Origin of the sequence: Lutimonas sp. (assembly GCF_051011215.1) — a bacterium.
Taxonomy (GTDB): domain Bacteria; phylum Bacteroidota; class Bacteroidia; order Flavobacteriales; family Flavobacteriaceae; genus Lutimonas.
In genome coordinates, this window is the sequence record NZ_JBPCUJ010000061.1 from 1 (window position 1) to 104,481 (window position 104,481).

At 38.0% G+C, this 104,481-nt stretch carries 90 protein-coding genes and 1 pseudogene; 47 read left to right on the plus strand and 44 right to left on the minus strand.

Features of this window, described 5'->3' with window-relative positions:
- Positions 1-398, plus strand: a pseudogene (locus ACR2MV_RS05805) (NRDE family protein); the annotation flags it as partial.
- Here ACR2MV_RS05805 and ACR2MV_RS05810 read toward each other — a convergent pair.
- From ACR2MV_RS05810 to ACR2MV_RS05820, 3 genes are read right to left on the minus strand one after another with little or no spacing between them, the layout of a single operon-like run.
- Positions 390-1,835, minus strand: coding sequence for a DUF3667 domain-containing protein (locus tag ACR2MV_RS05810; RefSeq protein WP_434020962.1), 1,446 nt, complete (start codon positions 1,833-1,835; stop codon positions 390-392). The pseudogene ACR2MV_RS05805 and the gene ACR2MV_RS05810 sit on opposite strands and share 9 nt — an antisense overlap.
- A gap of 39 nt (positions 1,836-1,874) precedes the next feature.
- A complete protein-coding gene (apaG, locus tag ACR2MV_RS05815; RefSeq protein WP_434020963.1) occupies positions 1,875-2,261 on the minus strand; it encodes a Co2+/Mg2+ efflux protein ApaG in 387 nt (128 codons plus the stop codon).
- Between the two features lie 44 nt (positions 2,262-2,305).
- Positions 2,306-2,734: an RrF2 family transcriptional regulator gene (locus ACR2MV_RS05820; protein ID WP_434020964.1), complete on the minus strand. Its 429-nt coding sequence runs from the start codon at positions 2,732-2,734 to the stop codon at positions 2,306-2,308.
- 124 nt (positions 2,735-2,858) lie between these two features.
- Between ACR2MV_RS05820 and ACR2MV_RS05825 the strand changes: the two genes are divergently transcribed.
- The 8 genes from ACR2MV_RS05825 (at position 2,859) to ACR2MV_RS05860 (ending at position 9,890) form a co-directional block, all read left to right on the plus strand.
- Positions 2,859-3,434 (plus strand): fasciclin domain-containing protein, encoded by a 576-nt coding sequence (locus tag ACR2MV_RS05825; RefSeq protein WP_434020965.1) that lies wholly within the window; start codon positions 2,859-2,861, stop codon positions 3,432-3,434.
- Positions 3,435-3,453: 19 nt separating this feature from the next.
- Complete coding sequence (locus tag ACR2MV_RS05830) at positions 3,454-3,915, plus strand: c-type cytochrome (protein ID WP_434020966.1); 462 nt, start codon at positions 3,454-3,456, stop codon at positions 3,913-3,915.
- Positions 3,916-3,937: 22 nt separating this feature from the next.
- A complete protein-coding gene (gene nosZ, locus ACR2MV_RS05835) occupies positions 3,938-5,920 on the plus strand; it encodes a Sec-dependent nitrous-oxide reductase (protein ID WP_434020967.1) in 1,983 nt (660 codons plus the stop codon).
- A 153-nt stretch (positions 5,921-6,073) separates the two neighbouring features.
- Positions 6,074-6,664: a hypothetical protein gene (locus ACR2MV_RS05840; protein WP_434020968.1), complete on the plus strand. Its 591-nt coding sequence runs from the start codon at positions 6,074-6,076 to the stop codon at positions 6,662-6,664.
- A gap of 75 nt (positions 6,665-6,739) precedes the next feature.
- On the plus strand, positions 6,740-7,180 hold the full coding sequence (locus tag ACR2MV_RS05845; RefSeq protein WP_434020969.1) for a nitrous oxide reductase accessory protein NosL: 441 nt from the start codon (positions 6,740-6,742) through the stop codon (positions 7,178-7,180).
- Positions 7,181-8,410 carry a nitrous oxide reductase family maturation protein NosD gene (locus ACR2MV_RS05850; protein WP_434020970.1) on the plus strand — a complete coding sequence of 410 codons (1,230 nt, stop codon included), beginning with the start codon at positions 7,181-7,183 and terminating at the stop codon, positions 8,408-8,410. It begins immediately after the preceding gene.
- Positions 8,407-9,111 (plus strand): ABC transporter ATP-binding protein, encoded by a 705-nt coding sequence (locus ACR2MV_RS05855; RefSeq protein WP_434020971.1) that lies wholly within the window; start codon positions 8,407-8,409, stop codon positions 9,109-9,111. The genes ACR2MV_RS05850 and ACR2MV_RS05855 overlap by 4 nt, the downstream gene beginning before the upstream one ends.
- Positions 9,108-9,890 carry an ABC transporter permease gene (locus ACR2MV_RS05860; protein WP_434020972.1) on the plus strand — a complete coding sequence of 261 codons (783 nt, stop codon included), beginning with the start codon at positions 9,108-9,110 and terminating at the stop codon, positions 9,888-9,890. Before ACR2MV_RS05855 ends, ACR2MV_RS05860 begins: the two co-directional genes overlap by 4 nt.
- Here the strand turns inward: ACR2MV_RS05860 and ACR2MV_RS05865 are convergent, their stop codons facing one another.
- Positions 9,891-10,859: a c-type cytochrome gene (locus ACR2MV_RS05865; protein ID WP_434020973.1), complete on the minus strand. Its 969-nt coding sequence runs from the start codon at positions 10,857-10,859 to the stop codon at positions 9,891-9,893.
- A gap of 201 nt (positions 10,860-11,060) precedes the next feature.
- Here ACR2MV_RS05865 and ACR2MV_RS05870 point away from each other — a divergent pair, with 201 nt between their 5' ends.
- Positions 11,061-11,768 carry a Bax inhibitor-1/YccA family protein gene (locus ACR2MV_RS05870; RefSeq protein ID WP_434020974.1) on the plus strand — a complete coding sequence of 236 codons (708 nt, stop codon included), beginning with the start codon at positions 11,061-11,063 and terminating at the stop codon, positions 11,766-11,768.
- A gap of 174 nt (positions 11,769-11,942) precedes the next feature.
- Entirely contained in the window at positions 11,943-12,947 is a 1,005-nt protein-coding gene (meaB, locus tag ACR2MV_RS05875; protein ID WP_434020975.1) for a methylmalonyl Co-A mutase-associated GTPase MeaB, read from the plus strand.
- Between the two features lie 57 nt (positions 12,948-13,004).
- Here meaB and scpA read toward each other — a convergent pair whose 3' ends face one another.
- The 11 genes from scpA to ACR2MV_RS05930 all read right to left on the minus strand — a co-directional run bounded on the left by scpA (position 13,005) and on the right by ACR2MV_RS05930 (position 25,647).
- Positions 13,005-15,137 carry a methylmalonyl-CoA mutase gene (scpA, locus tag ACR2MV_RS05880; RefSeq protein WP_434020976.1) on the minus strand — a complete coding sequence of 711 codons (2,133 nt, stop codon included), beginning with the start codon at positions 15,135-15,137 and terminating at the stop codon, positions 13,005-13,007.
- The gene (locus tag ACR2MV_RS05885; RefSeq protein ID WP_434020977.1) at positions 15,134-16,960 is read right to left on the minus strand and encodes a methylmalonyl-CoA mutase family protein; all 1,827 of its coding nucleotides are present in this window, start codon (positions 16,958-16,960) and stop codon (positions 15,134-15,136) included. Before ACR2MV_RS05885 ends, scpA begins: the two co-directional genes overlap by 4 nt.
- Positions 16,961-17,010: 50 nt before the next feature.
- Complete coding sequence (locus ACR2MV_RS05890; RefSeq protein WP_434020978.1) at positions 17,011-18,300, minus strand: acetyl-CoA hydrolase/transferase family protein; 1,290 nt, start codon at positions 18,298-18,300, stop codon at positions 17,011-17,013.
- A 41-nt stretch (positions 18,301-18,341) separates the two neighbouring features.
- Positions 18,342-19,664, minus strand: a complete 1,323-nt coding sequence (locus ACR2MV_RS05895) for a sodium ion-translocating decarboxylase subunit beta (protein ID WP_434020979.1) — start codon at positions 19,662-19,664, stop codon at positions 18,342-18,344.
- A 60-nt stretch (positions 19,665-19,724) separates the two neighbouring features.
- Positions 19,725-20,144 (minus strand): acetyl-CoA carboxylase biotin carboxyl carrier protein, encoded by a 420-nt coding sequence (locus ACR2MV_RS05900; protein ID WP_434020980.1) that lies wholly within the window; start codon positions 20,142-20,144, stop codon positions 19,725-19,727.
- A gap of 44 nt (positions 20,145-20,188) precedes the next feature.
- Positions 20,189-20,548 carry an OadG family transporter subunit gene (locus ACR2MV_RS05905; protein ID WP_434020981.1) on the minus strand — a complete coding sequence of 120 codons (360 nt, stop codon included), beginning with the start codon at positions 20,546-20,548 and terminating at the stop codon, positions 20,189-20,191.
- The gene (locus ACR2MV_RS05910) at positions 20,548-22,107 is read right to left on the minus strand and encodes an acyl-CoA carboxylase subunit beta (protein ID WP_434020982.1); all 1,560 of its coding nucleotides are present in this window, start codon (positions 22,105-22,107) and stop codon (positions 20,548-20,550) included. Before ACR2MV_RS05910 ends, ACR2MV_RS05905 begins: the two co-directional genes overlap by 1 nt.
- 47 nt (positions 22,108-22,154) lie before the next feature.
- Positions 22,155-22,556, minus strand: coding sequence for a methylmalonyl-CoA epimerase (gene mce / locus ACR2MV_RS05915; protein WP_434020983.1), 402 nt, complete (start codon positions 22,554-22,556; stop codon positions 22,155-22,157).
- A gap of 276 nt (positions 22,557-22,832) precedes the next feature.
- Positions 22,833-23,309 (minus strand): DUF1572 domain-containing protein, encoded by a 477-nt coding sequence (locus ACR2MV_RS05920; protein WP_434020984.1) that lies wholly within the window; start codon positions 23,307-23,309, stop codon positions 22,833-22,835.
- Between the two features lie 33 nt (positions 23,310-23,342).
- The gene (locus tag ACR2MV_RS05925; protein WP_434020985.1) at positions 23,343-24,221 is read right to left on the minus strand and encodes an alpha/beta hydrolase; all 879 of its coding nucleotides are present in this window, start codon (positions 24,219-24,221) and stop codon (positions 23,343-23,345) included.
- Positions 24,222-24,336: 115 nt separating this feature from the next.
- Positions 24,337-25,647: a DUF5103 domain-containing protein gene (locus ACR2MV_RS05930; protein WP_434020986.1), complete on the minus strand. Its 1,311-nt coding sequence runs from the start codon at positions 25,645-25,647 to the stop codon at positions 24,337-24,339.
- A 170-nt stretch (positions 25,648-25,817) separates the two neighbouring features.
- On the opposite strand from ACR2MV_RS05930, the gene ACR2MV_RS05935 reads away from it, so the two are divergent.
- From ACR2MV_RS05935 to ACR2MV_RS05965, 7 genes are all read left to right on the plus strand, one after another.
- On the plus strand, positions 25,818-27,164 hold the full coding sequence (locus tag ACR2MV_RS05935) for a Na(+)-translocating NADH-quinone reductase subunit A (RefSeq protein ID WP_434020987.1): 1,347 nt from the start codon (positions 25,818-25,820) through the stop codon (positions 27,162-27,164).
- Positions 27,165-28,307 carry an NADH:ubiquinone reductase (Na(+)-transporting) subunit B gene (locus ACR2MV_RS05940; protein ID WP_434020988.1) on the plus strand — a complete coding sequence of 381 codons (1,143 nt, stop codon included), beginning with the start codon at positions 27,165-27,167 and terminating at the stop codon, positions 28,305-28,307.
- A gap of 2 nt (positions 28,308-28,309) precedes the next feature.
- The gene (gene nqrC / locus ACR2MV_RS05945; RefSeq protein WP_434020989.1) at positions 28,310-29,005 is read left to right on the plus strand and encodes an NADH:ubiquinone reductase (Na(+)-transporting) subunit C; all 696 of its coding nucleotides are present in this window, start codon (positions 28,310-28,312) and stop codon (positions 29,003-29,005) included.
- Positions 29,005-29,676: an NADH:ubiquinone reductase (Na(+)-transporting) subunit D gene (locus tag ACR2MV_RS05950; protein WP_434020990.1), complete on the plus strand. Its 672-nt coding sequence runs from the start codon at positions 29,005-29,007 to the stop codon at positions 29,674-29,676. The genes nqrC and ACR2MV_RS05950 overlap by 1 nt, the downstream gene beginning before the upstream one ends.
- Positions 29,677-29,733: 57 nt before the next feature.
- Positions 29,734-30,351 (plus strand): NADH:ubiquinone reductase (Na(+)-transporting) subunit E, encoded by a 618-nt coding sequence (nqrE, locus tag ACR2MV_RS05955; RefSeq protein ID WP_434020991.1) that lies wholly within the window; start codon positions 29,734-29,736, stop codon positions 30,349-30,351.
- A 24-nt stretch (positions 30,352-30,375) separates the two neighbouring features.
- Positions 30,376-31,668 (plus strand): NADH:ubiquinone reductase (Na(+)-transporting) subunit F, encoded by a 1,293-nt coding sequence (nqrF, locus tag ACR2MV_RS05960; RefSeq protein ID WP_434020992.1) that lies wholly within the window; start codon positions 30,376-30,378, stop codon positions 31,666-31,668.
- An 85-nt stretch (positions 31,669-31,753) separates the two neighbouring features.
- Positions 31,754-32,554 (plus strand): alpha/beta hydrolase, encoded by an 801-nt coding sequence (locus ACR2MV_RS05965; RefSeq protein ID WP_434020993.1) that lies wholly within the window; start codon positions 31,754-31,756, stop codon positions 32,552-32,554.
- Between the two features lie 54 nt (positions 32,555-32,608).
- Here ACR2MV_RS05965 and ACR2MV_RS05970 read toward each other — a convergent pair whose 3' ends face one another.
- Positions 32,609-33,436: an OmpA/MotB family protein gene (locus ACR2MV_RS05970; RefSeq protein WP_434020994.1), complete on the minus strand. Its 828-nt coding sequence runs from the start codon at positions 33,434-33,436 to the stop codon at positions 32,609-32,611.
- A gap of 136 nt (positions 33,437-33,572) precedes the next feature.
- Between ACR2MV_RS05970 and ACR2MV_RS05975 the strand changes: the two genes are divergently transcribed.
- Positions 33,573-34,571: an FAD:protein FMN transferase gene (locus tag ACR2MV_RS05975; RefSeq protein ID WP_434020995.1), complete on the plus strand. Its 999-nt coding sequence runs from the start codon at positions 33,573-33,575 to the stop codon at positions 34,569-34,571.
- 12 nt (positions 34,572-34,583) lie between these two features.
- On the opposite strand, the gene ACR2MV_RS05980 is transcribed toward ACR2MV_RS05975, so the two are convergent.
- The 4 genes from ACR2MV_RS05980 to ACR2MV_RS05995 form a co-directional block, all read right to left on the minus strand.
- Complete coding sequence (locus ACR2MV_RS05980) at positions 34,584-35,552, minus strand: DUF4837 family protein (protein ID WP_434020996.1); 969 nt, start codon at positions 35,550-35,552, stop codon at positions 34,584-34,586.
- A gap of 39 nt (positions 35,553-35,591) precedes the next feature.
- The gene (locus tag ACR2MV_RS05985) at positions 35,592-37,175 is read right to left on the minus strand and encodes a LysM peptidoglycan-binding domain-containing protein (protein ID WP_434020997.1); all 1,584 of its coding nucleotides are present in this window, start codon (positions 37,173-37,175) and stop codon (positions 35,592-35,594) included.
- Positions 37,176-37,300: 125 nt separating this feature from the next.
- Positions 37,301-38,803, minus strand: coding sequence for a transglycosylase SLT domain-containing protein (locus ACR2MV_RS05990; RefSeq protein WP_434020998.1), 1,503 nt, complete (start codon positions 38,801-38,803; stop codon positions 37,301-37,303).
- Positions 38,804-38,815: 12 nt separating this feature from the next.
- A complete protein-coding gene (locus ACR2MV_RS05995) occupies positions 38,816-39,652 on the minus strand; it encodes an alpha/beta hydrolase (protein WP_434020999.1) in 837 nt (278 codons plus the stop codon).
- A 262-nt stretch (positions 39,653-39,914) separates the two neighbouring features.
- On the opposite strand from ACR2MV_RS05995, the gene ACR2MV_RS06000 reads away from it, so the two are divergent.
- The 13 genes from ACR2MV_RS06000 (at position 39,915) to ACR2MV_RS06060 (ending at position 52,661) form a co-directional block, all read left to right on the plus strand.
- Positions 39,915-40,604: a hypothetical protein gene (locus ACR2MV_RS06000; protein ID WP_434021000.1), complete on the plus strand. Its 690-nt coding sequence runs from the start codon at positions 39,915-39,917 to the stop codon at positions 40,602-40,604.
- 375 nt (positions 40,605-40,979) lie between these two features.
- Positions 40,980-41,618, plus strand: a complete 639-nt coding sequence (locus ACR2MV_RS06005) for a GNAT family N-acetyltransferase (RefSeq protein ID WP_434021001.1) — start codon at positions 40,980-40,982, stop codon at positions 41,616-41,618.
- 50 nt (positions 41,619-41,668) lie between these two features.
- Positions 41,669-42,850 (plus strand): argininosuccinate synthase, encoded by a 1,182-nt coding sequence (argG, locus tag ACR2MV_RS06010; RefSeq protein ID WP_434021002.1) that lies wholly within the window; start codon positions 41,669-41,671, stop codon positions 42,848-42,850.
- A gap of 2 nt (positions 42,851-42,852) precedes the next feature.
- Complete coding sequence (argC, locus tag ACR2MV_RS06015; RefSeq protein ID WP_434021003.1) at positions 42,853-43,830, plus strand: N-acetyl-gamma-glutamyl-phosphate reductase; 978 nt, start codon at positions 42,853-42,855, stop codon at positions 43,828-43,830.
- 9 nt (positions 43,831-43,839) lie between these two features.
- Positions 43,840-44,637: a pyrroline-5-carboxylate reductase gene (gene proC / locus ACR2MV_RS06020; RefSeq protein ID WP_434021004.1), complete on the plus strand. Its 798-nt coding sequence runs from the start codon at positions 43,840-43,842 to the stop codon at positions 44,635-44,637.
- A 9-nt stretch (positions 44,638-44,646) separates the two neighbouring features.
- A complete protein-coding gene (locus ACR2MV_RS06025) occupies positions 44,647-45,792 on the plus strand; it encodes an aspartate aminotransferase family protein (protein ID WP_434021005.1) in 1,146 nt (381 codons plus the stop codon).
- Positions 45,793-45,804: 12 nt separating this feature from the next.
- The gene (locus ACR2MV_RS06030) at positions 45,805-47,001 is read left to right on the plus strand and encodes a glutamate-5-semialdehyde dehydrogenase (protein WP_434021006.1); all 1,197 of its coding nucleotides are present in this window, start codon (positions 45,805-45,807) and stop codon (positions 46,999-47,001) included.
- Positions 46,979-47,761: a glutamate 5-kinase gene (gene proB, locus ACR2MV_RS06035; protein ID WP_434021007.1), complete on the plus strand. Its 783-nt coding sequence runs from the start codon at positions 46,979-46,981 to the stop codon at positions 47,759-47,761. The genes ACR2MV_RS06030 and proB overlap by 23 nt, the downstream gene beginning before the upstream one ends.
- A 2-nt stretch (positions 47,762-47,763) precedes the next feature.
- Complete coding sequence (locus tag ACR2MV_RS06040; RefSeq protein ID WP_434021008.1) at positions 47,764-48,717, plus strand: N-acetylornithine carbamoyltransferase; 954 nt, start codon at positions 47,764-47,766, stop codon at positions 48,715-48,717.
- Positions 48,718-48,732: 15 nt separating this feature from the next.
- Positions 48,733-49,512, plus strand: a complete 780-nt coding sequence (gene argB, locus ACR2MV_RS06045) for an acetylglutamate kinase (RefSeq protein WP_434021009.1) — start codon at positions 48,733-48,735, stop codon at positions 49,510-49,512.
- The gene (locus tag ACR2MV_RS06050) at positions 49,509-50,567 is read left to right on the plus strand and encodes a M20 family metallo-hydrolase (protein ID WP_434021010.1); all 1,059 of its coding nucleotides are present in this window, start codon (positions 49,509-49,511) and stop codon (positions 50,565-50,567) included. The genes argB and ACR2MV_RS06050 overlap by 4 nt, the downstream gene beginning before the upstream one ends.
- Before the next feature lie 30 nt (positions 50,568-50,597).
- Entirely contained in the window at positions 50,598-51,890 is a 1,293-nt protein-coding gene (argH, locus tag ACR2MV_RS06055; RefSeq protein WP_434021011.1) for an argininosuccinate lyase, read from the plus strand.
- Between the two features lie 15 nt (positions 51,891-51,905).
- A complete protein-coding gene (locus tag ACR2MV_RS06060) occupies positions 51,906-52,661 on the plus strand; it encodes a class I SAM-dependent methyltransferase (RefSeq protein ID WP_434021012.1) in 756 nt (251 codons plus the stop codon).
- Between the two features lie 2 nt (positions 52,662-52,663).
- Here the strand turns inward: ACR2MV_RS06060 and ACR2MV_RS06065 are convergent, their stop codons facing one another.
- From ACR2MV_RS06065 to lpdA, 5 genes are all read right to left on the minus strand, one after another.
- Entirely contained in the window at positions 52,664-53,968 is a 1,305-nt protein-coding gene (locus ACR2MV_RS06065; RefSeq protein WP_434021013.1) for an anthranilate synthase component I family protein, read from the minus strand.
- 29 nt (positions 53,969-53,997) lie between these two features.
- The gene (locus ACR2MV_RS06070; RefSeq protein ID WP_434021014.1) at positions 53,998-54,840 is read right to left on the minus strand and encodes a DUF4249 domain-containing protein; all 843 of its coding nucleotides are present in this window, start codon (positions 54,838-54,840) and stop codon (positions 53,998-54,000) included.
- 4 nt (positions 54,841-54,844) lie between these two features.
- Positions 54,845-57,214: a TonB-dependent receptor gene (locus tag ACR2MV_RS06075; RefSeq protein WP_434021015.1), complete on the minus strand. Its 2,370-nt coding sequence runs from the start codon at positions 57,212-57,214 to the stop codon at positions 54,845-54,847.
- A gap of 216 nt (positions 57,215-57,430) precedes the next feature.
- Complete coding sequence (locus tag ACR2MV_RS06080) at positions 57,431-58,558, minus strand: helix-turn-helix domain-containing protein (protein WP_434021016.1); 1,128 nt, start codon at positions 58,556-58,558, stop codon at positions 57,431-57,433.
- Between the two features lie 26 nt (positions 58,559-58,584).
- Positions 58,585-59,988 carry a dihydrolipoyl dehydrogenase gene (gene lpdA / locus ACR2MV_RS06085; RefSeq protein WP_434021017.1) on the minus strand — a complete coding sequence of 468 codons (1,404 nt, stop codon included), beginning with the start codon at positions 59,986-59,988 and terminating at the stop codon, positions 58,585-58,587.
- A 258-nt stretch (positions 59,989-60,246) separates the two neighbouring features.
- Here lpdA and ACR2MV_RS06090 point away from each other — a divergent pair, with 258 nt between their 5' ends.
- Positions 60,247-60,615 carry a SnoaL-like domain-containing protein gene (locus tag ACR2MV_RS06090; protein WP_434021018.1) on the plus strand — a complete coding sequence of 123 codons (369 nt, stop codon included), beginning with the start codon at positions 60,247-60,249 and terminating at the stop codon, positions 60,613-60,615.
- 52 nt (positions 60,616-60,667) lie between these two features.
- Here ACR2MV_RS06090 and ACR2MV_RS06095 read toward each other — a convergent pair whose 3' ends face one another.
- Both ACR2MV_RS06095 and purE read right to left on the minus strand, forming a co-directional pair.
- Entirely contained in the window at positions 60,668-62,698 is a 2,031-nt protein-coding gene (locus tag ACR2MV_RS06095) for a M3 family metallopeptidase (protein WP_434021019.1), read from the minus strand.
- 83 nt (positions 62,699-62,781) lie between these two features.
- Positions 62,782-63,267: a 5-(carboxyamino)imidazole ribonucleotide mutase gene (gene purE / locus ACR2MV_RS06100; RefSeq protein WP_434021020.1), complete on the minus strand. Its 486-nt coding sequence runs from the start codon at positions 63,265-63,267 to the stop codon at positions 62,782-62,784.
- A 91-nt stretch (positions 63,268-63,358) separates the two neighbouring features.
- Between purE and ACR2MV_RS06105 the strand changes: the two genes are divergently transcribed.
- A complete protein-coding gene (locus ACR2MV_RS06105; RefSeq protein ID WP_434021021.1) occupies positions 63,359-64,885 on the plus strand; it encodes a GH3 auxin-responsive promoter family protein in 1,527 nt (508 codons plus the stop codon).
- Here the strand turns inward: ACR2MV_RS06105 and ACR2MV_RS06110 are convergent.
- From ACR2MV_RS06110 to ACR2MV_RS06140, 7 genes are all read right to left on the minus strand, one after another.
- Positions 64,867-65,820 carry a C1 family peptidase gene (locus ACR2MV_RS06110; protein WP_434021022.1) on the minus strand — a complete coding sequence of 318 codons (954 nt, stop codon included), beginning with the start codon at positions 65,818-65,820 and terminating at the stop codon, positions 64,867-64,869. The two genes, ACR2MV_RS06105 and ACR2MV_RS06110, sit on opposite strands and share 19 nt — an antisense overlap.
- A gap of 62 nt (positions 65,821-65,882) precedes the next feature.
- A complete protein-coding gene (locus ACR2MV_RS06115; protein ID WP_434021023.1) occupies positions 65,883-66,860 on the minus strand; it encodes a polyprenyl synthetase family protein in 978 nt (325 codons plus the stop codon).
- A gap of 26 nt (positions 66,861-66,886) precedes the next feature.
- Complete coding sequence (locus ACR2MV_RS06120; protein ID WP_434021024.1) at positions 66,887-68,575, minus strand: glutamine--tRNA ligase/YqeY domain fusion protein; 1,689 nt, start codon at positions 68,573-68,575, stop codon at positions 66,887-66,889.
- Positions 68,576-68,648: 73 nt separating this feature from the next.
- Positions 68,649-69,998 carry a magnesium transporter gene (gene mgtE, locus ACR2MV_RS06125; RefSeq protein WP_434021025.1) on the minus strand — a complete coding sequence of 450 codons (1,350 nt, stop codon included), beginning with the start codon at positions 69,996-69,998 and terminating at the stop codon, positions 68,649-68,651.
- Positions 69,979-70,764, minus strand: coding sequence for a 16S rRNA (adenine(1518)-N(6)/adenine(1519)-N(6))-dimethyltransferase RsmA (gene rsmA, locus ACR2MV_RS06130; RefSeq protein ID WP_434021026.1), 786 nt, complete (start codon positions 70,762-70,764; stop codon positions 69,979-69,981). The genes mgtE and rsmA overlap by 20 nt, the downstream gene beginning before the upstream one ends.
- A gap of 8 nt (positions 70,765-70,772) precedes the next feature.
- Positions 70,773-71,096 (minus strand): DUF4286 family protein, encoded by a 324-nt coding sequence (locus tag ACR2MV_RS06135; protein WP_434021027.1) that lies wholly within the window; start codon positions 71,094-71,096, stop codon positions 70,773-70,775.
- Between the two features lie 67 nt (positions 71,097-71,163).
- Positions 71,164-72,957 (minus strand): tetratricopeptide repeat protein, encoded by a 1,794-nt coding sequence (locus ACR2MV_RS06140; protein WP_434021028.1) that lies wholly within the window; start codon positions 72,955-72,957, stop codon positions 71,164-71,166.
- Positions 72,958-73,176: 219 nt separating this feature from the next.
- Here ACR2MV_RS06140 and ACR2MV_RS06145 point away from each other — a divergent pair, with 219 nt between their 5' ends.
- Positions 73,177-73,311, plus strand: a complete 135-nt coding sequence (locus ACR2MV_RS06145) for a hypothetical protein (RefSeq protein WP_342160211.1) — start codon at positions 73,177-73,179, stop codon at positions 73,309-73,311.
- A 28-nt stretch (positions 73,312-73,339) separates the two neighbouring features.
- Here the strand turns inward: ACR2MV_RS06145 and serS are convergent, their stop codons facing one another.
- From serS to ACR2MV_RS06160, 3 genes are read right to left on the minus strand one after another with little or no spacing between them, the layout of a single operon-like run.
- Positions 73,340-74,614 (minus strand): serine--tRNA ligase, encoded by a 1,275-nt coding sequence (gene serS / locus ACR2MV_RS06150; protein WP_434021029.1) that lies wholly within the window; start codon positions 74,612-74,614, stop codon positions 73,340-73,342.
- A gap of 52 nt (positions 74,615-74,666) precedes the next feature.
- Complete coding sequence (locus ACR2MV_RS06155; protein WP_434021030.1) at positions 74,667-75,602, minus strand: bifunctional riboflavin kinase/FAD synthetase; 936 nt, start codon at positions 75,600-75,602, stop codon at positions 74,667-74,669.
- A gap of 12 nt (positions 75,603-75,614) precedes the next feature.
- Positions 75,615-76,136: a hypothetical protein gene (locus ACR2MV_RS06160; protein WP_434021031.1), complete on the minus strand. Its 522-nt coding sequence runs from the start codon at positions 76,134-76,136 to the stop codon at positions 75,615-75,617.
- Positions 76,137-76,222: 86 nt separating this feature from the next.
- On the opposite strand from ACR2MV_RS06160, the gene ACR2MV_RS06165 reads away from it, so the two are divergent.
- The 8 genes from ACR2MV_RS06165 to ACR2MV_RS06200 all read left to right on the plus strand — a co-directional run bounded on the left by ACR2MV_RS06165 (position 76,223) and on the right by ACR2MV_RS06200 (position 90,934).
- Entirely contained in the window at positions 76,223-78,928 is a 2,706-nt protein-coding gene (locus tag ACR2MV_RS06165; RefSeq protein WP_434021032.1) for a reprolysin-like metallopeptidase, read from the plus strand.
- A gap of 61 nt (positions 78,929-78,989) precedes the next feature.
- On the plus strand, positions 78,990-81,740 hold the full coding sequence (locus ACR2MV_RS06170) for a reprolysin-like metallopeptidase (protein WP_434021033.1): 2,751 nt from the start codon (positions 78,990-78,992) through the stop codon (positions 81,738-81,740).
- Positions 81,741-81,861: 121 nt separating this feature from the next.
- Positions 81,862-84,645, plus strand: a complete 2,784-nt coding sequence (locus tag ACR2MV_RS06175) for a TonB-dependent receptor (protein WP_434021034.1) — start codon at positions 81,862-81,864, stop codon at positions 84,643-84,645.
- A gap of 20 nt (positions 84,646-84,665) precedes the next feature.
- A complete protein-coding gene (locus ACR2MV_RS06180) occupies positions 84,666-86,207 on the plus strand; it encodes a G-D-S-L family lipolytic protein (protein WP_434021035.1) in 1,542 nt (513 codons plus the stop codon).
- A 62-nt stretch (positions 86,208-86,269) separates the two neighbouring features.
- Positions 86,270-87,514: a cytochrome-c peroxidase gene (locus ACR2MV_RS06185; protein ID WP_434021036.1), complete on the plus strand. Its 1,245-nt coding sequence runs from the start codon at positions 86,270-86,272 to the stop codon at positions 87,512-87,514.
- A 17-nt stretch (positions 87,515-87,531) separates the two neighbouring features.
- Positions 87,532-89,016, plus strand: coding sequence for a parallel beta-helix domain-containing protein (locus tag ACR2MV_RS06190; protein ID WP_434021037.1), 1,485 nt, complete (start codon positions 87,532-87,534; stop codon positions 89,014-89,016).
- 119 nt (positions 89,017-89,135) lie between these two features.
- A complete protein-coding gene (atpD, locus tag ACR2MV_RS06195; RefSeq protein WP_434021038.1) occupies positions 89,136-90,644 on the plus strand; it encodes a F0F1 ATP synthase subunit beta in 1,509 nt (502 codons plus the stop codon).
- A gap of 11 nt (positions 90,645-90,655) precedes the next feature.
- Complete coding sequence (locus ACR2MV_RS06200) at positions 90,656-90,934, plus strand: F0F1 ATP synthase subunit epsilon (protein ID WP_434021039.1); 279 nt, start codon at positions 90,656-90,658, stop codon at positions 90,932-90,934.
- A 50-nt stretch (positions 90,935-90,984) separates the two neighbouring features.
- Here ACR2MV_RS06200 and ACR2MV_RS06205 read toward each other — a convergent pair whose 3' ends face one another.
- The 5 genes from ACR2MV_RS06205 to ACR2MV_RS06225 form a co-directional block, all read right to left on the minus strand.
- Positions 90,985-92,613 (minus strand): DUF6029 family protein, encoded by a 1,629-nt coding sequence (locus ACR2MV_RS06205; RefSeq protein ID WP_434021040.1) that lies wholly within the window; start codon positions 92,611-92,613, stop codon positions 90,985-90,987.
- Positions 92,614-93,114, minus strand: a complete 501-nt coding sequence (locus ACR2MV_RS06210; RefSeq protein WP_434021041.1) for a TlpA family protein disulfide reductase — start codon at positions 93,112-93,114, stop codon at positions 92,614-92,616. It abuts the gene before it with no gap.
- Between the two features lie 2 nt (positions 93,115-93,116).
- Complete coding sequence (locus tag ACR2MV_RS06215; RefSeq protein ID WP_434021042.1) at positions 93,117-94,169, minus strand: DUF3179 domain-containing (seleno)protein; 1,053 nt, start codon at positions 94,167-94,169, stop codon at positions 93,117-93,119.
- Between the two features lie 84 nt (positions 94,170-94,253).
- Complete coding sequence (rseP, locus tag ACR2MV_RS06220) at positions 94,254-95,588, minus strand: RIP metalloprotease RseP (protein WP_434021043.1); 1,335 nt, start codon at positions 95,586-95,588, stop codon at positions 94,254-94,256.
- Between the two features lie 89 nt (positions 95,589-95,677).
- Positions 95,678-97,609, minus strand: a complete 1,932-nt coding sequence (locus tag ACR2MV_RS06225; protein ID WP_434021044.1) for a M1 family aminopeptidase — start codon at positions 97,607-97,609, stop codon at positions 95,678-95,680.
- 57 nt (positions 97,610-97,666) lie between these two features.
- Here ACR2MV_RS06225 and ACR2MV_RS06230 point away from each other — a divergent pair, with 57 nt between their 5' ends.
- The 4 genes from ACR2MV_RS06230 to ACR2MV_RS06245 all read left to right on the plus strand — a co-directional run bounded on the left by ACR2MV_RS06230 (position 97,667) and on the right by ACR2MV_RS06245 (position 101,906).
- Positions 97,667-98,341 (plus strand): SCO family protein, encoded by a 675-nt coding sequence (locus ACR2MV_RS06230; RefSeq protein ID WP_434021045.1) that lies wholly within the window; start codon positions 97,667-97,669, stop codon positions 98,339-98,341.
- 109 nt (positions 98,342-98,450) lie between these two features.
- Entirely contained in the window at positions 98,451-98,678 is a 228-nt protein-coding gene (locus tag ACR2MV_RS06235) for a FeoA family protein (RefSeq protein ID WP_434021046.1), read from the plus strand.
- 3 nt (positions 98,679-98,681) lie between these two features.
- Positions 98,682-100,793: a ferrous iron transport protein B gene (gene feoB / locus ACR2MV_RS06240; protein ID WP_434021047.1), complete on the plus strand. Its 2,112-nt coding sequence runs from the start codon at positions 98,682-98,684 to the stop codon at positions 100,791-100,793.
- A gap of 261 nt (positions 100,794-101,054) precedes the next feature.
- Positions 101,055-101,906: a porin family protein gene (locus ACR2MV_RS06245; RefSeq protein ID WP_434021048.1), complete on the plus strand. Its 852-nt coding sequence runs from the start codon at positions 101,055-101,057 to the stop codon at positions 101,904-101,906.
- Positions 101,907-101,953: 47 nt separating this feature from the next.
- Here ACR2MV_RS06245 and ACR2MV_RS06250 read toward each other — a convergent pair whose 3' ends face one another.
- Complete coding sequence (locus tag ACR2MV_RS06250) at positions 101,954-103,924, minus strand: transglutaminase domain-containing protein (protein ID WP_434021049.1); 1,971 nt, start codon at positions 103,922-103,924, stop codon at positions 101,954-101,956.
- 5 nt (positions 103,925-103,929) lie between these two features.
- On the minus strand, positions 103,930-104,481 hold a 552-nt coding region (locus ACR2MV_RS06255), incomplete at its 5' end, for a DUF3858 domain-containing protein (RefSeq protein WP_434021050.1).

The following is a 104,481-nucleotide window of genomic DNA, read 5'->3' on the forward strand; positions in this document are numbered from 1 at the left end:
ATTTTGAATTGGCATGTAATGCAGTTCTTCTTGATGATATAGAGCCTTTTACGATTGTTTGTGTTTTATGGGAAAATGAACTTAGGCTTTTAGAATTTGTTTGGGATGGTTCTAAAAAGCATTTAAAGTTGCTTCCGTTGCAACCTACCATTTGGTCATCTTCAACTTTGTATACCGACAAAATGAAATCGTTAAGACAAGATTGGTTTCGTGAATGGTTTATCGGTAAAGGCTTAAATCCTGAAAATGTGCTAGAATTTCATAAAAAAGGAGGTCTAGGATTTCCTGAAGTAGATGTTTTTATGAGACGTGAGCATGTGGGTACCGTAAGTATTACTCAGGTAAAAGAAACTGATAATAAAATCGAAATGAAATATTTTCCTTTTCCTCTAAATTAAAAATGCCAGGAATGAAATTATAAGTCCGCCGACCAGGGCTAATAGCATAAAGGCCGTGTTGAGTAAAATATATTTAATCAATGTTTTAAACCAACCTTGCCCGTAAAAATTTCTCATGGCCTTGTATAAATAGATCATGAAGGTGATAAAGAAAATAACGATAGCAATTCCTGAACCAGCAAACCTATTGACGATCATAAAAATCAAAAGTAAAAGGAAGAACACGGTCTGAACATGAAAGACAAAGACAAGGTTTTCTGTATAGTTGTATTTTCTTCGAATATAAAGTAGCGAAACCATTAAAGTGAAAATTGGTAACAAAAAGAACAAGGCAACCGAAATTCTAGAAAGCACCCTATCTAAAAACTCGGCCCAATACTGATCATCGTCAAATGCATTTCCCCATTCTTTAGATTTACTGAACAAGAAAATATTCCAGTAAGTTGCTTCGAATCCTAGTTTTTCTAAAGATTCTTTAGTAGGTGCGTTCGGATAGTCTTTTTGATAAGCCATAAATGCTTTGACGATATTAAAGCCACTTTGATTCTTATCTAAATCATAAACTAAATCTAATGGAATTTGGTATTTAATATCTTCTGCAAGAAAGATGCTGTCTAGATGTTTGATGCCCTTTTTTTCTAGGTTTTCTTTTTTTGAGATTTCAACCCATAATTTCGAAAAATCAGCAGCACCAGTAAGATTGAAAGTTTCATCATTGTCTGTTAAAAATTCAGCTCTTTCGCTAATCTGCAACATAATATCAGACATTGTCGAATCCTTTTCAGAAAGAGTTATGTAATCACTCTTAAAGGTGTAAACAGAATTTGAGCCTAACAGAATAGAGTCTATAAAACCAATTAAAGCAGATTCCTGTTGCTTTGATTGAATTTTGATCTGACTTTTTAATGAGTCCTTATTTATAGACAGGTTATCAATATTAGAATTAATAAGTGATAAAGTTGAAGAATCGATGTCAACATTATTCTCATTCAGTTCTCTTAAGGTTTCAGATTTTATGCTATCTAAAACCTGCTGCCCCTGATCAAGGTTTATTTTTGGAAGAAGCCCTGACTTGGTCTCGTCAATAGATCTAAACTTGTCAATACCATTAAAAATACCAAGAACTAAGAAAAACAATATAGTTATATGAAGGTATAATTGAAAGGGGTTTACATATTTGATGCGCTTTCCTTCAATGTATTCTTTGCTTACGAATCCAGGCTTAAAAATGAGTGGAATCACCGTTTTAATAAAACGGTTATCAAAATTAAAAAAGCCCGAAAGATATTCTGAAAAATATTGATTTACACTAAGGCGATGGGTGTCATTTACCTGTCCGCATTTGGAACAAAAATTATCCTCTGTTGAAATACGTGTTCCGCAGTTTAAACATTCATTTCCACGAATGTTTTTTGTAAATCTAGTAATTGACTTCATTAAAAGGCTCGATTAAACCAAAAAATAAATGTAAGCAAATTAATTAAAAGTTGCGGGAAGCATCAATTGAAATGTAGGAATTTGTACCCTGAACTTTTCAGAGGTTGAAAAGTTGATCATTGAATAATAGCCATTCATTGATCCTATCGGTGAGACCAAAAAGCAGTGAGAAGAATAGGTATACGACTGTTTGGGTTTTAAAATGGGTTTTTTACCAATAACACCTTCTCCCTCAACCACTTCGAAGTCATTTAGTGAATCAAAAATATTCCACCTTCTGCTAATTAATTGCACGGTATCGCTACTTTGATTTTCGATCGATATACTATAACTGAATGCGTAATACACCTTCGAATTCTGATAACGGTTGCCCTCAAAATTTGAAGTAATTGAAATTTTTATACCTTTTGTAACTTGCTGAATCATAGCTTTCAATGCCTTTATTCAAGGATACAAAGATACTAATTATTTTAAAAAATGTGCGAATTTCCTTTTTCAGCGTCCTGTGCAAATTCGGCAATACTCTTTTTCTTGAATTCATCCTTTATGGATTGATTAAATGGGGAGGCCAAATGATGAATGGCACAAGGGTTAACATCACTGCATTTAGGAAGCCCCATATAACAAGAATTAAAACTGTCTTCGCTATCCAGAGAGGCAATGATAGACATAAGATTTCCTCCTAACTGATCCTTGGTCAGATAAAACCCTCCTTTTGGTCCCTTGGCAGAGCTGATAATCTTTTCCTTGGTGAGATGTTGAAAAATCTTGGCTAAAAAAGGAACAGGTATCTGAATCTGTTCACCGACATCCTTGGATCCCAATTTATTGTCTTTTGAAGATTTAAGTGCGAGATAGATAACACCTCTAATGGCATATTTACTTTGATTGCTTAGCATTATACAAATATATAAAAGATAATTTTATCCTTTATATGATTAATGTCATGGTTTTAGTGACTCTTGTTACATAATTTTGTGCCTAACGAAACAAAAAATATATAACTAACTTAAATTAATTATAATGAAAAGTCGCATTTTAATAATTGTTGTCTTATTTGCATTTTCGTTTACATCTTGTAAAAATGAAGCGCAAAAAACTGAAGGTCCAAATGCTGAAAAAGTAACCGAAACAAAAGAGCACAAAGGCCAGGCAGCTGTTGAAGACACTGAATCAGCTGCTAATGCATTGACTGTCGCAAAATCAATTGAAGATTTTAGTACCCTGGTAGCTGCTATTGAAGCCGCAGGTGTTGAAGATGCAGTGGTAAATGCAGGTCCGTTGACCATATTTGCTCCCTTAAATACGGCTTTTGCCAAATTACCGGAAGGAACGGTTGAAAACCTGGTAAAACCAGAGAACAAAGCCACACTCGCCTTTATTCTAACAAATCATGTGGCACCTGCCAATTATCCGATTAAGCAGTTGAAAAAAGAAGCCAAAAAAGGAAGAAAACTATATATGGCATCCGGTAAATACCTGGTTGTTGAAAACAAGGATGGTGAGATCTTTGTGGGTGGAACAAAAATATTAAAAACAGTACAAGTAAGTAATGGTTGGATCCACGTGATTGACGACGTGTTGGTACCTGCCGAATAATTTAAATCCAACTAAGAGAATGAAAATAAAATTTATTATTACATGTGCCTTGGCTATTGTCATGGCTAGCTGTGGAGGAGAAGCGAAGAAAGAAACTCCGGCAGCGAAACAGCAAGATTCGAAGGTCGAAACTGAAAAAGTAGATCCAATGACCAATAAAGGGGTTGGTCCCATAACGAGTGTGACACTCGGTGAAATTGATAATGCCTTAGTAACTGAGGGGGAAACAATATTCAAGGCTAAATGTACCGCTTGTCATAAGATTAGTAAAAAGTTTGTGGGACCAGCCTTAAAAGGTATCACTGAAAGGAGAACTCCTGAATGGATCATGAACATGGCACTCAATCCCGAAGAGATGGTCGCAAAAGATCCTATCGCCATGCAATTGCTCATTGAGTATAACGGTGCTCCCATGGCAAATCAAAACCTAACTGAAGAAGAGGCAAGAGCACTTCTTGAATATTTTAGAACTAAAAAATAATCTGACGTAAATCTTAATAATTATGAAAACAATGTTTAAATATTTTATCACCCTAACCGTCCTGTCTGTATGGCTGGTGTCTTGTGGTGATGTAAATTCTGGTAAATCTTCAAATAAAGGAGCGCTCTCTGGAAATGCTGCTGAAAAGGTTTACGTGGCTCCAGGTGAGCACGATGAGTTTTATGCTTTTATTTCTGGAGGTTTTTCAGGACAATTAGCAGTTTATGGTCTGCCATCAGGGCGACTATTTAAGGTGATTCCGGTATTTTCCGTAGATGCTGAAAAAGCCTGGGGTTTTAATGAAGAAACCAAGCCAATGTTAAACACTTCACATGGTTTTATTCCTTGGGATGACTCGCACCACCCTGATATTTCGCAGACAGCAGGCGAATTAGATGGTAGATGGGTTTTTATCAATGGTAACAATACACCTCGTATTGCAAAAATTGATTTAACAACCTTTGAAACAACTGAAATTATTGAAGTTCCGAATTCAGCTGGAAATCACAGTTCTTCATTTGTAACTGAAAATACAGAATACGTAGTGGCGGGAACAAGATTTAGTGTTCCTTTCCCACAGAGAGATATGCCAATTTCTGAATATAAAGGTAACTTTAAAGGAGCCTTGTCATTTATCTCTGTAGATCCTGAAGATGGTGGGATGGATATCAAATTCCAGATCATGATGCCAGGTTTTGATTATGACTTGTCTCACCCAGGTAGAGGTGACTCACATGGATGGTTCTTCTTCTCAACATACAATACTGAGGAAGCAAATTCATTATTAGAAGTGAATGCTTCTCAAAATGATAAAGATTTTATTGCAGCGATCAACTGGAAAAAAATTGAAGCTTATGTCAATGAGGGTGGAGGTAAAAAAGTACCTGCTAATTATGCGCATAACGTATATGATGAGCATACACATATGGCAACCTCAACAATGAAAAAAGAGGTGCTTGTTGTAGATCCGACGGAGGTACCGGGTGCCATCTATTTTATGCCAACTCCGAAATCTCCTCATGGTTGTGATGTAGATCCTAGTGGTGAGTACATTGTAGGTAGTGGTAAATTGGCCGCAGAATTGACCATTCACTCCTTCAGTAAAATGTTGACTGCTATTGAAAACAAAGATTTTGATGGAGATGCTTATGGTATTCCAATTTTAAATTATGAATCTACGCTTGCCGGTTCAGTGAAACAACCTGGATTAGGACCTCTACATACAGAATTTGACGGAAAAGGAAATGCGTATACAACCTTCTTTATCTCTTCTGAAGTTGTGAAGTGGAAGTTAGGAACATGGGAAGTATTGGACAGAAAGCCAACGTATTATTCAGTAGGTCACTTGATGATTCCTGGTGGAAATTCAAGAAAGCCTTTTGGTAAGTATGTAGTTGCCATGAATAAAATCACGAAGGACAGGTACCTTCCAACAGGGCCTGAGGTGACTCAATCGGCACAGTTATATGATATCACCGGTGATAAAATGGAGCTATTATTAGACTTCCCTACCATTGGTGAGCCTCACTATGCCGCAGGTATTGCTGCTGATATCGTAGCTAAGAATTCAAAAAAATTCTTTAAGCTGGAAGATAACAAGCACCCTTATGCTGTAAAAAGTGAAGCTGAAGCAAAAGTAGTAAGAGATGGAAACGTAGTTCATGTATATATGACAATGATACGATCGCATTTTGCACCTGATAATATTGAAGGAATTCAAGTTGGGGATAAAGTATATTTCCACTTTACAAACCTTGAACAAGATTACGATGTGCCGCATGGTGTATCAATGATCGGAGCAAACACTTCGGAATTATTGATCATGCCGGGACAAACAGAAACATTTGTTTGGGAGCCTAAACAAGAAGGTGTTTGGCCATTCTATTGTACGGATTTCTGTTCTGCATTACATCAAGAGATGCAAGGATATGTACGTGTATCTAAAAAAGGATCAAACGTACCAATATCATACACATTAGATGGTGACGCAGTAGACGTTGAATAACATAAAGAAAGAGGTTAAGTTAATTATTGTAGAAAACGGACAGGGGAATTTATTGACAACTGTCCGTTTTCGTTTTTAAAACCCTTGTTTCTATGAAAGATCTCCATGATCTTAGTTTCAGATAAAAAAAGTTTATACCAAAGAATATTAAATATGAAAAAGTCAAAAATTTTAATGATCATTGGGTCATTGCTACTCTTAGGTCTTTTTGCATTCCCGCTATGGAACATCACGTTGGAAGCTCCTCAATATCCAATACCTTTAGGGATGAATATTCATATTAATAAGTTTACCGATGTTCATGAATTCGATATTAAAAATATCAATTTGATGAACCATTACGTCGGTATGAAGTATATTCCGGAATCAATTCCTGAATTCACTATTTTTCCTGTCGTTATTGGTTTAATGTCTCTTTTCGGTGTATTAATTGGCTTGTTTACGAATTACAAATGGTTTCTTGCCTGGTTTGTTATTATGACGCTGCTGGGTATTGCCGGCATGTATGATTTTTATTTATGGGAATATGATTATGGACATAACCTGGATCCCAAGGCGATTATGAATTTTAAAAACCCTGATGGGAGCCCCATGGGATTTCAACCTCCCTTATTTGGTACCAAACATATACTTAACTTTATCGCACATTCATACCCCAGAACAGGTGCGTATATGATGTTTGTGGGAATGTTGATGACTTTTGTTGCATTCTTTGTGGGTAAAAAAGAAGCAAAAATTTCCTAAGTGAGAATATTCATTTTCCTGTTTTTGACAGAAGATTGAATAAAGGATTATATTTGTTTAACTAACTAAAAAAAGATGAAAAAAGTAATACTAACTGCTTTTGTGGCACTGTTGTGTGTATTGGTTTCCTGTAAGGTTGAACCAGCACAAATCAATTTTGGGACCGATGCGTGTCATTTTTGTAAAATGACCATAGTAGATGAGCAACATGCCGCACAATACGTAACCAAAAAAGGGAAGCAATTTAAGTATGATGCCATTGAATGCTTGGTAAATGAACTGGCCGAAACAACTCCGGATAATATCGCTATTTCTTTAGTTTCAGATTACAATAGTCCCGGTACTATGACATCAGCAATTGATGCCGTTTATTTGATTAGCCCCGAAATAAAGAGTCCTATGGGGGCCAATCTATCTGCCTTTTTAACTGAAAAAGATGCCCTTACTGCCAAAGGAGATTTTGAAGGGAACGTATATTCCTGGAACGAATTACTGAAAAAGTTTGACGCAGAATAGATGAAAAGGATCCGCCTCATTTTTACGTTTTTATTGTTGTCCTTTTCACTTTTTGGACAGCAAATAGAGGTATGTGATACCTGTGAGATAAGAACGATCAAAGAGGCCATTGCAAAAAGTAAGGATGGGGATGAAATACTCATAAAAAAAGGTCTTTACAAAGAACATGGTATTCTCGTTGAAAAAGCAGTGCATATCAGAGGTGAAAAAGGTACGGTGGTTGATGGTGAGAACAAAGAGACCATTTTTAGATTTTCGGTGGATGGATTTTCTATTCGAGGGCTTGAAATCATCAATGTTGGTAGGAGTTATACCAAAGATTTTGCGGCCATTTTAGTGTCCAAAGCGGATGGTTTTATTATAGAAGACAATGTTTTTAAACATGTTTTTTTTGGCATCCTGGTCGAAAAATCAAAGAATGGGAAGGTACATAAAAATGTTCTGAGCTCTGAAGCAGTGTCTCAGGCAAATTCAGGAAATGGCATTCATTTATGGCATTGTTCAAAGATGATTGTTTCCGATAATGAATTGTCAGGCTTGCGTGATGGTATTTATTTTGAATTCGTGAAGAACAGCGAGGTTTTTGGTAATAGGAGTGAAGGGAATTTACGCTATGGATTACACTTTATGTTTTCGAATGAAAATGCCTATTTCAATAATGTTTTCAAAGACAACGGTGCAGGTGTTGCCATTATGTTTTCCAAGTTTGTGAAAATGTATGAGAACAGGTTTGAACACAATTGGGGAACGGCTTCCTATGGACTTTTGTTAAAAGAAATATATGATGCCGAAATTACAGATAATGTGTTTGACCAAAATACCATCGGAATTTCAGTAGACGGCTCCACACGAATTAATTATCAGAACAACACCTTTTCCAGAAATGGTTGGGCCGTAACCATTATTGGTGCCTGTTATGAGAATATATTTTCAAGAAATAATTTTTTAAACAATGCGTTGGATCTCAGTTATAACAGCAAGATTAACACCAATAAATTTGAAAATAATTATTGGAGCGAGTACTCTGGGTATGACCTGGATAAAAATGGCATTGGTGACATTCCCTACAGACCCGTAAAGTTGTTTTCTTATATTGTTCACAACACGCCGGAAACAATCATTCTTTTGAGAAGTATGTTTGTTGATATTATTAATTTTTCAGAGAAAGTATCACCGGTATTCACACCGGATAACCTGATTGACAGTATGCCTTTAATGCAACGTATATGATTGAAATAAAGAGTTTAAATAAACGTTTTGGAAAGCTCAAAGTGCTCGAAGGCCTCGATCTAAGTATTGATTCAGGAGGGATCTTTGCTGTCCTGGGACCAAATGGATCTGGAAAAACAACACTGATCAAAAGCATTCTGGGGATGGTTATTCCAGACCAAGGTGATATAAAAATAGCAGGAAGCTCCGTTTTAAAACAATCCGACTACAGAAACAATATTAATTACCTGCCACAGATTGCAAATTTCCCTGCCAATTTAACGGTACGGGAATTGATAAAAATGGTGAAGAATTTGCGACCTAAAGAAGCGAATGATCAACGCCTGATCGAACATTTTGGACTGGAAGCATTTTTAGATAAGAAACTGGGAAACCTCTCGGGAGGTACAAAACAGAAAGTAAATATTGTACTTACTTTTATGTTTGAAAGTGACCTTATTATTTTAGATGAACCGACAACCGGACTTGATCCTATTTCATTGATACACTTAAAGGAACTTATCCATGTGGAAAAGGAAAAAGGAAGGACCATCTTAATTACAACTCATATCATGAGTTTTGTGGAAGAGATTGCCGATGAAATTGTGTTCCTTTTAGATGGTGAGATTTATTTTAAAGGGAGTTCAAAAGAATTAAAAAAACGCACAGCTCAGGATGATCTTGAGCATGCAATTGCTAAACTGATTTCGAAAGACCTATGATAAAGATTTTAAAATATAGCTTTTTTGACTTGATGCGCAGCCGCTGGAGTTATGTGTACTTTGCGTTTTACCTGGCACTTGGTTTTGTGCTTTTATTCTTGAATAATGATGTGAACAAGGCGGTGATCACTTTGATGAACATTATTATTGTGCTTACCCCTTTGATAGGCACCATTTTTGGAGTGATGTATTATTATAATTCCAAGGAATTCACAGAATTGCTCTTGGCCCAGCCAATTAAAAGAAGTACCATTTTCACGGGACAATATTTAGGCATATCGATATCGCTGACCCTCAGCCTGATATTGGGATTGGGAATTCCATTTTTACTTTATGGACTTTTTATGTCTTCGGCCATTTTTGAATTCTCCCTGTTACTGATAGTAGGTACCATGTTGAATTTTATTTTTGTAGCCCTGGCGTTTAACATTGCCTTGTCTAATGAGAATAAGATCAAAGGTTTCGGTTACGCCATACTGATGTGGCTGTTTTTGGCTGTGATTTATGATGGGGTCTTTCTGATTTCACTGGTCATGCTGAACGAATATCCTCTTGATAAATTTGCCTTGTTTGCCACCATGTTTAACCCTATTGATCTGTCTAGGATTTTGATATTGCTCAAGCTTGATATATCGGCATTATTGGGGTATACCGGGGCCGTTTTCAAAAGCTTTTTCGGAACAAACCTAGGATTTTTATTATCCTTTGCGGTGATGACGTTGTGGGTAATTCTTCCTGTTTGGAGAATTCGTGTAAAATTAAAGAAGAAGGATTTTTAATTATTTAGGAGTACCCCCTATGATGGGATGACCGGCATTGATCCAATTAAAGAAACCTTCGTCAATAACAGCCGTGTTTTTATAGCCTTTTTTTCGCAGCATATCAATGACCTTATCGGAGGCCGCATGCGGGCAGGAACAATAAGCAATGATCCAGGTATCATCCTTGGGCAGACCCTTTGCAACCTTATCTTCAGAAATATAATAGGGAATTGGAATTGCTCCTGGGATATGTGCATTGTGCCATTCAGAACTGGTTCTGGTATCGAGAAGGACCATTCTGTTTTTGGCTTTTAAGGCTTGTGCCACCTGCTCCATGGGTACGTATCTGTCTTGTTTTAAGCTAAAATCAGGTTGAGCTCCTGCTGGATTGCTCACATAGTCCTTCGGTTCAGGATAGGGAGATAATTCTCTTGGTTCTGGACTCCATCCCGAGGTTAGGCTGCGAATATAAGCTGTCAGATCATTCATCTGTTCATCTGACAATTGTTTTTTAAACGCGATCATCTCCGTTTCTTCTCTTCCATTTCCAATGGCATATTTGATATAGGCATCTGTGGCAAAAGCCAGAAACGCGGGATTGGCCAGCGCCGGAGCAGTAATACCTTCAGCTTTCTTTCCATGACATTCGGCGCATTTCTGTGTAAAAAGGTTGGCACCTGTTTTTAAATCTCCCTCAATGGGATCCATTGACAATTCGATCGTTTCATGTCCTGCTTTATATTTGAGCCAAGAGGCAAGGGTGAAAATTTCCCTCATAGACAAGGGTCCGCCTGAATCTGCCAGATAAGGAGCCATGGCTGTGTTGGGTCTTCCGAAGCCAATGGAACTCGCCAGAAAGTTCAAAGGCATGGTAGACATCAATGATTTGGATTTCAAGGAAGGTGCATAATCAGCAGCGCCACCTTCTCTGTCGGCACCGTGGCAAAGCGTGCAGTATTTTTGATAATTCTGTGCTGCTCGATCCATATCTATTTTTGTTAATGGAGCATTTCTGATTTGTGCAAAAAGTGGTGCTGAAAAGAAAAACACCATGAAACAGAAAGAAAGAAAGGAAAACGAAAATATGTTTGTAGATCGAGGCATGAGGCCAAATTACAAAAAAAGAATGCTAATTTACTAATGGGTTTTAATATCTTTGAATTTCGAAATTTTTAATCTTAGAATCGCATGGATAATCAAGTATCAACAAATTCAAAAGAGCAGTTAGGTATAAAAAGTTTTCAGGCTGTTTTTATTACCAAGGTGTATAACTGGATGGCTTTAGCCCTTTTTGTAACAGGGATTGTGGCATATTTAACAGCCACTACACCTGCAATGATGAACGCTATTATAGGGTCGAAAATTCTTTTTTTTGGACTGATCATTGGTGAATTACTGTTGGTGATTTATTTGACCAGATCGATCAATAAATTAAGTAGAAATGCGGCCATTGGAGCATTTTTATTGTATTCAGTACTCAATGGTCTCACAATGTCAGTGATATTTTTAGCCTATACGTCAAGTTCTATTGCAACTACATTTTATATCACGGCCGGTACTTTTGCAGCGATGAGTTTTTATGGATATACCACTAAAAGAGATTTGACCAGTATCGGAAATATGGCTTTTATGGCGCTGATAGGAATTATCATTGCATCAGTAGTAAATATGTTTTTACAAAATGAAATGATGTACTGGATTATCAGCTATTTAGGGGTTGCCATTTTTGTTGGCCTGGTTGCATATGATACCCAAAAGCTAAAGGAAATTGGTAGTAGAGGGTTTGTAAATGAAGATAATATGGAAAAGACCTCAATCATGGGGGCCTTATCATTGTATCTTGATTTTGTCAATTTGTTCCTGTTTCTTTTAAGAATATTTGGTGACAGAAGATAAGTAGCTTGTCAAGGTTTAAATTCTTTGTGTTTTAAGGGTAAGAGTCTGTTATTTAGGAGTTTGAATAACTAAATTATCAGCACGACTCTTTGCAATTGCTGAAGGGTCTTTGTATATTTATGGACATAAATAAAGGGTGTCAAACGTCCAAAATAGCTCAGTTTATCAAGTTTTATGGGAAATTATAAACCAAGAAAAAGATTGGAAGCGAGTCAGTATATCGAAGGTGTGCTGAACCGTGATCGTGTACTTTTATCTCGGGCAATTACGATTGTTGAAAGCAACCTTGCCAGTGATAAAAAGTTAGCAAAAGATATTATTCAGGCTATTTTGCCAAAATCTGGAAATTCTGTGCGAATTGGCATTACCGGAGTTCCGGGTGTTGGTAAAAGTACGTTTATTGAAGTCTTTGGGAAACACTTGATTGAGAAAGGTCATAAGGTGGCAATTTTGTCAATTGATCCAAGCAGCCAGCGGAGTAAAGGAAGCATTTTAGGGGATAAAACACGCATGGAAGAACTGGCCAATCGAGAAGAAGCTTATATCAGACCTTCTGCCTCCGGTGATACGCTGGGAGGTGTAGCCAATAAAACAGGAGAAACCATGCTGCTTTGCGAAGCTGCAGGATTTGATGTAATTCTGATTGAAACAGTAGGAGTAGGACAGTCAGAAACCGCCGTTCATGGTATGACAGACTTCTTTCTTTTATTGATGCTTTCCGGAGCTGGTGATGAACTTCAGGGCATCAAAAAAGGAATTATGGAGATGGCAGATATGCTGGTGATTAATAAGGCCGATGGAGATAATATAAAGAAGAGTCAGCTTGCTAAAAGACAGTATGAAAATGCCTTGCACATTTTTCCAAAATCTGAGTCGGGCTGGTCCCCGGTAGTGAGTACCGCCTCTGCATTGAAAAACATTGGGATTCCTGAGGTATGGGAACAGATCATGGCTTTTAAAAATCTGGTTCAGGAGAATGGCTATTTTGAGAAGAATAGAAAGGATCAGCAGATTCAATGGATGTATAATAATATTCACGAAAACCTCAAACAATTATTTTATGGGTCGGATCATATTGCCGATCATTTGAAAACTTTGGAACAAGAAGTCCTGAATGCTGAAATATCTCCGGTGAAAGCAGCTGAAAGAATCATACAAGAGTTTAAATCAATTTTGTAGTAAAAAAAAGGGCCAAGTTCATGACAAGGCCCTTATTATATTACGTAGAAATATTTCTTAGTCGTTTGCGAGATATAGTTTCATAATCTTTATTGCAGAAGAAGCGATGACCGTTCCGGGTCCAAAAACCGCTGCCACATTTCTTTCAAATAAATAATCATAATCCTGGGCAGGAATTACTCCGCCGGCAAACACCATAATATCGGATCTTCCTAATCTTGAAAGTTCATCGATTAACTGAGGGATGAGCGTTTTATGTCCCGCAGCCAAACTCGAGGCGCCAACAAAATGTACATCATTCTCGATGGCTTGTCGGGCAACTTCCTCAGGTGTTTGAAACAGTGGTCCCATATCTACGTCAAAGCCCAGATCAGCAAAACTTGAAGCAACTACTTTTGCGCCTCTGTCATGTCCGTCCTGACCCATTTTGGCAACCATTACCCTAGGTCTTCTGCCTTCGATTTCAGCGAAATGATCAGCCAGTTTCTGTGCTTCTGCAAAGGTGCTGTCTTCACTAACTTCTTTTCGGTAAACACCACTGATTAGTTTGGTGTCAGCTTTATGTCTTCCAAAATGTTCTTCCAACGCATCTGAGATTTCACCAAGAGTGGCAAAATTTTCTGCTGCATCCACTGCAAGTTCCAGAAGATTTCCTTCAGAACCACCGGCACAAGCTTCTAAAGCTTTTAGTTTCTCAGCGACTACTTTTGAATCCCGACCTGATTTCAATTTTTCTAATCGGGCGATCTGAGAATCTCTTACCACCGAATTGTCTACCTCTAGAATATCGATATCAGAAGCTTCTTTAGTTTGATATTTGTTGACACCAACCAAGATATCCTGACCGGAATCGAGTCTTGCCTGCTTTCTGGCAGACGCTTCTTCAATTCTCATTTTTGGAACACCGGTCTCAATCGCTTTGGCCATACCGCCAAGTTCTTCCACTTCTTCGATAAGGTCCCAGGCTTTTTTGGCAATTTCCTGTGTGAGATATTCTACATAATAGGAGCCGGCCCAAGGATCTACAGATTTGGTGATCTGTGTCTCTTCCTGAATAAAAATTTGTGTATTTCTCGCGATTCGTGCAGAGAAATCTGTAGGAAGTGCAATGGCCTCATCCAAGGCGTTGGTATGAAGGGACTGTGTTCCTCCAAGTCCGGCAGCCATGGCTTCAATGCAGGTTCTGGCTACATTGTTAAATGGATCCTGCTCACTTAAACTCCATCCTGAAGTTTGACTATGTGTTCGCAAGGCCATTGATTTTGGGTTCTTTGGATTGAATTGCTTAATTATTTTGGCCCACAACATTCTTGCGGCACGCATTTTTGCAATTTCCATAAAATGATTCATGCCTACAGCCCAAAAGAATGATAGGCGAGGAGCGAATTCATCAATTTTTAAACCTGAATTCAATCCTGTTCGGATATATTCTAATCCATCTGCCAAGGTATAGGCCAGCTCAATATCGGCTGTGGCTCCAGCTTCCTGCATATGATATCCACTGATGGAGATGGAGTTAAACTTCGGCATGTTTTTGGTGGTGTATTCAAAAATATCCCCAATGATTTTCATAGATGGCAGCGGAGGATAGATGTACGTGTTTCTTACCATAAATTCCTTGAGAATATCATTTTGAATGGTTCCACTGAGCTTATCAAGAGCTACTCCTTGTTTTTTAGCGGCAGCAATATAAAAGGCCATGATAGGAAGAACGGCACCATTCATGGTCATTGATACAGACATTTTATCCAATGGAATCTGGTCAAAAAGGATCTCCATATCCAGGACTGAGTCAATGGCAACTCCTGCTTTACCTACATCACCGGTAACTCTTGGGTGATCTGAATCATATCCGCGATGTGTTGCTAAATCAAAGGCTACTGAAAGCCCCTTTTGGCCTGCTGCCAAATTTCTTCTGTAGAAGGCATTGGATTCTTCCGCAGTCGAAAACCCAGCATATTGTCTTACCGTCCATGGCCGGGAAACGTACATTGTACTGTAAGGCCCTCTCGTATATGGTGGTAATCCTGCCGCAAAATCTAAGTGCTCAGCATCTTTAATATCTTCTTTTGAGAATACATTTTTTACTGGAATGCCTTCTGGAGTTATCCAATTTTCTTGGTGTTCTGAAGGTCTTGTTTTTTCGTCAACAGTGGTGTTGATACTTAAGTCAGAAAAGTCAGGTCTCATATCTCCAAAGGTTTAATAGTTTTAGAAATTTTATTTTGAATACCGGTCAGCGTGTCAAATATATTTGAGCGAACATGAATAAAATCGTCCAATCCGGTTGCGCGTAATTCGTCTGAAATTTGAGCAGGATTACCTGCCAGTAATAAAATTTTTGATTGGTTGATCGATCTGAATTCTCTTACAAAATCTACAGCAGATTCCAGGTAATCAGGATCGGAACTGCAAAAAACAACTACATCCGATTTGGAAGCTGCGCTTTCTCTGGCAGCTGCATCAGCTGATTCATAACTCTTTTCACTTTCAATTTCATATCCACTAACACCCATAAAGTCATATGCAAAAGCAGCTCTGGCTTTTCTCATGGTCAATTGGCCAAAACTTACCAATTCTACACGTGGCCTAAAGCCATGATCCTTTACAAAGGATTCAGTAGCATACCTGATTTTTTCAATTTCCATTCCTGCACGATGTGGCAACAAGCATTTACTTTGCTTCACTGCTGAATTATTTGCAAGGATATCTTTGGAAATTTCTTCCATGAGGTTCGGGTATTTATTTACTCCAACCATGGCCAATCTTCGTTGAGAGATCAATTGGATTTTTTTAATTCTGACGGCCGCAATCTGAGCTTGAATCTGTTCATTTTCAAATTGTTTATAAAAACCTCCCAAAGCTTCTATATTTTTGAAAACTTCCAAGGCGTTCTCAGCCAATTTCAAACTCAACTCCTCGATATAATAAGAACCATCTACCGGATTCATTACCTTTCCGAAATAGGATTCTTCTTTGAGTATGGTCGCTATATTTCCTGCAATTCTACTTGAGAAATCATTTGATTCCTTAAACTCCTGATCATAGGGGTCTATTTCAATGGCATCTGTATTTCCTAATAATGCGGCCATCGCTTCTGTGGTGCTTCTCAGCATATTCGTGTTAGCATCGGTTACTGATTTTGACCAAGTGGAAGTTTTTGATAACAGACTGATATTATTGGCTGAAACACCATATTTATCACCTATCTGAGCGACCAAACTATTGAATACTCTTAATTTAGCTATTTCAATAAAATACTCGCCACTTAGACCTAAAACAAATTGAAGATTTTCAAAAACAACTGCTTCAGACAAGCCTTTGTCAGTCATTTCTTCAATTAAAAAGACCATCGAGTTTAACGTAAATGCTATTTCCTGAATCTGATTAGAGCCGGCATCCTGATACCTGCTTCCAGACACGACCAATGTTTTTAACCCAGGATACTGGGAAAATTGACGGGTCAATTTCGACAGCAATTCAAATTTACCTTTATCAAGTGTTCCTGAATACAAATAGGCATCAAACAATTGCAGATCAATATACCCCTGCACCTTATCTGCCTCTATTTGGTTCTTTTCTAAAAATGCCAGGTAAGCTGCAGCAAATGAAATGGATTCTGTAGATAAAATAAAGGATATTGAAATACCATCATAGTCAATGTCTTTCAACAATTGATCTGCTAAAACCTCCGAAGTTATTTCAAAAAGAATGCCTGACATTCCTTCTTCCAATGCTTTTAAAGCCAGGCGATTTGCCTCTTTCACATCTGTTACTGTAATTCTTCGATAATTTGTTACCGCCGGACTGTTTTCGCCCGTATTGGCCAAGGTGTTCACTTGGTCATTTTTAGTGTAAAATGGTTGGATGTTTATTCCGTTCAAATTTTTCCAAACCAGTTTTTTGTCAAAATTAGCTCCCTTTAGATCAACCGTTACCTTGTCTAACCATTCTTGTCTGGTGGGAGGAGTGAAATCCTGAAACAGCATGTTGTCTTTGCTATCGTTTTCCATAACCTATGATTTATACTTTTTGTTTATTTTCTTTGTGATAAATTTAGTGATTATATACGCACCATGGTGCCGCCAAATCTTTCATGAATCGCCTTGTCGAGATCTTCACGATGTTCAGGATGTGCAATATCACGCAGGGCCTGAGCTCTTTGTTTTAAGTTTTTCCCAAATAATTCTGCAACACCGAATTCTGTAGCCACAAATCGTGCGTGCGCTCTTGTGGTTACCACTCCTGCTCCTGGTTTTAAAGATGGAACAATTTTAGAAACACCTTTCGCTGTGGTGGAGGTAATAGCGATAATGGGTTTTCCTCCCTGAGAAAGAGCCGCACCTCTCATAAAGTCCATTTGGCCCCCAACTCCGGAAAACATTCTAAGCCCAATGGAATCGGCACAAACCTGTCCACTCATATCTATCTCGATGGCTGAGTTAATGGCAGTCACTTTTGGGTTTTGGCGAATAATTGCTGTGTCATTTACATAGGCAATATCTCTCATTTCTATTTCTGCATTGTCATCCATAAAATCATACAGACGTTTTGTACCCATGGCAAATCCTGAAACAATCTTATAAGGGTTTACTTTTTTATTGGCACCGTTCACAACACCTTTCTCAACCAGATCAACAATTCCTTCAGAAAACATTTCCGTATGAACTCCTAAATTTTTATGATTTGTTAAATAAGTAAGTACGGCGTTTGGAATACCTCCAATACCCATTTGTAAAGTAGAACCATCTTCGATGATTTCCGCGATGTTTTGACCTATTTTTTCTTCAGCTGCGGAGGGTGCCACGAACTTCATTTCATGAATATCCTCGTCTAATAAAACACAGGCATCAAAATTATTGAGGTGAACAATACCATCGCCAAAAGTTCTTGGCATTTTTTTATTGATCTGAGCAATGACTTTCTTACCTTTCTCAATAGCCGATACAACGATGTCAACTGATACGCCCAATGAACAGAATCCATGTTTGTCGGGAGGAGAAACATTGACCAGGACCACGTCCAGGTCCATATATCCCTGTCTGAATAAACTTGGAATATCACTCAAAAAGATAGGAATGTAATCCGCCGTTACTCCGATCATTTTTCGAATATTTCCGCCAATAAAAAAGGCATTGGTATAAAAACTGTCTTTTAGGTCAATGGAGGTATAGCCACATTCACCTTCAGTATGCAAATGAACTACTTCAACTCCTTTTAATTCCGGACCTCTGGCTACCATTGCTTTTACCAGAGCCTGAGGTGTTGCAGCACCTCCTTGTATTAGTACGCGGTCACCTGATTGGATCAATTTAACAGCCTCTTTTGCTGTCATTATATTTGGTATTTTCATCTGATTTATATTTTAGTAGTTATTCTATAATTTTTTCTTCATTAAGATAAAAAGCTGAGTATGATACCTGCTGCGATCGCTGATCCGATCACACCAGAAACATTGGGAGCCATGGCATGCATCAACAAATAATTATGCGGATCAGATTTAAGCGCCTCTGCGTTTACAACCCTCGCACTGTCAGGTACAGCAGATACTCCTGCTGCCCCAATTAGGGGATTTATTTTATTATCTCCTTTAAGGAATCTATTCATAAACTTGGCAAATAACAATCCACCCATGGTGGCTATTACAAAAGAAATGGCCCCCAGACCAAATATTAAAAGCGAATCTTTGGTTATAAAGATATCTGCCTGTGTTGAGGCTCCTACGGTAACACCCAGTAAAATGGTAACAATATCAATTAGTTTTGTTCTTGCCGTATCTGCCAATCGTTCCGTTCTTCCTGATTCCTTCAATAAGTTACCAAAAAATAACATACCTAAAAGAGGTAGCGCACTTGGAGAAATAAAGGTGGTTAATAAAAGGGCTATCACAGGGAAGATCATTTTTTCTTTTTGAGATACCGCTCTTGGTGGTTTCATTCTGATCTTTCGGTCTTCCTTAGAAATAAGTAATCGCATCAGAGGTGGCTGTATTACAGGAACTAAGGCCATGTATGAATAGGCTGCAATTGCAATAGGCCCGATGAGATTTTTGACAGTGGTACCATCTGCTAATAAATTGACACCATTGGCTAATTTAGAAGATAAAAAGATGGCCGTAGGTCCATCGGCGCCACCGATGATTCCGATAGCTCCTGCCTCCGGTAAATTGAAGCCCAGGTATAAAGCACCTAGAAAAGTGGCAAATACACCTATCTGAGCTGCAGCTCCCAGCAGCATTAATTTTGGATTCGCGATCAAAGAAGAGAAATCGGTCATGGCACCAATCCCTAAGAATATTAAGGGTGGGTAAATTCCTTTGACAACACCGAAGTATAAATAATTCAGCACAGAACCACTTTCATAGATTCCTGTTTGATTTCCTGCCACAAATGGTACGTTTCCTATAATAACACCGGCACCAATCGGAATCAGTAATAAAGGTTCATAATCATACTTAATACCGAGGTAAATAAATATGATACCGATCACGATCATGATTAAATTCCCTGAAGTTGCATTGGCAAAACCGGTAAAACTGTAGAATCTTTTTAAGCCTTGAAAGGCTCCTGAAACCGAGGAATCAGTATCGTCTGCACCTTGAACCAGCGCATCCATTGATGCAAAATTAATAGGTTCAGCCAAGCTTCCCATACTTAAAATAGGCTGCAGTAGCAGGAGTAAGGCGATGGCTCCGAATATGATAAATAACTTTTTCATGTTGTTTTCGTTTTCTGTAAATAAATCTGTTCAAAATAAAAGGCTCCTAAATACGAGCCCTTATTCCAATTCTATCATAGGATCGTTTTGTAAAACATTTTGATTTACAGTCACATGCACAGCAGTAACAGTTCCTTCTTTTTCTGAAGTGATGTTATTCTCCATTTTCATAGCTTCCAGTTGGAGCAATCTGTCTCCAACCTTCACTTTATCACCAACCTTCACATCTACAGCTAATATGGTTCCCGGTATAGGAGCAAGAATCTTTGTTTTTTTCGACGATGGATTTACTTTCAAAGGTTCAACAGGTCTTTTAGAGGCTGACCTGACCAGTGTAGGCGTTTTGGTCGTTTTGATATCCTCTTTTAGTTTTACCTCATATTTGGTTCCGTTTACTTCAAGTTCAATATTATTGCCTTCATGTGACAATAGATTCACCTTGTAATTATTATCGTGTATTTTGAATTTAAATGATTTCATCTTTTCTCGTTTTCTGGTTTTTCAATTCCTTTTGAAGAACGGTTCTATAATTTATTTTGGATTCCATAAATCTTGGAACTCCAAGGTGAATATGATTTCTCAGCTTTTTTTATGGTGAGTATCGGGTTTTCAAAGTCGTGCTGCTCATTGAGATACATATGGATAGCAGCGGCAATAACGGCTGCTTCTTCACCTGTAAATTTCTGATTTGAAGCCATCGGAATGTCTTTGATCTTCTTGTCCGGACCTTTGGTGATAATTTTGTACACAAAAAGCATCCAGGGTAAACCGAACTTAAAAAACAGGGACAAGGTTAACAAGGCACTGAATACAATAATCAAACCTGAAAAAAGGATCAGATAGCCTTCTCTTAACTGAGACATTAAAATAATAGATAGTATCATTACAATGGAATATTTGAATGTTTCTTAGGAGGGTTCACCTCTTTTTTATTTGCAAGTAGCTCTAGGGCTCTGATAATTCTGAATCGCGTATTGCGGGGCTCGATGACGTCATCAATGAAGCCGTATTTGGCAGCTTCATATGGATTGGCGAATTTTTTAGTGTATTCATCTTCTTTTTGAGAGATGTATTTACTTTTTTCCTCGTCGTTTTCGATTTTGTTGATATTTCTGCCCTCTAATACCTCAACGGCTCCTTTGGCTCCCATCACAGCAATTTCGGCCGTAGGCCATGCGTAATTAATATCTCCTCGCAGTTGTTTACAACTCATTACATCATGAGCACCACCATAAGATTTACGCAAGGTTATAGTGACCTTGGGAACCGTTGCTTCTCCATAGGCAAAGAGTAATTTGGCTCCATGAAGAATAATTCCTCCGTATTCCTGACCAGTACCCGGTAAAAATCCAGGGACATCTACAAGAGTCACTAATGGAATGTTAAAGGCGTCGCAGAATCTCACAAAACGGGCGGCTTTTCTGGAGGCTTCAATATCCAGAACGCCTGCATAGTACTTTGGTTGATTGGCAACAATACCAACAGGCCTTCCGTTGAACCTGGCAAAGCCGACGACAATGTTTCGGGCATAGTTTCTGTGTACCTCCATGAATTCACCTCTATCAGTAATCGTTGAGATCACGTGCACCATGTCATAGGGTTGATTCGGGTTTTCAGGTATGAATTCGTTTAACCTGTCTTCTAACCGGTCAATTGGATCCGTACATTTTATAATTGGTGGGTCTTCCAGGTTGTTTGATGGAAGGTAACTCATTAATTTACGCAGGAGCAGGATGTTCTCTTGATCATTTTCAGCTAAGAAGTGAGAAACACCTGATTTTGTTGAATGTATTTGAGCACCCCCGAGTTCTTCAGTCGATACAATTTCACCTGTTACCGTTTCCACCACTTTTGGCCCGGTAACAAACATATAACTGGTTTGGTCGGTCATGACGGTAAAATCTGTAAGTGCAGGTGAATAAACGGCACCACCGGCACAGGGCCCCAGAATAGATGAAATCTGAGGAATCACCCCAGAAGCCATTATATTTCTTTGGAAAATTTCTGCATATCCGGCCAGAGATCTGACTCCTTCTTGAATTCTGGCACCACCACTGTCATTTAAACCGATTACCGGTGCGCCAATCTTCATGGCCATATCCATGATCTTACAGATCTTTAAGGCGTAGGTTTCAGAAAGTGAACCACCGAAAACGGTAAAATCCTGAGAAAATACATACACAATTCTTCCGTCAATGGTACCGTGACCCGTGATCACCCCATCGGATAAGAATTTCTGCTTATCTAAACCGAATGATTTCGTTCTATGTGTTACGAACATGTCGAATTCTTCAAAACTGTCATCATCCAGCAACAAATCGATTCTTTCTCTGGCTGTTAGTTTTCCCTTGGCATGCTGAGATTCAATTCTTTTTTCTCCACCACCCAATTTAGCTTTTACCCTTTTTTGAATGAGCTCATTAATTTTTGTTTGATTAACCATGGCTTCTTTTTTAAATGATCTCTATAGTTATGTTTATTTTGTGGTATTTATTTGGAACAAAGTTCAGTTAAAACACCATGCGTTGAGCGTGGGTGCAGGAACCCTATGTTTAATCCCTCAGCTCCTGGTCGAGAAACTTTGTCAACAAGTTGTACACCTTTTTGGGCAGCAGTTTCAAGAGCTTCAGTTGTATTCGGCACTGCAAAGGCTATATGATGTATGCCCTCTCCTTTTTTAGCAATATATTTCCCGATCGGTCCTTCAGGAGAAGTGCTTTCTAAAAGTTCAATTTTAGTGTCACCGACCTGGAAAAACGCAGTTTTAACTTTTTGATCTGCGACTTCTTCAACTGAATAGCATTTCAGGCCTAGTACTTCTTCGTAGTACTTAATGGATGCTTCTATACTGTTTACGGCGATTCCTATGTGTTCAATGTGGCTGATATTCATATTTTTGAGATTTTGTTAATCATGTTTGAATTACCAGACAAAATTATTGATAAGAAAGACTTCAAAACATGACGAATATCATTACTTGTGTAGAGAAAGTGACAAGTGCGAAAAAACGGGCCAAGTACTTATTTTTTTTTCAATAATTCACACCTGGGTAGTTATTGATAAGAATATTCGGAAAAAAGTAAGGATGTTATTTAAAAATATGTAAGTGTGGCTTTTTGGCCCTTTTTGAGATTTACAGAAATATAGATTCGGTTCATTAGAAATATTCTAAGACCAATGATCGCTTTTAATGATTTTTTTAATGAGCGCAATTTGCCCAAGATGGTAATAGAAATGTTCAATGATACCCATCAGGTTTCTGTAATAATGCCCATACTTCTGGTCTGTAAAATCCTCCCAAAGGCTGTCTTCCGGAAGTTCTTGTAAAAGCGCTTCAAAAATCCTGGCCTCTTCAAAAAATTGTCGCTGAGCCTTGCTCCATGTTTCAGCTGAATCGATAGGAGGGTGTTTGAAGCTTTCGGAATCTTTTGATTCCAGAGAATGTCCTTGCAAAACTCTGGTCACCGTTCTGATATAATAATTCATATGATAGACCAGAGTTCCAATACTATTGCATGAATAAATTTGAATATTTGCCTCTTTCCAGTTCACGTCATTCAACTGTTTTTTTAGGTCTGAAGCAGTCCAGTTACCACCAAAATGTACTTCTTTTAATTGTTTTGCAAGTTGTTTTGTGATACGCATACATGTAAAAGTTTAGGAGGAAAAAGATATTTTTTATTCAGCGTGTACCGTTATACCTTCAGTTATTGACCACTCATAAAACCGTTCAATCCATGAGTCAGAAGGCAATCCTTGTTCTCTCATTCCAAAACCATGACCTCCTTTTGAATACATGTGTAAAGCTGCATTCAACTCCGATCGTAACCAGGAGTTATAAATGTCAACTGAACCCTGAGCCAAGCCAAGAGGATCGTCGGAAGCACATATAACAATCATAGGAGGAGCATCCTTTTTAGGTGTTTGAACTGGCATAGCGTCAGTCCAGGCATATACCGGAACCAAAAAATCAGGCCTGTTGTGTTTTGAATAGTTATAGGCTACTCCCATCGTAACTGCACCTCCCGCCGAAAAGCCCATAAAGCCAATTTTTTCAGTGTCAACACCAAGTTCTGAAGCATTTGTTCGCACATAGTTGATCGCTTCCAGACCGTCAGCGATAGAATAGGGTAAGACTTTGGCCACTTCTTCACCAATTTTGGCTGGATTTTTTTCTGCCAGAGTGGAGATATCGGCAACTCCATCTTCTCCTGTGGGAACCAATCTGTATTTGAGTACAAATACATTTATTCCTTTTTGTGTTAACCAGGCAGCCACCTGATTTCCTTCACTTTCAATACTTAAAGCATATAACCCTCCACCAGGTGCCACAATAACTGAGACGCCTGTATTTACTTCGGGGTCTGCCTGAAAATAGGCAAGCGTTGGTGTTGAAACGTTTGTAACCACTTCAGTTTGCCAAATGTCAGACATATATTGTTTTTCTGGATTTTCCCACGTACTGTTTTTGGCTTCTTCGTGAGGTAGGTTGATAATTCTTTGCGCCGGGAGCGTATAACAGGAGATCAGTAAAAAAATAAGGAGTAGTTCTTTCATCAGGTTCGGTTTATCCTATAAAGATGCGAAAACTTGAGAAAAGTTCAAAAAAAGTGGATACCTAAAAGAAGGCTCGTAGCATTTGAAAAGAATAAATCAGGCTCAGGCTTCCCGATTAATTCAATAATTTTTTAGAATTTGTGGAGCCTAAGCCAATCGCCTGGTCATAGCGATCACCGAATTTTCTATAATATACAATGACAGTATACTCGTTTTCTGTTTGATAGAAGGACCCTTCAACTTTATAAGGGTTTATTCGGTAGTTTTTGTCCACTGCCACATAGGTGTAGTTGTAAAAACCCTGTTTAAACATGATTCTGGCCTCATAAAATCCTGACGCTTGATTATAGGTCATTTTGTTTTCTTCGGTTATTTGCCAATCATTAAAATTGCCATAGATATAAATGTCATCTTGATCGAAATTATCATTGTATTGTAAGGTAAAATGCACAAAAGAATAATCTCCTTCCAAACCGACATCTTCAGCATCTAAGGTCCTTAAAACAAAATTACCATTGACGTCAGGATAAAAAGAATAGGGTCTGTTACCCCTGGCCTCGTTGGCATACAGGTAGGTGTTAAAAATATTATCGAGCCTTGTTTTAAAAATATTATTGGTTGCATTTCTGATTTCTTTACTGTCAAAATAGAGATATTCATTTCCAGCCCAATAGGAGATGCCATCAATATAATTATACCATAGCTGGGTGCCTCTGGTGTACTTTGGCTTGAGTTCTTTTATAACAGAATTCCAATCGTTGTTTTGGTATACGTCAACCTTTATTTCACGGTAAGGATCGTTTAATCTTAAATTCGGATGATTTATGATAAATTGTATACTGTGTTTTTCATTGATTACGGAAGGATCTGTACTTCGATGTGCCGTTACCGCAACATTGACCTTTGGTTGATACATGATAAACCTTCTGGTAAATAACACATTGCCGAAATCATCAAGTATGCTAATCAGATAATTTCCACTGATTTTTATGCTGTTATTCTTATTTGGAACCTGAAGTTCGTAATGAGTATAGTACTGTAAGGTGTTAAATGAATTTTGGTAGTTTCGAATACGATCTGTGGCATATCCTGTCATATATTCTGTTGATGATAAATCAGATTTTTGCCAGTTGTAATCACAGTGTTCAATCTTGTAGGAATAGATCCTCTCTTCTGAATTTATGTCGTCAAAACTGAGTATTAATTTTTCTCCTAATTTAACGATGGGAGCATACGCTTCCGGGTTGAGAGGTTTGAATTGTATGGATTTAATATGCAGTGGAGGAGGAATGATATTATTTTGCTGTGCCTGCAATTGGCCAAGAAACAATACAAAAATCCATAAGATAGGTGTATTTTTTTTAAATCGATATTTTGTAGGCATCTGTATTCTAAGTCGTTGTATAAATAATTTAGCAGATTTCATTCATAAAATTGAACAAAATAAAAATCAGTTAATCAATCCAAATAAATGTTAACTAAATGCTAATCTATAAAATATTAATTATTAAATTTGCACTCGATTAAGAAACAATTGATTTTTCCTGTTTTAAGGCAAAGTAAGGCCAAAGGGAAATAAATTTAATTAAGCAAAGTATGTCTACAGACATTAAAATTAAAAAGGGCTTAAACATTAAGCTCAAAGGAGAGGCCAATCAAGTGATATCTTCGGCCAACCGCTCTAAAACTTTTGCTGTAAATCCACCTGAATTTAAAGGAATATTACCTAAGTTGGCCGTAAAGGAAGGCGAAAAGGTGAATGTTGGTGATGCAGTATTTCATGCAAAAAGTAACGATCAGATAAAGATTGTTTCACCAGTGAGTGGGGTTATTAAAGAGGTTGTAAGAGGGGCAAAACGTAAGATTTTATCTATTAAAATCACTGCCGATGACAAGGATACTTTCGTTGATTTTGGGTCCAAGAATCCAAGTAAGTTGGCGGGACCTCAGGTTAAGGAGGCTTTGTTAGAAAGCGGGTGCTGGCCAATGATTCAACAACGACCCTATGATATTGTTGCCAATCCGGAGGATAGCCCAAAAGCTATTTTTATTTCAGCCTATGCAACCGCACCTTTAGCGGCCTCGCATATCCTGGCTCTTGAAGGTAGAGAAAAAGAATTTCAGGCAGGTATTGACGCCTTGGCTAAATTGACAGAAGGAAAAGTTCATTTGTCGGTGGGAACATCGGATAGTTTCTTGAATCAGTTGACAGGTGTAGAATTGCACAAAGTGACTGGAAAGCATCCTGCAGGAAATGTAGGTATTCAGATTGCTCATGTTGATCCTATTAATTCAGGAGATCGTGTCTGGGTTGTGAATCCACAGGATGTTGCCTCAATCGGAAGCTTATTTTTAACAGGAAAGTACAATCCGTCTAAAGTGATTGCCTTAGCCGGTAGCCAGGTGGATGGTCCACAATATTACTCCTTGATTCAAGGAACTCAGTTAAAGGATATCGTTGCTGGAAAGTTAAAAGAAGGCAAAAGTAGAATGATCAGTGGAAATCCTTTAACAGGGGAAGCCGTGGGCCCTAAAGACGCTCTTGGTTTTTACCATGATTCAGTGAGCGTGATTCCTGAAGGTGATCATTATGAGTTTTTCGGATGGATGCCTTTTGTAGGAAACCATAAATTTAGTGCAAGTAGAACCTTCTTTTCGTGGTTATCTCCAAATAAGGAATATGATCTTGATACCAATTTAAATGGTGAAGAAAGAGCTTTTGTAATCACAGGAGAAATGGAGAAAGTAATGCCGATGGATATTTATCCTATGCAATTGCTGAAAGCTGCCATGATTCAAGATATAGAGAAAATGGAAAATTTAGGAATTTACGAAGTAGCTCCTGAAGATTTCGCATTGATTGATTTTGTTAGTACATCGAAGATCGAAGCACAACAGATTATTCGTGAAGGATTAGATTTAATGATAAAAGAAGTAGGCTAAATGAATTTTTTTAGAAAACAATTAGATACAATTAAGCCCCATTTTGACAAAGGTGGAAAATTTGAAAAATACGCTCCTGCATTCAACGGGATTGATACTTTTCTTTTTGTACCGAACCATACAACCAAGTATGGTGCGCATATCAGAGATGGGATAGATTTAAAAAGAGTAATGATCACCGTGGTTATTGCTTTATTACCAGCCTTAATATTTGGCATGTGGAACATTGGTTACCAGAACATGGGTGAAGGCCAGAGTTTTATGGATTACTTTATTTTTGGAGCATTACGCTTTTTACCAATGATTATCGTTTCCTATGGAGTAGGATTGGGAATTGAATTTGCCTATGCTATTTTTAGAGGACATGATGTGAATGAAGGGTATTTGGTAACAGGTTTATTGATACCGATGATTATGCCTATTGATCTTCCTTTGTGGATGTTGGCAGTATCTGTATTTTTTGCAGTTATTATTGGTAAAGAAGCTTTCGGAGGAACGGGTATGAATATTCTGAATCCTGCGCTTGTTGCTCGGGCATTTGCGTTATTCTCATATGCACCTTATATGTCGGGTAATACAGTATGGGTGGCTGATTCAGTTGCTGATGGTGTTTCAGGAGAAACCATTTTAGGGGCACTTGCGGGTGGTTCTATCATAGATTATTCTTGGATGGATATGTTTATGGGGTATGTTCCCGGTTCTGTAGGAGAGACATCGGTGCTAATGATTTTAATCGGTGCAGCCTTACTTTTATTCACTGGAATTGCCAGCTGGAGAGTGATGCTTTCCTGTTTACTAGGAGCTTCTTTGATGGGACTGATTTTCAATGCTATTGGCAGTGAAACGAATGAATTATTGAACTTCCCATGGTGGCAACATTTATTAGCTGGAGGGTTTGCTTTTGGTTTAGTATTTATGGCCACAGACCCGGTTTCTGCAGCGCAAACAACAAAAGGGAAATGGATCTACGGATTTTTGATTGGGATCTTCGCAATTCTGATCAGAGTTGTTAATCCAACACTGCCGGAAGGAATGATGATGGCCATTTTGTTGATGAATGTCTTTGCACCAACGATTGACCATTACGTGGTGGAAGGTAATGTAAAAAGAAGAAAAAAGAGATTACAAAAAGTTAACGCATAATTATGGATAGGAATAGTAATTTATACACCTTTATTTTTGCGATTATTATGGTAATTGTTGTAGCTGCGGCTTTGGCCTTTACAGCGACATCGTTAAAACCATTACAGGCAGAAAATGTAAGGAAAGAAAAAATGCAGAATATATTGTCTACGATTGGTGTCAATGTAGATCGAAATGAAGCCGGAAAAATATTCTCGGAATATGTGAAAGAGGAGTTGGCATTAAATGCAGACGGTTCAGTGAATACCGATGTTGACGCCTTTAAAATTGAGCTGATGAAGGAAACGAGAAAGCCAAACGAAGAGCAGGCGTTTCCTTTATATATTGCCGAGAAAGATGGTAAAAAGTTTTACGTTGTTCCATTATTTGGAGCTGGTCTTTGGAAGGAGATTTGGGGTTACTTAGCCTTAGATAGTGACATGAATACGATCGTAGGAGCATCGTTTGACCATGCCAGTGAGACGGCAGGTTTAGGTGCTGAGATCAATCAGTCTTGGTATGAAGATCAATATATTGGCAAGACCATATTTGATGATAATCAGGAATTCGTCTCGGTTGTAGCACTTAAAACTGGAGTGACTGGTGATCCAAAACATTCAGTAGACGCCATTTCAGGAGGGACGATTACTTCTGACGGTGTTTCGAACATGATTGAAGAAAGATTAGGAAACTATTTACCATACTTTAAAAATAATTAATGATGGCAGAAAAAGAAGCTTTGTTTTCGCAAAAGAATAAACGATTGCTTGTCGATCCTTTAAATGATGATAACCCAATTACGGTTCAGGTATTAGGAATATGTTCTGCCTTGGCTATTACGGTTCAATTAAAAGCTGCCATTGTGATGTCTTTGGCTGTAATGTTCGTGCTTGTATTCGGAAACTTGATTGTGTCTTTATTGAGAAATTTGATACCGAACAGAATTCGAATTATCGTACAGTTATTGATTGTAGCCTTTTTGGTAATTCTTGTTGATCAGGTGCTAAAAGCTTTCGCATATGATGTTAGTAAGCAATTATCTGTTTTCGTTGGATTGATTATTACCAATTGTATCATAATGGGTAGGTTTGAGGCATTTGCCTTAGGTAACGGACCCTGGAAATCCATCCTCGATGGCGTTGGAAACACAATAGGTTATGCTGTTATTTTGATCATCGTATCGTTTTTTAGAGAGTTATTAGGCTCTGGGAAATTGATGGGTATCGAAGTATTGGGACACAAAGGAAAAACAGTTGCTGAATCTACGGGATTATACCATTATGGGTACGAGAACAATGGGTTTATGATGCTGGCTCCAATGGCATTGATTGTTGTTGGTGTACTCATCTGGTTCCAAAGATCAAAGAATAGAAAACTGATAGAAGAATAATATTAATAAAAGTTAAGCCCTGTCATAGAATTTTTAGGGCTGAGTAAAAAATATAACATGGAAGCATATTTAAGTTTGTTTGTTCGAAGCATTTTTATAGAAAATATGGTATTTGCCTATTTTTTCGGAATGTGTTCTTATCTGGCCGTTTCAAAGACGGTTAAAACTGCGGTTGGATTAGGTGCTGCGGTTATCTTTGTTTTAACCATCACTGTACCTGCGAATTATTTATTGGATACTTATGTGCTAAGAGATGGCGCACTTGCCTGGATGGGACCCGGATATGAGGATATTGATCTCAGTTTTTTAAGTTTTATCATGTTTATTGCTGTGATTGCATCCATGGTGCAACTTGTTGAAATGATTGTAGAACGATTTGCTCCGGCACTGTATAGCGCCTTAGGTATTTTCCTTCCATTGATTGCTGTAAACTGTGCCATTTTAGGAGGCTCATTATTTATGCAGCAAAAGAACTTTGTCAATGTTTCTGAATCGGCCGTATATGGTTTTGGTTCAGGTATTGGTTGGTTTCTTGCAATTTTAGCTATTGCATCGATCAGGGAAAAAATTGCCTACTCAAATGTACCACAACCTCTAAAAGGATTAGGAATCACTTTTGTGATCACTGGATTGATGGCCATTGCTTTTATGAGTTTTTCAGGAATTAAGTTATAATATTTATTAAAGATCAAATAGATAATGAGTCCAATAGTAGCAAGTATCGTATTTACATTAGTCTTAATACTCATATTAGTGACCGTATTATTGGTTGCGAAGGCGAAATTACTTCCGTCAGGGAAAGTGAAACTTTTGATAAACGGACAAAAAGAGGTTGAAGTTGAAACAGGGAGTACCCTCTTGACAACTTTAAGTCAGGAAAAAATATTTTTACCTTCTGCTTGTGGAGGTGGAGGTACCTGTTTACAGTGCGAATGCCACGTATTAAAAGGTGGAGGAGAAGCACTTCCAACCGAGGTACCTAACTTTACCAGAAAAGAATTAGCAGCAGGAGCCCGTTTGGGATGTCAGGTAAAGGTGAAAGAAGATATGGAAATTACAATTCCTGAAGAGATTTTTGGAATTAAGAAATTCGAGGCAACTGTAAAATCAAATTATAATGTTGCTTCTTTTATTAAGGAGTTTGTAGTTGAATTGCCGGAAGATATGGATTATAAACCAGGTGGGTATATCCAGATTGAGATTCCTTCTACAGAGGTGAGCTTTCAGGATATGGATATTACAGCGCACCCTAAAGAACATCCAGGTGACCCGGAAAAATTTAAGTTGGAATGGGACAAATTTGATCTTTGGCCTTTGAAAATGAAAAATACGGAGAATGTGGAAAGAGCTTATTCAATGGCTTCTTACCCGGCAGAAGGCAGAAACATCATGTTGAATGTTCGTATTGCTACACCGCCATGGGATAGAGCAAAGAATAACTGGATGAATGTAAATCCGGGGATTGCCTCTTCCTATATTTTTAATCAAAAACCAGGTGATAAGGTAATTGTTTCAGGACCTTATGGAGAATTCTTTATCAATGAATCGGACGCTGAGATGTTGTATGTTGGTGGTGGAGCCGGTATGGCACCAATGAGATCACATTTATATCACTTGTTCCAAACCTTACAAACAGGAAGAAAAGTTACCTATTGGTACGGAGGAAGATCGAAAAGAGAATTGTTCTATTTGGATCATTTCAGAGACCTGGAAAAAGAGTTTCCAAATTTTAAATTCTTTGTAGTATTATCTGAACCAACAGAAGAAGATAACTGGAAGGTAATGAAAGATATTGACGATACAGAGGGTGATGGTTTCTTAGGATTTGTACACCAGGCTGTGATCGATCAGTACCTGTCGAAGCATGACGCTCCTGAGGACCTTGAATTGTATTTCTGTGGACCTCCAATGATGAACCAGGCGGTTCAGAAAATGGGTGAAGATTTCGGTATGGCAGATGAAAATATTCGATTTGACGATTTTGGTGGATAACCAAAGTCATTATAACACTACGAAAAAAGGCACCCTTAGGTGCCTTTTTTATTCTACGGTTATTTGCTTCTAAATAAAAGGTGATATGTCGATTACACTGGTAATTTTTGGTGTTTTTTTAACAGGTGTTTTGGTGGTTAGCCTGACTCTTTATTTGCTGCAAGAGAAGTTTATTCTCCATGCGGAGAAACTAGCTAAAACCTATCATTTTCGTTTTGCGGGTGACTTCGAGGAGATCGATTTACTGATGTCGGATGGCGTTAATCAAAATGGTGTACTGTTCAAAACAAAGAACTCAAAAGGCCTGATAATACTAATGCACGGACATTCTGGTAATGTCGAACATTGGGGAACAATGGCTTATCGATTTAATAAATTACATTACGACCTTTTAGTCATAGATTATCGAAGTTATGGAAAAAGTGAAGGAAAGTTTAGTGAACAGGATACCTTTCTTGATGTAAAGCAATGGTATAAACATATGATTTCAATCTATGATGAATCAGAGATCACTTTGTATGGTAAAGGTATCGGGTCTACTTTTGCATCTTATCTGGCAAGTGAGTTTAAGCCAAACAAATTAATTCTTGAATCGCCTTTATACGATTTAAAGTTTACGGCCCTAAAGTATTATCCCTTGTTTCCATTTATAAAGTATATTCCTACGTATAAATTTGATACAGCCTCTTATTTTAAGAAAATTCAGGTTCCGGTATATATGGTTCATGGTAAATTAAATAAGCTGGTACATTATGAAAATAGCACCAAGTTGCTTGCCTCTAATACTGCTTATGCTGATTTATGCCTCATTGAGGATGGTGACCACCACAGCCTTGTAAAGCACCCGGTTTATATGCAATATGTAATTGGAATATTAGAAGCATAAAAAAACCTTTCAGAAAAACTGAAAGGTTTTTTTATTTGATGTATTATGTTCGATCTATTCAGGCTTTTGCTCAAGAATATCGAAAAACTCTTCTAATTTTGGAAGAATAACAATTCTGGTTCTTCTGTTGGTAGATCTTCCTTCTGCAGTATCGTTAGATGCTAAAGGAACATATTCACTTCTACCTGCTGCGATTAATCTGCTTGGCGCAACTTCAAAATCGTTTTGTAGAACTCTAACTACTGATGTAGCTCTGGCAACACTTAAATCCCAGTTATCTTTCATATTCTTAGTACTGATTGGCACATTATCAGTATACCCTTCAACTTGTACTTCCATTTCTGGCTTGCTGTTTACAACAGTAGCAACTTTACCCAAAACTTCTTTTGCTCTGTCTGATACTGTTGCACTTCCGCTTTTGAATAACATTTTATCTGCGATAGAAATATAAACCACCGTTTTTTCTACATCAATTTGAATATCTTCATCCTGAATTCCGGCAGCAAGATCTTTTTTCAACTGAAAGGCCAGCGCCAGGTTGATAGAGTCTTTTTTCGTCATCGCATCACGAACTCCATTGATGTATTTATCTTTTTCACTTAATTGAGCAATCACCTCCTTAATGTTGTCAGAAGAAGATTGTGTTAAAACAGTCAAATTTTCTACCTGCTGAATGGAACGTGCCTTGTCTTCTTTTAAAGATTTGTTTAATTCCATTAAGTGGTCTTTATCCACTAAACACGATTGTAATTCAGCCTTTGCATCTACCAGTTCCTCTTTCGTTTTGTTGTGTTGAGACTCTAAATCTGCGTATTTTTTTGTTGAAACACATGAAGTTAACAGAACCGAAAGAATGATGGCTCCAAAAAATATTTTTTTCATAATTTGAATAGAATTTAATTTAAAAACAAAACTATTAAATATTTTGCTTTGTTTGACATATTTTGCTAAAAAAAAGCTAAAGGCAAAACTAAGATAAATCTTATCTTTGTGTGTTAAAGAATATATAATTTTTGATATGAAAAAAGGACTCTTACTCTTCATTATCTTTCTGACATTTTCTTGTCAGAAGAAAATCGATAAACCCTTTAAACAATTGCAGGGACTGGCGTTTGGCACGAGTTTTCATATTACTATGAATGATCAGAACAATCGTATTTCAGAAACAGATATCGATAGTTTAATCCATGCGATGAATCGCTCGCTATCTACGTATATTCCCAATTCTGATATTTCAAGAATTAATAATGGAGATACAAGCGTCATTGTGGATGAATTGTTTCAGGAAGTTTTTGAAAAATCTGCCATTATTCACGAACAGAGCCAGGGTGCTTTTGACCCGACCATCGGAACGTTGGTAAATGCCTGGGGCTTTGGACCAGGAGATCCTATTGATAATATGAATCAGGAGATTGTTGATAGTCTGAAAGTATATGTTGGATTTGAAAAATTAAAGCTGGAGAATTCAAAATTAATCAAAAAATACCCTGAAATGTTTCTTGACTTTAATGCCAATGCCAAAGGCTTCGCCGTTGATATCATCGGTCGTTTTTTGGAAAGTAATGAGGTGACCAATTATCTGGTGGAAATAGGTGGTGAAATACGTGCAAGGGGTAAGAACGCGAAAAAACAGGTCTGGAGAATTGCCATAGAGAAACCTAATTTTGATGGTTCGAGGTCATTCCAGACAATTATTGGTTTAGACAACGAGTGTATTGCCACTTCGGGAAACTATAGAAAGTTTAAAGTGGATTCGATAACCGGTGAAAAGTATGCACATACCATCGATACCAAAACGGGCTATCCTAGTAAAAGTAATCTCTTAAGTGCCTCGGTTATTGGTGAGGTAGACTGCGCTGATGTGGATGCTTATGCCACAGCTTTTATGGCCATGGGACTCGAAAAAACAACAAGCTTTCTTGAAGAGCACAAAGAACTAAAAGCCTTTCTGATCTATGGGAATGAACAAGGCGAATTGCAGACCTATACCACTGCTAATTTAGATCTTGAGGACTAATAAATGGTATTCTTATTTTTTTTGAACGGTTTTTAGAATTGCTTCCAATTGAAAAACGACATCTCTTTTTTTAGAAGAAGGGGAGTAGCTAAATCCTTCAATCACAATCAGTCGTTCGTTTTCAGCATCATCCAGGGTATAACTCAGATAAGGACCTCCCATAAAGTCACCCTCAACAAACCAAAGACCTCTTGATTCTATTGCCTTCATACCATTTAACTCTAAGGGAGTGGTTATGGGTGTGAAATTAGGTTCAGTTCGCATGTAGGTATTGTCAAACTGACCCGGAATAAAATTCTTGCCAATTGAATCTCTGAATGACACCAACGTTTCTTTCGTATAAGGCTCGCCAAAAGTAGGTATTTCATAGGCAATGATATTTAACAATCCTCTGTCAGTAGAATTACGATACCAAAGAAACTGTCCCGTATCATCCACCAGTTTATAATCAAAAGGAATCTGCAAGCTAATGCCTAAATTTTTTAAGGTCTGAATATCTTCTATGTTTTGTAAATCCTTCGTGATTTTTCTTTGATACAAGGCCAGGTCATTTTTTTTGAAAGTGTTGAGGATTTCGTCTTTGCTATCTGCAATACTTTTTATCAATGTTTCCTTGTCTTTTGCCAGAATAGTCAGGGTCGTCTGCGGACTGGAATAAATATTAGAATTTGTATACACTTGATTTATAGTATCCACGCCAACAAAAAGAATGTTTCTGTTTCGTTTGAATAAGGCATTAAAAGTGCGGGGATCGACCTGGGTAACTGTGAATTGATTTTCTTCCTGAGGGAGTCCAATAACCGGTTCCCCAATGATTTCTTTTAAGGCATCTCCAACTCTTCCATCCCAGTCAGCATCATTAATTACAATTAGCACATGATTGATTCTTCCTGTGGAAGACACAAGTGTAACTGTATCGCTTTTCCCACAAGAAATTAAGATGCTAAAGCAAAAAAGTAGAAGGGTAATTCTTTTAAACATGGTAAAGGTTTTTTTGGATAACCCATACTCAAAAGAATCTTAGTAAATTTTGAGTTCGGTTCCTGGTTTCAGACTTTTCGTACTCCAAATATCGTTCCATTCTTTTAATTGAGCAACAGAAACTTTCGGATACTTTTGTGAAATCAACCAAAGCGAATCTCCTTTTTTAACTACATAGGTAGAATACTTACCTTTAGGTGCAGATTTCTTTGGGCTTGATTTTTTTTGAGTGCTTGTGCTTGAACTTGCAACGGCTCTTTTAGGGTAGATGGTCAATCGCTGACCCACCCTTAAGTTATTACTTTTTAAACCATTCCATCGTTTAATGCTATTGACCGAAACGCCATATCTGTTAGCGATTTTCCCTAAGTAATCACCACTTTTTACGCGATACCTGATTCTGTCATTCGCTTCAAAGTATTTTGGCATTGGCTTTTCGCGTTTGGCTTCATCTGCCTCGGCATAGGCGTAAATTTGAGCCTCATTAGAGACAAAACTTCCAGAGGCGAATTTTGGTAAAGTCAAGGTGTAATCTCTTCCTTTTACTACAGGAATAATTTTCAATTTATATTGGGGGTTTAAAAAGCTAATTAACTCTGTATCCGTCCCCAGGACCTTATGAATCTGGTCAAAAGAAATTTGTCTTTTTACCACCACTGTATCTGTTTCAAAGGTGTGTAGTACATCGTTTTTAGCGTATAACTGATGTTCGTCCGCATATTCAAAGATATAATAGGTAGCGTAAAAAGCGGGAAGATACCCTGCTGTTTCACGGGGTAAATAGTGACGAATATTCCAGTAATTTTTTTGACCGCCTGATCTTCGAATGGCCTTGTTTACATTTCCAGGACCTGAATTATAAGCTGCCAGGGCGAGATCCCAATCGTTAAAAATCCCATGAAGTTTCGATAAATATTGACATGCTGCTTCTGTGGCTCGAATCGGGTCACATCTTTCATCCACATAGGAACTTACTTTCAAATCATATTCTCTCCCGGTTCCATACATAAATTGCCACAATCCTTTGGCTCCAACCCGAGAAGTAGCGTTGGCCTTTAAGGCTGATTCAACAATAGCAAGATATTTTAACTCCATTGGAATATCATATTTTGCCAAGTGCTCTTCGAACAGAGGGAAATAGTATTTTGCCTTTCCCATTAAATTAGCCAGTGTCTGCTGTCTGTTCTTTAAATAGTGTTTTATGATTTTTTCCAGTGATGGATTGTATTCAAAATTAAATGGAGTTTGACTATCCAGATGAGCGATTCGTTCTTTTAATTGTTCAGTAGTGAAATTCTCGATCACCAGTTTTCCCAGCGTATCTTCGGGTTTAATCACCAAACTGCTGTCAATGACATTATTTTTCCATGAATCCAACCATTTTTTGTCAAATTCGCTCACTTCAATATGATCAATAATCGCGATACTTTTTCCCAAGATGAGGGTTGTATCTACTTTTACTGTATCGATAATACTTGTAGTCGCAATTAATTTGGATTCAGGAATGGAATCTTTACTCTTTTCCGTTGCCAGCGTGTTCTCTTCCATTTTTCCATCCTGTGCATAAGAAATGCCGAGGGTGAAAAAGAAAATTAAGACTAAATAGCTGCGCGTCAATTTCATTAATATCATTGTTATTGTCAGTATGTTCGCTATAAAAACGGTAAAAATAGAACAAAATTTTATTTATTCTATTTTTTTTGAAATTATGACAACTATTTAGCAAAATCTTAAGATTTACCTTTGCTTTAAATATTGTCGTTTTTATCAGGCTTTTGAATAATTAGTTTCATGCCTGGTTTCAAATAATTTACATTTTGCAGGTTGTTGGCTGTTCTGAGTTGGTCAATTGGAACATTGTTAAATAGTTTTGAGATTTTGAACAGGGTATCGCCGTGTTTTACTTTATATGTGACAAGGTTCTTTTTATTGGAATCCTTCCTGAACGAATAATTATCAGATAATTCAGTTGTTTTTTGGGGAAGAAATTTCTTATCGGTTACCACCAGCCTTTGATCAGCAATCAGAAAGTTTGTGTGTAGGCCATTCCATGTTTTTAGTTGTTGAAGACTTATTCCGTGCGCAGTAGCAATACTGTTGAGATTATCACCGTTTTTAACCAGGTAACTGTTGTTTTTATTTACCCGAATAACGCCGTTAGAAGAATTGATGGAATGTGGTACGGCAATTTGATAGAGTTCCGTTTCATGTTTCATAAAATCGACCATTTTTTCCGTTGGTAAGGCCAGGACCATCGTTTTACCCGATACATAAGGAATAACGTCCTTTTTGTATTGAGGATTCAGTGATTTAAGGAGACCCAAATCAATACCTGTTTTACGTTGAATTGCTTTAAAATTCAAACTTCCCTTGAGATGCAGGGTGTCTGAATTGACAAATGCCACATCTGTTTTACTCGCTTTTAAATGATGGAAATCAGCATATGTGAATAAATACATCGTTGCATAAAAAGCAGGGACATAACTACTGGTTTCGCGGGGTAAATACTGTCTGATTTCCCAATAGTTTTTATTGCCTCCGGCACGTCTGATTGCTTTTTTTACGTTTCCGGGTCCGGAATTGTAAGCAGCCAGCGCAAGATCCCAATCTCCAAAAGTGGTATATAAATGTTTTAAATAGACACAGGCGGCTTCGGTAGATTTTACCGGATCGAATCGTTCATCTACATAGGAGTCGATATAGAGTTTATAGTCAGTGCCGGTCCCATACATAAATTGCCAGATACCTTTGGCACCTGATGGAGATACAGCCAAGGGATTTAAGGCCGATTCAACCACTGCCAGATACTTTAATTCCAGAGGCAGATCATATTTATCAAGATAGGATTCAAAAACAGGAAAATAGTACTTGGATTTTCCGAGTAAAGAATTCAAATATTCTCGTCTGTCCTTTAAGTAGACCCTGATAAATCGTTCTAATGTTGCATTGTGAGAAACACTAAACGGTGTTGCGCTATTTAGTTCAGTAAGCTGCTCGATCAGTGTATGCGTTGTGAATGAACCCTTGTCGAATTCCTCCATACCGTCAAAAGGTTGAACAAGGGAATTGTGTTGCACGTTCCTTTCAGTGGTTACACTGACGGGCACCAGATTTTTTAATACATTAAAATGCGCTTGGTTTGATTGCTTTTTTTCGGTTGGCTTCATAAAAGCAACTTCCATAAAAGTACTTGTCTGCCCCAGCAGCTGGGAGGACAGAAAGAGTAAATAAAGCATAAGTAAGTTTTTCATAGCATTCTTATTTTAGGTTATTGTTATTTGTTTCTTTAGCCAGTCGCAAATAGTGTCGAACAGTAATTGCTTTTCAAGATCATGATGTAATTCATGAAATCCGTTTTCGATGAGGTGTAATTCACAATTTTTACCTCCCTTTTCCGCGAATTCTTTTGAAGCCTCATGAGAAGTAATTCTATCTTTTGTTCCATGTACAAGCAGCATAGGTATGTGTAAGGTTGCGGCGTGTTCCATTGCCCATGCCCCTTTTTCCATAAATTCTAAAGAGAAACGGGTGCTTACCTTGTCGTGTACCATGGGATCTGAAGCATAGGCCTCGATTTCATCCTGATCTTTAGACAAGGCCTGAAGATCGAGCTCATTGGGCATCGTCAGAGAAGGGTAAATCTTATCGATAATTTTTCCAAAGGTCATTTTCCATTTGGGAGGTGAAAAGGCCAGTCTGAGAAAAGGGCTGGTGGCAATGAGGCCTGACAATCCTGTGGGTCTTCTCAAGGCATAATTGATCACAACATTTCCTCCCATACTATGACCATATAGAAAAACAGGTACTTCGGGATATAAACTTTTTGCTTTGCTGAGTACTTCTTCAAGTGCATCTAAAATACAGTTGTATCCGGGATGATGCCCTCTTTTTCCCTCCGTATCTCCATGTCCGAACTGATCGTAGGAAACAACGGCCATTGAATTTTTAAGAAGTACCGGAATAACGGATCTTTCGTAACGTCTTGCATATTCTCCCATTCCATGTATCAGCAGGATTACCCCCTTTGGATTTTTAGTGTCGTAGGATTGACCACTTAATTTTAATCCACAGGTTGTAAATTCAAAAGGTTTTCGAGTCATGGTAGTGATGCTTACACTCAAAAATAAAGAAGCAAGGTCTTGAAATTGCAAAATTGTTGAAAACTGATAAAAACTTCAAATTTAATAGGTAGATAATCAGTGTTTTAAGTTTAAATCAGTGTAAGAAGTCTGTATTTTTTCTATGAAATGGATCCTGGAAATCACATGAAAAAGTAGAAAATAGTTGAATAAATTATGAAAAATAGAATTCAAAAATCCCACTTATTTTGTAACTTTAGAAGACACATAAAATGCCACGACCATGACTTCACTCAAATCAAAATCAAAGCAGAATCCGGAAAAAAAGACCCTGACAATAGTGCATTTATTACATCCATATGCAAAGCAACGAATCAGGGTTGGTGAGAAGCTGGGATATTTCCCAAAGAATATGTACAGGTCGAGCGAAATAATTGACGAGGTGGTTTTGGAGATATACGAAAAAGGAGGACATAAGTCTAAAGATGCAGAAGCACTGAGAATGGCTATGTTTGAATTGCTGAATGCAAAAATGTTGTCGCTTTTCAAATCAGAAGCCTGGCACAAAGACGCGATAAGTATTAAACTGATCTTGGAAGAAGAATTGAAACAGCTGGAAGAGAATTTTACCGCAGATGCTGGAAATGATTTAATTATGAATGAAGAGCTGGATGATATTTCTTACCATCAGAATGATACAGGTATTGCAGAATTGCCTTATGACGCCTCGGAAGAAGGTGTTAAGTTATTCCTTGGCTTAGACCAGATAAAACAATTCCAGGAGACCAGCGACAGAACGGCTTTAAGAAAGGTATATTACAAGTTGCCTGTGAATACTTCTAATATTGTGGATTTGTATATTTTAGGGAAGTTAAGTTTCCATGAAATAGCAGTTATCTTACAAATGGAGGTCTCAGAAGTGAAAGAAATTGTCACTTTTGTAAGAGAAACAATTAAAAATCAACTCGAATAATAGTTGATTCTCAATAGAAATTGATTTTGATTGAAAAATGTTGAAAGTTTTCTTTTTCAAAATGAATTATTGTTGTAATATTGCAGGGTGAATACGAAAACGCTACATACTACTCCTAGACAGAATCGCCGCCGTCCCTTGCGCCGCATGGGCAAATAAGTACGGTTAGATCATTTTTCATTTCACATTTCAATTTTTTACAATGCATTTTCAGAACAATTTATCAGCTACTAAAGTTTATTCAAGTCAAACTTTGACGACTGTTGTTCGTATTTCTCGCCGTCGCCCGTAAGGGTATGTCATATTCTTGGAGATAGGTGAGTCCATCTCTGCAAATCAATACAATATTTACAAAACTTATTTTAATTCAATACAATGGAAATTGTAATTGCAACAATAAAACATACAAAATACGCTGATATCATTAGCAAGACAATTGCGAAGTCAGCTGAACAGAGAGGGACAGGAATTGCCAAAAGGACACCAGCCTATATTGAGAAAAAAATTAGCGGAGGGAATGCTGTTATTGCCCTGGACGGTGATAAGTTTGCGGGCTTCTGTTATATCGAAACTTTTGGAGGAAAGAATTTTGTGGTCCACTCTGGTTTGATTGTACACCCTGATTTTAGAAATCAAGGCTTGGCTAAAAAGATTAAAACAAAGGTTTTTAAGCATTCAGAAACGAAGTATCCTAACTCAAAGATTTTCGGAATTACGACTGGTTTGGCTGTCATGAAAATAAATTATGAGCTGGGTTATAAGCCGGTAACTTTTTCTGAATTGACTGACGATCCTGAATTCTGGAAAGGTTGCCAGACATGCACCAATTATGACGTTTTGCAAAGAACAGATAAAAAAATGTGTCTTTGTACTGGAATGTTGTACGACGGAAAGAAAACAGCTAAAAAGGACCATCCCTACGATTCAAAAAGCCTTAGCAGGTTAAAGAGGATCAAACAAAGTTTGTTTTTAAAAAAAAGTAACAAATCAAAAGATAAAACGAATAAATCATAAAACGGAAACGATCAAAATGATGGTGGACGAAACTATTAAAGTATAAAAAAATGAAAAAATTAGTATTGGCATATAGCGGAGGTTTGGATACTTCTTACTGTGCAAAATACCTGTCAGAGGTTGAAGGATATGAAGTGCATGCAGTAAGTGTGAACACCGGCGGATTTGAAGCTGAAGAAATCGCATCTATTGGAGAAAAAGCGGTTCAGTTAGGAGCCACTAGTTATAAATCTATCGACGCCGTTCAGACATTTTATGAGAAGGTGGTGAAATATTTGATTTATGGCAATGTTTTGAAAAATAATACCTATCCGCTTTCTGTAAGTGCCGAAAGAATAGTTCAGGCCATAGAAATTGTAAACTATGCAAAAAAAGTGGGAGCCGATTATATTGCTCATGGAAGTACAGGTGCAGGAAATGATCAGGTACGATTTGATATGATCTTCCAGACCCTGGCTCCGGACATTAAAATCATCACCCCGATTAGAGATCATAAGCTATCCAGACAGACTGAAATTGAGTTTTTAAAAGGGCATGGTGTGGACCTTCCATGGGAAAAAGCCAAGTACTCTATTAATAAAGGATTGTGGGGTACCAGTGTGGGGGGAGAAGAAACGCTTACCTCACATGCAGGATTGCCAGAAGAAGCCTATCCCAGTCAATTGGAAAAGAAGGAGGCATCAGCTGTTAAATTAACGTTCGAGAAAGGTGAATTGGTAGCTGTTAATGATAAAAAAGATACGCCCGTAAATAATATAGAAGCCTTGGAGAAATTAGCTTCCTCTTATGCCATAGGGAGAGATATCCATGTAGGAGATACCATTATTGGCATTAAGGGAAGGGTTGGATTTGAAGCTGCGGCACCACTTGTGATTATAAAAGCCCATCATTTGTTGGAAAAGCATACGCTTACCAAATGGCAACAGCACCATAAAGAGCAATTAGGGAACTGGTATGGCATGTTGTTGCACGAAGGGCAGTACTTAGATGAAGTAATGAGAAATATTGAAGTGTTCTTAAGTGATACACAGAAAAATGTTTCCGGCGATGTTTTTGTGAGCCTTCACCCGTATAGATTTACATTGAACGGAATTTCATCCGACCATGATCTGATGAGTTCTTCCTTTGCCAGTTATGGTGAAACAAACGAAGGCTGGACGGCAGATGATGCGAAAGGATTTATTAAAATCAATTCGAATCAAGGCAAAATATATAATCACGTAAATTCATAAAAATGATCCAGGCTGGAATTATTGGTGGTGCTGGTTATACAGCAGGAGAACTCATAAGGCTGATATTGAATCACCCTGGTGTAGATCTCAATTTTGTTTACAGTACCTCCAATGCAGGAAACGAGATTCAGGAAGTTCACAGAGATCTTCTCGGAGATACTCACATGAAGTTTGGCAGTGAAATTAATTCGGAAGTTGATGTGCTGTTTTTATGCCTGGGGCATGGGAATTCGTCCGCTTTTTTAAAGGAAAACTTTTTTAGCGCAGCAACTAAAATTATTGATCTAAGTAATGATTTCAGATTGACAAAAGATCATGTGTTTATGGACAAATCTTTTGTGTACGGTTTGCCGGAAGTTTTTAAGAAGGAGATTGTTGAAGCCAACTATATTGCGAACCCCGGCTGTTTTGCCACCGCCATTCAATTGGGTTTACTTCCATTGGCCGCCGAAAATTTGTTGCAGGATGATGTACATGTAAATGCGGTAACAGGTGCCACAGGTGCTGGAGTTTCTTTGTCAAATACGACTCACTTTACCTGGAGAGATAACAACTTCTCTCATTACAAGGCCTTTGATCACCAGCATTTGGGAGAGATCAATCAACATATTGAAATGCTTCAGCCAGATTTTACATATGACGTAAATTTTGTTCCCAACCGAGGAAATTTTAGCAGAGGAATATTTGCTACGTCTTATACCAGATTTGATGCAACGCTCGAAGATGCCCTGGACTTATTCAAGGACTTTTATAAAGATGCACCTTTCACTTTTGTCTCTGAGAAAGAGATTTTTCTAAAGCAGGTTGTTAATACAAATAAGTGTTTGGTTCATTTGCAAAAACATAAGGACAAATTATTGATTACATCTGCGATTGATAATTTATTAAAAGGTGCTTCCGGTCAGGCTATGGAAAACATGAATATCATGTTTGGGTTAGATCAGACCGAAGGACTTACATTAAAAGCTAACTTTTTTTAAAAATTAATTATGAAAATAGCCATCATAGGAGTGGGGAATTTAGGCTACTCAATCGCAGTAGGGATCTTAAGTCAAAAAAAGGAAATCAATTGCAAATCATTGTATTTGACCAAGAGAAATACGTCTTCCTTGTCTCATTTTGAAAAAGTATCATTGGTAAAAACAACTACGGATAACAGAAGGGCCGTAAAGTATTCAAATATTATTATTCTGGCGGTTCAACCAGCTCAGTTAATGGAAGTGCTGGAAGAAATAAGTGATTTGATAGATCCTAACAAACACACTATTATTTCTGTAGCGACGGGAAGAAAAATTCAGGAAATTGAGGCTGTGGTAAAACAGGGTGTTCCAGTAATACGATGTATGCCAAATACGGCAATTTCCGTTGGGCAATCGATGACCTGTATCAGTGCCAACGAATCCGGAAAAGAAAATTTTCATTTGGCAAAAAGCATTTTCAATGCGCTGGGAGAAACCATGTGTATTGACGAAAGTCTTATGCAGGCGGCTACGGTGATATGTGCAAGTGGAATCGCTTTTTGGATGAGACTTATCAGAGCCACTACTCAAGGGGCTGTTCAGTTAGGATTTCACAGTGAAGAGGCCCAAAAACTGTCGATGCAGACCTGTTTAGGAGCAGCCAGTCTGTTGATCGACTCACAAAGTCATCCGGAACAGGAAATTGACAAGGTGACAACCCCAAGCGGTTGTACCATTGAAGGGTTAAATGAGATGGAGCATCAGGGACTGAGCTCTTCCATCATAAAGGGGCTCGTTACCTCTTATGATAAAATTAATCAGATTTAAGATATAGATATGGAATTATTTGATGTATATCCTTTGTATTCTGTGACTCCTGAAACGGCTCAGGGATGTTATGTCACGGATGTAGAAGGCAAAAAATACCTTGACCTTTATGGTGGGCATGGTGTGATTTCTATAGGTCATTCACATAAATCCTATGTGTCGGCGCTCAGCCAACAAATTCAAAAAATGGGGTTTTACTCTAATTCAATAAAAAACCCGCTTCAAGAGGCTTTTGCAAAAAAGTTAGGTGCCGTATCGGGTTGTGAAGAGTACAATTTATTTTTGTGCAATTCAGGAGCAGAAGCCAATGAAAATGCCTTGAAAATGGCTTCTTTTGAAACAGGGAAGAAAAAGATCCTTGCCTTTGAGAAAGCATTTCATGGTCGTACTTCTGCAGCAGTAGCAGCAACTGATAACAAAAAGATCAATGCGCCGTTGAATAGTCAGCATGAAGTTGTTTTTCTTCCTTTGAATAATAAAGAGTTGGTCGAGCAGGAATTAAAAAAGAATGATATTGCTGCCGTTATTATTGAAGGGATTCAGGGAGTTGGAGGGCTCGATCAGGGAACTACAGAATTTTTTCAGGCTCTGGAATTACTTTGTAAAAAATACAAGGCCATATTAATACTTGATGAGATTCAATCAGGATATGGTAGAAGTGGTCAGTTTTTCTCTTTTCAGCATCATGGAATTCACCCCGATATTATAAGTATCGCTAAGGGTATGGGGAATGGATTTCCGATTGGGGGAATTTTAATCTCGAATAAAATCAAAGCTTCCTATGGCTTATTGGGTACCACCTTTGGAGGTAACCACCTGGCAAGTGCTGCCGGACTTTCTGTTTTGGAGGTCATTGAGTCTGAAAAGCTCATTGAGAATGTAACCATGGTTTCGCATCATTTTTTAGAGCGAATTCAGGAAATTGACGGTATTAAAGCTGTGAAAGGGAAAGGCCTGATGCTGGGGGTGAGGTTTGATTTTCCAGTTTCAGAAATAAGAAGGGCGTTGATTTTTGAAGAAGGTATTTTTACGGGTGGTTCAGCAGATCCGAATTTACTGAGAATTTTACCGCCGCTATCAGTAGGCAAGAAAGAGATAGATGACTTTATAGAGGCATTAAAAAGAGTACTGGCAAAAATACTCGTAAAGAAATAAGTAAAAAGAACGATGGAAACGATACTGACAATTGATCAACGAAATGCGGTACTGCAAAGTATGGCCAGATTGGTGGAGCTGGAAAAGAAAGATATTCTTCAGGCGAATGCTTTGGATATGAATGCCTTTGACAGGTCTGATTTGGCGATGTATGATCGTCTAAAAGTAGACGAAGAAAAAATAAAAGGAATGATAGATTCCCTGGAGCAGCTGTCCTCACAGGAAGATCCTGTAGGGGTTGAAAGATTTCGATTTACGCATGATAATGGTCTTGAAATTTTTAATAAAACAGCTTCTTTTGGAACGATCATGATCATTTATGAGTCAAGACCTGATGTAACTATTGAGGCGGGAGGAATAGCCTTTAAATCGGGAAATAAAATCTTGTTAAAAGGAGGTAAGGAATCATTGAATTCAAACCTGGCCATTGTGCGTTTGTGGCACAAGGCTCTGGAAGAGAATCATGTGAGTACACAATGGGTAACCTACCTGAATTATGACAGAGCGCAAACCAGAGAATTCCTTAGAAATCCAGATCAAAAAATAGACCTCATTATTCCAAGGGGTGGAGAAAGACTCATTTCGTTTGTCAAGGAGCATGCTACCTGCCCGGTGATTGTGAGTGGCAGAGGGAATAATTTTGTATATGTCTCCAGACACGCTGACAAAGTAAAGGCCTTGCAGATTATTTTAAATGCAAAGACGGCAAAGATATCTGCCTGTAATGCTTTGGATAAGGTGCTGATCGATACGGCCTTGCCCGAATATGAGAGTTTTGTAAAAGAATTGATACAAGAACTTGTAGCTGCAAAGGTTGAAGTACTGGGCACTGACGGAATTAAGATGTTTTCAGGAATTCAAAAGACCGATGATGAATCTTTGTGGTTCGAGGAGTTTTTAGATTATAAAATATTGTTGGGCAGTACAGCATCTCTTGACAATGCTATCGGCATGATTAATAAATATGGCGGTGGACATTCAGCTTCCATTATTTCTGAGGATGAGGATGAATCCAAGCTCTTTTTGAGTGCGGTGGATGCGGCAGCTGTATATCACAATGCATCCACGAGATTCACGGATGGATTTCAGTTTGGATTAGGAGGTGAATTAGCAATAAGTACGGATAAATTACACCAAAGAGGACCTATTGGTTTACAACATTTGGTAACGAATAAATGGTATGTATATGGCAATGGGCAAATCAGATAAAAAACGGGTGCTTTTAAAAATTGGCACCAATACGCTTACCAAAGAGACCAATCAGATCTCTAGAGGTAAAATAGAAGACATTGGCAGGCAATTATCAGAATTGAAGGACAGTCATGATTTTATTATTGTTAGTTCCGGGGCGATCGCCGTGGCAAAGCAATTTGTGAAACTTGAGTCAAGCGGTCAGGAAATTAATGTAAAACAGGCGTTGGCTGCGATTGGTCAACCTCATCTGATGCGTATCTTCCAGGAGAGTTTCAGGGAACTGGGTTTATTGACCTCACAGTGCCTTTTATCATATGCAGATTTTAAAAGAGAGAAATCAAAGGAGAATATCTATAATACGATTAATGTGCTTCTGGACAATCATTATATTCCGATCATTAATGAAAATGATACCGTTGCCACAGAAGAAATTCAGTTTGGTGATAATGATAAATTAGCTGCATTGACGGGTGCTTTGATGGAGGTAGATCTTGTGATCATTGCGACCAATACAGATGGGATTTATACAAAAGAGAGTATGAATGAGCAGAAAAAATCAACCATAGCAAATGTGACGGATTTGAGTGTTTTGGCCAAAGAGATATCAGTAGATACATCATCGCAGGGAACGGGTGGAATGCAATCTAAAATTCAGGCGGCCGAGATTTTAAAGAAAAAACAAATAGAGACCTGGATCGTGAATGGGATCGGAGATAATTTTATTCTGAAGGCGATGGAAGAAGAATTGGAATTCACAAAAATTTTAAATAGTTAGTCATGAATTATATGTCAGTTAAGGATATCGATTCGATTGATACTTGGGTGAATGAGGCGAGAATCATAAAGAAACACCCTCTTGAACACAAAAAATTAGGAGCCGATAAAACCATTGGCTTGTTGTTTTTTAATCCGAGTTTAAGAACCAGGTTAAGCACACAGAAAGCAGCACAAAATTTAGGCATGAATACCATGGTCATGAATTTTGACAAAGAAGGTTGGGCTCTTGAATTTGAAGATGGGACAAGAATGGATCAGGGAAAGTCGGAGCATATCAAGGAGGCCGCACAGGTGATTTCTCAGTTTTGCGACATTATAGCCATCAGGGCATTTGCAGGATTACAGGATAAAGAAGCGGATAAAGCAGAGCTGGTTTTAAACGGATTTAAAAAATATGCCACTGTACCTATTGTAAATATGGAAAGTTCTGTCGGACATCCCTTGCAGGCCCTGGCAGACGCAATTACTCTCGATGAACAGCTGGTAGCATTGCAGGGAAGAAAGCCTAAAGTGGTGCTTTCGTGGGCGCCTCATCCAAAAGCATTGCCGCATGCTGTGGCAAATTCTTTTGTTGAAATGATGCAGAAACAAGACGCGGATTTTGTGATAACCCACCCGGAAGGATATGACTTGGATCCAGAAATTGTAGGTAAAAGCACGGTTGAATACGATCAGAAGAAAGCTTTTAAAGAAGCAGATTTTATTTATACAAAAAACTGGAGTTCATTTGAAAATTATGGGCAGGTAGTATCTCAGGATGGGTCCTGGACCATCGATCAGGAAAAAATGGATCTGACCAATAATGCGAAGTTTATGCATTGCCTTCCGGTAAGAAGGAATGTAGTGGTTACAGATGAAGTTTTGGACGGGGGTCAATCTTTGGTGATTGAACAGGCTAATAACAGAACCTATGCTGCTCAGACGGTTTTAAAGAAAATACTTGATAACATGTAGTTTAAGATGGATCCTATGAAGCAAAAACTGAGTATTGTAAAAATTGGTGGAAATGTGATTAATAAATCAAAGGAACTGGATAAATTCCTTCATGATTTTGCGACTTTGGATTCCTTAAAAATTCTGGTGCACGGTGGAGGAAGAAAAGCAACAGAGGTTGCAGATGCCATGGGCTTAGAGGCAAAAATGATAGGAGGCCGTCGCATAACAGATCTGGCAAACCTCGATATTGTGACCATGGTCTACGCAGGACTGCTCAATAAAAATATTGTGGCAAAATTACAGTCGATGGAATGCAATTCTTTAGGGCTTTCAGGTGCGGATGCGAATGTAATCCGCGCTCATAAACGAATCGTAAAAGAGATTGATTATGGTTTTGCAGGAGATATTGATGCTGTTAATACTTCCGCGATTTCATTACTTTTGGACGGGGGTATTACCCCTGTTTTTTCGGCCATCACGCATGATAAAAAAGGCCAGTTGCTCAACACCAATGCCGACACAATTGCAGCCGAGCTTGCCAAAGGGTTGTCCGATCAGTATGAAGTAGAACTCATTTATTGCTTTGAGAAAAACGGGGTGCTTAGAGATGTAAACGACGATAACTCAGTGATAGAGGAAATAAACAGTAGTGTATACGATACGCTGAAGAAGAAAGGAATCATTAATGAAGGAATGCTCCCAAAATTGGAGAATTGTTTTGATTCTTTACAAAACGGGGTCCATAGAGTGATTTTAGGGCCGCCGGAATTAGTAAAAAACAGAAGAAAGAAATTTACCACACTTAGCATATGATAGCTGCATTACATAAACAAGCGATACAACTGTTGCTCGATTTGATCAATACGCCTTCATTTTCCGGAGAAGAAGATGAGACAGCCGGCCTGATCGAAATTTTTCTTAAAAAACAAGGCATTGAGTATCATCGGGATCAGCACAATGTTTGGGCCGTCAACAAATATTTCGATGAGAAAAAGCCGACTATTCTGTTGAATTCTCACCATGATACTGTGAAGCCAAACAAGGGGTATACTAGAAATCCTCATGAAGCCGTAATTGAAGAAGGTAAAATTTTTGGTTTGGGTTCAAACGATGCAGGGGGCTGTCTGGTTTCTTTAATAGCCACTTTTTGCTATTTTTATGAAGACAGGGACCTCAAGTACAATTTTGTTTTGTTAGCATCAGCAGAAGAGGAGAATTCAGGAGATAATGGTATTCGATCCATGATACCTAAATTACCGGAAATTGATTTTGCGATAATTGGTGAGCCTACTCTGATGAACCTGGCCATTGCCGAAAAAGGACTTTTGGTGCTCGACTGTTATGCACATGGCACAGCCGGACATGCTGCTCATTCAAGGGGAGACAACGCAATTTATAAGGCGATGGAGGCCATAGCCTGGTTTCAGAATTTTAAACTTCCGAAGGTATCGGAAACCTTGCATGACACAAAAATGACGGTTACTCAGATCGATGCAGGGAATCAACACAATGTGGTGCCGGCTACCTGTCATTTCGTGGTAGATATCAGAGTAAATGATCTGTATTCGAATAGGGAAGTTCTGGATCTGGTAAAAGAACATGTTCAGGTGGAAGTCAAGGAAAGATCCTTAAATTTGAACTCATCTTCAATTGCCAAGGATCATGAAATCGTGAGGTCAGGAATCAGTTTGGGCAGAGATATTTATGGTTCGCCCACCTTGTCGGATCAGTCGAATCTTAGTTGTCCATCCTTAAAATTAGGACCAGGAGATTCGCTCAGGTCGCACACTGCAGATGAATTTATTTATGAAAATGAAATAGAAGAAGGTATCGATCTTTATATAAAAATATTAAAAGGAATAGTATAGTCATTCGTTGACATTAAAAACAGAACACCTATGAAATTATGGGATAAAGGATTTAGTACAGATAAGAAAATAGATATATTCACCGTAGGAAATGACAGGGAATTAGACCTGGTATTGGCTAAATACGATGTGATTGGTTCATTGGCACATGCAAAAATGCTCCATAAAATAGGTCTTTTATCTAAAGAAGAAATGAACCAGGTTGAAAAAGAGTTGGGCGTAATTTCGACCTCAATCGACAAGGGTGAATTTCTTATTGAAGATTCTTTTGAGGATGTTCATTCGAAAGTGGAATTCCTGCTTACTGAAAAGTTGGGTGACACGGGTAAAAAAATTCATACGGCAAGGTCTCGAAACGATCAGGTTCTGGTGGATGTGCATTTGTATCTGAGAGATGAGCTCAAGGAAATGAGAACAATGATCATTGATTTCTTTGACCTGCTAATGAAGCTGTCCGACAAACATAAAGACAATTTATTGCCGGGCTATACGCATTTACAAGTGGCCATGCCTTCTTCATTCGGAATGTGGTTTTCTGCCTATGCCGAAAGTTTGATTGATGATATTTATATGTTGAATGCTGCCTATAGGGTTGTTGATCAAAACCCTTTGGGTTCGGCTGCCGGATATGGAAGCTCTTTCCCCATTGACAGAGATCATACCACACAAGAAATGGAATTTAGCCATTTAAAAGTGAATTCAGTTGCTGCTCAGATGAGTAGAGGTAAAACAGAAAAAACGGTTGCTTTTGCCATGAGTTCTGTCGCTGCGACTCTGTCAAAATTTGCTATGGATATTTGCCTGTATATGAGTCAGAATTTTGGATTTGTGTCTTTTCCTGATGAATTAACAACTGGCTCGAGCATCATGCCGCATAAGAAAAATCCGGATGTTTTTGAACTGATCAGGGGGAAATGTAATAAGATTCAGGCCTTACCTTTTGAACTTACCATGATCAGCAATAATTTGCCGAGTGGTTATCACAGAGACCTGCAATTGCTAAAAGAAGGAATGATACCGGGTATTCAGGCTTTAAAATCTTGTTTGGAAATGTTTACTTTTTCTTTGAGTACCATTGAAGTCAACAAGAATATCGTAGATCAGAAGATTTATGATTATCTGTTTACCGTTGAAGAGGTAAACAAGCTTGTACAAGAGGGAGTGCCGTTTAGAGATGCCTATAAGATTGTGGGTGGAAAAGTAGTAAAAGGCGGGTTTATACCCGATAAAAAAGTGGTGCATACACATATTGGAAGTGTTGGAAATCTGGGCTTAGACAGAATAAAAGCCAAAATGAAAAAAGCCAATGCACATAATTCATAAACTTCGGATCAGCAGATGGGTTGGAATGTAGATTTATATAATAAAAAGCATGGTTTTGTCCATGAATATGGAGCAGATTTGGTTCAGGTATTAGATCCTAAGCCGGATGAACGAATTTTAGACCTGGGTTGTGGGTCAGGTCAATTGACCAAAGAGATTGCTGCTTTTACAGATCAGGTCATCGGAATTGACAGTTCGAAAGAAATGATTGAAACTTCACAGGAAATGTTTCAGGACCTGGAATTCTATCAGATGAATGCCGAATCCTTTCAGTTTGACCGTGGCTTTGATGCCATATTTTCAAATGCGGTGTTGCACTGGGTGAAGGATCAGAAGGCCGCCAGCCAGAATATGTTACGCCATTTAAAGTCTGGAGGACGGTTGGTGGTTGAATTTGGTGGTGCAGGAAATGTGGCGACCATTACCAACGCTATTCGATCTTGTTTAGAAGATCGGGGGTATCTCACAAATGCAAGCCTGGAAAGATGGTATTTCCCGTCAATTAGTGCGTATTCTTCTCTGTTAGAGGAGGTGGGATTCGAGGTCGTTCATGCCCAGCTTTATGATCGACCAACGCTGTTGGACAGCAAGAATGCCGGCATAAAGGATTGGATTGAAATGTTCGGGGCTCATTTTTTTGAAGGTGTTGAAGAAGGGGAGAAAAATGATATTTTAGACGATGTTCAAAAAAAGGTTGAGTCGAGCTGTTTTTATAATGGTAACTGGTATGCTGATTATAGGAGAATCAGGGTCGTTGCAATAAGAAAATAAATTTAGCTGCTAAGCGCCTCCTTTAAGGCTTTTGCTTTTATCAGGCATTCTTCATATTCATTTTCGATCACTGAAAGAGAGGTAATGGCACTTCCAACTGAAAATGAAGCATATTTTTTTGAGGCATTGTATAAAATGCTTCTAATCACTACATTAAAATCAAAATTTCCGACAGGACTAAAATATCCGACAGCCCCTGAATAAAGGCCTCTTTTGGTGATTTCTTCTTCTTCAATAATTTCCATGGCTGATATTTTTGGTGCTCCTGTCATACTTCCCATGGGAAATAAGCTTTTAATAATATCAATATCATTTTCATCTTTATCAACTTCACAAACAACAGTAGAAATAAGTTGATGGACCTGTTTGAAGGAATAGACCTTGCATAATTCTTCTACTTTAACGCTTCCTTTTTTTGCATTTTTTGAGAGGTCATTTCGAATCAGGTCAACAATCATGATATTTTCGGCTCTTTCTTTGGGATCGTCAGCCAATGATTTGGCCAGTCGTTCATCTTCCATCCTGTTGGCCAATCTTCTGGCAGTTCCTTTGATCGGTTGAACGATAATTTTATTGTTTTGTTTCTTAACGAAACGTTCGGGAGAGGCACATAGCAAAAATTTGTCTTGGAGTTTGATATAGCTCGCGAAAGGTGCCTGGGAGATCTGATTTAATTTTTGGTAAACATCGATGGTATGAATTTCGCAGTTTTCTGCATAAAATTCCTGACAGTAATTTACTTCATAAATATCACCCCTGTGAATATGTTTTAAAATACTGGAAACCTTTTCATAATAGCCTTCTTTTGACAGCCGAGGTATTATATCACATTTGGTCCGTGAATTTTTAGGAGAAAAGTGAACTTCTTTAATAGCCCGAATATCCTGTTCAATCTCCTTGCTATAGGCATCTAAATACAGAAATTCAACCTGATTATTTTTCCATAAAATGACCTTTTTAGGTTGAAAGAAATAGAGGGCTGGAAATTCTAAATGATCAGGGTTCTCTGACCTAAGCTCTTCTGTATCGTTTTTTAGATCATAACTGAAATAACCGAAGAGGTAATCTTTATGTTTTTTTCTAAAATCCTTGAGTTTTTCAAAGGCATTGTCAGCTTCACAAGAAAGTGTCTGATGAGCACCAACCGCTAACACAGCTTCAATCTCACCGTATTTTTCCTGTTCAGCCTGTGTGTCTTTGTTCGATTCTAAGAATACGACATTCTCAAAATTCTGCGCCCATTGCAGGACATTTTCTTTAGGAAGAATAGAGGTGTCATTTGGAATAATTTTAGAATTCCGATTCACGGTTTGTAGCAATGATTGATTATAAAAATTTATTCAAAAACATAGACTCTTTTGTCTACTTCTGACACTCTGAAATATCCAAAAGCATAATTTTCAGGACTGGTCTGATTGATGCAATTTCCTTTAATTTCTGCCGGGATCGTACTAAACGGACCACCACTTTGGGATTGTTCAATCAGTAGTTTGATATAATTATAATACGGGTCTGATAATCCGAGTAATTCAATATCTACAATATCTCCTGGCTGAAACTCCATTTCACCTGTTTCTTCATTTTCTAATTTCTCGTAAAAGATAGACATTTTATTTCCATCGGTGAATTCATCTTTTACATCAAACAGCGTTTGAAACTTATCTCCTCTGCGCTGAAATTTAGCCAGATAAAAGTTTTCAATTCCGGCAGGGTCGAAAAATTCAATATTGACTTCCAAGGCATCTTTACTAAAGCCATTTTCCGTGGATTGATACACATCACTAATTGGAGAAACTGAGGTCATGGTTTCGGTGGCAATATAGCGATCTCCCTCATAATTTACCAGGAGGGTGTAAGAATCACCCATAACAGGTTCAAAATTATTGGTTGTATAATTACCGTTATTTTGATCGGTAAATACGACTTCAGTTTGATTTTCATTATTGATCACCTTTACACTGGCTCCGCTAACCGGAGTTTCAAGTAAATTATCAAAATAGGGTGTTGACAAGCTAAGTTTTACAGTTTGAGAATTACCCAAAGTTCCTTTTTGCCAATCCATGGAGGCCTCAATAACCAATCTTGGTGGGGCTTCCGGAACCTCGACGTCAATAACGTCTGTACAAGACAACATGAACAAACTAAAGACCAGACTAAGTATTTTTATAGAACTTTTCATTTGTTTAAAATTTAAAATTATAGGTAACTGAAGGCACTATTCCAAAAATCGCTGTTCGCGTGGCTTCATTTAAACCTGTTTCACGATTTTGCGAAAAGGAAATGGAAGCGGCATTTCTTCTGTTATAAATATTATAGATCCCAAAAACCCATTCTCCACGCCATTTTCTGTTCGGTTTTCCAGGAACAAGAATGGCAGACACATCAATTCTGTGATAGGCCGGCAGCCTATCTGAATTACGATCTGAATAACTGGCGATGGATAAACCTTCGTACTCATATTGTCCATCCGGATAAGTCACGGGCCTTCCTGTCTGGTAAATAACATTTGCACTAAATCTCCATTTATCGTTTAAACGATAAGTACCGGTAAAGGATAGGTCATGTGTTCTGTCATAAGGAGTGTAATACCATTCTCCATCGTTGATTCCCGGACCACCTGCATTTCCTCCTGGAGTCCTTTGTTCCGATTTGGCCCAGGTATAGGCCAGCCAACCGGTAAAATTACCTTTGTTTTTTCTGACTAAAAATTCCAGACCATAGGCCTTGGATTCCCCTGTTAATATTTCGGTTTCAATGGTGTTGTTCCCGATCAGATCAGAACCATCGATATAATCAATTCTGTTTTCAATGTCTTTGTAATAGGCCTCAATTTCCAGGGAAAAATTGTTATCTCTAAACTTTCTAAAATAACCCAGGGCATATTGATTTGAAAGTTGCGGTTCAATATAGGGTCCGCTTGGTGCCCAGACATCCAAAGGAGTTACAGAAGTTGTGTTCGATATTAAGTGAATATATTGCGCCACTCTAGAATATCCTGCCTTCATGGATGAACGCTCATTGAGTTCGTAAGCAACGGCAAATCGGGGTTCAAGGTTTCCAAAAGAACTGATGACCTCACTTTTTTCATAGGCTGTAGATCCGATGGGCGTACCTCTTTCATAGATTCCCAAAACTTCATTATAAACAACTGGCTGGTCATTTTCGTATTCAACGATGGACTGTCCGCCGAGTCTGGCAAAGTTACTATATCGAAGTCCGTATTGAAGGGAGAGTTTTGGCGTAATTCGATGCTCAACTCCTGCGTACAGACCTCCCTCAATGGCTGTTTTTTGATCAAGTTTTAAATAATTAATCCCTGAGTCTTCTGTTGTAGGGCTGATAATACCAGGATTGAATAAGTAATGGATACCGTTGATTCCGAAATCTAATTTTATATCATTATTAATATAATAGCTTAAGGCATATTTAAGGTTGTAATTGTCTATTTGAGAGATCCAGTCGAATTCAAAAGCGTTGATCTCTAATTGATAATCATATTTGCTATAATTTACGGAAAGGTTTGAAAATATCTTGTCATTAAAAACATGATTCCATCGGAGGTTTCCCGAAGAATTTCCATAAGAACTATTGAAACTGTCAGAAAATTTAAAAACATCTCTTCCGAAATAGCCCGAAAGGAAGAGTTGATTGTTTTCGTTGATTTCAAAATTTGCTTTCAGATTCATATCGTAAAAATAGGCGCTGTTATCTTTCAACTCTTCGCTTAATTTGAGAAAAAGGTGGGCATAAGATCCACGACCTGCCACCAGGAATGAACTACGGTCTTTTACAATAGGTCCTTCAACAGCCAATCGGGTAGAAACAGTTCCGATGCCGCCTGTGAGAGCGAAATTCTTTTTATTACCATCTTTTTGTCTTACGTCAAGAACTGAAGAGGCCCTTCCGCCAAATCTGGCTGGAATATTGCCTTTGTACAATTTAATATCTTTAATAGCATCGGAATTAAAAATAGAGAAAAAACCCAGTAAATGTGAGGTGTTATAGATAATGGTTTCATCCAGCAACACAAGGTTTTGATCTACCGAACCACCTCGTACGTTAAATCCACTTGAACCTTCACCATTGTTTGTAACTCCAGGCAGTAACTGGATAGATTTGATAATGTCTACCTCTCCTAAAACCGCCGGCATTTGCTTAATGGTTCCAACATTTAGTTTTGAAACACTCATTTGAGGTTTTCTTAAACTGATGTCTTCTGAGTCTTCTGTCCGAATAACAACTTCACCAAGTTGGTTGCTGCTTTCACTTATATCAATGTTGAGATTCTGATCCTTGTCCAATACTATTTCCTGTGTTATATCATCAAACCCCATGTAGGATACGACCAAGGTGTAATTCCCATTGGGTGCCGTTATTGAATAAAATCCATATTCATTCGTAGTTGTTCCAATGGATGAATCGAGTATAAAAACGGAGGCACCAAATAATGTCTCACCACTGCTGGCATCTTTGACCGTTCCACTGATAGAAAATTTTTCCTGGGCATTGAGAAGAGATGCAAACAGGAATATTAGAAATGTAAGTTTTTTCATTATTATTTATAAATCGAATTGGGGGCTAAACTTTATAAAATTCACAGGTTTGGTTCGTGAGTTATTCTTTTTGACAAATGTATTAAGAACGAGACTAAATAATTTAATTCTTGAGTTTAATAATGATTTTAATGGTGTCTGCCAATAAGTTGATACTTTTAAGATCCTGAAATTCAGCCGTATAGTCTTTGTTACTAAATTGTTAAGCAAATACATTTAGTCACTTTTTTCCACCGGATTCTTTCTTAATTTGAAAAATTCTGAAGGTGTCTGACCAGTAATTCTCTTAAAATGTCGATTGAAGGTTGATTTATTGCTAAAACCACAGTCGTTTGCAACCGACATCATGGTGTATTTTTTATTTTGGGGTAAATCCATTTGCTGTAAAAAAAACTCAATGCGCAATTTATTGACATAGGAGTAGAAATTTATTTTTTCTTTTTCGTTGATTACCTGCGAGAGATAATTCGCGCTGCAATCCAGTTCGAGTGCCAGATCCCTTAGTGTGAGGTTGGCATTTTTATAAATTTCTTTCTCTTCCATGATTTGTTTCAGATCGAGATACAACTTAAGGGCTTTTTCCTTATCAAGACCAGATTTTGCATAACGATTGGAATTAAGTTTTTCAGCATTTGTAGTTTCAACCCCAGATCGCTCAGCGAGATGGGTTTGATTAACAGTAGAATTAAAAATATCCATTTGGTTGATTCCAAAAAAACCGATTAAAATCACAAAAACAACGACGGCCGGATAAATGATGCTATTATCTACAAAAAGGGAAAGTATCCAAATGATTCCCAACGCAATGGAAAGATATTGCAACCATTTTAATTCTTTTTTATCTGTATTTGATAAGGTTTCCTGAATGTCGGTTCTGTACCGACGAATTAAGAAAAGAGACCAAACTGAATAGAAAAAACCTGAGGCACCAATCAATACATTGATATAGGTCATATACCATTCAAATCCTTTTCCTTCATTTTCGAATACCCATATTTTTTCTTCTGGAGGTAGCAGGTAGAATGGCATCGCAAGCGCCACCAATGAAAAAGCGGGCAATAAATGCAGTAGGATATACCCGCGATGTTTGAATCTGTTTCCGGTTATTTCTGACACATACACAAAAAGCATCAAGCCTTGCAGGACAGGAAATGGAAAAGAAATGCCCAGTAGATGTGGATATTTAAAGAGCACACCTGAAATCTGTAAATACATCATCAATTGATGTATGGCCATAAATAACAACCAGACCAGTAAAATTTTATCTGCGCGGGATTTATGTTTTTTTAAAAAGAGCAGGCCAGACAAAAAGAATGAAATGACAACTCCAATAATCAAAAACATAGTTGTGAATCTTCTATTTTAGGATTTTAACTATGCAAGGCTCTGCCATCAACGGCTAAACATGCTTCCTTTATAGCTTCAGTAAAAGTCGGGTGGGCATGTGACATTCTGGCGACATCTTCACTAGACGCTCTGAATTCCATAGCCACAACTGCTTCCGCAATCATATCAGCAGCGCGAGCTCCAATCATATGAACACCGAGGATTTCATCTGTTTTGGCATCTGCCAGTACTTTTATCAAACCGTCAATATCCATACTCGCCCTGGATCTTCCTAAAGCCCTCATTGGGAAGCTTCCCATTTTATAATCAATACCAGCATCTTTTAATTCCGCCTCAGTCTTTCCAACAGATGCTACCTCTGGCCAGGTATACACAACTCCAGGAATAAGATTATAATCTATATGTGGTTTTTGACCGGCAATAATTTCCGCAGCCATTGTGCCTTCTTCTTCGGCTTTATGGGCTAACATTGCACCTCTGATTACATCACCAATCGCATAAATATTTGGGACGTTAGTTTGAAGATGCTCATTCACTTCTATTTGACCCCGCTCATTGGCTTTTACTCCTGCTGCTTCCAGACCGAGTCCATCTGTAAATGGTCTTCGCCCTACAGATACAAGACAGTAATCACCTTTAATCTCTACTTCGTTCCCTTTTTTATCATCTGCCAATACCACAACTTCGTTTCCTTTTCTGCTTACAGCTTTTACTTTGTGAGAGACATTGATCTTAAATTTTTGCTTTTTTAAGACCTTGTTTAATTCCTTTGACAAAGCAGCATCCATGGTTGGGATGATACGATCCATATATTCAACTACGGTTACATCGGCACCTAATCTTTTATAAACCTGACCCAGTTCCAAACCAATAACACCACCACCAATTACGACAAGGTGTTTTGGTACTTCTTTTAATTTTAAAGCTTCGGTAGATGTAATAATACGTTCCTTGTCTATTTCAATAAACGGAAGGCTGGAAGGTTTACTTCCTGTAGCTATAATGGTGTTTTTTGATTCTATTTCTTCAGAAGTATTATCTGCTTTGCTAACTACAATTTGAGTAGCATTTTTAAAACTACCTACCCCTTGATATACATCTATTTTATTCTTTTTCATCAAAAAATCAATCCCACCGGTTGTTTGGTCTACAACCGCCTGCTTTCTTGCAATCATTTTTTCCAGATTTACTTTGATCTCCCCAGGGATTTCAATTCCATGGGTATCAAAGTGCTTTACTGCATCTTCATAATGATGAGAAGAATCTAAAAGTGCCTTGCTGGGGATGCAACCTACATTAAGACAGGTCCCGCCAAGAGTGCTGTATTTTTCAACAATAGCTGTTTTTAATCCAAGTTGTGCTGATCTGATGGCAGCAACATACCCTCCAGGGCCAGATCCGATAACGGTTACATCATATGATTTCATGAGTAGATTTTGATTTAAATGCATGCAAAAATAAGTTATTTCATTCTATATTCGAAATGATTGGTCTACGGATTTAATAGATTTTCAGCTTCACACAAAATGTGGATACAATTCATGATTCATAAGATTTGATTTTTTTTTAACAGCCTGTTTTTTTTTATTGTTTTATCTTGTAAGAAGATGTGCTGTCATCGAATTTCTCCTATTCACTATTAGAATAGGAATCTCCAAAATAATCTTAAACTTAAATCAAAAATTATGTCAACACAAGAAGTAGCATCAAAACTGGTGGCGTATTGCCGTCAAGGTCAACATGAAGAGGCCATGAAAGATTTGTATTCAAAGGATATTGTTAGCATTGAGCCTAAGGGAGCTCCCGTAGAAGAAATCAGGGGGATCGAAGCTGTTATTCAAAAAAGTAAACAGTTTGGAGAAATGGTAGAAACGATGCATGGTATGGAAGTTTCAGACCCCTGTGTAGCAGAAAATTTTTTTAGTTGTTCCATGAAAATGGATGTCACTTATAAAGGAGCTCCTCGTATGACGATGGAAGAAATATGCCTTTATCAGGTAAGTGATGGAAAAATCATACGAGAAGAGTTTTTCTATACACCTATGCCTTCGTAAAAACGAGAATCCCCGGCATAGGTTCGTCTATATTGGGGATTCTTTTTTATCATTAAGCCAGTAGTCCGGCTCTTTTTAGCAAGGCATCAACACTTGGTTCTTTTCCTCGGAATTTTTTATAGAGTTCCATCGGTTTTTCTGTACCACCTTTGCTCAGGATGTTTTCTTTGAATTTTATAGCCGTTTCTTTGTCAAAGATGCTCTTCTCTTTGAATGCTTCAAAAGCATCGGCATCGAGAACTTCAGCCCATTTATAGCTATAGTATCCTGCTGAGTAGCCGCCTTGAAAAATATGAGAGAAAGCCGTACTCATGCAATTTTCTTCAACATCAGGGTATAATTGAGTCTCGCCAAAGGCCTTTTTTTCAAATGCCTTAACACTGTCAATAGTACTTGGGTCATTGCCGTGATACGCCATGTCGAGCATTCCAAAACTGAGCTGCCTCAGCGTCGCTATACCTTCTAAAAAGTTCGAAGAATCCTTGATTTTTTTTACTAATTCCATTGGGATGACTTCACCCGTCTGATAGTGCTTCGCAAATAATTCCAGCGCTTCCTTTTCGTAGCACCAGTTTTCAAAAATCTGACTGGGTAATTCCACAAAGTCCCAATAAACGCTTGTTCCAGAAAGGTTGGGAAAGGTTGTATCTGCAAGCATTCCATGCAAGGCGTGACCGAATTCATGAAACAGGGTTGTCACTTCATTGAATGTAAGCAGGGAAGGTTTTGATTTAGTTGGCTTGGTGAAGTTACAGACGATAGAAACATGAGGTCTGGAATTGATGCCGTCTTTTTTCCATTGAGACTTATAACTTGTCATCCAGGCACCGTTTCTTTTTCCCTTTCGAGGAAAGAAGTCTGCATAAAAGAGTGCTACAAAGTCACCCTTGGAATTCGTAACCTTATAAGTCTTTACATCTTCATGGTAAGTGTCCACATCAGATACTGATTCAAATCTTAGATCAAACAACTTTCCGGCAATATCAAATACGCCCTGGATCACATTTTCCAGTTTGAAATAGGGTTTCAACTGCTCATCATCTAAGGCAAATAATGCTTTTTTAAGCTTTTCTGAATAATAAGCTCCATCCCATTTTTCAATTTTTTCAATGCCATCTTTTTTGGCTAAATCTTGCAATAATTGAAATTCCTTTTTTGCTGCCGGCTTGGCTTTGGACAATAGTTTTTCAAGAAATTCATGTACCTTTTCTGGTGCTTCAGCCATTCTTTCTTCCAGTACATAATGTGCATGAGAATTATAGTCTAAAAGGGTGGCTCTTTGTTGCCTGAGATTTACAATATCAATAACATTCTGCTGATTGTCATGTTCGTTGTTTTTCATGGCCCTTGAACCAAATGCCTTCGCAAGGGTTTCTCGTAATTCTCTGTTGTCAGCATAGGTCATAAAAGGAATATAGCTGGGGTAGTCTAAAGTGAAGACCCATCCCTTTTTTCCTTTTTCTTCCCCAAGCATTTTTGCTGCTTCAACAACGCCTTCAGGTAAGCCCGATAATTCAGCTTCATCTGTAATAATCAATTCGTAGTCATTGGTCTCAGCCAATACATTTTCGCCAAATTTCAAGCCAAGTTTTGATTTTTCCATGTCAATAGCGCGCAAGCGTTTTTTCTCGGGATCACTCAAATTAGAACCATTTCTGATAAAGGCCTTATAGTTTTTTTCGAGCAACATGTGCTGCTCCTTTGTAAGCTCCAATTGATCCTTGTGTTGATATACTTTTTGAATTCTCTTGAAAAGTGCTTCATTGAGTCTGATATCATTGGCAAATTCACTCAACATCGGAGAAACTTTTTGAGCGATATGCTGGATTTCTTCATTTGTTTCTGCTGCATTCAAGTTGAAGAATATACTAGAAATTCTATTGAGCTTATTTCCTGAAAATTCTAAAGGAACCAAGGTGTTTTCGAAACTGGCTTCTTCCTGGTTTGAAGTAATTTGATCAATTTCCTGCTTGGCATTCTTGATGGCAACTTCGAATGCGGGAATAAAAAACTGGTTTTCAAGTTTTGAAAAAGGAGCCGATCCGAAGGCAGTATTAAAATCTTTAAGTAACGGGTTGTTCATGTTAAATACTATTTAGTGCCCACAGGGGCATATGGCATTGAATTGTATATAAGGTTTATTTCGAGTAAATTAAGAAAGGTGTCTTATTTCTTAATCCCTGCTGCAGCTTTGATGACTTTTTCTTTGAGGCCCTCTTTATAAGCAATGATCTTTTCTAAAACGGCAGTATCAGATGCACCAATAATCTGAGCAGCAAGGATGCCTGCGTTTTTAGCGCCATCCAACGCTACAGTTGCTACAGGTACTCCGCCAGGCATTTGTAAAATAGAAAGAACGGAATCCCATCCATCGATAGAATTTCTCGATTTAACAGGCACACCAATCACCGGTAAAGGACTCATGGAAGCGACCATTCCTGGAAGATGAGCGGCACCGCCGGCACCTGCAATAATAACGTTCACACCTCTTTTATGAGCCTCAGTAGCATAGTGGAAAAGTTTTTCAGGAGTGCGATGTGCAGAAACAATATCGACTTCTGTGGCAATCTCAAAACTTTCAAGAATCTCTATTGCTTCTTTCATAATTGGCAGATCTGAATCACTACCCATAATTATTCCAACCTTGGCCATAATTTGTAATTTTAAAAAACTTGTTGAATTCGACTGATAAAAATCGTATTTTTAGTGGCTAAAGGTAAGATAAAAAAGTGTTTTCATAACAATGCAGATCCCATTATTTAATACCGTTCTGTCGTGGATTTTAAAGAAGCGCAAGTACCAGGTTGACATGTTTTTACAGCATCCGGTGGAGGTTCAGAATGAAGTTTTATACGAGCTTCTTTCTGAAGCCAGGCATACTTATTTGGGTAAAAAACATGGGTTTGAAGACATTAAAAGTTACGATTCATTCACAAAGCGGGTTCCTATTCAGCAATATGAAAGTATTGAACCTTTGATTGAGCGAAACAGGAGGGGTGAGCAGAACGTATTCTGGCCTTCTAAAATTCAATGGTTTGCAAAATCGAGCGGTACTACTAATGCCAAGAGTAAATTTATTCCCGTAAGTGATGAAGCTATTGATGACTGCCATATGAAGGCAGGAAAAGACATGCTTTGCCTTTTTATTAATAATAATGAAGATACCGAGATATTTAAAGGCAAAGGACTGCGTCTTGGCGGTAGTTCGGCTATTTATGAAGATAACGATACTTATTTTGGTGATCTGTCTGCCATTATTATAGAAAACATGCCTTTTTGGGCTGATTTTAGTAGTGCACCAAGCACAAAGACGGCATTAATGAGCGAGTGGGAAACCAAAATGGATGCCATTATTGAAGAAACGATTCAAGAAGATATCACAAGTTTAAGCGGTGTCCCTTCGTGGATGCTGGTTCTTTTAAACAGAGTTTTAGAGGTGACAGGCAAGGATACTATTTTAGAGGTCTGGCCAAATCTTGAGGTATATTTTCATGGTGGGGTTAATTTTAAACCTTACAGAGAACAGTATGAAAAATTGATTCCAAAGAAGAGTTTCAGGTATTATGAAACCTATAATGCTTCAGAAGGGTTTTTTGCAATTCAAGACAGAAATAATAGCGATGAATTGCTATTGATGTTAGATTACGGCATCTTCTATGAGTTTATTCCTATGGATGAATATCAGGGGGAAGATTCACAAGCCATTCCTTTGGAAGAGGTGAAGACAGATGTCAATTATGCACTTGTGATCTCAACAAACTCGGGCCTATGGCGTTATTTGATAGGAGATACCATAAAGTTTACCAGTCTGGCTCCATATCGAATCAAAATTACGGGAAGAACAAAGCACTTTATCAATGTTTTCGGAGAAGAACTGGTGATTGAAAACGCAGAAGATGCCTTGGAGATTGCCTGTTCAAAATACAAGGCAACGGTTTCGGAATATACTGTGGCACCCATATTTATGGAAGGAGAAAATAGCGGAGGTCATGAATGGTTGATAGAATTTAAAGAGGCTCCACAAGATATTGCTGCTTTTACCGCGGCTCTTGATGAGGCCTTGAAAGAATTAAATTCCGATTATGAGGCCAAACGTTACCTCGATCTGACCATAGCACTTCCTGTAATTCATCAGGCTCCATCAGGTCTTTTCTATGAATGGCTTAAAAAGAATGATAAATTGGGAGGTCAGCATAAGGTGCCTCGCCTAAGTAATAAAAGAGCTTATTTGGATGAGTTGCTTCAAATGACTCATAGCGAAGCTGGTTGAGCCACAATAATATCATCGGTAATCCAGGCTTCACATAATACAGGAAATTCACCTTCCAGATCGCCAGCTTCTTTAAATGCCTTATAATCTATCCAGACAAAACCGTTATTACCCCATCCGGATCCCCAGGAATTGACCACCTTAAAAGCATTCATTTCATCATTATAACCTACTACCAGCATGGCATGTCCTCCAACAGCATCTTTGAATTTTCTGTATACAAATATGCCGTCTTCATCTCTTGCACCAAAATAGCTTCTATCTATGGTCACTGCGATAACAACAGGCTGATCTCTTAGCAAGGAGGCCTTGGTATGCTGATACACACTGTCTTGATGAAAATAATAGTACTTTTCTATTTTATTTGGTTCGGCGAGCACCTTTTGAAGGTCATTGGGCTGAATATCACATTCGTTCTGGTCGTAAGGCATCACACTCCATTCAACAATTCCCTGACTAGAAATAGTGTCCAGCGCATCCTGAATAGCTGACCCGCCATCACAATCTGTTGCTTTTATCTGATTGTAGATGTAAGCCGGACTCATTTCGTAATTCAGACCTACTATTCCGTTCTGCAAATCTTCATAGTTTTCTTGAAAACTTTTTAAATAATATCCGGTGGCCCAGGCCACACAAGAGCCCTGACTGCCTTGAGATCCAACCCTGGGTAAGTACTCCGAAATATCATATTCCATGGGAAGAATTTCAGTTTCATCGATATCGAAAACAGCAAGTTCTGCATCGGGTTCACTATAACCATAACAATAGCCTCCGCCAATTCCTAACTGATGTTGATCATTCTCTTCGACATCTTCAATCACAGGGTCACCATCTTCATCAAAAGTATATTCTTGCCTTGGTCCAGATTCTAATTCAAAATTACTGTTACAGGAGACTAAAATTAATACAAGTATGAGCAGGGAAGAAAATTTCATGAAATCAGTTAATAGGTTTAAACCTGAAACCTCAAAAGCTATGCCATTAATAATCGTGTAATCTATTTTTCCCTTTCAATCACGTAATTCACCATGGTCATCAGTGACTCCTTATAGCTCGAATCAGCATAGTCATTAAGAATGGAAATAGCTTCCGCCTGGTAGGAGTGCATTTTTTCAGTAGTATATTCAATACCTCCGTTTGATTTTACAAATTCAATAACTTCTTTTACCCTGATTTTATCTTTGTTGTGGTTTTTCACAGAATTGATCAGCCATTTACGCTCTTTTCTGGAACAATTATTAAGCGTATAGATGAGCGGTAAGGTCATTTTTTGTTCTTTGATATCAATTCCTGTCGGTTTTCCGATCTTTTCTTCTGAATAGTCAAAAAGGTCATCTTTGATCTGAAATGCAATACCAATTAATTCACCGAACCTACGCATTTTTTCAACCTCTTCTTTGGGTGCATCCACGGAAGTTGCGCCGATAGCTGTACAGGCTGCAATCAGGGTGGCTGTTTTTTTACGGATAATATCAAAGTATACTTCCTCAGTGATATCGAGCTTTCGAGCCTTCTCAATCTGCAGAAGTTCCCCTTCACTCATTTCTCTTACCGCAATCGAGATATGCTTTAAGATGTCGAAGTCGTCATTATCAATGGATAAGAGCAAACCTTTAGACAATAAATAGTCACCCACCAAAACCGCAATCTTATTTTTCCAAAGGGCATTTAAAGAGAAAAATCCACGACGTCTGTTGCTGTCATCCACAACGTCATCATGAACTAAGGTCGCCGTATGAATCAATTCGATAATTGAGGCTCCTCTGTAAGTACGTTCTTTAAACTGACCATTGGAAACCATTTTTGCCACCAGAAATACAAACATGGGACGCATTTGTTTTCCTTTTCTTCTCACAATATAATGCGTGATTCTATTGAGCAAGGAGACATTGGAAATCATGGAAGCTTTGAATTTTGTTTCAAAGAATTCCATTTCCTTTAAAATGGGAAGTTTTATTTGTTCGACGGTCTTCAACGGCTCAACAATTTACAACAAAAATATTATTTCTTTTGCTGCATTTTAGCCCAGGAATCTCTTAAAGCTACCGTTCGGTTAAAGACTAATTTATCATTGGTTGAGTCAGGGTCAACATTGAAATAACCCAGTCTCTGAAACTGGAATCCGTCACCTGTGCTCACTGTAGCGAGGCTTGGTTCGATAAAAGCACTCTCAATAATTTTTAGAGAATCAGGATTGATAAACTCTTTAAAATCTTTGTCTTTATGTGAATCAGGAGCTTCATCAGTGAATAATCGGTCATACAATCTCACTTCTGCCTCCAAAGCATGTTCTATGGACACCCAGTGAATCGTTCCTTTCACCTTACGCATACTAGCTTCAGAGCCACTTCCGCTTTTTGAATCAGGATCGTAGGTACAATGAATTTCTAAGATATCTCCATTATCATTTTTCACCACATCATTCGCTTGAATGATATAGGCATTCTTCAACCTAACTTCTTTGCCTAGTTTTAAACGGAAGAATTTTTTATTGGCGACCTCCCTGAAATCTTCTCTCTCGATATACAATTCCCGTGAAAACGGGACAGTTCTGAAACCAGCTTCCTCGTCTTCAGGGTTATTTTCGGCCGTAAGCATTTCTTCTTTTCCTTCGGGATAATTAGTGATGACCAGTTTTACCGGATCAAGAACAGCCATGACTCTGGGTGCGACTTTATTCAATTCTTGCCTGATATGAAATTCGAGCAGGGCAAGATCTGTTACATTTTCTCTTTTAGCAATTCCTGCCGCTTCACTAAAATTTCGAATTGACGCAGGGGTATAACCACGCCTTCTCAATCCAGAAATGGTAGGCATTCTCGGGTCATCCCATCCATTTACAAGTCCTTCCTCGACCAATTGCAGTAATTTTCTTTTACTCATTACCGTATAGCTGAGGTTTCTTCTTGCGAATTCTCGCTGTTTTGGTCTTAAGAGTTTTGCATCGTATACCTGATCTAAAAACCAATCATATAATTCACGATGATGTTTAAATTCAAGGGTACATAAAGAATGGGATATCTGTTCGATATAATCGGATTCTCCATGGGTCCAGTCATACATCGGATATATTTTCCAATCTTCTCCGGTTCGATGGTGAGCTCTCTGTAAAATTCGATACATTACAGGATCTCTCATCAGCATATTTGAAGAACTCATGTCAATTTTAGCTCTTAAAACATGTGTACCTTCCTCGAAGTCCCCATTTTTCATTTTTTCAAACAAACTCAGGTTTTCTTCTATGCTTCGCTCTCGAAAAGGGCTATTGACACCCACTTGAGTAGGTGTGCCCTTTTGTTCGGCCATCGTTTTGCTGTCTTGATCATCGACATAGGCTTTTCCCTGTTTAATTAAAAGTACAGCCCAATCGTATAATTTTTGAAAATAATCGGAAGAATAAAGGACTTCAGCCCATTTAAACCCTAACCATTCGATATCTTTTTGAATGGCATCGACATATTCCTGTTCTTCTTTTTCAGGATTTGTATCATCAAATCTCAAATTGACGGGGGCATTGTAGGTGAGTCCCAGTCCAAAGTTTAAACAGATTGATGCTGCGTGTCCAATATGTAAATATCCATTCGGCTCCGGTGGAAATCTGAATTTTAATTCAGATCGATCCATTCCATTCCCCAGGTCTTCCTCAATGATCTGTTCTAAAAAATTGAGTGATTTTTTAATTTCTGACATATTTCAAATAAATGAAACGCAAAATTACGGAAAAATGCGAAGTGAAAAAGCGAAAACCAATAAAATAAAAGGATTAAAAGCCGAGGATAAGCTTTGCAATATAGAAGAAGATAAAGATACCGAAAATATCATTGCTGGTGGTGATAAACGGCCCGGTAGCCACGGCAGGATCAATTCCTTTTTTGTCCAAAATCAAAGGAACAAAGGTTCCAATAAGAGATGCCAAAATGATGACAAGAATCAAGGCGATAGAAATCGTGATGCTAATATTGATATTATACTGAAGGATAAAACCAAATACAAAGATCATCCCCGCCAAAATAACACCATTGATAACACTCAGTCCAATTTCCTTAAACATTCGGTTGACCATACTGCCTTTGATATTGTCATTGGCCAGACCTTGCACAATAATAGCGGAAGATTGTACTCCTACATTTCCGGCCATGGCCGCAATCAGCGGAGTAAAAAAGAACAGTTCCGGATAATTCAACAACGCATCTTCAAATCCACCCATAATCGAAGCCGCTGCAAGTCCTCCTACCAAACCAAGAATGAGCCAGGGTAAGCGGGCTTTTGTTTTATCCAGAATGCTGTCATCGGCATCAATATCTTCTGTAATACCAGCCGCCATTTGATAATCTTTTTCTGCTTCCTCTTTGATAAGGTCTACAATATCATCAATTGTAATTCTTCCGATCAATACATTGTCATCATCTACCACGGGAATTGCCTCCAAATCATATTTTTGCATGAGCCTTGCCACGTCCTCCCCTTTGTCATTCACATGTACAGAATCAACTTTAGGAATATAGATATTTGCTATTCTGTCTTTGGCAGATGCTACCAGTAAATCTTTGAGAGATAAGCGACCGATAAGATGTTCATCCTTGTCAATAACATAGATAGAGTGTACCCTTCTCACTTCCTGAGCCTGTGACCTCATTTTTCGCACACAGGTAGGCACCATCCATGTTTCTTTTACTTTCACCAATTCCTTGGCCATAAGACTACCTGCAGTTCCTTCATCATAGCGCAAAAGTTCTACAATGTCCTTGGCGTGATCATCATCTTCAATCTCAGAAATTACCTCGGTGACTCTTTCTTCTGGTAATTCTGAGATGATGTCTGCTGCATCATCAGTGTCTAATTCATCTATTTCATCCGCAATTTCTTCTGCCGACAGATTCTTTAGAATTTTTTCCCGATCATCCTCATCGATCTCTAATAAGGCCTCCGCAGAGAGTTCACTGTCTAATAATTTAAAAAGGTAGGTGGCATCTGATAGTCCCAGTTCATCAATCACTTCAGCAATGTCCGCAGGATGCTCTTCAGATAATAAACCAATAAGTGCCTGATCGTTTTTTTTCGATATCAGTTCTTCAATTTGGCGAATAAATTCTTTAGTGATCTCTGATGCCATCTTTTTCAAGGCTTTTTGTTAGTTCGATGAATTGCTCAACACTTAATTGTTCTGGTCTTTGAGCAAATATAACATCTTCCTTTAATTTATCGGAGATCTGAAATGACTTTAAACTATTTCTAAGTGTTTTCCTTCTTTGATTGAATGCTGTTTTTACAACTCTAAAGAAAAAAGCAACGTCTACAGGTAGCTGAAAGTCTTTTTTTCTGCTCAGCCGAATCACTCCTGAATCTACCTTGGGCGGCGGATTAAAAACGGAAGGTGGTACCGTAAACAAATAGCTGACATCATAAAAGGCCTGCGTTAATACAGATAGAATTCCATAGGTTTTGCTGCCCGGACCAGCTGCAATCCTCATGGCAACTTCTTTTTGAAACATACCACTGAATTCCGGAATCTGCTCCCTGTTTTCGATTGTTTTAAAAACGATCTGTGAAGAAATATTATAAGGGAAATTACCAATGATAGCAATGGGTTGATCCTTAAACTGAGCTGACAGATCCATTTTTAAAAAATCGGCATTAATAATTCTATCACTGAGATGCAGGTAATGTGTCTTTAAGTAGTCAATGGATTCCGTGTCAATTTCAACCACCCAGGTTTTGGTGTCTTTTTTTAATAAATACTTTGTGAGTACGCCCATACCGGGACCAATTTCTAAAACATGCTGGTATCCTTCAAAAGAAAGGCTCTCTGCAATTTTAGAGGCAATGTTTTCATCTTTTAAAAAATGCTGACCGAGATGTTTTTTTGCACGAACACTCATATCAACTCTTAATTATTTGGAAAAAATTCCTGAACTACCTTCATTTCAGTTCGAAATGCACCAAATTTATTTCCATATTTTTCAAAAAGAGCCTTCCTCAACTGAGGCGCATCTTTTTGATAGTAGTCAAACAATAGTTCTTTTGTGTCACAGGTAAATTGAATAGAGTAGGTAACACCACCCATATCCTCTTTTACGAGTACCTGGCTCATCAATGCCTTTGTGAATTTTCCAGTTGACAGGACTGCTGGAATATGATTTTCCTGCATCCAAGCCAACCATTCAAAATGAATGGTCTCGTCAACATTGATCGTTACATTATATATATACATGTTATTCTAAAAAGTTTAAAGGTAGGGTTAATTCACTAATATCAGGGTTATTGTTATTCAATTAGGGTCAAATATCGTCTCCGCGGAGTTTTCTGTAATTTTTTCTGGCATCTACTAAATAGATACTTGAAGGATATTCAAATAATATCTTTTCAAACATTTCCTGTGCCTTTACAGGATCTTGAAGGTGATCTCTGTATAACAGTCCTAATTTGTAAATGCTGTCATCGATTAACAGACTTTCAGGATGGAAATTAAGGATGTTGAGCAAGTTTGCCTCGGCCTTGTCAAAAACTTCCAGTTCACTGTAAAATTCAGCTTGTGTAAACAAGGCGTCATCTTCAATTTGCTGACCCTTGAATTGCTGTAAAACATAAGAAAGACTGTCAATGCCCTGCTGGTATTTCTTTTGAAAGCCGAGAAGTTCTGATTTTGCATAGATCTTTAAACCCTCGTTCAAACTGTCTTTATCCATATTATTGGAAATCTTAAGACTGAGTTCCAAGGCATCATTCGCTATTAATTGTGAGGTGGAGGATTTTAATACTTTTAACTGGTTTTGTGCCCATTGGAAATCACCTTTAAAATAAGAGGTTCTTGCCACTTTAAATCGTGCTTCCTGAGCGAGTTGACTGTTCTTAAGGTCGTATTGTATTTGAGTATATAAAATCAGTGCCTGATTAAATTGATCGGTGAAGACCAGAATATCCGCGATTTTCATTTGAACGATCCCTTTTTCAAACGCTGAGGCTGCATCGGGTAAAATGCCTTCGAGATTTGCAATGGCCTTATCAGGTTCATTATAATCAAAAGTTAGAAAATCGGCAAAAGAAAGGTGCAATTCCAAGGTCTCATTTCCTTGCCCGTATTTGCTGATAAGCTCCTTATATTTTTGCTCAATGGGCAATTTATCTCTTTTGTCTTTGGCCGCAATATTTTCAATTTTTAAGAGGTAAATTTCTGCCAGTAACTTACTTTCGTTGTCTAAAACAGCTTCTTCGCTCTTGGATAATTCATACTCAAAGGCATCTTTACTGGTATCGTAGTCTTCGTTGTTAAATGACAGGATTCCGATTTCCTCGATCCTTTCCAGACTCCCCGGTTTTCTTTTGAATAATGACTTTTCCTGAATCAGGGCTTTGCGGTAATCCTGTTCTTGCATAAACAGCCAGCTAAGCAAAATGTTCCAACTATCTTTAGGGTCCGTCTGAGCCCTTTTCAACAGTAGTTTTTTGAATAAAATATTATTACTGTCTGTTTTGTCATCCGTTATAAAATTACCGGCATACCGCTGAACAGTGGAGAAGTAATTGGCATTTTTGTCTACCAGGTCCAGATATAAACTAAACATTTTTTCAAGTTCACCTTTTTCTCCATAAATCTGTGCCTCACTGATTTCAGTATTTAGTTTCGGGTTTAATTGCTTTGCAATATGATAGGAGGTCAACGCTTCGTCGAGTAAGTGGTTTTGTCTAAACGACCGACCTATCATAAATACGAAACTCGGATTCTGCCGAACAAATTCAATGGCCTGCTTATAATATTTTTGTGCTATTTCGACCTCACCCTGTAATTGATGATTATAACCCAGCTCAACGAACAGGTAGATCTGTTCAGGAAATCGTTGCATCTGTTCTTCAATCAGGGCCTGAGAAAATTCATAGGATTCAACTTGTTGATAGCAGGTAAGCAAGGCTTTAAAATAATCTTGTCTGATCGGGTTATTTTCAAAAAGGGGTTTGTACAGTTGTATGGCCTTTTCGTATTCACCTTTGCGAAAATATGAATTGGCCAATTCAGCATTTTGCGCAATTCCCTGAAAAGAAATAAATAGATAAATAAGGATTAAAAATAGTCTCATGCCCATATTCCGTAAAAATATACTTTCCTGCTTAGATATAGCAATTATCTAATTCGTAATATTAAATAAAATTATTAGTAGAGTCATAAATAATAAGCTCATTTTGTCAGAATTTCTGAACATTGTTAAAGTTTTAATAAAATAAATAATAAAATGTAACGTTATCTAAAAATATCAGTCTTAATAGTATAAGATTTCAATAACAAAAACCTAAAGATTATGAACGAAGTAAAAACATTTTACGAAAGAGCAAAGCAGAGTGCAAAGAACCATATGAAAAATGGTCAGATCAATGATTACTTGAATGATTTATTGATCATGAATCACTACAAAAAATTGATGGACGCTGCCTAGGATTCCTTTTAGATCATATTCTAAAGTACTAATCGATCAAATCGAAACCGGTATATCTCTGAAGCACTTCAGGAATTTTAATACCTTCCTCGGTTTGATAATTCTCTAAAAGTCCGGCCAGCACTCTCGGTAATGCCAGAGAACTTCCATTCAAGGTATGTGCCAATTGACTTTTCCCATCTTTATTTTTATACCGCAGTTTTAAGCGATTCGCCTGGAATGTCTCAAAATTAGATACTGAACTAATTTCGAGCCATCTGTCCTGAGCCGTTGAAAAAACTTCAAAATCATAGGTCAATGCCGACGTGAAACCAAGATCACCTCCGCATAGACGCAAGATCCTGTACGGAAGTTGTAATTCCTGCAGGATACCTTTGATATGCTCGACCATAGCATCCAGAGCCTCATATGACTTGTCCGGATGTTCAACCCTTACAATTTCCACCTTATCAAACTGATGCAGTCTGTTAAGACCTCGTACGTGCGCGCCATAAGATCCGGCCTCTCTTCTAAAACAAGGCGTATAGGCCGTGTTGCAAATTGGAAAATCACTTTCTTTCAGCATGACATCCCTGTAAAAGTTTGTTACTGGTACTTCGGCAGTAGGAATAAGGTATAAATTATCAATTCCTACATGGTACATTTGTCCTTCTTTGTCCGGAAGTTGTCCTGTACCTACACCAGAAGCCTCGTTAATCATGAGCGGAGGCTGCACCTCTGTATATCCGGCTTCCGTATTTTTATCCAAAAAATAAGCGACAAGTGCTCGCTGTAGTTTAGCTCCTTTTCCTTTATAAACCGGAAAACCGGCTCCGGTTATCTTATTGCCTAATTCAAAATCAATAATATCATATTTTTTACAAAGCTCCCAGTGAGGCTGAGCACCTTCGTGAAGCACAGGAATTACTCCTTCAGACGATACTACTTCATTGTCCTCTTCAGTATTACCTGACGGTACAAGCGGGTTAGGAATATTAGGAATCTGGTACAGCAATTCGTTTAACGCAGATTCAAGTTCTCCAAGAGATTCAGATAGCTTTTTTGACTGTTCTTTTAGCAGGCCGGTTTTTTCTTTGGCCAAATTGGCCTTTTGAACTTCACCTGACTGGAACAATTTCCCTATTTCTTTTGATATCTTATTGCTTTCAGCCAGAACATTATCAAGTTCAGCCTGTACAGACCTTCTTTTACGATCTGAATCCAGCACTGAATCAACCAATGTTTCGGCATTTTTGAAGTTTCGCACTGCAAGTCCTTGAATTACAAGGTCTTTATTTTCTCGAATGTAGGGTAATGATAACATATGCTATTTTTTGACTTGCAAAGATAAGTAATGCCATTGGAAGTAGGAATGCTTATTTGAGTTTCATCAGCCAATTTCTTGCAGATGCTTCATCTTTTGCGATTTGAATTGCGAGGTCTTCAATGGATTCAAATTTTTTCTCATCTCGAAGACGCATCAATACTTCAATTTGCATCGTGCTGCCATAGAGATCATCTTCAAAATCGAGTAAATGGATTTCAATGGTTTGTCCTTTTCCACCTACGGTTGGTCTGTAGCCAATATTCATGATTCCATAACTCGAAGTATTGTTAAAATTACTTCGAACGACATAAACTCCTCTTTTTGGAATCAGCTTATATTCTTCAGCGATATCTAAATTTACAGTAGGGAAATTTATTTTTCTTCCAATACCCTGACCGGTAATGATGGTTCCTGTTAAGAGATAGTTATACCCAAGGTATTTATTTGCCTTTTCCATTTCTCCGTTTTCCAGCGCCTTTCTGATTTTTGTAGAACTGACCGAAACACTTTCAATTTCCTGTGCAGATATTTCCTCCACCTTAAAATCGTATAAATCGCCATATTCGGAGAGTTGTTCAAAATTACCTTCCCTGTTTTTTCCAAAATGGTGATCATACCCAATAACAAGCTTTTTGATATTTAGTTGATTGACTAAAATGTTTCGGACAAAATCCAAGGCGGATAATCGGGAAAACTCTTTTGTAAAAGGCTCTATGATCAGGTCATCCAGTCCAAATTTTTCCAGGAGATAACTCTTTTCCTCCATAGTAGTTAGCATCTTAATATCATTACTGTGATCCAGTACCATCCTTGGATGGGGGTAGAACGTCAGGATCATGGAACGTTCACTCTTTTTGTTTTTAATCTGATTTAACCGTTCAATGATTTTTTGATGCCCTATATGCACTCCGTCAAATGTACCTATAGTAAGAACTGATAATAGTTCTTTATGATTGTAATTTTCAACTGATTGATGGACCCTCACGTAAATGGCTGTTTAAAATTTGATGTTTTCATCTATTTGTTCAATGATCTGAGGTACTTTATGTATTTTAAAAGAAGTTTTTACCTGCAAATTTCCATTGGAATTGAACAAAAATAAACTTCCTTCCTTAATTGGGAAATATCCCATGCTTCCCTTGCAATAACAAATACGTCCAAAGATCATTTTTACTTGTTGCAATTCAGAATCCTTTAAAATAACTTGTTTTTTATTTGGATCAACTTCAAAATAGACATATTCAGAATAATCGCTATCGGCAGTGTTTTCAATTTTGCGCCTTTTGTAATGGTATTTTATTACGATTTTATCTCCTTTGATGATATCGGGAAATAATTTGCCACTACTGTCATAAGCAAGCTTTAGATTGGATTCTTTAAAGACCTCAAAAGAACAATTTCCGTCTTCAGGGCAATTGATGTGAGGCGGAGGTAAAGCATCGTCGCCATGGCTTGATGGTCTTTTAGTGCCTGAGCAAGAGGTGATTAAAATAAATATAATTCCAAAAAAATACTTCATTTTGTACTTGTGTGACCAACAAAATTAAAATTTCACATGCTAATAAAAAAGTTCATAATTTTGCCTATTCCATCAAAAAACTTTTCATGAGAAAAAGAAACCTTGGTTTTCTATTGTGTTGCATGCTCTTTATTGCACCATTGCTCAGTGCACAACAGACTGAGATATGGACGCAAATCGATGATGCAAAAATAGGTATTTCAAAGTTTCAAAGGAAGATACAACCTGAAAAATATAAATCTTTTCATCTTGATGTAAATGAGATTAGAAATAGTTTAAAGTCAGCGCCTGAAAAGAGTTCGAATCTCCATGAATCAAATCTAATCCTTTCATTTCCCAATTCAGAAGGGAAGATGAAGCAATTTCGGATTAAGGAGTTGCCGGTGATGAATGTGGAGTTAGCGAAAAAATTTCCGAATAACAGGTCATATACCGGAGTTGCTATTGATCATTCGAACGAGCGCATTTCTTTCAGTTTAAATCAATTAGGACTTCATGCGATGGTAAAAGGGGCAGAAGGAGTTTCTATTTTAGATCCTATCAATGCCGAGCAGCAGCAGTATAAAGTATATGCAAAAAAAGATGTCAAAGGCTCGGCTGATGTTAGTTGTTTGTCAGAAGATCTTGACAAAAACGTTTTTTTAACCGCTAAAGGCATTCAGAATGTATCGAAAGGAATGATGACTTTTAGGTTGGCCTTAGCGGTGAATGGAAATTATTCACAGTATCACCTCAGAGAATTTGGCTACACGGGAAGTGATGAAGATATTCAACGTGCGATTATTATGGCGGAGTTGACCAAAGTGGTTACCAAGATTAATGCGGTCTACGAACAGGAGCTGGCCATGCGTTTTGAATTAGTAGAGAATAACGATCGTATTATATTTTTTGATCCGGTGAACGATCCTTACAGCAATGGTAATTCTGTTGAGATGCTGTTACAGAATCAAAACACCCTCGATAAAATCATCGGCCCTAAAAACTATGACATAGGGCATGTATTCTCTACAAGTAATAATCCTGTGGCCGTATTGAGGTCTGCCTGTATCGAGGGTATTAAAGCGCAGGGAGTCAGCGGCATGAATCAGCCTATGGATGATGTTTTTTACTATGATGTGGTGAGTCATGAATTTGGCCATCAGTTTGGAGCGAATCATACCTTTAATGGAAATACCGGAACTTGTGGTGATCAAGGTCAATTGGTTGAAAAAACCGCTGTAGAACCGGGAAGTGGATCTACCCTCATGGCCTATGCCGGTTATTGCCGGGGACAGAATTTGCAATCAAACAGTGATTTGTATTTTCATGGGAAAAGCATCGAAGAAATCAACGATTTTATAAATTCGGGATTTCTTTGCGTATCGGGTGCAGAATTAGAAAACAATAGGCATGTGCCATTGGTTGAAGCCGGAGTTAATCGAGTGATACCAAAAGGTACTGCTTTTAAATTAATGGGAGAGGCCAGTGATGCAGATGGAGATAAATTAACCTATTGCTGGGAACAAATTGATGCAGGACTAACAGCGGTACCTCCGATTGAGACAGCTGTAAGAGGAGCACTTTATCGATCCATCGCACCTCAACCTGACTCTGTAAGGTATTTCCCATCATTAAAAACCCTGAGAAATAATTTTATGGTTTCCACCTGGGAGGTTACGCCGGCAGTTGAGAGAGACCTGAATTTTCGCCTCACCGTAAGAGATAATCATGAAGAGGCAGGATTTCAGGCCTCTGATGATATTCAATTAAAAGTATCAGGAAATGCCGGGCCATTTGTGGTCCTTTCACAGAACAGTTCAAATAAAACCTGGATTCCGGGTAGCAAAGAAGTGATTGAATGGGATGTGGCAGGAACCGATTCCAATGGTATCAATGTATCAAAAGTCAACGTCTTGTTGTCAACGGATGGCGGCTTAACCTATCCTACTGTCATAGCATCTGGGGTTGACAATAGTGGTTTTCTGGAAATTACAGTCCCCCAGCTAAATGCTGATCAATGCCTGATTATGATTGAGGCGGTGGACAATGTGTTTTTTGCGGTGAATTCAAAGTTTTTTTCCATTGGTGATTTTGATACGTTCTGCAATTTATATGAATCTGCTGATATTCCCAGAGAAATCGTTTATGAAACCCGCAATTTTGTAAATTCTTTAAACAAGATTGAGGCCGATCAAATTGTAAAATCTTTGTCTGTTTCAATTAAATTGAACCACAGTTTTGTCAAAGATCTTCAATTGAAATTAGAGAGCCCTCAGGGTACAATCGTCGATTTATTAAAAAGCCCTTGCAACGATAAAGATGAGGATATAGATGTAACTTTTGATGATGAAGGGGTGGCATTGATATGTGCTTCATTTTCACCGAGTATATCCGGAAAGGTGAAGGCACTGTCTAATTTATCTCAATTTTATGGTGAGAATGCTCAAGGTGCCTGGAAGTTAATAGTAGCCGATCTGGCCGAAGGAGATGACGGTGTTTTGGAATCTTGGAGTCTTGAAATTTGCAGTTCCAAGGCAGTTTTGGATAAAGATCCGATTGTACTCGGTGAATTCAAGGTGTTTCCAAACCCTAGTGGAGGTCAGTTCCAAATTACTTTTTCATCAGATGATATTGGCGCTGTTGAGGTAGCTGTTCACGACTTGTTGGGAAGAAAAGTTTTTAATAAAGCGTACAGAGGTTCTGGGTCTAATTTTAACGAAACGATTGACTTAGAAGGCTTACCAGCAGGTATCTATGTGCTTCGAGTAAAAAATGGGTCGCAAATTTCTGTTGAAAAGTTAAGCCTAAATTAATGGAGTAAAGCTCCGTTAAAATTCTTAGTTTTGTATTTTCCTCAAAAAATTCGCTCCAGTAATGATTAAGAATCCTGTTAAATTTTGCACTATAGTTCTGATTCTCTTCACCAATTTTCTTTTCTCCCAGCAAAGAAATCTATGGTCAAGAATTACGGAGTCAGGTATCAGTAAGGCTGATTTGCAGGGAAAAGCTACAATTTCGAATTACAAAACCTATGCGTTAGATCTTGAAACTTTAAAGAATGAATTAAAGACAGCTCCTCAAAAAGAAACTGCGGTAGGCAAATCATATAAAAAAATGCGCTTCCCCGACGGAAAGGGGAGAATGGTGACCTATCTGATAAAGGAAGCTCCGGTAATGGATGCGGAATTATCCAGGAAGTATCCTGGAAATCGATCCTATATGGGGATTTCTGAAAAGGATGGTTCAAAAAGTATTCGATTCAGTGTCAATGAATTTGGTTTTAATGCGGTTATAAGGGATGTAGATCAAAACGTTCAGTATATAGAACCTTTAACGAGGGATAAAAAGACCTATAAGTTGTTCTACCGCAACCAAATGAATGGAGGAAATCAATTTGAATGTTTGACTAAAAATCAACAGGCCGTCTATAAGGCGACACAGGCTTTAAAGTTAACCGATGATGGGAAGTTAAGGACCTATAGGATGGCATTAGCAGCTACTGGAGAGTATTCTCAGTTTCACATTGAAGAGCAAGACGCGGAAAATAAGACTGATGAAGAGAAGAAGGCGGTTGTTTTGTCTGCCATGACAACGGCACTTACACAAGTAAATGCCATTTATGAGAATGACCTTGCCGTAACAATGCAGTTGGTGGCTAATAATGATGATTTAATTTATCTTGATCCGCTTACCGATCCTTATACGAATCTGGTAGGGGGCGAATTATTAAATGAAAATCAATCAAATTGTGATGACGTTATCGGAACGGATAATTATGATATAGGCCATGTTTTTAGTACTGGTGGAGGTGGATTGGCCAGTTTGGCTGTTGTCTGTGTAAATGGTTTTAAGGCAAGAGGAACAACGGGACTGCCTTCTCCTATTGGGGATTACTTTTATTACGATTATGTGGCCCATGAAATTGGACATCAATTTGGAGCCAATCATTCATTTAATGGAGACGAGGGAAATTGTACAGGAGATAACAGAAATGACGAAACCGCAGTGGAAACGGGAAGTGGATCGTCCTTAATGGCCTATGCAGGATTGTGTGAGACACAAAATGTACAAAGTAGTGTTGATCCTTATTTCCATGTGATCAGTATAGAGGAAATCAGAACGTATATTACTTCTGGAAGCGGTAATAACTGCCCTGTAGAATCAAATTTGATATTTAATGCCAATGCACCCATTGCTGATGCCGGAGAAGACCTTTTAGTACCAATAGGAACACCTTACAGGTTAATTGGTTCAGGTAGTGATGCAGATGGCGATCAACTTACTTATTCCTGGGAACAGGTAGACAATGAAATTACCGTGGTTCCTCCGGTTGGAACGTCAGTTGTTGGAGCTTTATACCGATCCTACAAACCATCGTTAGATCCTGTAAGATACCTGCCTAAATTAACTACTCTGGTAACCGGAGTTATTTCTTCAACCTGGGAGGTGACACCTCTTGTAGATCGTGAAATCAATTTTGTATTGTCTGTCAGGGATAATAATATTGAGGCAGGCCAAGTGTCAACTGATGATTTGAAAATCACAGTGACCTCAGATGCCGGGCCATTTGCTGTGACTTCTCAAAATACAGAAGATTTGGTCTGGACCTCTAATACCCAGGAAACAATCACCTGGGATGTAGCTGGTACTGATGCAAATGGAATCAATGTATCACAAGTGAATATTCTATTGTCTACGGATTGGGGCAAAACGTTTTCAACAGTGCTTGCTTCCAATATTCCGAATAATGGATCTCAGATTATTACGGTGCCGGATATGAAGGGATCACAGTGTTATGTTATGGTAGAAGCCATTGGTAATAATTTCTTTGCCTTAAACAAGACCTCTTTTTCTATTGGTGAATTTAATGAAGTCTGTAATATTTACGATGCAGGAGATACTCCTATCGCTATTCCGGATAACTCAAGAGAAGGAATTACGTCGATTATTACCGTTTCAGAAAATGTCAGTGTTGAGAGCCTGACGGTGCACTTGGTAAAAAAAGATGACCCGGATAATGGGGGAGCGGATAGTAATGGAATTAATCATACCTATTTGGGAGATCTGGCAATTTCTTTGGAAAGTCCAGAAGGAACAATCATTGATTTGATCAGTAATGCTTGTGATGCCCGAGAGGATATTCAAGTTGTACTCTCCGACAATGGAGACGAATTGTCTTGCAATTTTGGGAGCCCTGGTATTTCCGGAACAAAAAAGCCTGTCGATGATTTGTCGGTATTTAGTGGAGAAAATGCTCAGGGGAACTGGATCTTAAAAGTAATCGACGGTGCAGCTGATGATTTTGGGAACTTAGAGGCCTGGAGTATCGAAATATGCAGTTCTGAAGCCATTTTAGGTGTGAATAATTATGTTTTTGATGAGTTTAAAGTATTTCCAAACCCATCGGATGGGGCTTTTACCATTAAATTTAAATCTGAAGAAAGCAGTGATGTAGATGTCATGATCTACGATCTGTTAGGTAGAAAGGTAAAACAGAGAACTTTCAAAAATCCTTCAACCAATTTTGAAGAGACTTTAGATATTCAAGGTGTTAGTGGTGGAATTTATATGTTGAGTGTGAAAAGAGGGAATAAAATGTCTTCTCATAAAATTAGAATTAAATAACCACAATTCATATTTTTCCTATACAATTTTTGTTTTTTTATTATTTTTTGTTAAAAATTTAGTGAAATTCGAAAATTATTGTACTTTGCTGCTTTCTTAACTTACACAAATTATTTTTTATATGAACAAGATTTTAGCCGTACTCGCGCTGTTTTGCGGGTCGATAATGTTTGGACAGACTTCTATTTCGGGAAGTGTTACTGACTCAAACAATCAAGAGCCGATTCCTGGCGTCAATGTCAAGGTAGTAGGCAAGTCTTTAGGTGCTTCAACTGATTTTGACGGTAATTTCTCATTAACAGTTAGTGATGAGGTTCCCTTTAGTATTGAATTTACTTTCGTCGGATACCAGAGCCAAATTGTAGAGGTTACTTCAACAGACACAGAATTACAAATAGTATTGGTCGAAAATGCAACTTCTTTAGATGAGGTGGTTGTATCTGCCTCCAGAACTCCTGAAAGTATCAGGGAATCTCCGGTAACAATTGAAAGAATTGGTATCAAGGATTTGAAAACTTCAACTTCTTCGAATTACTATGATAGTATGGAGAATTTGAAGGGGATAGATTTAAACAGAGGAAGTTTAACGTTTAATTCGATAAACACACGTGGATTCGCAACTTTTTCGAATACTCGATTTGTGCAGTTGGTAGACGGAATGGATACGGCTTCTCCAGCCCTGAATTTCGTGCTTGGAAACCTCGCAGGGGTGAGCCAGCTGGATTTACAAAGTGTTGAAATTATTCCAGGTGCTGCTTCGGCCTTGTATGGAGCAAATGCATTTAACGGGATCATGTTTATGTCAACCCGAAGCCCATTTGATGATCAGGGAGTTAGTGCTTATGCAAAAACCGGTTTGACCATTCAGAAAGCGGCCGGGGATCATGTATTTTATGATATTGGTGTCCGATATGCGCATGCGTTTAGTGAGAAATTTGCTATTAAAGGGTCACTTACGTATTTAAAAGGTACAGACTGGTATGCAAATGATACCTCTGAATATTCGAATGATTTTACTGCTGTTGGCGAACCTGATGAAATTCTTCCATACAGATCAAGTCCAACACATGATGGAATCAATATTTATGGAGATGAGGTTAGTTTAGGAGCCCTGGGTTTAAACTTTAATGAATTTGCTCAATTGTTAGAAGCAGGTGGATTAATACCAGATGGGTCCAGCAATTTAATACCTGCTGTTAATGTAGCAAGAACCGGATATTTAGAACAAGCTTTTACAGATTATAATGCTGAGAGTTTGAAATATGATATTACGGCTGTTTTTAGACCAAATGCGGATGATTTAGAGATTTCATTAAACACCAGAGGAGGATATGGATCGACGATTTATCAGGGAACAAACAGATATAACATAAAGAATTTCTTATTACAAAACCATAAAATTGAGGTTAGGAATAACGACTTTTTTGTGAGGGCATATATGACTACTGAGGATGCAGGAGATTCATATGATATGCGTTTTACAGGAATTAATATAGCTAAATACAAGGCTCAAGAATGGTTTGGTGCCTACACAGGTGGATATTTGCAAGCCATATTAGGAGGTGCTAATAACGATCAGGCACATGCAGCTGGAAGGGCCTTGGCCGATTCAGATGAAACCACTACGCCAAGACCTGGGTCTGATTTGTTTAACGAACTTTTTGATGAAATTACTTCGGATGGAGACCTTTCCACAGGATCTAAGTTCATTGACAAAACTTCTATGATCGTAGGTGAAGGGAATTATAATTTCGCCAGATTGTTAGATGATAAATGGGATTTGCAGGTTGGAGGTTCCTATAGACGTTATTCTTTAAATTCTGAAGGAACCATATTTACTGATTATGATGGTCCTATTAATTACAGTGAATACGGAGCTTATGTACAGGCCATTAAAAAATTAATGGATGATAGATTAAAGCTTCAGGCTTCTATTCGATATGACAAGAATGAATTTTACGATGGTAATTTTTCGCCAAGAGCATCAATTACCTATGCTGTAGATGAGGCCAGAAATCACAATTTAAGAACTTCATACCAAACTGGATTCAGATACCCTACTACCCAGGATTTATTTATAGGTCTTGATTCCGGTCAGGGAATTTTGGTGGGATCTTCTCCAGACAACTTGGACAGAGATTTGCCTAGTACAGATCTTACAGGTAGAAAGGTGTACAGTGATTCCTATACTTTATCTTCAGTTCAGGAATTTCAAGCCACTGGGAACCCTGCACTTCTGGTACCGATTCAAACTGGGTTGGTTCAGCCAGAGAAAATACAATCATTTGATTTGGGTTACCGTGGAATTTTTGGAAAATTGTATATAGATGTCAATGGATATTACAGCAAATATGATGACTTTATTAGCAATACGTTTGTAGTTACACCGAATGACGGAACCACGGCCGATGCTTCAGGTATTGCGGATTTGATTAGTGGCAACGTTACAGGTTTTCAAACCTACACTAATTCAAAGGCGGACATTTCATCTTATGGAGGAAGCATGGGATTGAATACGAAAATATTTAAAAAATTGGACCTTGGCTTAAGTTATACCTTGGCCAAATTTGATTTTGATCAGGAATCTGATCCTGATTTTGCAGCTGGGTTTAATACTCCTGAACATAAGGTAAAGTTCTCTTTGGGAAGTCAAAATTTAGCTAAGAACCTTGGTTTTAATATCAATATTAGATGGAGTGATGAATATTTTTGGCAATCTACAATCGCCAATGCTGTAATTCCACAACGTACTGTGGGAGATGCACAGATTAATTATTTTGTACCTAAGATGAATTCTCTGTTTAAAATTGGAGGATCTAACCTGGGAGGAAAGGAATACCAAAGTGCACCTGGTTCGCCATATATAGGATCACAATTCTTTGTTTCATGGGTATTCAATCAATAATAAAATTTAAAAAGAAAAAAATGTTTAGAATAAAATATATATGGGTTCTTTTGATGATTGTTGCTCTTTCATCATGTGAACAAGGTAAGTATGACCGTGAGATAGAACCTCCAGTAGAATTGGTTTCCGGTGAAGCCGATTTTACAAATTATGTGGCCCTTGGTAATTCTTTGACTGCTGGATTTTCTGATGGAGCCTTGTTTATTGAGAGTCAAAACAATTCGTACCCAAATTTGATTGCTGAAAAAATGATGTATGCAGGAGGAGGTGAATTTGTGCAACCATTGATGAACGACAATACTGGTGGATTGTTATATGGAGGTGTTCAAATTCAATCTGCCAGATTGGTAACTGATCTTGTATCTTTAGCTCCGTTACCAAAAGATCCTACTACTGAAGTAACTAATGTGATTACAGGACCCTTTAAAAATATGGGTGTGCCTGGTGCGAGAAGTTATCATTTGTTAGCTCCTGGTTTTGGTGATTTAGCAAATGTGCCTTTACAGCTGGCGAATCCTTACTATGCAAGAATGGCCTCATCTTCTTCGGCGACTGTATTAGGAGATGCGATGGCCCAAAATCCTACTTTTTTCAGTCTTTGGATTGGAGCCAATGATGTTTTAGGATATGGACAGTCTGGTGGAGATGGTTCAAATGACATTACAGATAAAGCATTATTTGATGGTTCAATGGCGGCTTTAATTTCTACCTTGACCTCTGGCGGCGCCAAAGGAGTCGTAGGAAATATTCCAAATATTTTGACAGGAGCTTATTTTACAGCGGTGCCTTATGCGCCCTTAGATCCATCAAATCCTGAATATGCTGAACAAATTCCGACTCTAAATGCGGCTTATGCGCAATTGAATCAGGCATTTGCATTTTTAGGAGTGCCAGAAAGATCCGTTGTCTTCTCAGAGACTGAAGCCAGCCCAGTGGTTATTTTTGATGAATCCTTAGCGAATATTTCAGCACAACTAAATGCCGTATTGATTGCTGGTGGATTAAACCCCTTAACAGCAGGCTTGTTGTCACAGCAATATGCCCAATCCAGACAAGCCAATGAAAATGACATATTGACTTTAACAAGTCAAACTGCTATTGCGGAGATTAATACAGAATATTTCCAACAATTGGTTGATATGGGAGTCCCAGCAGCCACGGCAGGTCAGTTGTCTGTAAATGGTTTGACATATCCATTGGCAGATACATATGTATTGATTCCAACAGAACAAATGGAAATTAGTGATGCAACGGCTGCTTTTAATGCTACGATAGCTCAACTTACCACAAATGCTGGATTAGCAGCTTTTGATGCATTTGCTTTGATTAACCAAATTCATGAATCAGGTTACTCCAGTGATGGCTTTAATATCACCACAGAGTTTATCTTTGGTGGCTTGTTCTCTTTGGATGGATTGCATTTGACTGCAAGAGGAAATGCAATTGTCGGCAATGAAATGATGAAGGTAATTGATGCGACGTATGAATCAAATTTTGAAGAAGCTGGAATGTTGAACGACATAGGTGATTATCCTCAAATATATTCTGCAGCACTTCCATAAATATGGATGTTAAAATAAAGATTAAGATCCGTCAATGACGGATCTTTTTGTATATAAACAATATGATCAAGATTCTGAATTCTATTTTTTTCAAAAGGAACGCGCTGATGTTGGTGTCTGCAGCCATTATGATGCTTTTGGTATTGCCTTCCTGCATGAATAGCAACAAATGGGAGAATCAGGATCAGTATGTGGCCTTGAGTGGTGGCCAAATAGAATTATGCAAAACCTGCCCGCCGGGATTCTTACTAAACGAAAAAAATCAATGTATTGCCAAGAATTTGTACCAGCAATATGAGTCTCTGCAGGATGTGGGTGTAGGAGGATTGAAATCTGCATTGCCGGCAGTACGAGATGGGTTTAGTCCTCAGCAAATTGATTTAGGAAGGTATTTGTTTTTCGATCCGGTTTTGTCTGCAGACGGTTCAGTTTCATGTGCAAGTTGCCATGATCCTGATCAGGGTTTCAGTGATGGAAAACCTGTTTCTTCCGGAATTCATGGTGCGCAGCTGAGTCGTTCTTCTCCGAGTTTATGGAATGTTGCTTATTTAAATCGATTTTTTTGGGATGCACGTGCCACATCATTGGAAGAACAAATGACGGGTCCGCTTTTTTCATCAGAAGAGATGGGAAACAATCCCGAAAATTTAAAAGTCAGTATGAACGAAATACCTATGTACAGACGTTTGTTTACAGAGGCCTTTCCTGAAAAGGAAGTAAATGACAGTATACAGTTGCACGAGATCTATACGGCTTTGGCTGCTTTTCAAACTTCGTTAATTTCATTAAATTCGAAATACGATCGTTATGCACATGGCTATGCAAATGCCTTGAATGAAAGAGAAATAAAAGGTCTTAATATTTTCAGATCCTTTGTTGCCCGATGCGCTGAATGTCACACACCTCCATTATTTACCAATCAGCAAATTGCCGTGATTGGAACACCAGAACCAACAGGAAAACCAAGAGATATCGGGGCTGAAAAAACTTTTAATGATCCAAGTAGAAAGGGGGGTTTCAAAGTTCCTAGTTTACGTAACATTGAAAAAACGGCACCCTATATGCATTCAGGCAGGTTTGAAAGTTTAAGGGAGACAGTTGAATTTTATACCAAAGGGAGGGGACATGCCGTGCGGGAAGGTGAAAAATTATATCTTCACTGGCACATTTGGGAACCTGAGTTGACATCGGCTGAGCTCGATTTATTGGTCGATTTTTTAAAGACATTGACTGATGAATCGTTTACCCCAAAAATTCCAGAGACTGTTCCTTCAAACCTCCATCTGCAAAAAGACATAAGTTCATAAAATTAAAAATAGTAGATATGTTCAAAAAAATGATTCTTGTTCTATTCATATTGGCACTGGGTGTCCTGATTGGGAAATTTGCCCTTGGTTCGTCGAACAAAACAGTAATGCCTAGCCCGAATAGTCTTTATAAGAGTACTGAGAATGCAGGAGAAGCTTCATTACAAAGAAATTTTACCGGAACTATCCATGAGGTGAAAGAAGGAGATTTAATTATGGATGCTGTAAAAAAAGCCCAGCCGGGTGATTTGATTCAGGTTTTTCCTGGAGTTTATAAAGAAACAGTGTATGTAGATAAGGATGATATCAGTTTTCAGGGTATTATAAAAGATGGTGAATGGCCGGTATTAGATGGAGAAAAAGAATTGAATGATGCTTTTTTGTATTCTGGTAATGGAATTCAAATTGAAAATTTTAAAATAATCAATTATAAAGGTAACGGCATTATGGGACAGGCCGGGAATAATTTTGTTCTAAGAAATAACTGGATAATCGATGCGGGTGTCTATGGAATTTTTCCTCAGTTTGGTAAGAATGGTTTGATTGAGCACAATGTGCTTTCAGGTATTGAGGATGCTGCTATTTATGTGGGTATGTGTGACAATATTGATGTGTTGAATAATGAGGTGTTCGGAAATGTCGCAGGGATTGAAATTGAAAATTCCAGACATTGTCTGGTAGAGAATAATCTGGCTTATGATAATACGGGCGGCATATTGGCCTTTATCACCCCAGGACTTCCGATAAAAACTACTTTTGATGTGATTATCAGAAATAATTTTGTCACTAAAAATAACCATGAGAATTTTGGAGCACCGGGCTCAATAGTTTCTGGAATTCCTCCTGGAACGGGAATATTGGTAATGGCAGCGGATGATGTGATTATTGAGAAAAATATTATTTCGGGCAATGACAATGCAGGAATCATCATCACGGATTTTGCCAATGGGGGTGCTGAGGCATCAAATGATCCTGATTCTGATCCCAACCCGGACAGAATAACCATACTGGACAATTTTATGATCGATAATGGTAATAATCCTGTTGGAGAGTTAAAAGCGTTGATGATGACCAGCCTTTCGACAACAGGGCCCGATATTTTGGCGATTGGTGGTGGTGAAGGGAGTACGATCAGAGATGTGGAACGATACAGAACCTGGGGGCTCGGAAGTTTTGGGGAACCGGAAATCAGTGATACAAAAGAAATTAAGACCTTATTACTTGACAAACCTGCGGCACCGAGAGATATCAGCAAGGAAGATTTAGGGGAAATGATTTATTATGGAATTTGTTCTGGTTGCCATGCCTTTGATATCAGACTTATTGGTGTCCCTACCAATGTGATACAAATGATTTACAAAGACAATCCTCAAGGTATTGTTGATTATATCAATCATCCTAAAAACCTCAGAGAGGACTACCCGGAAATGCCCCCTCAGGATTACCTTGCGGAGGAGGCTAAAGTGGCTGTGGCTGAGTATATTCTGACCCTAAAAAAATAATAAAAAAAAAGTTTAATTTTTGTATTAAAAACATATCTTTGCACCGCAAAACAAAAATGCAATAAAATTGTTTCTGATGAATATCAGAAGACATAAAGAATAATAAATATTTTATAAGAATGGCAAAGATCACAGGTAAAGTTTCTCAAATTTTAGGGGCGGTAGTTGATGTTGAATTTTCATCAGAGAGTCAACTTCCAAGAATTTATGACTCATTGGAAATAAAAAGAGAGGATGGTTCTATTTTGATTCTTGAGGTGGAACAACACATTGGAGAAGACACAGTGAGATGTATCGCTATGGATTCTGTTGATGGTTTGAGCAGAGGAGTTGAAGTTCTTTCAGAAGGAAACCCGATCAAGGTTCCTGTTGGAGACGATATTTATGGAAGATTGTTCAATGTAAACGGAGATCCTATTGACGGTTTGAAAGCCTTACCAAAAGATGGTGACAATGGTTTGCCAATTCACAGAGCAGCACCTAAGTTTGAAGAGTTATCTACTTCTACTGAAGTTTTGTTTACAGGAATTAAAGTAATTGACTTGATTGAGCCTTATTCTAAAGGTGGTAAAATTGGATTATTTGGTGGAGCTGGAGTAGGTAAAACAGTTCTTATTCAGGAATTGATTAACAATATCGCCAAAGGTCATGGTGGTTTATCTGTATTTGCAGGAGTAGGTGAAAGAACTCGTGAAGGAAATGACTTGTTGAGAGAGATGTTAGAGTCTGGTATTATCAAGTATGGTGATGAATTTGAAAAGTCTATGGAAGAAGGCGGATGGGATCTTGACAAAGTGGATATGCCAGCCTTGAAAGAATCAAAACTTACCTTCGTATTCGGACAAATGAATGAGCCTCCGGGAGCACGTGCGCGTGTTGCCTTATCAGGTTTGACAATTGCAGAGTATTTTAGAGATGGAGCAGGAGACGGTCAAGGTAAAGATATCTTATTCTTTATTGACAATATCTTTAGATTTACCCAAGCAGGTTCTGAGGTATCGGCCTTATTAGGTCGTATGCCATCAGCGGTAGGTTATCAACCAACATTGGCAACAGAGATGGGTGCGATGCAGGAAAGAATTACATCTACTAAAAATGGATCAATTACATCTGTACAGGCAGTATATGTACCTGCGGATGATTTAACGGATCCGGCACCGGCAACAACTTTTGCTCACTTGGATGCAACAACAGTATTATCTCGTAAGATTTCGGAATTAGGTATTTACCCGGCGGTGGATCCATTAGATTCAACCTCTAGAATTCTAAGTAGAGAGATTTTAGGTGATGAGCATTATGACACAGCTCAAAGAGTAAAAGAAACGCTTCAAAAGTATAAAGAACTTCAAGATATTATTGCAATTCTAGGTATGGAAGAATTGAGTGAAGAAGATAAATTAATTGTACACAGAGCACGTCGTGTACAACGTTTCTTATCTCAACCTTTCCACGTAGCTGAGCAGTTTACAGGTATCCCAGGTTCATTGGTTGATATTAAAGACACCATCAAAGGTTTCAACATGATTATGGATGGAGAATTAGATAAATATCCTGAAGCAGCATTCAACCTGAGAGGAACTATTGAAGAAGCGATTGAAGCAGGAGAAAAAATGTTGACTGAAGCTTAAAATCATAAAGCATGTTTTTAGAAATTGTAACACCTGAGGCAAGTATTTTTCAGGGCGATGTTGAATCAGTAATTGTACCCGGCGTAGTTGGGGAATTTCAAATACTGAATAATCACGCTCCGATCGTATCATTGCTAAAAGAAGGAAAAGTGAGAATTCGAGGTAATTTTACTATTGATGAAGCCTTTGAAAGTAAGTTTTCAAATGCTGAAAACAGCACAAAAGTTTTAGACATCAATAGCGGAACGATCGAAATGAATGATAATAAAATAATCATTCTGGTAGATTAAGCTTGAATGAAAAAATATGACAAGGAACCCATGCATTGCATGGGTTTTTTTTATATAAAAAGGTTCATACCGATGCTGAGGCCATTTGATTTCGGTACAAACCTGCAAACCCCACCAACACATATCAGACCACCTCTTTGTCGACCATAGTTAATGGTAAACTTGGTTTTTTTATGGCGATAGGTACCGCCAAAATTATAGTAATGAATTCTTTCAATATCATTATCATTCCCATAGTTATATTGGTCATTGATATAAATAGAAAATTTGCGAAGGAAATTATATTCTACAAGTCCGCCTGCCCAGTTTTTTTTATCATCCTGTGTCCAAAGGTGTTCGATCTGAAATCGCAGTTCGTGTTTCTGGTTAATGGTATAATATCCATCCACAGCAGCAATATTGGTGGTTACAGTTCCTGTTGAGGCCTCAATAGCCTGCCGGTTATAGAATTGATGTATCCAATATACGGAGCTTCTCCACTGGTCAGACCATTGGTTTCTTAGTTCAAAATTTATATCAGTATAGTATTCTTCACCGTATTCGAAAAATGCTGCTGAATAAGATCTGTTTTCCAGATCAAAATCTGCATTTAATCCAAACCAGGAAGCATAATTAAAAGCCAGAACGGTGCCAAATTTTTGAGCCAGGGAATTCTCCTTGGAAAACTTGTAATACAGATCAATCTGATGTCCTATTTCACCAGCTTTTCCTCCGGCAATAAAACTAAGTTGAGGCTGGGCCTGATACACATAGATATTTGACAGTCCTACATTGTGTTGTTTGGTGAGGGCTGGTATATAATTTACAATCAGTTGATTATAAATATTGGCATAGGCTTCACGATCGGTGTAAAAAGCCATATTTTCTAATCTTCTAAAGGTGATATCGAAACCAAAACCTGATTTAAAAAATCCTAGGTTGAAGAGAAGCGCGTTTCCGGTAAAAAGCCTGCTGTCAATTACATTTCCGAATTCAACCAAGGCATCGTCACCTTTATAAATAGCTTCCATATTTGTGTAAAAACTGCCCTTATGATAGGCAATTTTTGAAGAGAATAAATTGGTAAATTCCGAAAATTCGGGATTGTCAGATTCAAAGGCTTCATAACGACTTATTATTCCCAGGTCGATATCTACATGAGCCCCAAGCTTAAATGCGGAATTGAACCCCATGAGGGTTCCCTGAGACAGATCAAATGCATTTTTCTGTTTCCCAATAAAAGCTTTGAACAGGAGTTTTTTAGTTGGGCTAAACTGAATATTGCTTCCAACCAGCGCATTATTCAGACCTAATTGCCTATCCTCCCAGGAGCGATAACTCAAGCCACTGCTCATTTGATCAAAGAGGTAACCTGCCTCAATCTGAAACTTTTTTGTGGAATATCCCACTGATGCCATGGAGAATCCGAACTTCTGATCCAGATCGGGTGAATATCCCAAAAGAGCCTCTTCAACATATGATTCAAATTGAATGGAAGCCTTAAAACTATTTCTGAAATAATTAAAGCGCAGGTAATTATTTGATCTGAAGTTAGCACTGCCAGGATTGACTATTTTGTCATCATCTGTATAAAGAGTCGACTGACTTTCCAAACTACCACTAAAATTGTCTATAAACTGTGCGCATAGCTCATGAGATGAGATGATAATAATAAATACAATGAAGGATTTTAAAGGCATCTATTTGTTATTTAAGGCCTTTATTTTTTCAAAGAGGACCTGCTCGTCCCCGATCAGATAACCAGTGCTTTCATAGACAATTTTGTTCTGGTATATCAATAAGGTATGTGGAATATCTATAATGTTAAACATTCTTTTAATATCCTGATTGCTGTCGGTAACAACGTCGAACTTCCAGGAATTACCATGCATCATTGGTTTTATTCTTGACATGGTTCGAGAATCATCTATGGAAACTGACACTAATGAAGCATTGAGTTCATCCTCGATGAGGGATACATTTTCATTCAAGGCAGTAAGCTCTTTAATACAAGGTTCACACCAGGTGGCCCAAAAATTCATGATGATTACTTTTTCCTTGCTAAGCTCGTTGATATTGATTTCAATACCATCCATATTGCTTAGACTCAATGTCGGAATAGATTTTTGTGCACTAACAAAATAGGTACCGTATAAAAACAGTAACAGGCTTACATATATGTTACTTCTTACAGAACCCATCCTTACTGATCAAAGGAAAAATTATCGTAAAAATTTTCCCAGGCCCAGAACAAGGCAAAGAATGCCGTATGAGATTGTAATTGTTCTCCTTTTCTTGGTCCGCTAACGGCCACTCCAAATACATCCCATTCATTATTGTCACTGTCTTTCATGACAATAGGAAAGCGATTCTGTACAGCTTCAAATGCGGCATTGGAATCATTGATATATGACGTTATATAATGATCGTTTTTATTACCAACAACCACGGTTCTTTTACTCGAAACAAAAGTTGATTTAAGAGTGGTTTGAGATCCAAAGTCATCGTAATGATAGATATGAACTTTGGCTGATTTACCATCACTGCTTCCAAAAGGTTGTTGACCCTGAGAAGCTTCAATAATACCATATACCAGATCACCTACTTTGACATCGGTTTTATTCGAAGTTGTTTGGTTCACATTCGAAGTACTTACACTTGAATTGGTAAAAACAAGCGCATCAGGAAAGTTTTTCCTGACGGTCCCCCAGGTTATTTCGACAAAATTAAAGGTGCTGCTTAAATCTCCTGCAAAAGAACCCTTGATACATTGACCGAGCATCTGTGACCAATAGGTCTCACTGCTTTGGTCAATGAGAACCACATTATCATAGATCAAATAGCCTGAAGCTCTTAAAACAAAATTCTGGTTTTTGTGTTTCCTGTCAATCAATAAGGCACTTTGGGTGAGTGGGCAATAGGTGAGCGCAAAAGAAGTGTCATTGATCTCATCATTCACAGATTCAAAATTGTTTAAATATACGTAAGGGTAAATTTTCACAACACCATCTATGCTGATCGCAGCAACCAGTGATTCATCCGCTAAAAAATCAATGTTTCGAGCTTCTGTTAAGTTCGGGTCTTTGGCCAATGGGAATGGACTATCGGAGCCATTTATCAGCCCCTCAGGAATGGTCCATTTGAACTCTTGGTTCACAGGATCGATTGAACTAGTTGTTTCATTAATTTCTACAGAATCACCACTGCAGGAAAACAATGTAAACACTATTAAACATGCTCCTAAAAGTATCTTCATTTCAAGCCTTTTGAAGGTAGTCGTTGAATTCACCAACTACTTACAAAATCTTGTCTAAACAATAATAAAATCAACCGATTACCATTAAAATTGCCCGGTAAGCCACTTGTAAATATCGTTTCCGTTGGCAAACAATAATAAAGAGATGAGAATAATAAAACCCGTTACCTGTGCATATTCCAAAAATTTATCACTTGGTTTTCTACCACTGATAATTTCGAAAAGTGTAAAAACCACATGGCCTCCGTCCAAAGCCGGGATAGGCAGTAAATTCATAAACCCAAGCATAATGGACAGTAGTGCAGTAATACTCCAAAACCTTTCCCAATCCCATTTAGCTGGAAAAATACTACCAATGGTAATAAAACCACCTAATTGAGTAGCACCTTTTTTAGTAAACACGTATTTGAACTGACCCATATAGTCTTTTAATGTCCAGTAGGCTTTAGAAAAACCAGGTACTATACTTTCTGAGAATGTATAATCTTTATGACTTATTTTAATGGTGTCTTCTGTATAGGCTCTTGGATAAACACCAAGTTTTTGATCTTCACCTGGCGTAATTGAAAAAGACTCTTCATTTCCGTTTCTGTTAATTGTTACCTTGATTGGTTGACCACTTGGATTGTTCTTTATAATAGATGTGAATTCATTCCAATAGGTAATCTCCGTATCATTGGCGGCAATAATGATATCTCCTTCAGTTAACCCTGCTTCGTAGGCAGGAGTTTCTGGAAGAACACTGTCCAGTACTGCAAGAATTCGCGGTGTAAAAGGATCCATGTTGCCACTTTGCCACATTTGCAGGCCAATATCTTCAGGAAGGTCAATGGATTCTGAATTTCCATTGCTATGTGTAACCTCAATATTCTGAACGTCCCTTAAAAACAACTGTTTATTTACATCTAATACGTTCACAGGAGCTTCACCATTCACCTTATCAATTTTATCACCATCTTCAAAGCCAAGTTCTTTGAATAAATCCACCACATAAAAACCTTGTTTCACATCTTGAGGTGCAACATAGTCATCTCCCCAGGCGGCAAACATCATGATATAAATGAAGATTCCAAGAATAAAATTCACGGTAACTCCACCCAACATAATGATTAATCTTTGCCAAGCCGGTTTTGAACGGAATTCCCACGGCTGCGGAGGTTGAGCCATTTGCTCTTTGTCCATGCTTTCATCAATCATACCGGATATTTTCACATATCCACCTAATGGAATCCATCCAATTCCATAAACGGTATCCCCAATTTTTTTCTTAAACAAAGAAAACTTATAATCAAAAAAGAGATAAAATTTTTCAACCCGGGTCTTGAACAATTTAGCCGGAATGAAGTGACCAAGTTCGTGCAATACGATAAGCAAAGATAAACTCAGTAAGAATTGTGTAATTTTTATATATGTTTCCATTGATAAATTTCAAAATTTAAAGGACGACAAATGTACACTTTATGCACTGTAATAAGAAATGACTTTTCTGAAAATAGTTGTTAAAACGATTATTTTTTTAAAATAGTCTTGTGAAGTCTGCCTTGATCGGTGTCAATAACAACTAAATGAGCTCCAAAATCGAGTTTTTCAAGATTAATTTGATTTCCAGGTGCTGTTATTTCCATCATTTTTTCGCCAAGTACATTATAAATCGTAATCTTTTTAATGGTAAGGATGTTTTGCGTGGAAATATTCAACTGATCACTCACAGGGTTTGGGAAAATAGAAACAATGCTTTGAAGACTTTCGGTATCCAGGCCTAAAACGGCCCTGTTATTTTTGGATATTAATTGTGTTTCAGGATCAATCTGAACACTTACAACTTTAAAATCAAGCTGCATGCTAAATAGTTGTTCATTTTCAGAAACCTCTAATCGTATTTTTTCAGATTCTCCAAAAGGTCCATTCACCGTAATGGGTAAGGGCATTTCGAAAAATGATACACTGGGATGGGACTGGTCTTGACTCACTTGAAAGTGAATGATTTTGTCTGAATCATTTTGACTCCAAACCAGATCGTACTCGGGATATCCTTCTCCATAAAACCAATCGTTAAAAAACTCTGTCAGATCTGTTTTACTGGTTGCTTCCAAATGTTTTTGAAAATCTTCGGTTCGGGCATAGGCAAATGCAAGGGATGGATCTGCCAGATAATTTTTTACTCCTTGAAAGAAATCGTCATCTCCGATTTTATAACGCAACATGTGCAGTATCATAGCTCCTTTTCTATAGGAGAGCCTGCTACTAAATATCCTTGAAACCGATGTGGTGTCTGTCACAAAAGTAGATCCGGACGGATTGGAAGTAACGCTGCTGACAACCGCTCTTCTCCATTGAGAAAAGATTTCTTCTCCGTCAAAATTTTCATATACCAGGCCATCTAAATAGGTAGCAAAACCTTCGTTCAGCCATATGTCTTCCCAGCTCCCGCAGGTGATTTTGTTCCCAAACCACTGATGTGCCAATTCATGTGCAATTAAACCACGGCTCCACCCTCCCATAAAGGTCATGGTGGTATGCTCCATGCCACCTCCCCATCCAAATTGTGCATGACCGTATTTTTCATTCGCAAAAGGATACATTTCGAAGAGTTCGTTGAAAAGGTTCATGATTCTTGGAGTAATTCGAGTGCTGTTTTTGGCTGTATTTAACCCTTCAGGATATACATAATTAACAATATCAAAAGGCAATTCAGGCGCATTTTCTTTATAGACTGAATAATTGGTTACTGCAATGGCAATAAGGTAGGCGGGAATCGGATATTTGTGACGCCAGTGTGTTACCATGTCTGAGCCTTGAGTTTCTTCTGAGAGTAAAAGACCGTTGGAAGCTGCTTTATATTGAGAGGGATGTTTAATAAAAACATCAATGGAGTCAATTTTATCAATTAGATCTTGTTTACATGGCCACCAGCCTTTGGCTCCATAAGGTTCTGACAAGGTCCATAGCACAGGCGTATTACTGGCTCCATGCGTATTTATTTCAAACGAACCAAAGCCGGAGCTCACAGGATTTCCTGCATAAACTATAGTAAGTGAATCAAGGGTGTTCTTGTTTTGTGTGTTTGTAAGGTCAATAATTAATTCATCCTGGTCATTTTGGGAAAAATTCAGAGAAATGCCTCGCTGTTTTATGGCTGAAACCTGCATGTTTCCTGCGAGGTCAAACACCACCTTATTTAAATTTTCCAAGGCCGTGAAATGAGTGGTTACTTCTCCTTTTATTTGTGCTTTCGTTGGATCCACTTCCCAAAACAACCTGTGATAGCTGACATCATAATTTACTGTATTTGGATTGGCTTTAAAAGCTACTTTATGAAAGGAATTCCGTTCTTCTGAAGCCGCTATTTCTTTGAGGTATTCCAAATCAAATGCCTCTGTAACCTGGGAGGTCGCAGAAACTGAAAATAATAGAAGAATACAACGTAATAAATACCTCATAAAGTTTATTTTTGTAAGCCCAATAGCAATTTTTTAGGAACGCCAAAGATACACAATATGTATTTAATCCAATTTTTCAAAAAATCGAAGTCGACCTTGATTTTTTTATTGTTCTTTACACTTATCTTCGTTCCTATTCTGTATTTTTTAGTAAAACCCAAAACTCAACTTCCCGTTTTTAATCCGGTGGATGTAAATCCAAGACTTGTGGATGACGCAGTAAAGCACATTAGCAGGGATCACCGTATCGGGGAATTTCATTTGATCAATCAGAATGGTGACAGCATCCATTCCACTAATTTTGAAGGGAAGATTTACATAGCCGATTTCTTTTTTACACGCTGTCAGACCATATGCCCGATCATGGCTATAAATATGGGTGAATTGCAGGAATTTTATAAGAATGACCCCGATTTAAAGTTTTTGTCGCATTCTGTGACGCCTGTGATCGACAGTGTTTCAGTTCTGAAAGCATATGCTGATAAGAACCAGGCTATTGATGGTAAATGGGAGATCACAACGGGTGATAAAAGACATATTTATGAACTGGCACGTAAATCGTATTTTGCTGTTCTCGATGAGGGCGATGGTGGCGAACAGGATTTTATTCATACGGAACAGTTTGTTTTAATTGATAAGGAAAAGCAGATACGCGGTTTTTATGACGGTACGGATGCTAGCGAATTAGAACGGATAAAAAAGGATATTGAAATTTTGAAATTGGAAGATTAGATCGCTACTTTTTCAATAAAGTATATTTATTGTTTCGTGATATTTATCAGTTTAAAACAAATATTTTTGCGTAATTTCGCATAGTATTTATAATTAATCTAAATAAAAATTGACTACAAGTATTGCAAGTTTAAAGGTCGGGGAAAAAGGAATCATTGAGGATATATCGCTTGAAAGTATTCCCTTGTCACTTCTTGAAATGGGATGTTTGCCGGGTGAATGCGTTGAGCTATTGCAAAAAGCACCATTGAAGGATCCTTTATACATACGTGTGAATGGTAGTCATTTGGCTATTAGAACCGAAACTGCTTCACAAATTCTTATTACCAAAGCATAAAGCATGCCTGAACATAGTGCCATAAAAGTAGCTTTGGTGGGAAACCCCAATACGGGAAAAACATCCTTGTTTAATGCCTTGACGGGCTTAAATCAAAAAGTGGGTAATTACCCGGGGATTACTGTAGATAAAAAAGTCGGCAGGGCACAATTGTCGAGCGAAAAACATGCCTCCATCGTCGATTTACCGGGTACTTACAGTATTAACCCAACTTCTATTGATGAGAATATCGTTTTGCAAACTTTACTGGACACAGATCACGAAGATTTTCCTGATGTTATTGTGGTGGTTGCTGATGTAGAGAACATCAAAAGAAACTTACTTCTGTATTCTCAGATTAAGGATTTACAACTACCAACAATTCTTGCCATAAATATGGCAGATCAGCTCGACAGAAAGGGTGTTTCGATTGATCTGGAGGAGTTAAAGAAAGAGCTGAAAAGTGAGGTCATTTTGATCAGTGCACGAAAAAATTTGGGAATTGATGACTTAAAAAAGGTTATTCTCGATTTTCAACAATTAAATACAGAGCCACTTGCTAAGATTTCTGCAAGAATAGATAAGGAATATTTTGAGGAAATGGCTTCGGATTTCCCTCAAATGTCTCTGTACAAAACCTGGCTATCGATCACTCAATTGAATCATTTTGAGAAACTAAATGACAAGGATAGAGAGCTGATAGTGGCTTATAAGCAGGACAAAGAGAAGTTAAAAAAATACCAGCATAAGGAGACCATTTTCCGTTATCAGCAAATTAACAGCATCCTTAAAAAAACCTATGCTGTTGATAGATCAAAAGCCAAAGATCTGCGGAGTAAACTGGATAAAGTTTTAACGCATAAAGTGTTCGGTTATGTGATATTTGCTGCAATTCTCATGGTGATTTTTCAATCTATATTTGATTGGGCGAGTGTTCCGATGGATTTTATTGATGCATTTTTTGCGGATTTAAGTACGAAAGTGAAGCAAGTATTGCCTGAAGGTGTTTTGGCTGACTTAATAAGTGAAGGAATTATTCCCGGGATAGGAGGTATTGTCATTTTTATACCTCAAATCGCAATTTTGTTTTTGTTTGTATCGGTGTTGGAGGAAACAGGATATATGAGTCGTGTGGTCTTTTTGATGGATAAAATTATGAAACGATTCGGTATGAGTGGGAAAAGTGTTGTGCCGTTGATATCGGGAACTGCCTGTGCCATACCTGCCGTCATGGCCGCGAGAAACATTAGTGGATGGAAGGAAAGACTCATTACAATTATGGTGGTACCCTTTGTGACTTGTTCGGCAAGATTGCCGGTATATGCCATAATAATCGCCTTGATCATTCCTGAAGAAAGAGTGCTGGGTTTTTTTAGCTTGCAGGGTTTGACCTTGTTAGGCTTGTATTTATTAGGTTTTTTAATGGCGATTCTTTCCGGTTATGTATTACATAACACACTGAAAATTGAAAGCAGGAGCTTTTTCTTGATAGAGATGCCCGATTATAAATTACCATCACTCAAGAATGTTTTTTACACAGTTGTTGAGAAAACGAAGGCTTTTGTTTTTGGAGCTGGAAAGATCATTTTAGCCATTTCAATAATTTTGTGGTTTCTGGCGTCCAACGGGCCTGCTGCTTTCGACAATGCAGAAGCCGAATTTGCAAATGCTCCGGAGAGTACGCATCTTGATGATCAGGGATATCAGGAATCATTAGCATCGTATAAATTAGAGCAATCTTATATTGGTATCATGGGGAAAGCCATTGAGCCTGCCATTCAGCCATTAGGCTATGACTGGAAAATCGGAATTGCTTTGATTGCTTCCTTTGCAGCCAGAGAAGTATTTGTTGGAACCTTAGCGACCATTTATAGTGTGGGAAGCGATGATGAAGAGAACACGACCATAAAGCAGCGAATGTCTGAAGAAGTGAATGAACAAACAGGAGAAAAGTTATTTAATCTGCCCGTTGGGATGTCTTTGCTAATTTTTTATGCCTTTGCGATGCAATGCGTAAGTACGTTGGCCATTGTGAAAAGAGAAACAAATAGCTGGAAATGGCCTATGATCCAACTCTTTGGCATGGGATTGATTGCCTATGTAGCATCATTTATTACCTTTACAGTATTAAGCTAAATTACTTCTTATGCAAACTATATTTGTTTATGCAGCCTTGGTACTTGCTATTTTGTTTTTAGTGAAAAAGTTTTTTTTAAAACCTAAAAAGCATAAAGGAGACTGTGATTCGGACTGTAATTGTTGAAGTATTCGAATAGTAAATTGCCTATTTCATGAACATTAATGATTAAGGTTTATTTAATTTTTCTATATTTAATCCATGTTTAGGGACAATGAAGAAACGTTTCAGACCACAATTCAATAATTAACCATTTATTCATGAAATCAACAACTTCAATCAAATTTATTGCACTTTTTTTAATCCTGGCGGGTCAGGTGATTCACGCTCAGGTCAAAATTGGAGCTAAAGCAGGGTACAGTGTCGGGAGATTAACAGACAACTCAGATAATATTTATACCGAAGATTTTGAATCGACATCCGGAGTGGATTTCGGAGCAACATTCGAATTCCCTGTGTCAGAATTATTTTCCGTTCAGACTGAGATTCTTTACACCCAAAGAGGAGGAACAAGAAATGGAGTACAACCGATACCGATAACTGCCTTAGATGCATTTGGCTCTATAGATCAATTAAATTTTATGCTGGCGTTGCAGGGAAATGACCCGGTTACTGATGATAATCCGATGTATGCTGATTTTAAAAATGAATCTGACCTCAATTATCTTGAAATTCCCATTTTGGCAAAACTTGGATGGGGTGAGACCTGGAGGTTTTATGTAGAAGCAGGTCCTTACATAGGATTCTTATTAAGTTCGGATCAAACAACTTCTGGAACAAGTATTATCACTTTAGATGCAGAGCGAAGGAATCCACTGATGGTCCTCAACCCGAATTTTGATCCAGGCGTCCCAGAGAATGGTCCGGCATGGGTGCCGCTTCCTCCGCAGGATTTTGATGCAGAAACAGATACCAAGAATGAATTAAATACGTATAATTACGGATTTCATGCAGGTGCAGGTCTGATACGAAAATTAAATGAAAAACATGAACTTTATCTTGGGTTCAGAGGCTCCTGGGGTGCCAAGACAATTCAAAAGAACAGCGTATACGGAGAAAGCCATATAGGTGGATTGGTGTTTTCTTTAGGATACGCCTACACACTTCAATAAATAAAATGATAACAAAAAAAAGAGCGGTAAAACCGCTCTTTTTTTGTTTATGGTCCTTGCTGAACCAGCACTATTTTTTCTAATTGATTTTCAATCGCTCGTTTGTAAAGTTCTTTCAATGTTGAGTAATACAACGAAGAGACTACTGGAATATTTAAGCGTGTTTTAGAGGTCACCAAAATCTTATTGTTGGCAAACTCTGTTTTCAATACATAGTCGCCCATTTGATCTGGTAAGGTCAATGATAAGTCCTCAGGTTTTGACTCCAAGGTATAGCCTTCAGGAATATCCAAAGAAATCGTCGTTTGGTTACTCCAAGGAGAAGCATAGTCAATCGGATATAATCTTTCTTCCAGTTTGAAAGGATTTTCATTCACCGTGAGGAAAAGAAGTGGTGATATATAGATTTTGTTTCCAATGATATCCGCAGCATTGTCTTGTGTGAATTTCAGCATTTCAGAAATAGGTTTAGAACATTTGTCTTTATTGCTGATTCGAAATTGTTCAATTTCTATGTCTTTGTGCATTGATTCCAAGGAACTGATAATGTCTTCTTCCTTTTGACTGGCTGTTGAGGTTCTGTATTCTAAGGCATTTAAACCATTATAGGTAGTAACCATCAAACCCTCAAGAACACCTTCAGTATCAATTTTGGCATTTAATTTCACATTTTTCAGGTTGTAGACTTTTGGATAAAGATTTACCTTAGTTGAACTACCATCTTCTCTAATTAATCTTCCTTCCCAATTAAGATCTTTTCGTGGTAAAACATCCGGAGAACTATATTTAGAACTCGCATCCATTAATATTACCTTACCATTTTGTTCGACACCAGCCACTACTGAATTGAACCCTTTTTTTGTAGGAAACAATGGGATACCATGTGATCTTGTACTCACTAAAATTGGATTGGCTTTGATCCCGGCTTCCCGTAACATGGCTACCAATGTTAAATTGATATCGGCCACATTACCAACACCTTCTTTATAGGCTGATTTTATTCCTTTGGAGCTGGTATATTTTCCATTGTTCCTATTCCATGTCATTTTGTTCTTTACAAAATCAAAGATATTCACAATCTCTTCATTTTGATTGGCAGACTGAGCTAAGATACCCTCCAGATCATCTTTAAAATGTCCGCTTTTTCTCAGTTCCCCTCCAAATTTTGAACTTTCATAAATGGTAGTAGTCACCTTTTCCCAAGACGTATTGAACAGTTTTCCTACTCCGTTTCGAGGGTTATAAGCGGCGATTTCGAATTTTATTTTGGCTCTGTAATTATTGATATTGTTCACATAAGGTTCTTCGACCAAAGCAGGAATAAATTCTTGCTTTAAGGAATAAGAATTCTGCGAAATATTTACCGTGCCGCTTTGAGTCAGGTGCTTTTTCTGAGATTTTGCCTTTTTGATATTAAGAGGATAATAGTGAGTTGGATAAAAATTAAACACAAAATATTCCGGAATCTCTACTTTGCATTCAATATATTTTATGGGAATGTCATATTGGCAAATGATATCATCGATATAGGTGGTATACGGCGAACTGATAGAAATTTTCCACTCGACGATACTTCCTTCTTTTACATTAGGCATCGTAAACGATTTCACGCCCCAGTTTTCGGATACTTCTTCTATAAATACTTCTTTTCGATCGAGCTTAGTTTTAACAATAGCGTCACTTTCGAGATTATAGGTATAGGCTTTGATAGATATATTTTCATGTTCACCTCCGGTGTAAAAACTAATTTTTTTTGTGGCATTGTCAAAACCATCAGCATTGTAAAAACGGATTCTTTCATGAATTTCCGTGACCAGTTTCCAACCTGTGATATCATCATAATCGTAATGTGTATACTTCTTTTTATAGAGGACAACAGCATCAGCAGTACTGTCTTTTTCATAGTAAGATTGGGCAAAGTCACTTTTTTGAATTTTACCAAATTTGACGGATTGGGCATAATTGGAATAGCTGGCAAAGAGACAAATTGCCAGTGTAATTAAAACTTTATTTTTCATAAATACTAGGATTTGGTTAATACAATTTTGGAATTATCAAGTTGGTTGATTTTTTTTCGAAACTTTCTGTATTCGTTATAATCTGCTACAGAATAAGTTCCTTCTTTAATAAGTAGGGTTCGTTTATAGAGAAGTTTGGTTTCATCAATTTTTTGGATTTCAATTTTATAGGAACCAAATTTGGATTCAATTTCCCGTGGTTCTGCCATCGCTTCAATGGAGTAGTTTTCAGGTAGATGTATTGTGACCTTATCTGTATCGAGAAAACCTGTTTTTATTTCGAGCGGTAGTTTTCTGTTTCTAATTCTTCTGGGAATGGATTGAGTTGTATTTACCACATTTAAACGTACAAGCATTTTATCCCCGCTGTTGACCGTATAATTTTCCGCAGAGAAATCGATGTCTTCAATAAAAGTAGCTGCTGCTATCTGATTGTCAATCGCTATTTTTTCAATGTTAACATTGTTAATTTCGTCAAAGAAGCTCTTGTAATAGGTTTCGCGTTTATCCTGATCCATGAAGGCTATTGAATAATGATCGTCATATTGTTTGCCTTC

Coding starts and splice junctions, on each gene's coding strand:
- ACR2MV_RS05810 (WP_434020962.1), bottom strand. CDS start 1,835: ATGAAGTCAATTACTAGATTTACAAAAAACATTCGTGGAAATGAATGT.
- apaG (WP_434020963.1), bottom strand. CDS start 2,261: ATGATTCAGCAAGTTACAAAAGGTATAAAAATTTCAATTACTTCAAAT.
- ACR2MV_RS05820 (WP_434020964.1), bottom strand. CDS start 2,734: ATGCTAAGCAATCAAAGTAAATATGCCATTAGAGGTGTTATCTATCTC.
- ACR2MV_RS05825 (WP_434020965.1), top strand. CDS start 2,859: ATGAAAAGTCGCATTTTAATAATTGTTGTCTTATTTGCATTTTCGTTT.
- ACR2MV_RS05830 (WP_434020966.1), top strand. CDS start 3,454: ATGAAAATAAAATTTATTATTACATGTGCCTTGGCTATTGTCATGGCT.
- nosZ (WP_434020967.1), top strand. CDS start 3,938: ATGAAAACAATGTTTAAATATTTTATCACCCTAACCGTCCTGTCTGTA.
- ACR2MV_RS05840 (WP_434020968.1), top strand. CDS start 6,074: ATGAAAAAGTCAAAAATTTTAATGATCATTGGGTCATTGCTACTCTTA.
- ACR2MV_RS05845 (WP_434020969.1), top strand. CDS start 6,740: ATGAAAAAAGTAATACTAACTGCTTTTGTGGCACTGTTGTGTGTATTG.
- ACR2MV_RS05850 (WP_434020970.1), top strand. CDS start 7,181: ATGAAAAGGATCCGCCTCATTTTTACGTTTTTATTGTTGTCCTTTTCA.
- ACR2MV_RS05855 (WP_434020971.1), top strand. CDS start 8,407: ATGATTGAAATAAAGAGTTTAAATAAACGTTTTGGAAAGCTCAAAGTG.
- ACR2MV_RS05860 (WP_434020972.1), top strand. CDS start 9,108: ATGATAAAGATTTTAAAATATAGCTTTTTTGACTTGATGCGCAGCCGC.
- ACR2MV_RS05865 (WP_434020973.1), bottom strand. CDS start 10,859: ATGGATCGAGCAGCACAGAATTATCAAAAATACTGCACGCTTTGCCAC.
- ACR2MV_RS05870 (WP_434020974.1), top strand. CDS start 11,061: ATGGATAATCAAGTATCAACAAATTCAAAAGAGCAGTTAGGTATAAAA.
- meaB (WP_434020975.1), top strand. CDS start 11,943: ATGGGAAATTATAAACCAAGAAAAAGATTGGAAGCGAGTCAGTATATC.
- scpA (WP_434020976.1), bottom strand. CDS start 15,137: ATGAGACCTGACTTTTCTGACTTAAGTATCAACACCACTGTTGACGAA.
- ACR2MV_RS05885 (WP_434020977.1), bottom strand. CDS start 16,960: ATGGAAAACGATAGCAAAGACAACATGCTGTTTCAGGATTTCACTCCT.
- ACR2MV_RS05890 (WP_434020978.1), bottom strand. CDS start 18,300: ATGAAAATACCAAATATAATGACAGCAAAAGAGGCTGTTAAATTGATC.
- ACR2MV_RS05895 (WP_434020979.1), bottom strand. CDS start 19,664: ATGAAAAAGTTATTTATCATATTCGGAGCCATCGCCTTACTCCTGCTA.
- ACR2MV_RS05900 (WP_434020980.1), bottom strand. CDS start 20,144: ATGAAATCATTTAAATTCAAAATACACGATAATAATTACAAGGTGAAT.
- ACR2MV_RS05905 (WP_434020981.1), bottom strand. CDS start 20,548: ATGATACTATCTATTATTTTAATGTCTCAGTTAAGAGAAGGCTATCTG.
- ACR2MV_RS05910 (WP_434020982.1), bottom strand. CDS start 22,107: ATGGTTAATCAAACAAAAATTAATGAGCTCATTCAAAAAAGGGTAAAA.
- mce (WP_434020983.1), bottom strand. CDS start 22,556: ATGAATATCAGCCACATTGAACACATAGGAATCGCCGTAAACAGTATA.
- ACR2MV_RS05920 (WP_434020984.1), bottom strand. CDS start 23,309: ATGCGTATCACAAAACAACTTGCAAAACAATTAAAAGAAGTACATTTT.
- ACR2MV_RS05925 (WP_434020985.1), bottom strand. CDS start 24,221: ATGAAAGAACTACTCCTTATTTTTTTACTGATCTCCTGTTATACGCTC.
- ACR2MV_RS05930 (WP_434020986.1), bottom strand. CDS start 25,647: ATGAAATCTGCTAAATTATTTATACAACGACTTAGAATACAGATGCCT.
- ACR2MV_RS05935 (WP_434020987.1), top strand. CDS start 25,818: ATGTCTACAGACATTAAAATTAAAAAGGGCTTAAACATTAAGCTCAAA.
- ACR2MV_RS05940 (WP_434020988.1), top strand. CDS start 27,165: ATGAATTTTTTTAGAAAACAATTAGATACAATTAAGCCCCATTTTGAC.
- nqrC (WP_434020989.1), top strand. CDS start 28,310: ATGGATAGGAATAGTAATTTATACACCTTTATTTTTGCGATTATTATG.
- ACR2MV_RS05950 (WP_434020990.1), top strand. CDS start 29,005: ATGATGGCAGAAAAAGAAGCTTTGTTTTCGCAAAAGAATAAACGATTG.
- nqrE (WP_434020991.1), top strand. CDS start 29,734: ATGGAAGCATATTTAAGTTTGTTTGTTCGAAGCATTTTTATAGAAAAT.
- nqrF (WP_434020992.1), top strand. CDS start 30,376: ATGAGTCCAATAGTAGCAAGTATCGTATTTACATTAGTCTTAATACTC.
- ACR2MV_RS05965 (WP_434020993.1), top strand. CDS start 31,754: ATGTCGATTACACTGGTAATTTTTGGTGTTTTTTTAACAGGTGTTTTG.
- ACR2MV_RS05970 (WP_434020994.1), bottom strand. CDS start 33,436: ATGAAAAAAATATTTTTTGGAGCCATCATTCTTTCGGTTCTGTTAACT.
- ACR2MV_RS05975 (WP_434020995.1), top strand. CDS start 33,573: ATGAAAAAAGGACTCTTACTCTTCATTATCTTTCTGACATTTTCTTGT.
- ACR2MV_RS05980 (WP_434020996.1), bottom strand. CDS start 35,552: ATGTTTAAAAGAATTACCCTTCTACTTTTTTGCTTTAGCATCTTAATT.
- ACR2MV_RS05985 (WP_434020997.1), bottom strand. CDS start 37,175: ATGAAATTGACGCGCAGCTATTTAGTCTTAATTTTCTTTTTCACCCTC.
- ACR2MV_RS05990 (WP_434020998.1), bottom strand. CDS start 38,803: ATGAAAAACTTACTTATGCTTTATTTACTCTTTCTGTCCTCCCAGCTG.
- ACR2MV_RS05995 (WP_434020999.1), bottom strand. CDS start 39,652: ATGACTCGAAAACCTTTTGAATTTACAACCTGTGGATTAAAATTAAGT.
- ACR2MV_RS06000 (WP_434021000.1), top strand. CDS start 39,915: ATGACTTCACTCAAATCAAAATCAAAGCAGAATCCGGAAAAAAAGACC.
- ACR2MV_RS06005 (WP_434021001.1), top strand. CDS start 40,980: ATGGAAATTGTAATTGCAACAATAAAACATACAAAATACGCTGATATC.
- argG (WP_434021002.1), top strand. CDS start 41,669: ATGAAAAAATTAGTATTGGCATATAGCGGAGGTTTGGATACTTCTTAC.
- argC (WP_434021003.1), top strand. CDS start 42,853: ATGATCCAGGCTGGAATTATTGGTGGTGCTGGTTATACAGCAGGAGAA.
- proC (WP_434021004.1), top strand. CDS start 43,840: ATGAAAATAGCCATCATAGGAGTGGGGAATTTAGGCTACTCAATCGCA.
- ACR2MV_RS06025 (WP_434021005.1), top strand. CDS start 44,647: ATGGAATTATTTGATGTATATCCTTTGTATTCTGTGACTCCTGAAACG.
- ACR2MV_RS06030 (WP_434021006.1), top strand. CDS start 45,805: ATGGAAACGATACTGACAATTGATCAACGAAATGCGGTACTGCAAAGT.
- proB (WP_434021007.1), top strand. CDS start 46,979: ATGGCAATGGGCAAATCAGATAAAAAACGGGTGCTTTTAAAAATTGGC.
- ACR2MV_RS06040 (WP_434021008.1), top strand. CDS start 47,764: ATGAATTATATGTCAGTTAAGGATATCGATTCGATTGATACTTGGGTG.
- argB (WP_434021009.1), top strand. CDS start 48,733: ATGAAGCAAAAACTGAGTATTGTAAAAATTGGTGGAAATGTGATTAAT.
- ACR2MV_RS06050 (WP_434021010.1), top strand. CDS start 49,509: ATGATAGCTGCATTACATAAACAAGCGATACAACTGTTGCTCGATTTG.
- argH (WP_434021011.1), top strand. CDS start 50,598: ATGAAATTATGGGATAAAGGATTTAGTACAGATAAGAAAATAGATATA.
- ACR2MV_RS06060 (WP_434021012.1), top strand. CDS start 51,906: ATGGGTTGGAATGTAGATTTATATAATAAAAAGCATGGTTTTGTCCAT.
- ACR2MV_RS06070 (WP_434021014.1), bottom strand. CDS start 54,840: ATGAAAAGTTCTATAAAAATACTTAGTCTGGTCTTTAGTTTGTTCATG.
- ACR2MV_RS06075 (WP_434021015.1), bottom strand. CDS start 57,214: ATGAAAAAACTTACATTTCTAATATTCCTGTTTGCATCTCTTCTCAAT.
- ACR2MV_RS06080 (WP_434021016.1), bottom strand. CDS start 58,558: ATGTTTTTGATTATTGGAGTTGTCATTTCATTCTTTTTGTCTGGCCTG.
- lpdA (WP_434021017.1), bottom strand. CDS start 59,988: ATGAAATCATATGATGTAACCGTTATCGGATCTGGCCCTGGAGGGTAT.
- ACR2MV_RS06090 (WP_434021018.1), top strand. CDS start 60,247: ATGTCAACACAAGAAGTAGCATCAAAACTGGTGGCGTATTGCCGTCAA.
- ACR2MV_RS06095 (WP_434021019.1), bottom strand. CDS start 62,698: ATGAACAACCCGTTACTTAAAGATTTTAATACTGCCTTCGGATCGGCT.
- purE (WP_434021020.1), bottom strand. CDS start 63,267: ATGGCCAAGGTTGGAATAATTATGGGTAGTGATTCAGATCTGCCAATT.
- ACR2MV_RS06105 (WP_434021021.1), top strand. CDS start 63,359: ATGCAGATCCCATTATTTAATACCGTTCTGTCGTGGATTTTAAAGAAG.
- ACR2MV_RS06110 (WP_434021022.1), bottom strand. CDS start 65,820: ATGAAATTTTCTTCCCTGCTCATACTTGTATTAATTTTAGTCTCCTGT.
- ACR2MV_RS06120 (WP_434021024.1), bottom strand. CDS start 68,575: ATGTCAGAAATTAAAAAATCACTCAATTTTTTAGAACAGATCATTGAG.
- mgtE (WP_434021025.1), bottom strand. CDS start 69,998: ATGGCATCAGAGATCACTAAAGAATTTATTCGCCAAATTGAAGAACTG.
- rsmA (WP_434021026.1), bottom strand. CDS start 70,764: ATGAGTGTTCGTGCAAAAAAACATCTCGGTCAGCATTTTTTAAAAGAT.
- ACR2MV_RS06135 (WP_434021027.1), bottom strand. CDS start 71,096: ATGTATATATATAATGTAACGATCAATGTTGACGAGACCATTCATTTT.
- ACR2MV_RS06140 (WP_434021028.1), bottom strand. CDS start 72,957: ATGAGACTATTTTTAATCCTTATTTATCTATTTATTTCTTTTCAGGGA.
- ACR2MV_RS06145 (WP_342160211.1), top strand. CDS start 73,177: ATGAACGAAGTAAAAACATTTTACGAAAGAGCAAAGCAGAGTGCAAAG.
- serS (WP_434021029.1), bottom strand. CDS start 74,614: ATGTTATCATTACCCTACATTCGAGAAAATAAAGACCTTGTAATTCAA.
- ACR2MV_RS06160 (WP_434021031.1), bottom strand. CDS start 76,136: ATGAAGTATTTTTTTGGAATTATATTTATTTTAATCACCTCTTGCTCA.
- ACR2MV_RS06165 (WP_434021032.1), top strand. CDS start 76,223: ATGAGAAAAAGAAACCTTGGTTTTCTATTGTGTTGCATGCTCTTTATT.
- ACR2MV_RS06170 (WP_434021033.1), top strand. CDS start 78,990: ATGATTAAGAATCCTGTTAAATTTTGCACTATAGTTCTGATTCTCTTC.
- ACR2MV_RS06175 (WP_434021034.1), top strand. CDS start 81,862: ATGAACAAGATTTTAGCCGTACTCGCGCTGTTTTGCGGGTCGATAATG.
- ACR2MV_RS06180 (WP_434021035.1), top strand. CDS start 84,666: ATGTTTAGAATAAAATATATATGGGTTCTTTTGATGATTGTTGCTCTT.
- ACR2MV_RS06185 (WP_434021036.1), top strand. CDS start 86,270: ATGATCAAGATTCTGAATTCTATTTTTTTCAAAAGGAACGCGCTGATG.
- ACR2MV_RS06190 (WP_434021037.1), top strand. CDS start 87,532: ATGTTCAAAAAAATGATTCTTGTTCTATTCATATTGGCACTGGGTGTC.
- atpD (WP_434021038.1), top strand. CDS start 89,136: ATGGCAAAGATCACAGGTAAAGTTTCTCAAATTTTAGGGGCGGTAGTT.
- ACR2MV_RS06200 (WP_434021039.1), top strand. CDS start 90,656: ATGTTTTTAGAAATTGTAACACCTGAGGCAAGTATTTTTCAGGGCGAT.
- ACR2MV_RS06205 (WP_434021040.1), bottom strand. CDS start 92,613: ATGCCTTTAAAATCCTTCATTGTATTTATTATTATCATCTCATCTCAT.
- ACR2MV_RS06210 (WP_434021041.1), bottom strand. CDS start 93,114: ATGGGTTCTGTAAGAAGTAACATATATGTAAGCCTGTTACTGTTTTTA.
- ACR2MV_RS06215 (WP_434021042.1), bottom strand. CDS start 94,169: ATGAAGATACTTTTAGGAGCATGTTTAATAGTGTTTACATTGTTTTCC.
- rseP (WP_434021043.1), bottom strand. CDS start 95,588: ATGGAAACATATATAAAAATTACACAATTCTTACTGAGTTTATCTTTG.
- ACR2MV_RS06225 (WP_434021044.1), bottom strand. CDS start 97,609: ATGAGGTATTTATTACGTTGTATTCTTCTATTATTTTCAGTTTCTGCG.
- ACR2MV_RS06230 (WP_434021045.1), top strand. CDS start 97,667: ATGTATTTAATCCAATTTTTCAAAAAATCGAAGTCGACCTTGATTTTT.
- feoB (WP_434021047.1), top strand. CDS start 98,682: ATGCCTGAACATAGTGCCATAAAAGTAGCTTTGGTGGGAAACCCCAAT.
- ACR2MV_RS06245 (WP_434021048.1), top strand. CDS start 101,055: ATGAAATCAACAACTTCAATCAAATTTATTGCACTTTTTTTAATCCTG.
- ACR2MV_RS06250 (WP_434021049.1), bottom strand. CDS start 103,924: ATGAAAAATAAAGTTTTAATTACACTGGCAATTTGTCTCTTTGCCAGC.